The sequence below is a fragment of the Epilithonimonas hispanica genome (genome assembly GCF_003385395.1).
Lineage (GTDB): Bacteria > Bacteroidota > Bacteroidia > Flavobacteriales > Weeksellaceae > Epilithonimonas > Epilithonimonas hispanica.
On sequence record NZ_QNUG01000012.1, the window covers coordinates 1 to 109,135 of the forward strand.

A 109,135-nucleotide genomic window follows, 5' to 3' on the forward strand; every position below is an offset into this window, starting at 1 on the left:
GTTCAACCGAAGATACTTTGGAGAATCCCTGTTCGACAGGCTGGTGGTAGCTTCTGTATCTCAAAAAAATAGTTTTAGGCATAATATCAAGTAGTCATTTAAAATAAAAACCGGAAAATTGTTTTCCGGTTTTTTTATTAAAGTTTGTCAATGTAATTTTTAAGAAATCGTTTCTGAGATTCAAAAGCGATTTTATTCAAATCAAGCTCTGAAGCTTTTATCCAAATTGTAGCAGATATTTCTGATTCTTCTAATTTGATTTCAAATTTTTCCTCAACTTCATACAAGTAGAATAAATCCAAAGTGTTGTAATCAATACTCTTGTAAGGATAGATGTTTGGTTGACTTCCCAGATATTTGAATTCTTCAGGATTGATTGTTAATCCTAATTCTTCATTTAGCTCTCGGGAACAAGTTTCTTCAGAAGTTTCTTTCGGGTCTGTAAATCCGCCAGATAAATCCCATTTTCCTTTTCCGGGTTCTTGATTTCTAACAGTAAAAAACAATTCATCTTTACATTGTATGACAACCGCAACTGCAGCTGCAGTATTGTGATATAATACAAAGTCACAATTGTTACAGCTCCATTTGGAAACGTTATTCCATTGCAAATTTCCCTGACCACATTTGGGGCAGAATCTCAAATTTTCCATAGCATAAAATTAATCAAATAAAAAGAAATCCACTTAGAATATATTTAAGTGGGCTTTAATATTTAAACTACTTTTCTATTTCTAGGATGGAATTTGATAATCACATCTCTCAATTCCTCTGTTTTCAAATGCGTGTAAATCTGGGTTGTTGTAATGCTGCTATGCCCCAACATCTCCTGAATAAATCTCAAATCTGCTCCATTCTGTAATAGATGTGTTGCAAAAGAATGTCGGAAAGTATGCGGAGAAATGTTTTTATTGATGCCTGCTTTTTGGGTCAATTCTTTTATGATAATAAAAACAATTACTCTAGACATATTGGTTCCTCTGGTATTTAGAAATAGGGTGTCTTCAAATTTTTTATTGATTTTATTATTGCTTCTTACATTTTTTATATAGTCTTGGATGTAATCTGCCGTAGATTTGGCTAAAGGTACCAATCTTGTTTTTTCGCCTTTTCCTTCTACGATGATGTAGCTTTCTTTGAAATTAATATTGGAAATTTTCAAATCTACTAATTCCGACACGCGTAATCCACAGCTATACAATACTTCCAAGATACATTGGTTTCTTTTTCCAATATCTGTGTGTTTTTGTATGTTTTCTATGATTCTGTCAATGTCATCAATACTCAGTGTGTCAGGAAGGTAAAGTCCCAATTTGGGGCCTTCCAAAAGTGAAGCCGGATTGTCTTCTCTATATTCTTCTTCCAAAAGAAATTTGAAAAAAGCTTTTATAGAAGAAATACTTCTAGCTTGAGAGCGTTCGCTGATTTTCTTTTTTGATAGTTGATAAATGAATTCCTGAAGATTTTCATAACTGATGACTTGTGGAGATATTTCACCTAAATCAGTTATAGCAAAACCTTCTAATTTTTTGATGTCTCTAACGTAAGCGTCAAGCGTGTTGTCGGAGAAGCTTTTCTCAAATTTTAGAAAATTTGAGAAGTCTGTTATTTTTTCGGACCAGTTCATATTTGTGTGTTTTTTTTTAATTGTTTTTAAAAATGTATTGTTATGTCATACGATATATAATTCTTGTTCTGTAATGTTTAAAATCTCAATTCCCGAATTTTTTAAAAATTCTAATCCACTATCATCAGAGTACCCAGCCATGTAAACTACTTTTTCGATTCCAGATTGTAATATCAATTTGCTACACTCTTTGCAAGGTGACATTGTGATATATAATGTTGCACCTTTGCAAGATTGTGTACTGCTTGCTATCTTCAATATGGCATTGGCTTCTGCATGAAGAACAAACCAATTGGTTTTTCCTTCTTCGTCCTCACAATTGTTTTCGAATCCCGAAGGTGTCCCATTATATCCGTCAGAAATAATCATTCTGTCCTTTACAATAAGTGCACCAACTTTTTTTCTCTTACAATAAGATAGATTGGCCCATTCGGACGCCATCTTAAGGTAAGCAATATCGAATTTGTTATAATTCATTACTTTAGTTTAATTGAAGGAAGGTTTTCTTTTTTCTAGAAAAGCAGAAACACCTTCTTTAAAATCTTCTCCCGAAAATAATTCTCCAAAAGAATTAACCTCCGTTTCCATTCCATTTTCTTTGTCACTAGCATTTACAGCTTTTATGGCTTTAGCAATGCCTTGTGGAGAATTTTTCACAATTTGTTCAGCTAACTCCTGAGTTTTTGCAAGCAATTCTTCTAAAGAAAAAACTTCATTTACTAAGCTTATTGATTTCGCTTTTTCAGCTGTAATCATTTTCGCTGAAAAAATCATTTCGTTGGCCAGGCCTTTTCCAACTAATTTTGGTAATCTTTGTGTTCCTCCATAGCCAGGAATTAATCCTAAAGTAACCTCTGGTAAACCTAATTTTGCATTTTCCGAAGCATATCTGATATGGCAAGATAATGCCAATTCTAATCCTCCACCCAAAGCAAAACCATTGATAGCTGCAATCACGGGTTTGCTCAAATCTTCTATTTTTTGAAAAACCAGATGTCCCCTTTTTGAGAGTTCTTTTGCTTTTTCTGAACCGAAAGCAGAAAATTCTTTGATATCTGCACCAGCAACGAAAGATTTTTCTCCACTACCAGTAACAATCACACAGCTTACATTTTTATCTGAATCTAAAATGCCAAAAACATTTTCCAAATCATTAAAAACCTGAGCATTCAAGGCGTTTAAGCTTTCGGGTCTGTTGATAGTTACTACTGCAATTTTCTTATCTATCGTTAATTTTATACTTTCGTAATTCATTTCAAAAAGAAGATTATATTTAATTCTAAAATGATGTAATAGTCGAATTTAGAAATTTATGCAATATAAACAAAATATTAATGATTAATTAATATTCCTGCTGTTATTTTATTAACCTTTGTAAATTGAGTTTGTGAAAAATATTTATAAAATACTGGAAATTTTATTTAAAATAAACATATTCCTACTTATGCTTTCTGTAGTTTCTTGTGGAAGTCGAAACTCATCTAGTAATTCATCTGGATATGTAATAACAACAGTTTCCTATTATGCCAACAAATTTAATGGTAAAAAAACGGCAAGTGGAGAAACCTATAAACATTCTAAAATGACAGGAGCACACAAGTCTCTTTCTTTTGGGACACGAGTTGAAATTGTAAATGTTGATAATGACAAATCGGTAATCATTGTTGTAAATGATCGTGGTCCTTTGAGGTCTTCCAGAGAATTCGATCTTAGTCAAGGAGCTTTCAAAAAAATTGCTGACCTTAATGATGGTATTGTAAAAATAAAATACAAAATCCTCAAATAATAAGTGATTTCTATAGATGTGATAAATGTTAAGAAATGATTCATCACATAATATTTTAAAAATGTTTAAATTTGCAATGCTTTATAAAAAGCAAACCAATTAAAAAATCTTAAAAACAACATCAAGACAATGAGTTACATTTCATTTATCGAAGCAAGACAAATATTAGATTCCAGAGGGAATCCTACAATTGAAGTAGATGTTTTCACAGAGAGTGGAGCTATGGGACGTGCGGCAGTACCTTCAGGAGCTTCTACAGGAGAACATGAAGCAGTTGAACTAAGAGACGGTGCACCAGAATTCCTTGGAAAAGGTGTTTTGAAAGCGGTAGAAAACGTAAAAGAAATCATCGCTCCAGAATTGATTGGTCTTCCAGTTTTCGAACAAAATTTGATTGATGCTGTAATGATTCAACTTGATGGAACTTCTAACAAAGGTAAATTAGGGGCCAACGCAATTTTAGGAGTTTCTTTGGCTGTTGCAAAAGCTGCTGCTAACGAGCTTAGAATGCCTCTTTATAAATATGTAGGTGGTGTAAATGCTAATACACTTCCTGTTCCAATGATGAACGTAATCAACGGTGGTTCTCACTCAGATGCGCCAATTGCTTTCCAAGAATTCATGGTAATGCCTGTGAAAGCAGATTCTTTCTCTCACTCTTTGAGAAAAGGAACTGAGATTTTCCATAGCTTAAAATCTATTCTTCACGGTAGAGGTTTGTCAACTGCAGTAGGAGACGAAGGTGGATTTGCTCCAACTTTCACGGGAACAGAAGATGCTTTGGATACATTACTACAAGCTATAGAAAAAGCAGGTTACAAGCCAGGTGATGATGTCATGATTGCTTTGGATTGTGCAGCTTCCGAGTTCTATAAAGACGGCCTTTACGATTATAGAAAATTCCAGACTCCAGATGCGCCTGTATTTTCAAGCAGCGAGCAGGTTTCTTACTTGGCTGAATTGGCTAACAAATATCCAATCATCTCAATCGAAGATGGTATGCAGGAAAATGACTGGGCAGGTTGGAAAGAATTGACTGATAAAATCGGTGACAGAGTTCAGTTGGTTGGTGACGACTTATTCGTGACTAATGTTGAGAGACTTTCTAGAGGTATCGCAGAAAATACAGCTAACTCAATCCTTGTAAAAGTTAACCAAATTGGTTCCCTTTCTGAAACTATGGCAGCAGTTCAGATGGCGCAGCATAATAGATATACGACAGTAATGTCTCATAGATCCGGAGAAACAGAAGATGCTACCATTGCAGACCTTGCAGTAGCTCAAAACTGTGGACAAATCAAAACTGGTTCTGCATCTAGATCAGATAGAATGGCGAAGTACAACCAATTGTTGAGAATCGAGGAAGCTCTTGGAGAAACTGCCGTTTTCCCAGGTTTAGATGCTTTCAAAATCAAAAGATAATTTTTGATTAATATTGATATCCAAAGTCTTTGAAATTTTCAAAGGCTTTTTTGCTGTATTATTTGATTGTCAAATTCTTATTAAAATTGTAATTGTTTTGAAATCAGTCAATTATCATCATAAATAAAATCAATCCCAATTTATGACTTTTGTCAGTTGACAGTTTGGTGCGAAAGTCCTATATTTAGCAGACAAAATTTTTTTTAAAATGTCAGATAATAAAGTTATATTAAATTACGATGGGAAAAGCTTCGAATATCCAATCGTAGATAGTACTATCGGTGACAGAGGAATAGATATTTCCAAATTGAGAGATCAAACAGGATTGATTACTTTGGATCTTGGTTACAAAAATACAGGTGCTACAATTAGTGAAATTACTTACCTAGATGGTGATAAAGGGGAATTATTCTACAGAGGTTATCCTATAGAGCAAATCGCTGAAAAATCAAACTTTACGGAAGTAATGTACCTTTTACTTCACGGAGAATTACCATCAACAGAACAGTTCAGTTCTTTTGAAAACAACATCAAAAAATATAATTTTGTTGCAGACGAGCTTAAAAAACTAATCGATGTTTTCCCTCGCTCTGCGCATCCTATGGGCGTTTTGTCTTCTTTAACTTCTGCTCTTACAGCATTCAATCCAAAAGCGGTTGATGTTAAATCTAAAGAAGAATTAGATCTTGCAGCAGAATTAATGATTGCAAAATTCTCTCATCTTTGTGCCTGGACTTACAGAAAAACACAAGGTTTACCAATTAACCACGGAGATAACAGTCTTAACTATGTTGAGAATTTCTATAAAATGGCGTTCAGACTGCCGAATGAGGAATTCCAAATGGATCCAGTTGTAGTTGCTGCTTTGGATAAATTGTTGATTCTTCACGCAGACCACGAGCAAAACTGTTCTACTTCTACTGTAAGAATGGTTGGTTCTGCTCATACAGGTTTGTTTGCCTCTATTTCTGCAGGTGTTTCTGCGCTTTGGGGACCACTTCACGGAGGAGCAAACCAAGCCGTTATCGAAATGTTAGAATTGATTGAAAAAGACGGCGGTGACGTTAACAAATGGGTGGCAAAAGCAAAAGATAAAAACGACAGCTTCAGATTGATGGGCTTCGGACACAGAGTTTACAAAAACTTTGACCCAAGAGCAAAAATTATCAAAAAAGCAGCAGACGATATCTTAGGAAAATTAGGAATCCAAGATAAAGCGCTTGACATTGCAATGCAGTTGGAAAAAGTAGCTTTGGAAGACGAATACTTCATCGAAAGAAAATTATATCCAAACGTAGATTTCTATTCTGGAATCATCTACAGAGCATTAGGAATTCCAACAGAAATGTTCACAGTAATGTTTGCATTAGGAAGATTGCCAGGGTGGATTTCTCAATGGAAAGAAATGAGACTGAAAGGCGATCCAATCGGAAGACCGAGACAAATCTATCAAGGTTCTCCAATGCGTGATTATGTAGATATTTCCAAAAGATAAAAAATATTGAAAATCAATATAAAAATCCTCGAAATTAGTTTTTCGGGGATTTTTTTTGCATCAAATTAAAAATCCAGATGAAATTTTCGCCAGCAAAAGCTCTCTCACAGGTATTATTAACTAAAATAAAATATGAGCGATTACAATCCTTTAATTATATTTGCCTGATTCTGAATTTATAAAATCGCTCGCATTTTTTAGCCCAATTGTCTATGGAAACAGCGATTTCATTTGAACTTTGGAAATGACTGTAAGTAAATATGAAACTGAATATCAAAAACGAAACCGGAAGACTGAAATCTGTAGTTCTTGGACAGCCTAAATCTAATGGCCCTGTTCCAACTTTGGAAGAAAGTTACGACGCAAAATCTTATCATACAATCCAAAATAATATCTATCCAAAAGAACAAGACATTATTTCCGAAATGTCTGAATTTGAAATGGTTCTCAAAAAATATGATGTCGAGGTTTTTCGACCGAAAATCTTAAAAGATTACAATCAAGTTTTTGCGAGAGATGTCGCGTTTGTGATAGAGGACAAAATGATAATTTCGAATATCATTCCGGATAGAGCTGATGAACAAGAAGCTTACAGGCATATCATTGATAAAGTTTCTTGGCGAAACATCATCAACCTTCCCGAAACCGCTCATATCGAAGGTGGAGACGTGATTGTCTGGAACGGATTTCTTTTCATCGGAACAAGTTATAGTCCAGATTATAGAAATCTGAAAACAGCAAGAACCAACGAATATGCCATCGAAATTCTAAAAGAATATTTCCCAAAGAAAAGAATTATTGACCTTGATTTGAAGAAGAATGATACAAAACCTTACGAAGGGATTTTGCATTTGGATTGTACTTTTAATATTGTTGGGAATGACAAATGTATTATTTATAAAAATGGATTTGTAGATGAATCGGATTATCAATTATTAGTTGACATTTTCGGAGAAGAAAATTGTTTCGAAGTGAATGATAAAGAAATGTTCGAAATGAATCCAAATATCTTCTCAATTGCTCCAGATGTTGTGGTTTCTGATAAATCTTTTACTCGACTAAATCATCATCTGAGAGATGAATGGGGATTTACAGTAGAAGAAATTCCTTATCGTGAGATTTCCAAAATGGGTGGATTGTTAAGATGTTCGACTTTGCCGTTAGTGAGAGAATAATTAATTCAAAATTTGATTAAAACAATGCAAACTACAGATACAGTTTTGATGATAGAACCGGTTGCTTTTGGATTCAACGAGCAAACTGCGGTTAATAATTATTTTCAGGTTCAACAAGAAGGAAATGTTCAAGGAGAAGCTTTGAAGGAATTCAATGCTTTTGTTGAAAAACTGAGAGTAAAAGGTATTAATGTCATCACTATAAAAGATACACTTGACCCAAAAACTCCGGATTCCATTTTTCCGAATAACTGGGTAAGTTTTCACAGAGACGGAAAAGTGGTTTTATATCCAATGTTTGCGGAAAACAGACGTTTGGAAAGACGAAGTGATATCCTTGACCAAATCAAAGAACAATTCAACATCAACGAAATCGTCGATTATTCTGAAATTGAAAAAGAGAATAAATTCTTGGAAGGAACAGGAAGTATGATTTTCGATCACGATAACAAGATTGCTTACGGTTCGGTTTCTTTGAGATTGGATGAGGATTTATTTAGAAAATTCTGCAGTGAATTTGGATTCCAACCGGTGGTTTTTCACTCTTATCAAAACGCTGGTGCAGAAAGATTACCAATTTATCATACCAATGTGATGATGTGTGTTGCGGATAAATTCGTAGTGATTTGTTTAGATTGCATCGATGACGAATTGGAAAGAGAAAAAGTTATTGAAACGATTAAAAACTCAGGAAAAGAATTAATAGAAATCTCTGAAGATCAAATGCAACAATTTGCAGGAAATATGCTTCAAGTTCAAAATAATTCTGGCGAAAAATTCTTGGTGATGAGTCAAAGTGCGTATAAATCTTTGAAGCCTGAACAAGTTTCTGCAATCGAAAAATATTGTGAAATTATTTATTCAGATTTAGAAGTGATAGAAACAAACGGCGGCGGAAGCGCAAGATGTATGTTGGCTGAGGTTTTTCTACCGAAGAAATAAAATTTTTAAGAGCTGTAAATATTTACAGCTTTTTTATTAATCCTATTGTAAGTTTTTCAAAAAATTCTGATATTGCTTCCTGATAACCAGTAATAATGAAAACTTTAGAAATTTATCAGGAAGGATTACACGTTTTGTTGACGCTGAAGGTTCAGAATCCGGAATTACTGACAAATTATGACGCATATCTTGATTACGCTAAAAAACTTTTGGCAGAATGTGATACAGAAGTTGTTGGTGAGACTTTTCATATTTTTGATAATGACAGTTTCACTTCGGCAATTATTCTGAAAGAATCACATCTTTGCATCCATACTTGGCCGGAGTTTCAGCAACTGACTCTGGATTTGTTGCTTTGTAATTATTATAATGATAATACCGAAAAAGTTGAGAAAATCACTTCCAAATTACTAACTTATTTCGAGGCAGAAGTCATCAAAGAACACAAAATTCTGAGATGATGAAAACTTACGTGTGCCCGAGTTGTAAAACCGACAATATTCTTACAATTGATATCGAGATTGAACAATATATTTGTAAATCTTGCTCTAATTTAATTAATACAGAGACCAAAACGATTTTAAAATCGGTTAAAAAACCAACGGAGAATGTAGTTTTGGAAGTTGGCCAAAAAGGTAAAATTGACGGAATTGAATATCAAGTTATAGCAATTGTTGTTCGCAAATATGGAACGTCTGTTTTCTGGAGAGAATATTATCTGAAAGACAAAGATAAAAATGACGCATTTTTGAGTGAAAGCAGTGGACATTGGGTTTTTCTGCAGCCGAAAGAAATGCCGAAAAAAGATTTCAAATTTCATGCAGAATTCAATGGGAAAAAGTACAGATGGTACGAATCTACTCCCAATAACATTGATGCAGCAACCGGTTTCTTCGAAGATAAAATTAAATTTTCTCTAGCCAATTATAAAGAATTTGTCAACGGAACAGAAATGGTTTCTATTGAGCAAGTTGGAGCAGAAAAAACTTTCCTTTGGGGAAAACACATTCCGAAAAGTGAAATAAAGCGGCAATTCAAACCTAATTATATGCCGAATTATTCCGGAATTGGGATTGTTCAGCCTTATTATATTAATATCAAACAATTAATCAATGTTCTGGCAATTGTTGCATTATTGATGAGCCTTCTACAACTTTACAACACGGTTTCAAGGACGAATTATGAAGTTTTCAGTGACAAAATCAGATTCGATTCTGTAAGAAACAAAGAATTGATTTCGAAGTCGTTTGATTTGAATGGTGCTTCTGCTCCGCTTAATGTAAAACTCTATTCCAATGTTGATAATTCTTGGGCAAACGTAGAATTGAGTCTCGTGAATGAAAAGACGAATGAGATCGAATACACATCTCAAGACATTGAACAATATCACGGTTACGAAAGCGGTGAAAGTTGGTCAGAAGGTGATAAAAACAAAGAATTTAATTTTTGTGGTGTTGCACCGGGAAAATATCATTTTGCAATCAATGCGCAGAAACAAGGTTTTGAACAGCCAAACGGTGAAACATTTTATTCTCCGGATGGAAGCAAGTCTTTTATTTATGATGAATTTGGATTTGTAGATGTAACAACTTTGGCGACAGGTGAAAAGATTTCTTACAATTTATCAAATCTTCAAACCAATGATTCTGTAATCTATTCAGAGTTAGAAAAAGCAAAAGAATTCAAACTCAAGAATCCAAATTTCTCTGCAACACTTCCTGATACAGATACGCTGAATCCCGAATTCGATATTCAGGCTTTTTGGAAACCTGTGAGTTTTTGGAATTACTTCATCATTATAGGAATAATGATTGTTTTGGTTCTTCTCAATTATTGGGGAAAATATCTTTTTGATAAAGAAAAATGGAAAAACAGTAACTATTCTCCTTTTAACGAATATACAAACTGATGGAAAAAGTTTTAAATTATATCAGAAATAATAAACTATTGCTATCCTTGGGAATATTCTTTCTGGGCTGGTTTTTATATTTGACTTACACCGGAAACCAATTCTGCGATTGTGCAAAAACAGAAAAATACAGAGACGGAGCAACCAGATATCGTTCACACGGAACTTCAGTTTACAGATATTATCACAAATAAATTTTAAAAACATTAATTATGGGAGATTTCAATTATTTACCAATACTTAATTCGATATTATATTCTTTTTTGGGAATTGCAATTTTGTTGATTTGCTATGTTATTATAGAAAAATTGACGCCGGAAAAAACTTGGCACGAGATTTCAAAAAATAACAATACTGCATTAGCCATTATTTTAGGCGCTTTTATTATTGGGATTTCTATCATTATCAGTGCCGCAATTCATGGATAAAAAACGAATTTCGTTTGAACTGCTTTTACTTTTTTCGGTATTTGTCATCGCAACTTGCGGACTGATTTATGAATTGGTTGCCGGAGCTTTGGCAAGTTATCTTTTAGGGGATTCTGTAAAACAGTTTTCTTTCATCATCGGCGTTTATCTTTTCTCGATGGGCGTTGGCTCTTATCTGGCAAAATTCATCCATAAAGATTTACTGAATAAATTTGTTGAAATCGAAATTCTTGTCGGAGTTATCGGAGGAATCAGTTCGGTAGTTTTATTCTATTTATTCAATACGGTTCATCATTTTGAGCCTGTATTATATCTATTTGTATTTCTAACAGGATGTTTGGTTGGATTGGAAATTCCATTATTGATGAATATTCTTAAAGATAAAGTGGCTTTCAAAGATTTAGTTTCCAATGTTTTCGCGTTTGATTATATCGGTGCTTTGTTGGCATCTATTCTTTTTCCTTTGGTTTTGATTCCGAGTTTGGGCATTATCAGAACACCGCTTTTTTTTGGTTTGATTAATATTTCCATTGCGATTTTCCTTTCGTTTTATTTGGAAAGAGAACTGAAACATCCAATTACATTAAAAATAAAATCAATTTTCGCCTTTCTAAGTTTATTAATACTTTTCATTTTTTCGGATAGACTTTTGGCTTTTTCCGAAGAAAAAATGTACGGAGAGAATATCATCTACGCAAACAATTCACCTTATCAACGAATTGTTTTGACTAGGAATAATCAGGATTTCCGACTTTATCTTAATAATAATCTTCAGTTTTCTTCCGCTGACGAATACCGCTATCACGAAGCTTTGGTACATCCTGCGATGTCTATGGCAAAGAATATCTCGAATGTTTTGGTTTTAGGCGGAGGCGATGGTTTTGCAGTTCGAGAAATTTTGAAATATAAAGACGTAAAGCATATCACGTTGGTTGATTTGGACGGAGAAATGACCAATTTTTTCCGAGATAATGAAACAATGAAACGTCTGAATCACAACTCATTTTCCAGCCCGAAAGTTGAAGTGATTAATAAAGACGCTTACATTTGGGTTAAAGAAAACAAGAAAAAATACGATGTCATCATCATCGATTTTCCGGATCCTTCTAATTACAGTTTAGGAAAATTATATTCGCTTCAGTTTTATAAAGAATTGGAGAAGATTACGACTAATGATACTAAAATTGTGGTCCAAACAACATCGCCTTATTTTGCTCCGAAATCTTTTTGGTGTATTGATAAAACCATTAATCAGATTTTTCCTTTTACCACAGCTTATCATTCTTATGTTCCTAGTTTTGGAGAATGGGGATTTTGTCTTGCATCTTTTCAGCCGATTGATAATGAGGTTGTAAGAAAGCTCCCGAATCTGAAATTCTATGATTATAACTTTAAACAAATGTCTTATTTCAGCAAAGATATGAAAGCAGATAATCTGGAAGTCAACCGTCTTGATAACCAAATTTTGGTAAGATATTTTGATGAAGAATGGGGTAAAGTTCAATAATATAATTCTTTAAAGTGTCACAAGAAGTCAACCAATTTTCCCGAAAATCTTTTCTCAAAACTATCTTTTGGGCAGGATTGATGTTGCCATTTCTACAATACTGCAAACAGAAATCAAAAACATTTTTGATAAAAATCTCAGGAACCAATTATGTTTTAGGACACCAACTTTGGGCTAAAGATTTCCCGAAACCAACCGAAGAAATCACAACCAAATTTCTGATTGTGGGAAGTGGAATTTCTGGACTTTCGGCTTGTCGATATTTGAAAAATAATAATGAAGATGATTTTATTTTGGCCGAAATGGAGAATCATTTGGGAGGAAATGCTTCTAATGGAGAAAACCAATTTTCAAAGTTTCCTCTTGGCGCACATTATCTCCCGATTCCAAACAAAGAAGATTTGGAATTGATTGAGTTTCTGAATGAATGTAAAATCTATCTTGGAGATGATGAAAACGGTTTACCGATTTTGGATGATGAACAACTAACTTTTCCAAAAGAAGAACGTTTGTTTTTCAAAAACGAATGGCAAAATGATTTGGTACCACAGAATGGAATTTCCTCTAAAACTAAAGAAGAACTCAATCGATATTTCAAGATGATGGATGAATTCCGAATTAAGAAAGATAGTTTCGGTAAATACTGGTTTAACATTCCATTAGATAATTCGAGTCAGGAAAATGAAGCTAGAAGTTTGAATAAGATTACTTTTGAAAATTGGCTTCAATCCAATAATTTTAAATCCGAAGAATTACTTTGGTTGCTGGATTATTCTTGCAAAGATGATTATGGTTTGGGTCTGAAATATGTTTCTGCTTGGGCTGGAATCCACTATTTTGCAGGAAGAAAAAATAATTGGGCAACCAATCGTCAAGACCAAGTTTTTACTTGGCCCGAAGGAAATGCAAGATTGGCAAAACATCTTTCAAGATCTGTTGAGAACAAGCAGTTAAGAAATCATCTTGTTTTTGATGTTAATCTTGATAAAGAAAATGTTGAGGTTTTAGTCTTTGATAATCGATCAAAAATTTCAAAAAAAATTATTGCTGAAAAAGTGCTTTTTGCGACGCCACAGTTTGTGAATCAGCATATTTTTAAGGATAGAAAATTCAAAAACTTCAATTATGTTCCCTGGCTTTTGGCAACTTTGACTTTGAAAAATGAATTTGGTGGCGCAGAAGAATTGGCTTGGGACAATGTGATTTTCGGAACGGAAGGTTTGGGTTACATCAATGACCAACATCAGAATCTGAATCAAATTGTTGGTGAAAAAGTCATCACATATTACCGAAGTTTCTCGACTGATAATTGTAAAAAAGCAAGGCGAAAATTATACAATTTGAAGGAAGAACAATTAAAGAATTTAGTTTTAAATGATTTGAAAGTTGCACATCCAGAAATCGAGGATTTTATTATTGATATTCAGTTTTATAAATTAGGACACGGGATGATTTCGCCTGTTCCCGATTTTATTTTTGGAGAAGAAAAACAATTAGCCAAACAGAATATTGATAACAAAATTTTCTTTGCTCACACCGATTTGTCAGGAATTTCTATTTTTGAAGAAGCCTTTCATCAAGGCATTAGAGCTGGAAAAGAAATGATGGGAATCTGAAATCCCCAAGATTACATTCGACCTTTAACAAAATAAATATCTTCAAATGAAACAGCCTTGGATACATAATGCGAAAACCGATTGGCGATTCATTTTATCGCCTCCTTTTTTGGTGCTGGCAATTGTGATTTTGTTTCAAAATCAGATTCAGAATCTGGAAAATCATTATTCGTTTTACACTTGGCTGATTTTGATTGTTTTTGTGGATGTTGCGCACGTTTATTCAACCTTATTCAAAACTTATTTTATCAAAGAAGAATTCCAGAAAAGAAAGCTTTTGTATTTGGGAATTCCTGCAATTAGTCTGATTTTCGGTTTGATTTTTTATCAATTCGGAAGTTTGTTCTTTTGGTCAGTTTTGGCTTTGGTAGCTGTGTTTCATTTTGTTCGTCAGCAATACGGATTTATGCGATTGTATGCGAGATTTGAGAAGAAAGGATTTTCGAAATTTTGGGACGGAATTGCTATTTATTCCGCTACGATTTTTCCAATGTTGTATTGGATTAAAACGCCAAGAGCTTTCAATTGGTTTGTAGAAAAAGAGTTTAATTGGCTGGATGCTTTCCCGAATTATATTCCTGCAATTACTATAATTTATTTTATAATTCTTGGAATTTGGATTCTGAAAACAATTTATTTTTTCATTAAAGATAAAACCTTCAATATTCCTAAAAATGCAATCATTGTCGGAACATATTTGTCTTGGTATTTTGGAATTGTTTATTTCAACAACGATTTAATTTTCACTTTACTGAATGTCATTTCTCACGGAATTCCTTACATCGCTTTGATTTATATCAGAGAAATTGAACAAAAAGAAACGGCATCTTTGAAACAACTTTCTATATTTAAAACAGGTTTCGGAATTTTATTATTTGTATTGATTATTATAGGTTTTGCTTTCTTTGAAGAATTGATGTGGGAAGTTTTGGTCTGGCGGGAGCATTTTTCAATCCAATCGTTAGAATTATCAATATCGTGGCAACAATTCTTGGTTCCGCTTTTGGTTGTTCCGCAGCTTACACATTATCTTTTGGATGGTTTTATTTGGAAGAATCAGAAAAAATAAAAACTCCCGAAGAATTTTCTCGGGAGTATCATTGAAAAATTTGATTTGAATATATAAATGGATGTTATCTGGTGCGGTTTTTAATGGCGTCGGAAGCTGTTTCTATATCACGGACTTTCTTTACTTTTTTGTTTCCGAAGTTATAAACGATACTCACTTTAACCTGCTGATTGAACTCGTTGTTTTTGACGTAGTTGTAGGTTCCGTCAGCTTGTTTGGTTTCAATTTCTACGATGTTGGTTTTCAAAAGGTCATCAATTCCTGCACTGAAAGTCCAGTCGTTCCAGATTTTCTTGATGTTAAGATCCAGGCTCATCAGATCTTTTAGAAGCCCCAATTCAATCTGCTGTTTGTCAACAAAGAAATAATTAACGCCTACAAACCAGGTTTTCTTTTTATCAAGTCTAATGGTATTATTGGTTTGAACAATGATGCTGTTTGATTTTGATTTATTAATAAATTCATTAAACATATCGCCAGAAGTTGGGTCTTTTGCCAAATAGCCATCATTCACATTTCTCTGAATTCCAATATTAAAGTTCGTTGTCAAATAGCTATTGAAGAATGATTTCTGAATTCCCAGCATTGCAGACATCTCTTGTTTATCTCCAAAATTGGTACGGATATATCTTAATTCTTGATATTTTACACCATCTTTTACAACTTCTCTTTGTAAAGGAACTTGGGTAATTACATCTTTGAAATAAGAGTGATTTAAGATCAGGAAGTAAGAGTTTTTGAACATATAAGTCAACTCATTCGTATAAACCGAAGATGCTTTTACAAAAGGATTATTCTGGATATAATTGTTATCTGTAATGATGTGTTTTACAGGATTTAGTTCCCAGAAACTTGGTCTTCTCATTCTGCTAGAGAATGCATAGGAGATATTATTTTTATCATTAATAGCATAATTGAAGCTCAAGTACGGTAAAAGGTTGTTGTATTTTCTTTCGATTCTTGTATACTCTGGATTTTGAGCATTGTCAGAAGTTCCTAAACTATTGGTGATTTCATAACGAGTTCCAACTTTTCCAGAGAATTTTTCCGTGAATTTCTTTTCCAAGGTCAGGTAAGCACCATAGATGTTTTCATCATAAACAAAGTGATTAGGGCTTAGAGTAATATTGATATCTTTTATGCTTCCATCAACATTGTAAGTATAATCGAAAGTATCATTCTTAGTGTCGTTATCTGTTTTTGTTTTGTTATAATTTCCTCCAACTGCAACTGTAAATTCATTCTTGAATTTTTTCACATAATCTGCCATTCCAGAAAAATTGTTGATAATCTGTGGCTGGTTTTGTTTGATTTCTCTAGAGATTAAACCCACATTTTGAAAAATATCAGAAGCAATGGTTTGGTTGGAACTGCTTTGTTTTCTGTTGTAATTTAGGTAAGAAGCATTCACATTAAGTTTGCTTCCAAGCTCGTCCATTTTCCATTCGTAGTTTAGGTTGACAGAGTTGTTGGCGCTTTTAGCATTTTCTCTTCCTTTGGTTAAACTATAGTTTGTAACGGTATTATTATCATTATCCAAAGATTTTGTGATATTGAATAAATCTGTTCTTGAGTCATAACTTTTATTAAACCAAGTATTCCAGGTAAGTGCAATGTTTTGATTATCTGTTAATTGGTAATCTGCGTTGATATAACCTCCGATATTTTGATTGGGATCATTGATATCACCAATGGAGCTGGTAGATGCATTGTTACTTCCATTTCTCAAGTCATATTTTTGAGGTTCTATGTTAGATCCTCCGCTCAGGTTAGCAGAGATTCCCAGTTTATCTTTTCTATAATTGATGGAAGCACTTGCAGAGTTACTGAAAAATTTATTGGCAGAACTGGACATTCTCATATTACCATTGGTTCCGTCCGTCATTTTTTTCTTTAAAATGATATTGATGATTCCGTCAGAGGATTCTACTTGATACTCACTTCCAGGAACTGTGATGACTTCAATTTTTTGGATGTTTTCTGCAGGTGTATTTTTCAAAAATTGATTCAAAGAATCAGCATCCATATTGGTTTTCCTACCATTAATGAAAATTAAAGCATTGTTTTTACCTGCTATTTTCAAAGTTTTATCATCGGTCGTAGAAAGAAGCGGTGTTTGTTTTAAGATATCAAAAGTAGTACTTCCTTTTGCAACCGGAGAATTGGACACATCATAAACGAAACGGTCGCTTTCTTTTTTGAACACTTGTTTTGTAAGTACAACGGCTTCAATGTTTTTTGTTTTGGTAGAATCTGTTTTTGTTTCTTGAGCAAATATTAATCCTGAGAAAAATAATGATGCAATAAGTATTTGAGCTTTCATAATTTATTTTATTTGAGAGTAATTTGTTTTTACTAATATTTAACATTGCAAAGATATATATTAAAATTAGTATTATGCAATACAAAGTAGTAAATAAAATTAATTTATTGATTTAATTCTTTGATTATCAATTGTAAAAATTTCAACTGTATAATTGTAAGACAATCGGTAATTAAGTTTTGTTACATCTAAAATGAAATAAAAATGAAAAAAGCCACTGTAAAATTTACAATGGCTTCATTATCTTAAAGTTCAGATATGGAATTTTAAGGTTTTATTTTAAATTTAAGTCACAATTTACTTTTAAAAAACTTTTGTGCCTTTTGTGGTTTGTCTATATCAAAACAGCATTCGGGTTTTCAAATTCTTCATTCTTTTCGAAATGAGAAAGACTCGTTAGAGTAGAAGTAGCAATCTGTTCAAGCGCTTCCTGAGTGAAAAAAGCCTGATGCGCTGTTACCAAAACATTTGGGAAACTCATCAGTCTTTGGATGGTGTCATCTTCGATAATCGTATGAGAAAGGTCTCGGAAAAATAATTTTTCTTCCTGCTCATAAACATCAATCCCGAGGTAACCGATATGTTTGGATTTCAGTCCGTGGATTACGGCTTTTGTATCAATCAATCCGCCTCGGCTTGTGTTGATAATCATTACATTTTGCTTCATTTTTTGGATAGACTCTTCATTAATCAAATGATGTGTAGATTCCATCAGCGGACAATGAAGTGAAACAATATCGGATTCTGAAAATAATTGTTCCTGAGAAACATATTCGATTCCAAGTTGTTTAAGTTCTTGATTCTCTGTAATATCAAAAGCTAAAACTTTGGCTCCAAAACCTTTCGCAATCTTCGCAAATGCAGCGCCAATATTTCCGGTTCCAATTACTCCGATGGTTTTCTGATAAAGATTAAAACCCATCAATCCATTCAAAGCAAAATTCTGTTCACGAACTCGGTTATAAGCTTTGTGTGTTTTTCGGTTAAGCGTGAGAATCATTGCCATTGCGTGTTCTGCAACTGCTTCTGGAGAATAAGCTGGAACTCTGGAAACTCTTATTCCAAGACGTTTTGCGGCTTCCAAATCCACATTGTTGAAACCTGCACAACGCAACGCAAGATATTTTACGCCTTTGCTTGCGAGTGATTCCAGAACTTCTGCATTCAGTTTGTCGTTCACGAAGGCGCAAACAGCGTCAGAATGGTCTATGAGATTGAGAACGTGTGGGCCAAGATGCGTTTCAAAATAATCCAATTCAAAATTGAATTGTTGATTCGCTTTGTCAAAAAATTCCTTGTCATAAGGCTTGGAGGAGAAAAATGTAATTTTCATATATGGAAATCTATTTTTTTATACTCTAAAGTTACAAAATTTGATTTCAAATAGGACATTTTACTCATTGATATTCATCATTCATTCCGATTTTCTCGGGCTAATTTTTTATCGACCCAAATCGTTGCAAACGGAAAAAATGCCGCACACAACGCAAAAATTGAATCCTCATCGTCCCAATTAAAAATCTTTTTCACCGGAAGCAAAAGTAAAAGATAAAGCGTGAAAAATAACCCGTGAATGCTTCCCATCGTACTGATATAAATAATGGCGAAAAGACCTTTGGGCTCAACACGAATCCAAACCATTGCTGTGAAAAGTAAAAACCAAGAAACGGCTTCTGCAAGGCAAACTTGTTTAAACCATTTAATGATTTTTTCTTCAGGATATTTTGAGGAATATTTTTCTATGATGTTCATTATTGCAAAGATAGAGGATTATAGAACAAAGAAAAAAAGACTTATTACGATATTTGTTTATTTATAAAAAGATGAACCATCCAAATATTCAAAAACCTCTGGCGGTAGCATTGGTCTTGTGTTTTTTCCTTCCTTAATCATATTTCGGATTTCTGTTGCAGAAAGTTCTATGATTGGCGCATTAATTTGATGAATATTCTCGTGATTTTTCAATTCTGTCACATTGAGCGGAGTCGAAATGTCTTCACCTAAAATTCTAGGATAAACAATAATCTGATGATTTTTCAGAAGTAATTCGTAGTTTTTCCATTTGTGAAGACTTTTCAAATTGTCTTCGCCCATTATTAATGAAAAAGAATAGTCCGGATGTTTTTCCTGAAGATAAGTCAATGTGTCAATCGTGTAACTTGGTGTTGGCAAAGAAAACTCAACATTGGAGGCGCGCATTTTTGGATAATTTTTTATCGCCAATTGTACCATATCCAAACGATTGTGGTCTTTCAGGAGAGATTTTTTGTCTTTGAAAGGATTCTGAGGACTCACGACAAACCATAATTCCTGCATATCAGAATGTTCCAAAATATAATTAGCCAAAATCAAATGACCGATATGAATAGGATTGAATGAACCGAAAAATAATCCGATTTTTTTCATAACAGTTTATTAATCGTGAAATCTCACATCTCTAATATTCAGAAAATGAGAAACATTGCCTTTCCAATGATTTTCCTCTATTGTAAATGCCAGATCAAAAGTTTTAGTTTTAAAATCTTCTGTAAACTGACCAAAACGGAAACCTACACATTCGACATTTCGTCCTGTATTCGGTTGAGAAATATTGAATTTGAGGTGAGAACTTTCTTTTCCCATCAATCTAACATAGCCGTTTACTTTCACATTCTTTAGAACCAAAATAGGTTTCATATTCTGAGGTCCAAAAGGCGCTAATTTTCTATGAAAATTGATAAACTCTCTGTTCAAATCATCTGGTGTTACCACACTATCAACATAAATAGTTGGTTCTTTCTGATGTTCCTGGATATTATTCTTCACATAATCCTCAAATCGAATTTTGAATTCTTCAAATTTCTCTTTTTCCATAGAAAGTCCTGCAGCAGCCTGATGTCCTCCAAATTTCATAAACAAATCTGAACAATGTTCCAAAGCTTTATGGATATCAAAATCGGATACAGATCTTGCAGAAGCTACCAACTCGCCGTTGTTTCCTTCTGTGAAAACAAGAGTTGGTTTAAAATAATTTTCAATTAATCTCGAGGCAACAATTCCGATTACACCTTTGTTCCAACTTGGGTCGTAAACAATTGTAGAGTAGCACTCTGTTTTCTGAAGTTCAAGAGCTTGACTCATTGCAGATTGAGTAATGTTGATATCCATTTCCCTGCGTTCATCATTTAGATTGATAATTTCATCTACGATTTGCTGAGCTTGTTTCAGGTTATCCGAAATCATTAGTTCAACCGCCGCTTTTGCGTGGGAAATTCTCCCTGCAGCATTGATTTTCGGAGCGATATCAAAAACGATATTCGAGATTTCAAAATGAGCTAATTTCTCTTCAGGAATTAAAAGCCTTAATCCAAATTTTCGAGTTTTTCTAAGGAATTTTAATCCTTGTTTTGCAAGAACTCGGTTTTCTCCTGTCATTGCAACAATGTCAGAAGCAATACTGATTGCCAAAAGGTCAGTCAATTCAAACAACTCACTTTCCGGGATTTTATAAATGGTATTAAGTCCTTGGCAAAGTTTAAAACCAACGCCACAACCACTTAATTCTTTATAAGGATATCGGCAGTCTTTTCTTTTCGGGTCCAGAACTGCAACTGCTTTTGGAAGTTCGTCTCCGGGTAAATGGTGGTCACAAATAATAAAATCTACACCCACAGAATTGGCAAGGTCAATTTTATCAATCGATTTGATTCCACAATCGAGCGCAATAATTAATGAAAATCCATTGTCTTTGGCGAAATAGATTCCTTCGTCTGAGATTCCATAACCTTCAACATTTCTGTCAGGAATGTAAAAATCAAGATATTTTTTATCAACAATTTTGCTCAGATACAAATACATCAAGGCAACAGCTGTTGTTCCGTCAACATCATAATCTCCGTAAACTAAGATTTTTTCTCCGTTTTCAATTGCTGTTGCAATGCGTTCTACCGCTTTTTGCATATCAGCCATCAGGAAAGGATTGTGAATGTCGGCGCCGTTTGGCTTGAAGAATTCGCGTGCTTTTTGATAATTGTCAATTTCACGCATCACTAGGATTTTGGATTCTAAAGTTCCAAATCCTATCGAAGAAATCAGTCCGTCAACAATCTCTTCATCAGGCTCGGTTTTATAAATCCATTTTTGACTCATAGTTACAAAAGTAATGAAAAAAAATGGCTTGGGAAATTAAAACGGTTGCCGAATATGAAGCTTTAAAACTTATTTTTTACCACATAGGCACATAGTTTTCAAAAAAATTAAGAAAAAATAGTCGGAAAATCTATTTATCCTTTTTTTACAATATCCAAAATCCCAATTTTCTATGTGTCTATGTGGTTTATTTTCGAGTTGTAAAAATCGTTGTTTATTCTTTAATGATTTTTTTAGTCTCAATTCCGAAATCAGTTTCTATGGAAATCAGATAATTTCCTTTTGGAAGATTTGAAACATTGATTCTTGAAAACTCATTATTTTCTGTTTTTACTAATGAACCGGAAACGTTATATAATTTGACTGACTTGATTTTTTCATCAGATTTAATATTAATAAAATCAGAAGTCGGATTTGGGAAAATATTGACTTGAGTTTTATTAATATCAGAAACTGAAAGCTGGTCCATATCTTTAATAATGATATTGTCAACGATAAAACCACTGCCATCATTATCAAATTCAAAATTCAAATCATTGGCTCTTACAACTTTGGAGCTAAGAGGTGATGTATGAACCAATTGATTATCCAAATAATATTTTATATTTTTTTCAGTAACATGATCAATTTCAATTTTTAGATTATACCATTTTCCTGGAATCCACTTTCCGAGAGCTTGAAAATTAAGATTATTATCAGCATAAAAATTTCCACTGATTAAAAAATTAAATCCTCCAGCCCAAGAGTTCTCACCATTTCTATGGTCATATAATGAAAGCATGTAATATTCTGAACTATCCAGTTTTTCCAATTTAACATCTGCAGAAACAGAAAGCCTGTTGTATTCTGGTATTTTTTTGAAAAGGTAAGTCATTTTGTTTTCTAAATAAGCATTGGTGCTTGTGACCTCCACAGCATTGGTACCGTCTGATGCTTTTCCAGTAACGACTTGGAAGCTACTGTTTGGAACATTCTCTGTTTGGACAGTCCATTCTTTCTGACCAATAACGCTCCCAAGATTATAACCTTCGGAAGTCTCAAAAGAAATTTTTTGTTGACTAAAACTCGAAACCGAAAATAAAGCAGTTGCTAAAAAAGAGAATAAAGTTTTCTTCATAGATTAAATTAAAAGGGAAGCGAATTTAGAAAAATATTCTTATTAATTGTCTTAAAATCAATAAAAAACCTTCCGAAAATTCGAAAGGTTATATAAGAAAGTCTATATTCTATTTGTCTCTTATCTTTTAGTCTACTTAGAATGATTCATTGCATTCGCATCGATATTAACTCCAAGACCTTGCGCAACTCTCATTCCTAGTTCAATATTAGCTCGGAAGAAATGACAAAGCTGACGATTGATAATTTCGTCTCGTTTTGGTCCATCGATTCCGCTCATATGTCCAACAATGTTATTAACTAAGGCTGTTCTGTCTTCTTGATTCAGAGCTTTTGTGTAGAATAATCCGGGTTGTGTATAGTGGTCATCATCATTCTGATTTCTGTCGTAATGTGCAACGTGAGAGTTGTCCAAATCATACTCCAAATTCTTGTAAGATGATTCTGGTTCTACATCACTGAAACTGTTTGGATAATAGTTTGGTTTGTCTCCATAATCCGAATCATCTGCCATTGCGCCACCTCTTTGGAAATTATTGACAGCAAACGGACATTTGTTAACCTCTAACTGATGAGAATTAACACCTAGTCTGTATCTGTGAGCATCTGCGTAAGAGAAAAGTCTTCCTTGCAACATTTTGTCAGGAGAAAAACTGATTCCGTCAATCAAATGACTCGGTGCAAAAGCAGCCTGTTCTACATGAACAAAGTAATTTCTAGGAACTTCATTCAGTTCCATAACGCCCACTTCTTGCAAAGGAAACTCATCTTGGAACCAAACTTTCGTTACATCAAACGGATTCCAACGCCATTCTTTGGCTTGTTGTTCTGTCATTGTTTGGATATAAAGCGTCCATTTTGGAAAATCACCTTTTTCAATAGAATTAACTAAATCTTCCTGTGAGAAATCAGGGTTTTCGCCTTTCATTTTTGTAGCTTCATCATCAGAAAAATTCTTGATGCCTTGCTGTGTTTTGAAATGGAATTTTACCCAAGTTCTCTCATTTTTGTCATTAATCATAGAAAAAGTATGAGAACCAAATCCGTGCATATGTCTATATCCATAAGGCGTTCCTCTGTCAGACATTAAAATTAAAACCTGATGAAGAGATTCCGGATTCAGAGACCAGAAGTCCCAAACCATTGTTTTGCTTTTCAGGTTAGTTTTTGGAACACGTTTTTGAGTATGGATAAAATCAGGAAATTTTTTTGCATCCTTAATAAAGAAAACTGGCGTGTTGTTTCCAACCAAATCCCAGTTTCCGTCTTCTGTGTAGAATTTCAAAGCAAAACCTCTCGGGTCTCTTTCTGTATCGGCACTTCCCATTTCTCCGCCAACTGTAGAAAATCTCGCAAACATTTTACAAGCATTCCCAACTTTGGAAAACAATTTTGCTCTTGTGTATTGACTAATGTCGTGTGTAACCGTAAAAGTACCATAAGCTCCAGAACCTTTTGCGTGAACAATTCTTTCAGGAATTCTTTCTCTTACAAAGTGCGCAAGATTCTCCTGAAGGACAAAATCCTGTAACAAAACCGGACCTCTGGGTCCAACAGTTTGTGAGTCTTGATGCTCGTAATAGGGTGAGCCAACGGAATTTGTGAGTTTTTTCATGTTTTCCATATTTTCAGATTTTATGATTTAATTCATTTGTTGAGAGACAAAATTCGGTAAAAAAAATTATTCATGAAACAAATTAATAATTATATTTGTAATAGATAAAATTAATTACAAGTCGTGAATATCCAACAACTAGAATATCTAATTGCAGTAGATAAATATAAGCATTTTGGTAAAGCTGCACAAGCCTGTTTTATTACTCAACCTACACTTAGTGCGATGATTCAGAAATTTGAAGACGAACTTGATGTGAAGGTTTTTGATAGAACTACACACCCCATCAGGACTACGGATGCAGGAGCAGAAGTTATAAAGGAAGCTCAAAAAGTCATAGATTCTGTAAATGAGCTGAAGAACAAAGCTAATTTTCTAAACAACATTCTTGCAGGTAAATTGAACCTCGGAATTATTCCCACAGTTTCAAGTTATATTCTTCCAAACGAGATTTTCAAATTCCTTCAGAATAATCCTCAGATTGAATTGAATATCAAAGAAATGACGACGGAAAGTATCATCAAGTCTTTGAAATCCGGTGAATTGGACGCGGGAATTATTTCAACACCTTATTCTGCAGCGGACGAGTTTTATCAGGATTTCCTTTTCAATGAGGAATTGATGTTGTATTCTGCTAATCAAGAAGCTGGTGTAAAGAAAGATTGTTTCGTTGTTCCAGAAGATATTGATGTAGACAAAGTTTGGCTTTTGGAAGAAGGAAACTGTCTTAGAACTCAGTTCGAAAATATTTGTCATTTGAAAGAGAATTCTTTGAAACCTAATAACTTAGAGTTCTTAGCTTCTAATATCAATACATTGATTCAAATGGTTGATAAAGTGGGAGGTATTACTATTCTTCCAGAAATGGGAGTTGAACAATTGTCTTCTGAACAGAAACAAAAAGTTTCCAGATTTATCAAGCCGTTTCCTTTCAGAGAGATTAGTTTAATTTATTATAAACCAACTTATAAGCAAAAAATTATTGATGAATTGATTTCTGAAATCAGAACGTCAATGGAACAAAGGCTTAATTATTACAAAGATTCTGAAAATTACACCAGCATCAAACCTGAATAAATTCATACTGGGTTAATATGAATTGATTTTGATGTTTGAAATTTAGTTTGTAAATTTGCACTCGATTTTTAAATAAACGGAGGAGAACTTTGAACTGATTGCAACCTCAATAAAAAATGCTAAAACAGATTTTTCTCTTTTAGTTCCTTTTTTTTACAATCATCACTTTTTGACTTCAAAATATAAAATACAAAAGGAATAATTTATGTCTTATTTATTTACGTCCGAATCAGTTTCTGAAGGGCATCCGGATAAAATTGCAGATCAGATTTCTGATGCGCTTATTGATCATTTTTTAGCATACGATAAAAACTCAAAAGTAGCTTGTGAAACGCTTGTGACGACTGGCCAGGTTGTTTTGGCTGGAGAAGTGAAGTCTGATGCTTACCTTGATGTACAGCATATCACGAGAGATGTGATCAATAAAATTGGTTACACGAAAAGTGAATATATGTTCAATGGTGATTCTTGTGGTGTAATTTCCGCAATCCACGAACAATCTCCGGATATCAATCAGGGTGTTGACAGAACTTTGGACGAAACCGACTTCGAAGCCAGAGCAAACGCTCAAGGAGCTGGAGATCAGGGGATGATGTTCGGTTATGCTACCAACGAAACTGAAAATTACATGCCTTTGGCTCTAGATCTTGCTCATCAGATTTTGAAAGAATTAGCTGATTTGAGAAGAGAAGGAGATGCCATTCCTTACCTTCGTCCAGATGCAAAATCTCAGGTAACAATAGAATATTCTGACGATCACAAACCTGTAAGAATTGATAGTATTGTAGTTTCTACACAGCACGATGATTTCGGAAGTGAAGATGCAATGTTGGCTAAAATCAAAAAAGATATTATCGAAATTTTAATTCCTAAAGTTAAGGCTAAACAAAAGCCGGAAATCCAGGAATTGTTCAATGGCGATATCAAATATCATATCAACCCAACTGGCAAATTTGTAATCGGTGGACCTCACGGAGATACAGGTTTGACAGGAAGAAAGATTATCGTGGATACTTACGGTGGAAAAGGTGCTCACGGAGGTGGTGCTTTCTCTGGAAAAGATCCAAGTAAAGTGGATAGAAGTGCAGCTTACGCAACAAGACATATTGCTAAAAACTTAGTTGCAGCAGGCGTTGCAGATGAGGTTTTGGTACAGGTTTCTTATGCGATTGGTGTTGCAGAACCTTGTGGCCTTTATATTAATACTTATGGCACTTCGAAAGTTGGAATCAACGATGGAGAATTGGCTAGAAAAGTTCAGCAATTGTTTGATCTTAGACCTTATGCCGTTGAGAAAAACCTTAAGTTGAGAAATCCGATTTATATTGAAACTGCAGCTTACGGACATATGGGGAAAGATTATTATGTAGCTGATAAAACCTTCAATAAAGGTCAGAAAAACGAATTAACTTTGAAAGATCTGGAGTTCTTCACTTGGGAGAAACTAGATCGAGTAGATGATATCAAGAAGGAATTCGGTTTATAATCTGAATTTATAAAAAATAAAAAACTGCTTTGTCTTTGGATGAAGCAGTTTTTTTGTCACGATTCTACACATTCTTTAGATTAAATCATATTCCATAAATCTCTTTTGTTATTTTTGTCGTAAATAAGATTAAGAAAAAATGAAGTCAAAAATATATACAATCATTCTTTTGTTGGCTTTTTGTGGTTTTGCAAAATCACAATTGACAATGCATAAATTCATCAATGTTGGTTATGTTTATCAGAATCAAAGTTTTGGAGAAGTTGGTGGTAAATTACTTTTTCTAAGTAATGACGATGTTCTTTTCCGTGTTGGAGCATCAGCTTTGATGGGTTCTGCAAATAATGAGTTTGCTATAATGCCAAAAGTGAATGCTGATTTTTTGTTAAATTTTCAAAAAAATGTTGATTTCTACCACGCTCATTATTTCATCTTAGGAGCAGAAGCCACTAACAAATATGTTGCGCCAAAGGCTGGTTTCAGTCTTTTTGGGATTTTGGATTTGACTGGAGGATATGGATTCTCGGTAGATAAAAAAGGAATCAATGGTAAAGAGTTGAAAGGGCTTAATGTCAATTTCACAATAAATATCCCGTTAGTGATGGTAAAATGATTTGACTTTTTAAAATTATTTGAATCAAATTAAAGAAAAGTATAAATTTAACAATTCATTAACATTTTGTTTTTGCTTTTTTATTATTTTTACACCTATTAAAATTTAGCATATAGAAAAAATTTACTTCATTAAAAATTAAAACGACCGAGACAGTCCAATTAATTATTTGATATAATTGATGATTTGTTTGGTTCTATATTAAAGAAGTAAAATTATGCAAACGCAAACTGATAGCCGACTAATCCTGCAATATCAAAATGGTGACGAAAAAGCACTAGCAATATTGATTAGCAGATACAAAAAAGATCTTTTCAGCTTTATCTATTACAAGCTGATGGACGAAGATCTAGCTAATGATATTTTCCAAGATACTTTTATTAAAATTATTGTTACTCTTAAAGAAGGACGTTACAAAGAAGAAAACAAATTCATTCTTTGGGCAAAACGCATAGCTCATAATTTAATAATAGATCACTATAGGTTGCAATCCAAGAATATTAAAATCTCAGAAACTTCCTATGAAAATGAAGAATTTTCTATTTTTGATATTATCAAAGAACCAGAAAATAATATTGAGGATAAATTAATTGATAATCAAATTAATGAGGATTTGCTAAAAATGTTGGTGATGCTACCAGATAATCAACAGGAGGTTATTAAGCTGAGGTTTTTTGATGGATTGAGCTTCAAAGAGATTGCAGATCATACAGATACGAGTATCAATACAACGCTTGGAAGAGTGAGGTATGCACTTATTAATTTGAGGAAAATAATGGAAGAAAATAAAATTATTTTGACAAAATAATAATAAAGATTTTTTTTTGGCGTTATTGTTGTAAAAGTCAGCCTATGAAAAAAAACGACACTTTAACAACAAAAGCTCTGATGCCTAAAAAAGAAGTAATTGATTTTTTACTGAATTATTCTAAAAATATTCAGACATTGAAAATAAAAAATAGAAAAACTATTTTGGTTTCTAAAAACTAGAATTTTTTTTGATTTTAATAATTGATTTTATGATTTGAACTTTCCTACGTGGATCAAAAATGATTAGATTTGTGCCTTATGAAAAACGTAAGGCACATTTTTTTTGATTTGGACAATACACTTTGGGATCATCGCAAGAACGCGTATTTGACCATCAAAGAATTATTTTCACAGCAGAAGATTTCAGAAAAGTATAATATTGATTTTGAAGAGTTCCATACAACATATCATATCATTAATGAAAGACTTTGGGAACAAATCCGTGATGGCGAAATTGATAAAGAATATCTGAGAAAACATCGTTTTTATGATACATTTCTGAAATTTGGAATTGACGATGCGATTCTAGCAGATTACTTTGAACATCATTTCTTAGACGAAATTCTCAATTATAACGAACTAGTGGATGGCACGTTAGATTTGTTGAACTATTTAAAAGGTAAGAGTTACAAAATGCACATTATTTCCAACGGATTCCAAGAAGTTACAGAGAGAAAATGTATTTTATCCGGAATTTCTGATTTCTTCGAAACGATTACAAGTGCAGACTCTGTGAACATTAGAAAACCAAGACCAGAAATCTTTCAATATTCTTTAGATTTAGCAAAAGCTGAAAAATCAGAAAGCTTAATGATTGGAGACGATTGGATTGCTGATGTAAAAGGCGCGCAGAATTTTGGGATTGATGTTATTTTCTTTGATGTTTTGGATGAGAATCCTTTGGAAGAAGGTTTGAAATTTGTAAAACAGTTGTCAGAAATCAAAAAATATTTATAAAAAGAAAAACCTTTCAAAGTCTCTTGAAAGGTTTTTTTATGGTTTTAAAGTTCAGAATTAAATTCCCAAACTTTCTCTAACTCTTTTGATGGTTTCAGTAGCTATAGCTCTTGTTTTTCCTGCGCCTTCCTGTAGTTTTGCTTCCAACTCATCTAAGTTATTCATATAATAAGTGAAAGTTTCTCTTTCTTTGGCAAATCGAACTAAAATCAACTCCAAAAGTTCCTTTTTTGCATGCCCGTAACCATAATTTCCAGCAAGATATTTTGCTCTCAATTCCTCGGTTTGTTCTGGCGTTGCAATTAGTTCGTAGATGGCAAAAGTCTTATCAGTAGAAGGATCTTTTGGTTCTTCCAGAGATTTGGAATCACTCTCGATGCTCATTACTTGCTTCTTCAATTCTTTTTCAGGTAAGAAGATATTGATGATATTGCCTCTGGATTTTGACATTTTGTGTCCATCGGTTCCAGGAACATATTTTGTGTCTTCTTGCAATTCTGCTTGAGGCAAAACCAAAACTTCACCCATTTGATTATTGAATCTGGAAGCTACATCACGAGCAATTTCCAAATGTTGTAATTGATCTTTTCCAACAGGAACTACTTCTGCATCATACAACAAGATATCTGCAGCCATCAAAATTGGATAAGTGAAAAGTCCTGCATTCACATCCTGAAGTCTATCTGCCTTATCTTTGAAAGAATGTGCTAACGTCAACCTCTGATAAGGGAAAAAGCATGACAGATGCCAAGATAACTCGCAAGTTTCTGGGATGTCGCTTTGTCTGTAAAAAAAAGTTTTTTCTGTGTCTAGTCCGCAGGCAAGCCAAGCCGCAGCAATCTCATAAGTATTTTGTTTAAGCTCTTTTGCATCTTTGATCTGAGTCAAAGAGTGCAGATTGGCAATGAAAAGAAAAGATTCGTTTCCTGCTTGTTTTGATAATTCGATTGCGGGGATGATTGCTCCCAAAAGATTTCCCAAATGTGGAGTTCCGGTGGCTTGTATTCCGGTTAAAATTCTAGACATTTTTTAATTTTAATTTCTACAAAAATAGACAAAATTTAGCTTTTATCTCATTTTTAGACGCATTAAGAATATTTAAAATTTTTAATTATAGTCCATAGATTTAATATATTAAATACCTTTTTCAAAGAACAAATAAATATATATCATTAATCCAAAATTAGTAAAAGTTGTATTTGCCAAATGACATTCGTTTTTCGCATATTCATCCCGTTTTTCTTGGATATCTTCCTTGGATTTTTTTGCAATGTGTTAGGAATCCAAAGTTAATTTTGAATAATAGATCAGAGATTCTACTTTGTAGTCTTTCATAGTTTTAAAATTTAGTGATTTATAAATTAAAGTAATTGAGTGAAAAAGTCGATCATTCTAAAAATGATTTGGAGTACAAGTGTTATCATAATTATAGTGTTTGATGTTTTTTACAAAAATAAAAGACAAAAAACAACAAGCCCGTCAAAATATGACGGGCGGTAAATTGTAAACAATGAAAGTTTTTTCTAAGGGATTAAGATTTTATCTCCACCAAATTTAGGTTCTACACCGAAAAGTAAATCCACATAAACCTTTGCCTTCGCAAGATATTCTCGAAGGTTTGTCTTCAGTCCGGCATATTTGTTAACATCTTTTGCGTTATAGACATAAGCTTCGATTCCATATTTTCTGGCAAGAAATACAGCTCTTTCATTATGGAATTTTTGAGAAATAATGATGTAAGAATTTTGTCCAAAAATCTCTTTTGCTCTTACTACAGAGTCCAAAGTTCGGAATCCGGCAAAGTCTTCAAAGATTTTCTCCGCAGGGATTCCCTCTGCAACAAGGTCGTTTTTCATTTCTTCGGGCTCGTTGTAACCTTCAACAGAATTGTCGCCACTTACAATGATATATTGGATTTTTCCAGCTTTGTACAATTCTGCAGTCGCTTTTATACGATAAGAAAAATATAAATTAGGATTACCATTGCTCAAAGCTTTGCTTGTTCCTAAAACCAAAGCTGTTTTTTCTGTGGGAACTTCTTCTAAATAATTAGAAATATAATCATTGCTGTATTTTTTAATACTGAAATTTGCGAAGAGGATAAAAAGAAATCCTGCCACAAGAAGCAACAGGAATATTTTGATTAAGTTTTTAATAATTTTCATTTGTGTGTTTTGGTTTTAATTAAAAATCCAAACCATTTGGGAAAGCTTTCTTTCTGAAAATATATAGGAATAACGCACCAATCGTAATTGAACTATCAGCAACATTGAAAATATATTTGAAAAACTCAATTCTGTTTCCTCCAAGAACAGGAACCCAATCTGGCCATGTGGTGTCGACCAATGGAAAATGTAACATGTCTACCACGCAACCTTTCATTAGATTAGAATAACCGTGTCCGAATGCCGTGAGTTTAGAAACGCCATCGTATCCTATCCATCTGCCAGTTTCTGCATCGTAGGAAGTCCCGCTATCGAAAATAACACCGTAGAAAATTCCATCAAAAACATTCCCAATAGCACCGGCGAATATCATTGCCATTGGAATGAGAAGATAATTGGAAGCGCCTTCTTTTAGCCATTTTTTAAATAAGACAATCATTCCAATTGCTAAACCTACTCTCAAAATGATTAAAGCGTATTTCCCCCAAAGTCCTCCGAAATGTAGTCCGTAAGCCATTCCTGGGTTTTCTACAAATGTTAGCTTGAACCACGAGAAAATTTCAACCGAATCACTCTCGAACCTGCTTAGATTAAAATGCGTTTTTACATAAATTTTAGAAGCCTGATCTATTATAAGAATAAGTAAGATTACGAGTATTATAATTGTTCTTTTCTTCATTACAATCCTTTTGGTTTAGGTGTTCTCGTGATTTTCTTGTCTTTTCTGTCGTTGATTTTCTGAACCGTTTTCTTATTGTGAAAATTATTTTTTGTGTGAAATTTTTCAAACTCGATGTTCATATCTTTCAGGACGCTTTTCAGCGCAGTCAACTCCATCGAGTTTTTGGTATGTACGATTATAGATTCCATTTTCTAAATTTAAAATAATAATTAATTTTTTTTAACCGGAAATTTCTGCAAATGTAATTCAAATTGCTTACTTCTTAGACAATTCGTCCAGTCTTTTGCGCTCTTTTTCTGTGAGATCATCCAACCCATTTTTTCCAATTTTGCTTAGTAGTTGGTCAATTTCATTTTCTCTATCTTTCCTTTTGGCGTTGAACTCATCATCGATTGTGTAATATTTTTGTTCTGGAGTGAAGATGCTTTTCACAGATTTGTTTTTCATTAATACAAATCCAATTGCTACAACCAAAAGTAAAATAATAATTAAAGTCATTTTATTATAAGAAAAAAGTCCCAATTTCCAATTTTTGCAATCAGAAACTCGGACTTAATATTTTGATAATTAATTGTTTATCGTTGCATGTTCTTCGCTTCGATGCTCAGAGTCGCGTGAGGGACAGCTTTTAATCTTTCTTTTGGTATCAATTTTCCTGTTACTCTGCAGATACCGTAAGTTTTGTTTTGGATTCTAATCAATGCGTGTTTTAAGTCACGTACAAATTTTTCCTGTCTTCCTGCCAAAATTGAGTTTTGTTCCTTGCTCAAGGTTTCTGCGCCTTCTTCAAAAGCTTTGAAAGTTGGTGAAGTGTCATCTGTTCCATTGTTTTGATCGTTGATGAAACTTTCTTTAATCAAAAGAAGATCCTTTTCTGCTTTGTCTATTTTATCTTGAATTAATTGTCTGAATTCTTGCAAATCTGCATCACTATATCTTAATTTCTCGTCGGCCATTTCCATCGTTTTTAATGTTCAAAATTTCTATTTTCGGCTTTTCTAACTTTTTAGCAGCCACGCTTTCTAAATTTATTTTTCAACAAGAATAGAAATAAAAATTTAATTTTTTTAAAGTTAAAGTGTCAATTCACAATTTCTTAACAATTGTAAAAAATCGTTTATTTTTTGTCAACTTTTACTTTGAATTTTTCTTCATCTATCTCTATTTCATCAAAATCTGAAAGTGAATTTACAAATTCTATTTTATCCGACAATACTTCCGCAGAAATATATGCTTCATTGTTAATAAGTTCTCCTTTAAAAGGGCAAGCTTCTTCCAATTGGATTGAGATTCTATCTGTTAATTCAAAATCTTTTTCTTTTCTAAGATTCTGAACTCTATTGATGAATTCTCTTGCGATTCCTTCCGATTTCAATTCGTCCGTAAGTATCAAATCTAATGCCACAGTGGTTTTTCCCTCGCTAGCAACCGTCCATCCTGGGATGTCTTTCGTAGAAATTTCTACATCTTCGGTTGTGATTTCGTATCCGGAAACTGTAGTTTTGCCTTCTTTTTCTAATGAAGCAATTTGCTCAGAACTGAAATTCGAAATCTCTCCAGCAACAGCTTTCATATCTTTTCCTAATCTTGCACCCAAAGTTTTGAAATTCGGTTTGATCTGTTTAACAATGAGATGCGATGCTTCTTCTGCATTAATCAACTGTAATTCCTTTACGTTAACTTCTTGTTTGATTAATTCCGAAACCGCCAAAATTTGCTCTTCAGTTTTCTTGTCTAGAACAGGAATCATCACTTTCTGAAGTGGTTGACGTACTTTCACATTTTCTTTTTTTCTTAACGAGAAAACCATCGATGTGATTTGTTGCGCCAAATGTGTTTTTTCAACCAAATCTTGGTCAATCAAACTTTCGTCTGCAACAGGGAAATCTGTCAAGTGAACAGAATTTACCAATTCTTTGCCTGTCACTTTGTTCAAGTCCTGGAACAATTGGTCCATAAAGAATGGCGCAATCGGTGCAGAAAGTTTAGTAATCGTGTCAAGACAAGTATAAAGAGTCTGATAAGCAGAGATTTTATCTTCGCTGTAATCGCCTTTCCAGAAACGTCTTCTGCATAATCTTACGTACCAGTTGGACAAGTTATCATTCACAAAAGTATTGATGGCTCTTGATGCTTTTGTCGGTTCATAATCTTCGTAGAAAGATTTTACATCTTTGATAAGAAGATTTAGTTCAGATAAGATCCATCTGTCGATTTCTGGTCGATTTTCAACGTTGCTTTCAAGATATTTGAAACCATCAACATTCGCATATAAAGCAAAGAAAGAATACGTGTTATAAAGTGTTCCAAAGAATTTTCTTCTCACTTCGTCAATTCCTTCAATATCGAATTTCAGATTTTCCCAAGGATTCGCATTGGAGATCATATACCAACGCGTTGCATCTGGTCCATAAACTGCCAAAGTTTCAAATGGATCAACTGCATTTCCTAGTCGTTTGGACATTTTTTGTCCGTTTTTGTCAAGAACCAGCCCGTTGGAAACTACATTTTTATAAGCTACAGAATCGAAAACTGCAGTTCCAATAGCGTGTAAAGTATAGAACCAACCACGAGTCTGGTCAACACCTTCTGCAATAAAATCTGCTGGGAAAGCATTGTTATTATCAACCAATTCTTTGTTTTCGAAAGGATAATGCAATTGCGCATAAGGCATTGAGCCTGAATCAAACCAAACGTCGATAAGGTCGCTCTCACGCTTCATTTCTTTTCCAGAATCAGAAACCAAAATGATTTTGTCAACCACATTTTTATGAAGGTCAATCAAATCATAATTTTCCTCAGACATATTTCCGATTTCGAATCCTTTGAACAGATTTTCTTTTAGGAAACCAGCTTTTATAGATTTCTCGATTTCGTTGTATAATTCCTCAACAGAACCGATGATTTTTTCTTCTTTTTTGTCATCCGTTCTCCAAATTGGTAACGGAATTCCCCAATATCTAGAACGGGAAAGATTCCAGTCATTGGCATTTTTCAACCAGTTTCCGAAACGTCCTTCACCTGTAGATTTTGGTTTCCAGTTGATGGTTTCATTAAGGTCAAACATTCTGTCCTTCAAATCCGTCATTTTAATGAACCAAGAATCCAATGGATAGTATAACAGAGGCTCATCTGTTCTCCAACTGTGCGGATAACTGTGGACGTATTTCTCAACTTTGAAAGCCTTATTTTCTTTTCTAAGTTTAAGGGCAATCCTTTCATCAACAGACAAATAAACTTTTAAATCCGAGATGATTGATTTTAATTTATCTTTTTGAATATTGAATTCTGTGTTCTTTTCGTCATCATTCAGATATTCAGATTTTACATACTCGTTAGCGAAACCATAGATTTCATCGCTTACAATTGATAAGAATTTACCTTGCAAATCTACCAATGGAACTGGATTTTCGTTTTCATCCAAAACCAACATTGGTGGAACTTCTGGTGTAGCTTCTTTTGCAACTTTAGCATCATCAGCACCAAAAGTCGGAGCCGTGTGTACGATTCCGGTTCCATCTTCTGTCGTTACAAAATCTCCTGAAATCACTCGGAAAGCGTTTTCTGGATTTTGATAAGGTTTTGCGTAATCTAAAAGTTGCTCATATTTAATTCCAACCAAATCTGCACCTTTGAATTCTGCTAAAATTTGATAAGGAATCGTTTTGCTTTCAGAAGTGTAATTAGTGAAATCTTCGTCAGTTCCTTCAACATATTTCTTTCCGAATTGTTTTCCAGTTAGAGCTTTCGCCAAAACAATATTAATAGGCTCAAAAGTATATTGATTGAAAGTCTTAACTAATACATAATCGATTTTTGGACCAACTGTCAAAGCTGTGTTGGAAGGCAAAGTCCAAGGCGTTGTCGTCCACGCCAAGAAATGAACATCGCCAAATCCTTGTAAAAACGAAGGCAATGTTTCAGACAATGATTTGAACTGAGCAACAACAGTTGTGTCGGAAACATCACGATAAGCGCCAGGCTGATTAACCTCGTGAGAAGATAATCCTGTTCCTGCTTTTGGAGAATAAGGCTGGATGGTGTAACCTTTGTAAATCAAACCTTTATCATAGATTTGTTTCAAAAGCCACCAAACCGTTTCCATATATTTTGGTTTGTAAGTGATGTAAGGATTATCCAAGTCAACCCAATACCCGATTTTCTCGGTCATATCATTCCAAACGTCAGTGTAACGCATTACAGCATTTTTACAAGCCTCGTTGTATTCTTCAATCGTGATTTTTTTTCCGATATCTTCTTTGGTGATCCCGAGTTCTTTTTCAACGCCCAATTCCACAGGAAGTCCGTGTGTGTCCCAACCTGCTTTACGGAAAACTTGTTTCCCATTCTGAGTCTGGAAACGACAAAAAATATCCTTAATTGCTCTTGCCATCACGTGGTGAATTCCCGGCATTCCGTTAGCGGAAGGCGGTCCTTCATAAAAAACAAACTCCGGTTGTCCTTCACGAAGTTCTACGGATTTTTTGAAAGTGTCATTGTTTTTCCAGAATTCTGCAACGTTTTTGGCAGTTTCGGTAAGATTAAGGTTTTTATATTCGGTAAACTTGCTCATTGTAAATGTGTCAAATCTGTTTCTGATGGATTAAGTTTGCGAATTTAGTGATTTTTGTCGATTTTTAAAGCATATTTTATAGTGTTTCTGAATGATAAAAACTTCAAATTCAGAATTATAAAATTGTATTATGTTTTATAAATTTGTGACTAAAATTAGAATCCTTGGAACTATACCCAAAAATCGAAACATTCAGCCGAGATACAATCCAACAATTTCAAGAATCAAAACTGAAAGAGCTTTTGGTTTACTTGGAAAAATATTCTCCTTTTTATCAGAAATTATTCAAAGAAAATCTTATTGATATTAATGATATCAAGACTCTAGAAGATTTGCAGAATATCCCGACGACTTCTAAAAATGATTTGCAACAACATAATCACAATTTTTTCTGCGTTCCATTGGATAAGATTGTCGATTACAGCACAACTTCCGGAACTTTGGGTGACCCGGTAACTTTTGGATTGTCTGATAATGACCTCGAAAGATTGGCTTATAACGAAGCGATTTCTTTTGCTTGCGCAGGCGTTCAAAAAGGTGATGTTGTGCAGATGATTACAACGATTGATAAAAGATTTATGGCGGGTCTGGCTTATTTTCTTGGACTCAGAAAAATGGGAGCAAGTGTTGTGAGAATGGGGCCTGGTATTCCTGAATTGCAATGGGACTCGATTTTGAGATATAAGCCTAAATATTTAATAACGGTTCCTTCGTTTCTTTTGAAAATGATAGACTATGCTGAAAAACACGGATTAGATTACAAAAATTCCAGTGTTTACGGTGCGATTTGTATTGGAGAAGGACTTAAAAATCAAGATTTCACAGATAATATTCTTTCAAAAAAAATCAAAGAAAAATGGGGTATTAAACTTTTCTCGACTTACGCTTCTACCGAAATGAGCACGGCTTTTACAGAATGTGAATTCCAAATCGGAGGACATCATCATCCTGAATTGATTATCACAGAAATTCTTGATGACAACGGAAATCCTGTACAAGAAGGCGAAAGTGGAGAATTAACGATTACAACTTTGGGTGTTGAAGCTATTCCATTATTAAGATTTAAAACAGGAGATTTGGTTAAAGCACATTACGAACCTTGCCAATGTGGCAGAAACACAATGCGATTAGGACCTGTTGTCGGAAGAAAACAACAAATGATAAAGTATAAAGGGACAACGCTTTATCCACCAGCGATGAATGATATTTTGAATGATTTTAATAATATTCTGTGTTATCAAATCGTTATTCAGTCGGATGAAATTGGTCTGGATGAAATTATTATTAAACTAAGTACGGATAATGAAGATGAGAATTGTGTAAATGATGTCAGAGATCATTTCCGCGCAAAACTTAGAGTAAGCCCGAAAATAGAAGTTTTGGATTTTGAAGTTTTATCAAAAATTGTCTTTAATCCAATCAGTCGAAAACCAATTAATTTTATAGATTTACGACCATAAAAATTATACTCAATAAAAACTATGAAAAAACTCTTATTACTAGGATTGGTATCTGTGTCGACTTTTGTAATGTCACAAAAAATGAAAGTCATATCTGGAAATTTTGATTTTCTTAAAGGGCAAAAAGAGCTAAATCTACAAATGGATTACAGCCAAATGAAGTTCTATAAGGAAAACATGGATGAATCGGATTATATTGCTAAACAGGAGAAGGATATCCAAAAAGCGAATAAAAATCCTGAAGAATTTACAAAATGGAAAAAAGATTGGGAATATTCCAAAAATACCCAGTTTGTTGATAAATTTTTGGCTTCTATGAATAAAAATACAGACATCAAAACATCTGTAAATAATAAAAAAGCTAAATATACTCTTGTTGCTCAAACGGTTTGGATATATCCAGGTTGGTTTGCCGGTGTGATGAATCAGCCTTCTAAAGTAAGTATGAATTTAAAATTTGTGGAAACATCGAACCCTTCAAATGTACTTTTAGAGATTGATAGTAAAAATGCGCCGGGAGACAATTTTGTTGGCCTTCCTAATAATAATGACAGAATATCTGAGGGTTATGCTAAAACGGCTAAAACCTTGGCTAATATGATTGATAAAAAAGTAAAATAATAATTACACTTTATGAAAAAGACCGCCAATCGCGGTCTTTCTTATTGTTGTTCAAGCTTTTCTATTTTGATATAATTCGCAAGGTTAACTACTGCAGAGTCGTGTAATCTCACAAATGGATTCTTTTTGTTCCAAACATAACCAGCTAGAACTGCACAGATTTTCCTTTTCACATCTGGATTTTCCGGCTGATGGAAAAATAACTCCTGAAGATTTCCCGTGTACCATTCTTTTACATAAGTTGTGAAAACATTGACGCCATATAAAATGTAATCCGAATATTCTTTTTGCCAATCAATCGTTTCTCCGTTGAGTTGTCTTAAAGCTAATTTTGCAGCTAACATTCCGGATTCTGTAGCGAAAGCCATTCCTGATGAGAAAACTGGGTCAAGGAATTCTGAAGCATTTCCAGTCAAAGCAAATCCGTCACCGAATAAACTTTTTACAGAGCAAGAATAATCTTTCAAATGTCTCGGTTCAAACAAAAATTCTACATCACCAAAACGTTTAACATAATAATCTGAAAGAGAAATGGCTTTTCTCAAAGCTTCTGCAGTGTCGCCATTTTCAGAAAGTTTGTCGATATATTCAGTTGGTCCAACGATTCCTAAACTTGTATTGCCGTCAGAAAAAGGAATTACCCAAAGCCAAACTTCGGTTTCTATAATATCAAATGAGATTAAAGTTCCTTCCACACCTTCTTCACGATTAATATCTTTAACGTGAGAAAAAATCGCTGAATGCGGAGATAGTTTCGAAGGTTTTTCTAAATCTAATAATCTCGGTAAAACGCGTCCGTAACCGCTAGAATCAATTACAAATTTGGCGTGAATTTCTTTTGTCTCGCCATCTTTTGTTTTAACAGTGGTGATAGAATCTGTTCCATTAAATTCAATCCCGACAACTTCGGTTTCAAATTCCAAATCGATTCCTTTATTAATCACTTCTTGAGCTAAGGTGTTGTCAAAATCTGCTCTCGGAACTTGCCAAGTCCAGTCCCAACCTTCTCCAAATTTGTTACTGAAATCGAAAATACAAACTTCATCGCCTCGCATAAAACGTGCGCCCAATTTCTTTTCAAATCCCATTTTATCGAGTGCAGGAAAGAGTCCAGCCTCATCAAAATGATCCATTACTCTTGGAATTAAGCTCTCGCCAACAACAATTCTTGGGAATTTTGTTTTTTCGACAACTTTGACATTGATGTTGTTTTTTTTTAGAAAAGCAGAGGAAACACAACCCGAAGGTCCAGCGCCAATAACTAGAACATCAACAAATTCTTTACTCATTTGTATAATAAAACTTTTATCTTTGCGCAAAATTAATCACAAATATTTAAATATATTACAAATTTGTATTTTATTACTTCAATTAATGAAAATTAGCAACCATTTAAATATTCAAGATTTCCAAAAGATAATCATCGAGAACCAAAAAATAGAATTGGACGATACGCTTTTGCAAAGAGTGAACGCAAGTTTCCAATTTCTGAAAGAGTTTTCAAAAAATAAAGTGATTTATGGCGTGAACACTGGTTTTGGACCAATGGCACAATTCAAAATCAATGATCAGGATACACATCAGCTTCAATATAATCTAATAAGAAGTCATTCATCAGGTATTGGAAATCCTTTGCCTGCGGATGAAGTTAAAGCTTGTATGTTGGCGAGACTTAATACTTTGTCGTTGGGACATTCTGGTGTTCACAATTCTGTTGTTAATTTGCTTAAAGAATTGATTAATAGAAATATTACACCATTGATTTTCGAACACGGTGGTGTTGGTGCTAGTGGCGATTTGGTTCAGTTGGCACATTTGGCTTTGGTTTTAATTGGCGAAGGTGAAGTGTTTTATAAAGGTGAAAGAAAATCAACGAAAGAAGTTTTTGAGATTGAAAATCTTGAACCAATCAATGTTGAAATTCGCGAAGGTTTGGCTTTGATGAACGGAACTTCTGTGATGTCAGGAATTGGGATTGTAAATGCGCACAAAGCCAATCAATTAACCGAAATTTCAATTAAGCTTTCTTGCGCTATTAATGAGATTGTTCAGGCGTATGATGACCATTTGTCAGAAGCTCTTAATGGAACAAAACTTCACGCTGGTCAGCAGAAAATTGCTGAAAAAATGCGAGCACATTTGGCTGATAGCAAATTGGTAAGAAAAAGAGCTGACCATCTTTACACACATTTTGAAGAGCAGGATAAAGTTTTCAAAGAAAAAGTTCAGGAATATTATTCAATCAGATGTGTTCCGCAGATTTTAGGACCTGTTTTGGATACGCTGGAATACACAGAAAAAGTGTTGGAAAACGAGATTAATTCAGCGAATGACAATCCAATCATCAATGTTGAAGACCAGCACGTTTATCACGGAGGTAACTTCCACGGCGATTATATTTCTCTCGAAATGGACAAACTGAAAATTGTTGTGACAAAACTGACAATGCTTGCCGAAAGACAATTAAATTATCTTCTGAATTCTAAAATTAATGAAATTCTTCCTCCGTTTGTGAATCTGGGGAAATTAGGTTTTAATTTTGGGATGCAAGGTGTTCAGTTCACAGCAACTTCTACGACTGCGGAAAGCCAAATGTTGTCAAATCCGATGTATGTTCACAGTATTCCTAATAATAATGATAATCAGGATATTGTAAGTATGGGAACCAATGCTGCGGTAATTTGCAGAAAAGTCATCGAAAATGCTTTTGAAGTTTTAGCGATTGAACTGATTACAATTGTTCAAGCTATTGAATATCTTGGTTTTCAGGATAAGATTTCATCTTCAACTAAAGAATTGTATAATGAAGTGAGAAAAATAATTCCTGCTTTTTCCGATGATATGGTAATGTATCCGTATTTGGAGAACGTGAAAACATATTTAAAGACAACCTAAAGATTACCAGATGAAGTGTGCAATTATAACCGGCGGTTCCAGAGGAATTGGTAGAGCTATTTGTCTAAAATTGGCAGAAGAAAAAAACTATCATATTTTGATTAATTATACATCTAATCAATCTGCTGCAGAAGAAACCTTGGCTAAAGTTCAGGAATTGGGTTCTACCGGTGAAATTCTTAAATTTGATGTAGGAAACGCTGAAGAAACTCAAAAAGTTCTGGGCGATTGGCAGGAAAAAAATCCTAATTCTGTTGTTGAAGTTATCGTAAATAACGCTGGAATCACAAGAGACGGGTTGTTTATGTGGATGAAACACGAGGATTGGAACAATGTTGTCAATACAAGTCTGAACGGATTTTTCAATGTGACTAATTTCTTTATTCAGAAGTTGTTGCGTAACAAATATGGAAGAATCATCAATATGGTTTCGGTTTCTGGAGTAAAAGGAACAGCGGGACAAACCAATTATTCTGCAGCAAAAGCAGCTGTGATTGGAGCGACTAAAGCTTTGGCTCAGGAAATTGCTAAAAGGAATATTACAGTGAATGCTGTTGCACCTGGATTCATCAAAACCGATATGACTCAGGATTTTAATGAAGATGAATTGAAAGCTATGATTCCTGCAAACCGATTTGGTGAAGCGGAGGAAGTTGCAGATTTGGTAGCATTTTTAGCATCAAAAAAGGCATCTTACATTACAGGTGAAGTGATTAATATTAACGGAGGAATTTACTCATAATAAAATTATAAGTAAAACTAATTACAAATGGAAAACAGAGTTGTAATTACCGGAATGGGAATTTATTCCTGCATTGGGATTTCTTTGGATGAGGTCAAAGAATCACTTTACGAAGGGAAATCGGGAATCGTTCTGGACCAAGATAGAAAGGAATTTGGTTACCGGTCTGGTTTAACAGGTCAAGTTCCAAAACCTGAACTCAAAAGTCTTCTCAACAGAAGACAGCGCATCAGTATGGGTGAAGAAAGCGAATATGCTTACTTAGCAACGATTGATGCGTTAAAACAAGCTGGAATAGAACAAGATTTCTTGGATCAAAATGAAGTTGGAATTCTTTATGGCAATGATAGTGTTTCTCAGGCTGTTATAGAGGCGACGGATATTGTAAGAGAAAAGAAAGACACACAATTAATGGGTTCCGGTGCGATTTTCAAATCTATGAATTCCACTGTCACAATGAATCTTTCCACAATTTTTAAATTAAGAGGAATTAATTTGACAATCAGCGCAGCTTGTGCAAGTGGATCACATTCTTTAGGATTAGCTTACTTTTTGATTAAGAATGGATTACAAGATATGGTTGTGTGTGGAGGAGCACAGGAAACCAACAAATTTTCAATGGCAAGTTTTGACGGTTTAGGTGTTTTTTCTGTAAGAGAAGATGAGCCGGAAAAAGCATCAAGACCATTTGATTCCGGTAGAGATGGATTGATTCCAAGCGGCGGTGCTGCAACTTTGATTGTTGAAAGTCTGGAATCTGCACAAAGAAGAGGTGCAAACATCATTGCGGAAATCGCTGGTTATGGATTTTCTTCCAACGGCAGACACATTTCTACACCTAATGTTGATGGACCTGCTTTGGCAATGGAAAGGTCTCTGAATCAAGCTGGATTAACGGCAAAAGACATTGATTATATTAATGCTCACGCAACTTCTACACCTTTGGGAGATGCCAACGAAGCAAAAGCGATTTACGAGATTTTCGGAAACGAAGTTCCTGTAAGTTCCACCAAATCAATGACAGGCCACGAGTGTTGGATGGCTGGTGCAAGTGAGATTATTTATTCAATTCTAATGATGCAGAATGATTTTATCGCTCCGAATATCAATCTCGAAAATCCGGACGATGACGCAAAAAAGATAAATTTGATCTCAGAAACAAAAAATCAAAAAATTGACGTATTTTTGTCGAATTCTTTTGGTTTTGGAGGAACCAATTCGTCACTAATTGTTAAAAAATTTGTTTAAAAACACTATGGAAAGAGAAAAAATTGTTACGGTTGTTAATGATTTTCTTGTCAATGAGTTTGAAGTCGATCGCGATGATATCGTTAACGATGCCAATTTTAAGGAAACACTGGGCTTAGACAGTCTGGACTATATCGATATGGTCGTTGTGATTGAGTCTAATTTCGGTGTGAAATTAGGCGAAGCCGACTTCAAAAAAGTTGTTACTTTCGATGATTTTTATGATACAATAGAAACCAAAATTTCTGAAAAAGTAGCATAATTAATAAATTCAACGATATACCAATATTTCGGATCAATTGGTAAACATCATTATATGAACAAGTGGAAAGGTAAATCCAAAGGAACGATACTCGGTTACAGGATTTTCGTTTGGAGCATCAAGAATCTTGGCGTCCGCAGTTCATATTTTGTACTGTATTTTGTAGCAACTTATTACTTCTTGTTTCTTAAGAAGAGCAACCAATACATCTCTTACTATTTCACAAAAAGATTAGGTTATAGTTTCTGGAAATCGAAGCTGTCTGTTTTCAAAAGCTACTTTGTTTTCGGGAAAGTTTTGATTGATAAAACGGCCATTTCAGTAGGTTTACGAAACCGATTTACTTATGAATTTGACGGAATAGAAAATCTCAAAAACCTTCTTAACGAAAAAAAGGGAGGCGTTTTGATTAGTGCACATATCGGTAATTTTGAGATTGCAGAGCACTTTTTTGCAGATATCGATTTTGATGCACAGATTAATTTAGTTACTACAGATCAGGAAGTAACCATCATAAAAGAATACTTGGATAGCGTTGCAATTAAAAAAAGCAATATCAAATTCATCTATGTCAAAGACGATATGTCGCACATTTTCGACATCAATCAGGCTTTGTCAAACAACGAATTGATTTGTTTCACGGGCGATCGCTATTTCGAAGGGTCCAAATTTCTTGAAGCAGAATTGCTAGGTAAAACTGCCAAATTTCCCGCCGGACCATTTCTCATTGCATCCAGACTGGGTGTTCCCGTTGTTTATGTTTATGTGATGAAGGAAAAAAATCTTCATTATCACTTGTACGCAAGATTAGCTCAGAACATCAAAAACCGCGATTCTCAGGGCTTACTCAATTCCTACGTTCAAAATCTGGAAACGATGCTCAAAAAATATCCACTTCAGTGGTTCAATTACTTTGACTTTTGGGACGATATTGATTAATTATTCGGATTAACCACAAAAGATACAAAAGCTTTTGTCACTAAATTTTATTAAATAATATCTCATTTCTAAAGTTCAAAAAATTTGAAAATTATTGATTTAAGTACAACTAATCAATTCTTATTCTTTGCTTAGCTATGCGCCTTTGCAAACCTTAAAAATGTTTTCAATAATTTCAAAAAAATCTTTGCAGACTTTGCGTTTAAAATATATTGTTAATTATTTTAATGTGTTTAATAAACAGTTTTAAGCTTAAATTTTAATAAACTTTTGTATCTTTTGTGGTTGAAATTATTTTTTAAACTCATTGGAAAAAGAATACGACATATTGGTTATCGGAAGCGGTTTAGGAGGTCTTGTTTCGGCGCTTATTTTGGCGAAAGAAGGTCTGAAAGTTTGCGTATTGGAAAAAAATAATCAATATGGTGGTAATCTGCAGACTTTTTCCAGAGACAAACTTATTTTTGATACCGGTGTTCATTATTTAGGTGGCTTGTCAGAAGGTCAAAATCTCAATCAATATTTCACGTACCTCGGAATAATGAACGGTTTGAATCTGAAAAAACTGGACGAAAATGGCTTTGATAAAATCACTTTCGATAATGATGATTTAGAGTATCCACATTCTCAAGATTATGACAATTTCGTGGAGCAACTTTCCAAATTTTTCCCTGAAGAAAAAGAAAATATTATCAAGTATTGTGATGGAATTCAGGAGGTTTGCGCTCAGTTTTCACGTTACAGCCTTTACAGAAAAGAAAAGTATAGTGACGAGATTCTCTATACCAATGCCAAAGATTTTATAGATTCTGTCACTTCAAACGAAAAGTTGAGAGCTGTTTTGGCAGGTTCTAATTTTCTATATGCAGGAGTTGGCGAGAAAACGCCTTTGTATGTTCACGCTCTTACTGTCAATTCTTATATCGAAAGTGCTTTCAAATGCATTAATGGCGGAAGTCAGATCACAAAATTATTAATCAGAGAACTCAGAAAACATGGTGCTGAAGTTTATAAACATTCTGAAGTTTGCCAATTTATTTATAACGAAGAAAATCATCTGAAAGCTGTTGAAACCAAATGTGGGAAACAATTCTTCGCAAAACGGTTTATTTCTAATATCGATATCCGAAGAACAGTTGAACTAATAGGAGAAGATAAGCTGAAAAAATCTTACCTCAATCGTGTCAATGATTTGGAACCGGTTGTATCTTGTTTTTCAGTTTATATCAAATTGAAAGAAAACTCATTACCTTATTTCAATTGCAACTTTTATAATTATTCTTCCATAGAAAAAGTCTGGAATGCCAGTTCTCCATCAGCTGAAAATTGGCCGGAATGGTATATGCTTTCCGCCACACAATCCAAGCATAATCCAGATTTTGCCGAAAGTCTTACTGCTCTTGCTTATATGAATTTTGATGAGGTTAAAGAATGGGAAAAAACACAAAATACCGTTGCTGAAAGCGAAGATAGAGGTAAAGCATACGAAGAATTTAAAAGTGAAAAAGCTAAAATTCTGATTCAGAAAATGGCTGAAAAGCATCCTTATATTTTAGATTCGATAGAAGAGATTTATACTTCAAGTCCATTATCATATCGTGATTATATCGGCTGTTACGAAGGCGGAATCTACGGTTATGTAAAAGATTCTCACAATCCGTTGAAAACCGTTTTCTCTGCCAAAACAAAAATTCCGAATCTTCTATTGACAGGTCAAACCGTTAATATGCACGGTATTTTGGGAGTAACGATTGGCGCATTTGTCACTTGTTCGGAGATTTTGGGAAAAGAATTGATTGACGATAGATTAATGACAGTTATAAATAAGGATTGATGAAAAAAGTTTTATTTTATCTTTTATTAATTCTAAGTCTTACTTCTTGTGGGATTTCCAAATCGATTCATCACGTTCCGGAAGTCGGTCAATATTCGCTTGAAATTCCGAAGGTTAACAAAATCAATGATTCGACATTTATTTTTAATCAAAATTATTTAACGAAAAATGAACAGCAACTTTGGGAGCTTTATATCAAAGGCAATCCTTTGCAGTTAGGTTACAATAATGGTGCATTGACACAAGATCTGATGCAGAAACAGGAGGCGATTTTCTTTTCCAAGGTTGAAGATTTTGTTCCGTCAAAATTCAAACAAAAATTATTACGAAGTTTCTTAAAATGGTATAATCGTAAAATGTATCTGAATGTCCGTGACGATTTTCAGGCAGAATTGTATGGATTATCTCAATATTCATCGGATAAATATAATTTTATTGCGCCTAAGTTTTTGAGAAGTATGTATCTGCACGGCGCTCACGATATCGGTCACGCGATGCAGGATTTGATGATGGTTGGCTGTTCGTCTTTGGCTGTTTGGAATGAAAATACGGAAGATGGCGATTTGTTGATTGGGCGAAATTTTGATTTTTATGTCGGCGATGATTTTGCTAAAAATAAACTCATCGAATTTGTAGAAACGGAAAACGGAATTCCTTATATGTCCGTAAGCTGGCCGGGAATGATTGGCGTAGTTTCCGGAATGAATAAAGAAGGCATTACAGTGACAATCAACGCAGGGAAATCTAAAATTCCATTAACTGCAAAAACGCCAATTTCTTTTGTGACAAGAGAAATTCTTCAGTTTGCAAAAAATATTGACGAAGCAATTGCGATTGCCAAAAAACGAAAAGTCTTTGTCTCAGAATCGATTTTGGTTGGAAGTGCGAATGATAAAAATGCAATCATTATAGAAGTTTCTCCAGATAATTTTGGCGTTTATAAAGTTGAAAACTCAAGCAAATTGGTTTGTACAAATCATTTTCAATCCGAAGCTTACAAAAATGATAAACGAAATCAAAAATACATTGTAGCAAGCCATTCGGAATATCGATATGAGAAACTACAGGAACTTTTAGATGAAAATCCAAAACTCAATCCGGAAAAAATGGCTTCGATTCTTCGAGATAAATCTGGCTTGAAAGGAGAGAAGATTGGTTATGGAAATGAGAAAGCGCTTAATCAGCTTTTAGCACATCACGCTGTAATTTTTTCGCCAGAGAAAAAACTGGTTTGGGTTTCCTCAAATCCTTATCAGTTGGGAGAATTTGTCTGTTATGATTTGAATGAAATCTTTTCTGATAAACGTTTGCAAAATGGAAAATTTGCCAAGTCAGAACTGAATATCGCAAAAGATCCTTTTGTCGATTCTCAGGAATTTGAAAATTATGAAGTCTATAAGATGATTAATGTAGAAGTGAATGATGCAATTGAAAATGAAAATGTTTTGCTAAGCGAAGATTCGATTGCTTATTATCAATCTCTGAATCCAGATTTTTGGTGGGTTTATTATCAAGCCGGAAAATATTATTTTAAACAAAAAGAATATTCTAAAGCTAAAGTTGAATTTGAAATGGCATTGACAAAGGAAATCACAACAGTTCCAGATAAAGAAAATGTAGAGAAATACTTGAAGAAAACCTTAAAGAAATTAAATTAAGGTTTGTCCGGATTCACTTTATTCAGGAAAAAATAAAATCCCAATCCGAAAATTGTGGCAACAGTAGTCGCAAGAATAAAACTCCCAATCACATATTGTAGCAGATTGTTTTTTACCAATTCGAAATCTAAATCGTGATTCAGAAAATCACTTTCTCCACTCACAAACGGTGCTCCAATAAACAATGAACCAGCGATAATAAACGGAATAAACGGGGGTAAACTGATATTAGATGCAACAAATGCCAAAACCTTGTTCAGTTTAAAAAGAACAGACAAAGAAATCACCAGCGCAGTCTGAAATCCCCAAAACGGAGAAAGCCCGAAAAAAATTCCTAATGCAATAGAAAAAGCTTTGTTGCAATTGCTTCCGTCGCTTTCCAGAACATCTTCTTTTATAAATTTTCTAAGACTTTTTTTTTTGAAATTCCTGATGAAGTTTCTAGGGATTATATAAATTAAAGTAATGAAAACCAATATTGTATTCAGGATGCTGATTCTCGTAAAATCTTTGAATGGTCGAAAATGGGAAACTCTTTCTGCAGGGTCATACAAAACTTTTACAGGAACATTCTTAACCGGAATGTGTCTCCACGCAGTTCTTACGATGATTTCAATTTCAAATTCAAATTTTGGCGTGAAATATTTTTTCGGAATTTTATTTAATGGATAAAGTCTGTAACCGGATTGTGTATCTTCCAATTTGATTCCGGTCTCAAACCAAAACCAGAAGTTAGAAAAATTGTTCCCGAAACTACTTTTTCTTGGGATTCCATCTTGTGACATATTTCGATTTCCAATCAGAAGAACATCTTCTTTTTTTTCTAACAAAGCTTCCACAAAAACTGGAATATCGTCAGGATAATGTTGCCCATCAGAATCAATGGTGATGGCAAAATCAAAACCTAATTCTTTTGCTTTCCTGAAACCTATTTTAAGTGCATTTCCTTTTCCTTTGTTTTCAGATAAACTAAAGATTGAAATTTGAGAATAACTGCTAAGAATCTGATTGGTAGAATCAGTTGAACCATCGTTGACCACAATAATACTTTCGGTATAATCTAATACGCCGTCAATCACTCTTTTCAGAGTTTTTTCGTTGTTGTAAGTAGGAATTAAAATGCAGATTTTCTTTTCAGAAATGGCGTTTTGAACTTCTTGGATGGTCATTATTTTAAAGTCGCTTTTTCTGCAGTGGTCATTGTTTTGGATTGTGCAACAAATTTCTTGATGTAACTTTTCAATGCAGAATTTTGCTTACGGTAATTGCTGAGGATGAATTCTTTATCTTCTTTAAGATTCTTATTGTAACCTACAATTTTTGGAATATTTTCCTGAACACTTAATCTTATTAATCTAAGTTCTGTATTGTTCGGATTACTTTTTATTAGGCTTTCCAGATTGCTTGCTCCAGATTTTACGAGTGCTTTTCTTTTACCGTCTGTTGTTACCTTTGCTTCCAAAACTTTTGCTGCAGCTTTGTAGCCAGAGATTACAGGGTCAGAAGATTTTTTTTTGTCAGCAATTTCTATGAAGTTTTTAGCATTTTCTTTGGACTGATTGGCAACTGCGTAACTGTCTCTCAAAGCTTCCAAATCAGAAGTTTGAAAGAACATAACGAAAGCTGCAAATAGAAGAGATAACATCAGTTTCATAACTATATTTTTTTATAGGTAACTGATAATTTCAATGCAATAGTTTCGCCAAAAGTGGTCGTGTTTTTTACTTTTATTTCGTCTTCGTTCTCGTTGATGTCTAATTCTAAAACCAAATCCGGTGTTTCGATTGGATTAATGATGGCCATAAACTTCACATTAGAAGCCGATTTTAGGAAGAGTTTAGACTTGGTAAATTCTTCCGTCAAATCTTTCACAATCTGCATCATACAAACACCTGGAGTCACTGGATTTCCAGGGAAATGGCCATTGAAAATTTGATGGTTTTTGTTTAAAGTAATATTAGCCTTAAAACCTTTTTCAGTTTTTTCGTGAGCGGTAACAGCGTAAAAATCATTAAGAATGCTCTGCATAATCATTCGGTATCCGTGATTTGAAAGAGTTTTATATTGATTTTAAAATCTTTGTGCTGTAAATCAATACTATCTGCGAAGATATGTTTTTTCGCATCAAAAGTAAAATCGATTTTTTCTCTGTTGTTCTTCGTGTAAACCACTTTTTTCAATAGAGAATTGTCTTTGTTGTAAAACAAATAATAAGATTGATTATTGATTTTGGAAAGATAAATTTTAGAATTGTCGTCTTCAAAACTTTCTGTGACAGGATATTCTCTTTTCAGAAGTCTTTGAAAATCATTCTTTAAGAAATTAATGACTATTTTTTTATCCAAATCAGGAAGAACATAATTGAGTTTGAAATCATTATCAGAAAGCTCAAAATCAATCAGTTTGTTTCCAAAATCGGAAGTCATTGCGACACGATGAGTGGTTTGATTAATTTTTTTTATGATTAAAATCCCGCTAACGTGATTGTTATAAATATCCATTTGACATTTATAAACATAATCTTCGTTCGACGAAAAATAGAGATTTTCAACCGTTGTTTTAGAATTAGAAATCGATTTTACGTCTGTTAATTCGTAGGTTTTGCACGAAACAAATAGCAAAAAAATCAAACTATAAAGAAAACTCGGAAGCAGAAATCGGCGCATTGATTTTTGTGTTTTTGAAAACAATATTCGTTGTATCTCCCGAAGCTTCCGTCATATTAACCTGAGAAACAGTTGATTCGTTTTTAGAGAATTGCAATTCGATTTGCTTAATGTATTTCAATAATTGAGAGGATTTTGGGAGAAATGTAGCAATGTTATAATTACTATTTTTAGAATATCTGACTACAAACTCTGGGTCGTTGAACATATGTCCATTAGAGCTTCTGACAATCAGTTTGTTGATTTTTTCAAAGGTTTTGCTTTTTGCATCAACAGAGGATTTTTTTCCCTGGTCGTTGATGTAGATTTTGTTGTCCTTGAAAACAATGCTGTATTGATAAGGCTTTGTGTATTTCCAACTCAGTGAATTTGGGGATTTTAAAGACATTTTTCCGTAAGTCACAATGCTTTTGTCCAGAAAATCCAATTTTTTGGTTTGAGTAAAATCTGCCTGCAAAGTTTTGATTTCTTTGGTTTCAGAAGAAACTTTTGTCACAAACGCTTTTGCTTCTGCAGAAGACATCGCAGAATTTTGTGCAAAAACGAAGCTTGAAATTAATAAAAATGCGCCTAAAGCAATATTCTTAATCATTATTTTTACTTTTTAGTTTTAACCACAAAAGTCACAAAAGTTTTTACATCTTCTTAAGCTAATATTCTTTATTTAAAGAGCATAAAAGATTTTAAAATCTCCTATTTTGTTAACTTTTACAATCGAAGATTTAAACTTTAATAATAAAATTGAATCTTTTGTAACTTTTGTGGTTTAAAAATCATCCATCGTGAAAGTCGAATACTTTTCACGCTCCAAAAATAACAATAATTCGACCAAAACGTTGTAGGTTTTCTCCGAAGTGTCGTGGAGTAGAATAATACTTCCTTTGTTGAGATTTTTCGTGATTCTGTTATAGATTTTCTTTTCGTCGTCAATTACTGTATCAAGCGAACGTACATTCCAGCCAATGCTTTTTTTCTGAGTTTTTTTGATGGCTTTTGCAATATTCGGATTGGTGACTCCGAAAGGTGGACGATAAAAATTAGTTTTAATATTCCCGATTTTAGAAATTACTTCATCACATTTTTCAATTTCCTCAATCATTTTTGAGCTTGATAAAAATCCGGTGTTATTCGAATGAGAATAAGTGTGATTTCCAATTGTGTGACCTTCAGCAATGATTCTTTGAAAGGTTTCAGGATATTTTTCAATCTGTTTTCCGATGCAAAAAAATGTTACTTTGGTATTTTTTTCTTTCAATAAATCTAAAAACTCAGGAGTTAATTCAGTCGGACCATCATCAAAAGTCAATGCAACTTCCTTGATTTTTGTTCTTTTATGCGTAATACTGTTGACAAAATATCCTAATTCAATATCAAAAGAACCCCAAACAACAACCGCAGAAAACAGCAAGAAACAAAACAGATACACCCAAAAAGTCCCGTGAAACGTATAAATAAAAGCATTGCAGAAAAGATAAAATAGGATAAATGGGTAATGTTTCATCTGAATTTTTGGTTTAAAATATTCCGTTTCTTAAAGAGCTTAAACGGTTTTTTTGTCATTCCGTAGGAATCTTGGCTTTATTTTAATATTGTTTAGATTCCACGCTTCAGTTCGTTTAGCTCTGAATGACAAAGACTCTATTTTTCCTTTGCTGAGTGAAACGCCTTTGCGAACGAAAAAATATTTTCAAACTTTAAATAAAATCCTTGCGCTCTTTGCGTTAAAAATAATTCAACAAATTAAGCTTTTCCTAACAAAACCAAACTATGATCATTTCCACCCAAATGATTATAAAGTAAAATATTTTTCACTTCCTCTTTTTTTACAGAATTAATCTTCATCACTTCCGGAATCTCTTGATTTTTCAAAATATGACAAGCCATAAATGTTGAGAAACCACTGGCTGTATTGAATTCTCCACTTAAATGTTTGTAATATAATAATGAAGAGTTTTTAAATAAATCCATTGCGTTCGTATAATAAACATCCGATTTTGCATCTCCACTGAAACCCAAAATCACAGCATCAATTTCATCATTTTTTAAATTATTTTTAGCTAAAAAGTCTTCAACAAATTGTTGGGATTCTGCTAATTCTAATTTATTAATGATTTGAATATCTTTCAGTTGAGCATAAGAGCTTTCCGTTTTTTCTTTTCCTAACACAAAAAAGCTCGAACCTTCACCCCAAATTACACCTTCCGAATTAGAGTTTAAAAAATCAACAGGAAGATTTTTTTCTTCTTTAATGGTATTGTTGAGTTTGTACAATTCCATTGTTCTGTCAGTCTGTTCATCTGTTGAACCTACTAAAACATTTTCCGCTTCGCCATCATTGATTTGAAGTTTCGCATCCAACATCGAAAATTCCAAAGACGAAGACGTATTCACATAAGTGAAATTGTACGAGTGACATTGCAAACCTAAGGCAATCTGTCCAGAAACCGTATTATGAGTAGATTGAATAAAAAATGTAGGAGTCAGAAACTCTTCATTATTATCAATTACATTTTTTAGAAATTTTTCAGAATCCTGAGAACAACCCATTCCTGTTCCTACAATAATCGCATCAGGATTTTCAATTCCAGCTTCTTGTAATGCATATTTTGAAGCTACAGAACTCATTTTTACCGTTTTAGACATTCTTCTGCTTGCTGCAGGTGGAATGAATTCTTTATAATTCGGCTCAATTGCTTTTAAAAGTTGAACTGAATTTTGAGGTTGTAAATTCTCAAAGAAATTTTCATTTAAAGTGTCCTGCGCTGATATGCAGGCTACACTGTTGATGTAAACTGCACTCACGATTTTGAAAAAATTAAAGTTGAACAATTGCCTCCAAAGCCAAATGAATTGGAAAGAACGTGGTTAATATTTTTCTCTTTCAGGTCAGTTACAGGCGTTAAATCAAATTCTTCCATTTTAGTTTTAAAGTTCAGATTCGGAAAAATCAAATTATTTTGAATGGCTAATAATGAATAAACCGCTTCAATTCCCGCCGCCGCAGCCAAAGTATGACCTGTAAACGCTTTCGTAGAACTGAATTCTGGTACTTTATTTTCTCCAAAAATTCTGATCATTGCAATTCCTTCCGACAAATCATTATTAGGAGTTGCCGTTCCGTGAACATTGATGTAATCGATATTTTCTTTTTCTAAACCAGAAACTTTTAAAGCTTTTTCCATCGCCAAATATGCGCCTTGTCCGTTTTCCGAAGAGGCGGTTTGGTGATGTGCATCGTTCGCATTTCCATATCCTGAAAGATAACCCAGAACTTTTTTGTTTTCTTTTTTCACGATTTCATCAGATTCTAAAACAAGAAAGGCCGCGGCTTCTCCCAAATTCAAACCTTTTCTGTCGTTGTCAAAAGGTGTGTTGTAAGAATCTGTAAGAATCATCAAAGTGTTGAAACCGTTCAAAGTGAATTTTGAAAGGGAATCTGTTCCGCCGACAATTACTCTGTCAAGAACGCCGTTTTTAATCAGCTTTGCGCCCATCATAATGGCGTTGGCGGCAGACGAACAAGCCGTACTGATAGTCGAAACCATACCTTTCAAGCCAAGATAATCTGCAATCAATAAAGATGAATTTCCAGCGTCGTGTGAGTCAATATATTTTTGCTTTTCAGAGAAATCTTCGTAAGAATAGAAATATTTTTCGGTAACATCCATTCCACCAACGCTTGTTGAAGAAATGAGTCCTGTTTTATATTCATTAATGTCAGAAATTCCGGCACTTTCTACAGCTTCTTTTGCGGCAACAATTCCTAACAAAGAAGTTCTGGTAGCATTATTATCTTCACTTAATTGAAGTTTTTTTACAAGCTCCTCGTTAGACAATTTTATTTCGCCGGTTTTAATATTTCCAGCGTGACGTGTTTCAAATAAACTGATATCCGAAATGCCGTGTTTGCCGGATTTTAACGACCTCAAATTTTCCTCCACATTGTTTCCAATAGCAGAGATGATGCCCATTCCTGTTATAGCAATTTTTTGACTCATCAATTATTTTGTGCGATTTTCTTCAATGAACTTCGCCATTACTTCGATAGATTGGAAGATTTCTTTTCCCTTTTTCGGGTCAGATAATTTGATTCCGTATTCTTTTTCAAGAAGAACGATTAATTCCAAAGCATCAATAGAATCCAATCCAAGACCACCTCCAAAAAGTGGGTCATTGTCTTTGATGTCTTCTACAGCAACATCTTCCAGGTTAAGAACTTCTACGATTTTGTTTTTTAATTCTAATTTTAAATCTCCCATAAAAATAATTTTAATTCAATAATTCTAATTATTGAACATCGTTGTGTTGTTTAATTTTTCTAGTTATTTAGCAAATATACAAAAGCTTTGTAATTTTCTTTATAAAGTTCTACCCAGCCGCATAATACCTTTTCTGCTTTTCCAGAATTTAAAATCTGTTGTGCGTAATTGTTTAAAAATTCTTCATCCAATTCATCCAAGACGAAAAAAGCATTTTCGGTCTGCATTTTATGTTTAATACTGATTTCACCCACGCAAATGTTAGGCAAAGTATACACGAAAACCGCAGGACTCGGAAAATAATTTTCCTGAGAATTGATGCTTTCTTGATATTTAAAATCGGTGTCTAAACTTGATGATTTGTTTGCAAAAACCAAAGCCGTTTTGCTGTGGTCATCGTTTTTAAGAATCATTTCAGAAGCAAGAAAAGCGAGTTTGCTCAAGTTATCCATTTTATGAAATTTAGGATAATTCAGTTCTAAATTTTTATAAGCTTCTTTCGCAAAGTCTTGAAAATTTTCGGTTTGAGTTTCAAAAATAATTTCGTTGTTGAGAACGATTTTTGAATTTTCTACGGTGCAAATGTCTGTTTTCTTCATTAATCAATTTTAAGGCCTTTTTGTTGGATTTTGGTGAGTGTTGAAAACAGAAAACACCACAATTTCATTCTCTATAACTTCATAGATAATGATGTAAGGAAATTTTTGAATATATGCTTCTCGAAAATTATTACTCTTTAAAGGATAATGTAGCGGATTTTTTGTAATTCTGTCAAAAAAATTTTGAACACATTTTAAAAATTGAAGACCTAAGCCTTTTCTTTTGCTTTGGTAATATTCAATTGCCTCGGATAATTCTTTATGAGCATTTGACTTTAAAATTAATTTATAAGTCATAATCTTTCATCAATCTTTGCTTTACTTCTTCCCAAGTATATGAAGGTGTTTCTCCTCTCAAATGTTTTTCTCTTTCAATTTCCAGTTTTTCATAATACCAATCTGGAACAGCAGGATAGTTTTCTTCCTGTTCCTCAACGTCTATAATTCCGTTGATTATACGCAGGATTCTCTCATCGGCAATATCAATGAACTCGTGAATTCTTTTTCTAATGTCTACAGTAGATTCCATTTCCTAAAACTTTAATCCTATCAAATTTACAAAATTATTTTTAGCATTTCTCCAAAACAATTGCTGCATTACATCCACCAAAACCTGAAGCCGTTTTCAAAATATATTTGATTTCCGCAGGTAGGTTTTCTTTAATAATATTCAAAGATTGAGAAGTTCCCGTTTCTTCGAAGTTTTTTGATGGAATTAATATATTATTCAAAGCAGATTCCATAGAAATAATACTTTCCAATAATCCAGAAGCTCCCAAACAGTGGCCATAATAAGCTTTCAAACTGTTCAAAGGAACATTTTGTAATTCAATCCTATTGAAAGCGATGGCTTCCATTTCGTCGTTGTAAATTGTTGCTGTTCCGTGTGCAGAAATAAAATCAATTTTTTCTGATGAAATCTTGGCTTCCGTCATCGCATTTTTGATGCTTGAAAACAATCCTTCACCAGTTCTTGATGGTCCGGAAATATGGTTTGCATCATTAATTGCTGAATCTCCTAAAATTTTAAAACTAAATTTCTCGTTTTGATTTAACTCTGAAGTGATGTAAACCGCTGCGGTTGCTTCTCCAATATTGATTCCGTCACGGTTTTTGTCGTAAGGTTTGCAGATTTCTGTTCCAATCGCCTGAAAAGAATTAAAACCCGAAATAACAAATTCTGAAATTTCGTCTCCGGCAATCACAAAAGCATCTTTATATTTTCCTGCCTGAATCATATTTTTTGCCACAGCAATCGCCATTACTCCGGAAACACAAGCATTAGAAACAACAATTGGTTTAGTTCTAAATCCGAAAAAATCAGCAATTTTTTGAGCTAAATTAGAAAGGAAAGCACCTTCCGGTAAAGTTTCCTGATTCTTTAATAAACTGATATTTCCTTTTGTTGTCGATAAAATAAAAGCTGTTTCTTCTGAAACTGGATGTTTTTCAATTAAAGGTTTTAGACTCAACAAAAACATTTTTTCCAGCCTTGTGAAATTCTGATTTTCGAAGTGCTTCTGAAACTCATTTTCTAATTCACCGGAATCAATCATTGAAGCGTAAAAAGGCTCTTGATTTTCTATGATTTTATGTAAAGCTACGCCTGATTTTCCTTCCAAAAGAGCATTCCAATTGAATGGAACATCGAAACCTAAAGGCGTGACACAGTTGTAATCTGTAATGTAAATTTCCTTTTTCATTATAATCCCATTTTATCTTTCCAAGCCTGAAAAAATTCAGGATTATATAAGCATAAATTATTATCAGAATCCAAAAAAACCTGAATCGTTTCTCCTGAACAAACTAACTTATTTTCTTCGTTAAAAAGCTCGTATTTATAAATCAGTTTTGCCGAAACAGAATTCACGAAAGTTGTCACAATTTTGAAAGTTTCACCATATTTCAAAGGAAGAAAATGTTCGCAGGTACTTTTCACAATTGGAGTTACAAATCCAGCTTTCTGAATATCAAGATAGGTCAAGCCGTGCTGTCTTCCGAAAGCTTCTCTTCCGTCTTCAAAATAGACGATGTAATGACCATGCCACACAATTCCGAGTGGGTCTGTTTCGTTAAATCTTACGCGTACTTCTTCGGTACAAGTTAAATCTTTAGACTGCATTTTGTTTTCTTTCGTAAAATAATGAAATAGCAATCATCGCTATATAAAATAGAAAAAGGAAAACAAGTTCTTTAGCAATATTTCCAATTCCGCTGTTTCGTAAAATAATATCGTAATAAGCATTCAATCCCCAATTCATTGGAGAAAATGCTGCGATTTTCTGCATAAATTCCGGCATTAAAAATACGGGAACCCAAATTCCTCCAACTGCTGCCAAAACTACAACCGAAGTTGCGCCAAAAGGAGCAGACTGTTCTTGAGTATTGGACATTGTTCCGATTAAAATTCCAAATCCAATCGCTGCTAATCCCGCAAATAAAGTTACTATGATTAAATGAAACATTTTTCCTGTCACATCAAATTGCGGCAGATTCATATAAGGGAAAAGCCAAACGCCAACTGCAACCATCAGCAAAAACTGAATGACACAGATAATTAAATAGGTAAATGTTTTTCCTAAAATATGAATGAAATAAGGTGTTGGACTAATGCGAATTCTTACACTCGTTCCTTGACTTTTTTCTTTAACCAAGTTAATAGACAAAGGCACAACAATAAAGAAAATTGCAAACAATGCCCAAGCCGGAACATTGTGTTGAACCGAATTTGGAATAACATCTAATTTACCATTTTTCGGAATGATTTCTTTGAAACTGATTAAATTTTTATTCTCTTCCAGATTTTCTGTTGTTCCCAGTTGGTCTTGGAAAGCTTTATAGATTTTTTTGTTCTCAATTTCAAAAACCATTTTATTAATGGCATTCATAACTGAGTTTTTAAAACCTAGATTGGTTGCCGGGTCAAAATACAAATGAATGTCTTTGGTTTTCACGGCAGAGATTTTTGCCGAAGCTGAGTCTGCATCTAACCCAAAAGAACTCACAATGGTTTGAACTTTGGAATCAATATTTGAATTTAAATCTTTGGTTAAATTTTCAGGAATGACAATCGCCATCTGATAATCTCCACCGAAAACAGCTTCCTGAGCAGACTTTTCATTATAATCTGTAACCAGTTCAAATGTTTTACTGTCTTTAAGTTCCTGCGTGATGACTTTTGAAACTTCAGACTTATCATTATCAATAAAAATAATCGGAATTTTTGAACCTTCAAGATTTTTGAATGTCGAATCCTGAATCAAAGTAATCGTAATAATCAAAAGCAAAGGCATCAGAAAAATAATGACAATTCCACCAGAATCTCTCTTCAATAACTGAATTTCTTTGATAAAACTTCTCCACAATTTATACAACATCTCTCAATTCTTTTCCGGTTAATGAAATGAAAACATCCTCAAGATTTTCCGCATTAGCAACTCTTTTTACTAATTCTTCCGGCGTTCCTGTTGCGTGGATTTTTCCGTGGTCGATAATGGCGATTTTTGTACAAAATTCCTCAGCTTCAGAAAGATGATGCGATGTATAAATGATACAAGTTCCTTTTTTATTTAAATCTAAAAGATAATCAATAATGGCTTTTTTTGACTGCACGTCAACGCCAACAGTTGGTTCGTCTAAAAACAAAACCTTTGGATTGTGAAGCGTTCCCGCAATAAGATTACATCTACGTTTCATTCCACCAGAAAACTGTTCTATTTTTTTATCTGCAAATTTTGATAAGCCCATTATTTCCAGAGCTTCATCAATTTTTTTGTGAATACTTTTAGGCTTTAATCCATATAAACTTCCGAAGAACAAAAGATTTTCTTTGGCTGTTAAAGTTGGATAAAGTGCATATTCCTGCGGAACAACACCAATAATTTGTTTGATTTTCGAATTGTCTTTTTTAGGAGATAATCCGTTAATGGTAAAACTTCCCGAAGTTGGTTTAATTAAACCAGAAAGCATAGAAATCAATGTTGTTTTTCCGGCTCCGTTGGGTCCGAGAATTCCGTAGATTTCGTTTTTATCAATATTCAACGAAATATCATTTACAGAAAACTCATCGGAGCTTTTGTATTTTTTATAAAGGTTTTTTATTTCGATGATATGTTCCAAAATAAATCGCTTTTCTAAGTTTTTTATAAAAAGCTTCTTCCAAATCTGCAATATGCAACATCGATTTTGAAAGCTGATTGTAAATATCACTTTTCGAATTTCTATTCTTATAAACTCGTGCAATATCCACGGCGAAATCTCGCCAAAGATCACCGATTCTGGTAATTTCTTTGGATAATTCTTTCAGTTCGTCATTTTTTAGAATCACAGATGCTTCTTGTAAAAAAGCACCGTAAATAAATCTAAATCCGCCACCGCCAGTTCCTATTTCTTCCTGCATTCGGATTAATTGTCCAAGATAATGATTGGTCACTTTTGTGCCTTTTTTCTCAGCCCATTTCGGAATACTTTTCGCAACCCAACGCATTGCTTTTACTCCGATTAAAGGAACAGGAGCAAGCATATTTTTGCAAGTATCCTTAATTCCTTTTTTGATAGCTTCTTCAAGGTTTATATTTTCCGGAATATGCGTTGGAAAATACATATGACCTTTCGGCGGAAGTGCACCTTTTGCGTAACGTACTTTTTCTAATTCCGCTTCAGAAAGGGAAGTTGCGAAATCCATTACCGGATCGCTAATTAAAAATCTCCCGTTTTCTTTGCCATAAACCACAAGATTATGAGCGTTGAAATGGAATTTATATTCTTCCGGAAAATAGGTTAAGTTGAAAACTCCAACTTGTAAACCAGTTGGAATATTATTTTCTAAATTTTTTTCTAAAGCCGTCTGCGCCTCTTTTGGATTGGAGAATTTTTGTCTTTTTATTTTAATTCCCAGTCTTTTTGCCGCTTTGCTGAAAATTGCTCCAGGCATCGGACGATAACTGAATCCGGGAGCGAAATTTACTTTTAAGAAAGGTAAATACACGAAAAATAATCCCGAACCGATTCCAAAAATCACTGGTTCGCTGAGTTTTAAACCTCTGTTGAGTAACAAATTGGAGGCGACACCGTTTTCGCAATGTGCGGTCTGATGGTGTTCAAAGTTGATTTGCATATTTATTTACCGTCGAAATTTTTCAGTTCTTCTACCGAAATTCCGAATGCATCGGCATATTTTTTCAAAGTAGAATCGCTTAGTTTTTTGAAAATTTTTGGTTTTGAATGTCGTTTTACGGCCCATTGCCATTTGCCAACATAAGCTGCAAGAACCTGTAAATCCATTTTATTGAACTCCATAAAATAGACGATTGGACTTACGATTCCATCTGCAACGTTTTGTTTAGCTTCTTCGATTCTTTCATAAATGAGTTCCATCGATTCGTCCAACGCTGCTTTTTTGGCTTCCCAGCCAATACTTTGAGCGGTGGTGTAATTGTTGTTTTCATCAGTCACATATAACATTTCGGTCATGTTGGCGGACTGAAGATTGCTTTCGTCTTGTGGAATATCTTGCTTTTTCATCTGGTTGTATTTATTGTTTCTCAAAAGTCAGATGGAACATCCATAATCATAATTTTGTTTTTTGAAAGACATTTTGAGGATGAATGTTTCATTTATTTTACTTCTTGAATAAATAAATTGATTTCTGCTCTGATTAACAATTCATCATTAAGAAAAGTCTCGCAAAAGATGTTGCAGATTTTGTCAAACTGAGAAATCAATGAAGCTTTCGAAATGATAATGTCGTCAACTTTTGGTAAGGCAAAAATTTCTATTTTCTTGATATTAGTTATAAAACCAATGACTTTAGTTTCTACATCAGGATTCTGAAAAAAACTCTGCCCCAAAATCGATGAGCAAGTCTGAGCAAGGTTTTCTATTAATCCAGCTTCAACAAATTCATTATTGAAAACAAAAATATTATCCTTTTCAATCTTAAAAGAAGTGATAACTTTTTCCTGAGTCAGTTCCAGAATGTAATCTGTCATCAGCATTGGTTCGCGATGAGGCAGAAAATTGTGGATGTTGATCAGGTTTTCGTCTTTCAGTTCCATATTTTGATTTAACCACAAAAGTTACAAAAGCTTTTGCTGTTTTTTATTTTTAAAAAGTTCAAAAAAGATAATCTTTTTAAAATGCTCTTTTTTGAACTTAGAATAATTAATTTTTTCTTCTGTGACTTATTTTTTAATTATTTCACTACGGTTTTCATCTGGGATTTTGCAATCACTTTATCATCGATTTTTGTAATGATTTCTACCAGAGTTACACCCATCATTTCATTAATAATAGTCGCTTCAGATTTTAATTGATCTCCAACTTTTGGTAAACTTTCAGCTTCAAAAGATTTGATTGCGCCAATGTAGCCTGTCGGAGATTCTTTTCCCAAAAGAAAATATTTGTAACCTGTATGAAGCGCCACACTTTGAGCTTGATGTTCAATCAAACCGGAAGCTTGAAATATATTTTCATTAACAAAAATATTATCTTCTTTAATGACAAATTCGGAAATCAAATGATTTTCCGAATATTCCAAAAGTCCGCTTACCATCACAAAAGGAAACTTTTGCGGAATCAGACTTTCTATAAAATCTTTGTCAGAGTTTGGTAACTTGATTTCCATTAGCAAACCGTCAATAATGCACAAGAATAAGCGAATCTTCCACTTTCCGGAACACAAAGAAGGATTTTTTCTCCTTTTTTCAGTTTCCCAGAGTTCATTAACTGTTCCACAGCGATGAAGATTGATCCTGCGCCGATGTTTCCAACTTCGGAAAGATTATAGAACCATTTTTCCCAAGGGAAATCCAAGCCCACGTTTGCGAATTCTTGCTTCAAACCGTCTTTGAAATAACCGGAAGAAATGTGCGCTAAAACGTGGTCAACAGATTCTGGGTCCAACTGATGTTTGTCAAAAGATGTTCTCAAACTTTCTGCTCCTTTTACAAGGATATATTTGTCAAGGATTTTGGTGTCTTGTTTCAAAGCGAAAATCGACTGTTTTAACCATTCATCAGAAGGATAATCTGCCCAAGATTTCAGACTTCCGTCTTCCTGTTTTTCACAACCAGAATACATACAAGCTTCGATCTCGTGTGCGTAAGAATAGAAATCAATCCATTCGATTCTCAAAGACGTTTCGTTTTCTCTTGGTTTGTTTTCCAGTAAAAATGCTCCGGCTCCGTCAGAAAGCATCCATCTCAAAAATTCTCTTTTGAAAGCTACGATTGGTCTTTCTTCCAAAAGTTTCAGGTTTTCTGCTTCGTGATCAAATTTATCTGCGGTCATCCAAGAAGAAAATCTCTCAGAACCTACACAAACTGCATTATTTTTAACACCTGCTTTTACAGAAAGGAAACCGTAGTTAAGCGCATTCATTCCGGAATTACAAAGTCCCATAGAAGTGTTGATTTCTACAGATTTGTTAATTCCTAATTCGCCGTGAACCATTGAGGCGTGAGAAGGTTGGATTTGGTCTGCGGAAGTTGTTCCACAAGACAGCAGTTCCATATCTTCTTTTTTGAAATTCTCATCAAAGAGCCCATTAATTGCATTAGCAGTAATCTGAGCATTGGTATGAGTCGGTTGTCCGTTTTTGTCAAGAGCGTAATATCTAGTTTTGATTTGATTGTTTCTCAAAATCAGAGCTCTAGCCTTGGAGGGAGTGTTGTTTACCAAACCAAGATGTGTTTCCATTTCATCATTAGAAACAGGCTCGTTTGGCAAATATGTAGAAGATTTGGTGATATAAACGTTATTCATTTTTATTTTAAATTAATTCCTTGTAAATATTCTCTTTGTTTTTTTCTTTTAAACCATAAAATGGGCGTCATAAGGATATGTGGAACCAAAACTATTGGTGATATAATCCAGATCGCTGCCATCAAATATACCTTAAAGAATTTGATAAGCAAAGGACGTTTTTCTTTTTTCTTGATAATGAGATTGGACCAAACCGTGAAAATTTTATTCCCGACTTTCTCTACTCTTACCAAAAAAGGTCTTATTTCTACCGCTCCGTTTTTTACCAGATCGGGTTGAAGATCCTTAAAGTTATTTTCGCGAAAATGCCATTCAATAATCTTACCATACTTGGTGGAACCTGTAATTTCTTCATCAGAAATTCCGGCTGCAGGTAGAATTCCTGATTTTTCTTTTTGTCCAGTGGTTAGCCAACGCAGAATGGTGAGAACACTGGTGTAATTGTCGTGCCTGTCAACCAAAGCAATATTGCCAACCAATTGAGCTTTCAAATCACGCAGATAGACTTTCAGCTTTTCCTGAGAAAGCATCCACATGTTGCGTGTTCCGGAGATGGTAACAATAGGAGTGTCTTTCAGAATGTTTTCTGCATAACCGCTCTTCAAAAAAGAAATAATCGGGATGGAAGGCGTCAAATACCAAACCTGATATCCGAAAAGAATGAGATCAAATTTTTGATTCAGAACGTCTGCTGGAGGTGGTAGTATTTCACTTGGGATTTGAAGGTAAGATTCTGGAAATGTGTTAAAAAAAACATCACTTGACCACGGAAAAGGAAAATCCTGTTTCAGCTGGATATTATAATAAGTAACACTGTATTCGTCTTTTTTATCTTCGAAAGGTTGAGCTATATTTTTCACAATATCTTTCAGTTGCCCGGTTTGTGAATAATATATGACAAGAATTTTTTTAGGCATTAAAAAAATGGTTTTATACAAAACTATGATTTTTAGCCCTTATTCTAATTCTTTTTGTAAACTTTTATACTACTTGAGTCAAATATTAATGAATAATTCTCATTAGAAAACAATAAAGCTTTTGTTCTTAATAAAATAACAGTTTCCGGAGTAACAGTAATTTCTGAAAGATTAAAGTTGTCATCAGAAATCAATAAAACGTCTAGGTTTTTTTTATTTTCAGAAAATTCGTTGATATAATGGATTTTTCTTCTTTTAACAAGATAATTTTGTTTAGCAATTTGTCTTTTTTCTTCGTTTTCAATCAGGCTGAAAATTTTTCTGCCAGCTTGTTGAAGTGTCAACAAAACATCTTTTTGCCCAAAATCATCTGCGATATGCATGATTGTTGCATCTTTTGCGATGTGATTGTTTAGTTCGAGATAAATTGAATTGTTTTCATTAAAATCTTTCTTGATTTCTTTTACCACTTCATTCTCTTTGTAAAGGAAACTTAAGAGTAATTTTTTTCTGAAATAATTTTCGTCCTCAATTTTAGTTCTCAGTTTGGCAAATTCGTTTCTGAAATTAGCATTAATGTTTTTCGCTCTTTCTTTATAAGTTGTTCCAAATGTCAAATCATCTTTGCTGATTCTGTCACCAACTTTCACAATGATATTACCATCATAAATAATAAAGTCTCCTTTCGGCAAAACCTCAGAATTCCCGTGAATATAAAGCGGTAATATATCCAAACCAAATTCCTCAGCCAAATAAAACGCTCCTTTGTGAAAACGTTTGATATTATTGTCGTAAGATCTTTCGGCTTCCGGAAAAACAACCAATGAGTAGCCTTGGTCGATTTTTTCTTTCAATTTTTCCATCCCGTTTTCGATGCCTTGAGAAACTGGGAAGAATCCCAGAGCTCTTACCAGTTTTCCAAAAACAGGAGAATTCCAAACCCAATCGTTCACCAAATAAACAATCTTGTGTGTCGCCATTGCAATTGCCAAAGTGTCGAGAAAAGATGTGTGATTGGCAATGATAATGGCTGGTTTGCTAAAATCTTCCTTCGGATTTGAAATGATTCTTTTCTTAACAAATGGATTTCCGTAAAGTACAGATTTCATAAACTTAGCCAGAACCAATTTGATGAAGTCCAAAGTTTTTCCTTTTGCATTTTTTACAAAAACGCTTCCAAATGCGGAGAATATCAACCCGCCCAAACCATAATAAATAAACAGAATTACAGAATGTAAAAACAGTCTCAAAGTAATTGGAGAAAGTCCTTTTTTTTGTCGATTGATAATTAAAAATCTAAACCAGAACGGATATAAAGTAGAAGTAATCACAATCACGGAAAACATCCCAATTAATGCAACCAAAGCCAAAGAATGTAAAGCCGGATGTTTGGCGAAAATCAAAGAACCAATGGAAAGAATAGTTGTGAAAACTGCCAAGATGATGGAGGTTCTGTAAGTCGGAAGTTCATTTTTACCCGTCGTATGTTCTTTTTGCATCGCTTGCGTGAGGAAAATACTGAAGTCATCGCCAACGCCAAAAACCAATGTGCAAACTACTGTACTGAAGATGTTTAACTCCAATCCGAAAAGGTAAAGTAAACCTGCAGTCACAACTCCCGTTAAAACAATTGGAAACATTGTGAGCAAAGACAATTCGAAGTTTCTAAAGAAAACGATAATCGTTAATATAATCGCTAGAAGAGAATAATTAATCAACGTATTGAAATCATTTTTCAACAAGCCAAGAAAATTTTCATTCATCTGTTGACGGTCGATTGCCAAAGCTTCGTGATTTTTTTCGACATCTTTGATGAACGCATCTCGCTTCTTTTCATCTACTTTTACCACATTCGAAACGGTGTAAAAACCATTATCGTTGCTCAGAAATTCTGAGATTTGAAGCGCTTTTATTTTTTCGTAATCTTTTAAACTTAAAGTGGAATACGATTTATTTAAATTTTCATTGAATTGGTCAAAAGCAGAAGCATTGAAACCAAATTTGTTCCCATTCTGAACCAACTCAGAAATGGTCTCATTTTTCTTGTCTTGATTCCAGAAGTTGTTCCATTTTTCAACCTTTTTTTGTTGGTCTTCTTTCGATAAAACAACATTTCCAAGAGAATTGTAGCTCAGGATTTTCCCTTCCTGTTTTTCTTTTTCCAAAAACTGACTTAGTTTAGAATTTCTCGCCAAAGCTTCACTTTCCGAGTTTCCGTAAGAAATCGTGTAAATCGATTTGGAAGTAATGTCCGATAATTTCTCAAGTTTCGCTTCACTGATTTTCAAATCTTTCGGAATGTAATTCAAATCACCAATATCTTCATTGAAACCAACTTTATTAAAACCAAAAAGACAAGCGAAGATAATCACCGAACAAATGATAATCAAAGGTTTGTTCTTTTCGTAAGGATATGACCCAATTTTATCGATGAAATTGTTATTGACTTCTTTCTGTTTTTTCTTCGGATTGTATAATTGAGGAACAATAATCAACGCAGAAATAGAGGATAAAATAACTGTGATTGCCGCAAAAAGACCCAAGTCTTTCAAAGCTTCCGAGCGTACAAAAACCAAACATAAAAACGAAACTGCCGTTGTCGCGCTACTCAGAATAATCGGTTGAGTGATTTCTTTGTAAAGCTCTTCAATATTGTTGTTGTGTTTGTAATGCGTCAAAATATGAAGCGCATAATCAATCGTAATTCCAATGAGAATAGCTCCAACGCTGAGGGAAATTGCCGAGATTTTGTCCTTAATAAAATACAAAGCCAACAACGCCAGAAATACTGAAAAAACAGTCGGCAGAAAAACAATCAGAGGTGTGAAAATATTTCTAAAATAATAAATCAAAATCAGCAAAAGAAGCGACATCGAAATAATCACGGTATTCTGAATGTCTTTTTTGATTTGTTGCGCATTGGCAACGGCAATCACCGGTGAACCGAAATAGCTGATTTCCGTTTTGCCTTTGAATTGCGTGTTTAGATTATCTTTTATTTCATTGAGCTGATTGACGAAAATTTCGTTGTTTTTGGTATCGTTGCTTTTATTTTTTGGTTCGATGAAAAGCAGGAGATTTTTCCCGTCTTTGGTAACAATGTAGCTGTCTTCCAGCTTGAAATCTTTGCTGATATTAAGAGCATTCAGTTTTTTGATTCCGAGGAAAGTAATTCCAAGAGGATCCTTTTTGATAAATTCTTTTGTGACCAAACTTGTAGGCGAAACCAAAGAAACATAATTGCTTTCAATTTGTTTTGCAATGCTGTCTTTGTTGAGTTTTCTGTCGATTTCCTTATAATCGCTCTCATCCAGAAACAAAGGAAGATTCTGATTCACAAAATCAAAAGTTTCGGAAATTTCGTTGTCATTTACCTTTCCTTGAACCGAACCGATGTATTGTTTTAAAGGTTCAATTTTATTTAAAAAAGTATCTGCGGTTTCTGACAGCTGGAAGTTGTCGTCTTTCGATTTATTTTCAATGATGACGATAATTTTGTCTGAAAAGTTTAATTGTTTCAGAACTTTCGCGGTCAAATCAGACTTGTCGTTTTTCGGAATAATCTGATTAATGTCTTCTTCAAAATTAATTTTCGAAGCAAAAAACCCGCAAATGACAAGTATTCCCAAAGCCGTAGCAATGGAAATCAATCGGTTTTTTGAAATTAAATAATATAAATAAATGAAAAAGCGATGCATTTTGAAAATTATCCTGCACTATTTCGCAGTCTTTTGGAGTTTTATAGTTTTTGGTTTGTTCAACTTGTTCATTTTCAGTGTTTAAAAACTGATGTTTTTTCAAAGTTGAGTCTGCGAATTTAATAAAAAAAGTTAATATTTTGTTAAAGGAATAATTAAGAAATCAATAATATATATAAGGTATAGACAATAGAAATTATTTCTAAAATGGTTTGTAATAAAAAAACTCCTACTTTTGCAAAAATTTTTCTAGATGCCAAAAAATTTAGTAATTGTCGAGTCTCCGGCAAAAGCAAAAACAATTCAGAAATATTTAGGGTCAGATTTCGAGGTTAAGTCCAGCTTCGGACACATCCGTGATCTGCCTAAAAAAGGAATGGGAATCGACTTGTCGAACTTCACACCTGAGTATGAAGTTTCTGCTGATAAAAAGAAGTTGGTTGCAGAACTGAAAGCTTCTGTTAAGAAAGCCGATTTGGTTTGGCTGGCTTCCGATGAGGACCGCGAGGGAGAAGCGATTGCTTGGCATTTGGCTGAAGAATTAAAATTAAAACCTGAAAACAGAAAAAGAATTGTTTTCCACGAGATTACAAAAAATGCTATTCTAAAAGCGATTGAAAATCCTAGAGATATCGATCAGAATTTGGTCAACGCTCAACAGGCAAGACGAGTTTTGGATAGAATCGTAGGTTTCGAGATGTCGCCGGTTCTTTGGAAAAAAGTGAAAACAGGTCTTTCTGCAGGACGTGTTCAGTCCGTGGCTGTGAGATTGGTTGTTGAAAGAGAAAAAGAAATCCGTGAGTTTGTTCCGAAACCAAGTTTCAAACTGGAAGGGATTTTTCTTAATAATGCTCAACAAGAGATTTTAGCTAAACTTAAAAAAGATTTTGATAAAGAATCTGATGCAGAGAATTTCCTTAATCTGGCAAAAACAACAGAATTCAAAGTTCTGAATGTTGAGACCAAACCTGGATCTCGTACAGCTTCTGCTCCGTTCACCACTTCAACTTTGCAACAGGAAGCTTCTTCCAGATTGGGTTATGGTGTAACAACGACAATGCGTCTGGCACAAAGACTTTACGAAGAAGGATTCATCACGTATATGAGAACCGATTCCGTGAATCTTTCTCAAGAAGCAATCAATGGTGCAAAAGCGCAGATTATTTCAGAATATGGTGAAAATTATTCTAAGCCAAGAAATTATACTACCAAATCATCTTCCGCTCAGGAAGCGCACGAAGCAATTCGTCCGACAGATTTTTCTGTGAAATCTATCGGGGATGTTCAGTTGAATAAATTATATCAATTGATTTACAGAAGAACTTTAGCTTCTCAAATGGAAAATGCGAAAATCGAAAAAACAGTTATCGAGATTGGAAATGCAAAATTGCCACAACATTTTGAAGCGCAAGGAGAGGTTATTGTTTTCGATGGTTTCCTAAAAGCTTACGGCATCGTGAAAACTGAGGATGACGATGATGAAAACAACGAAAAATTGTTACCGAAAGTTTCAGTTGGTGAAGCTTTAGACTATAAAAAAATTACAGCTACAGAGAAATTCACGAGACCATCTGCAAGATTTACCGAAGCTGGTTTGGTGAAGAAATTGGAAGAGTTAGGGATTGGTCGTCCATCGACTTATGCGCCGACTATCCAAACGATTCAGAATCGTGAATATGTAGATAAAAGAGAAATCGAACCTCAAAAAAGAGAAGTGGTGAAAATGACACTCGGAAAAACGGGTGTCAAAAAAGAAATTCTTGAAGAGAAATTCGGTGGTGATAAAAATAAGTTTGTTCCAACCGATATTGGTGAAGTTGTCAACGATTTCTTGATCAATAACTTTGCTGAGATTCTTGATTATGGTTTCACTGCAAGAGTAGAAGAAGGTTTTGACCACATTGCCAACGGCGACCAAAAGTGGAAAGAAATGATGACGGATTTCTACTCCAAATTCCATCCAAGAATTGAAGATGTTGAGGAGAATGCAGACCGTGCAAATGGCGAAAGAATCCTGGGCGTAGATCCGAAAACAGGTAAAAATGTTCACGCAAGAATCGGAAGGTTTGGACCGATGATTCAGATTGGAGAGCAGGATGATGAAGAGAAACCGACATTTGCATCATTGATGGCGAACCAGAATATTGCAACCATTACTTTGGAAGAAGCTTTGGAGTTGTTCAAACTGCCTTTTGATCTTAAAGAAGTTGACGGTCAGCCAGTTTCTGTGGGTGTTGGTAGATTTGGACCTTATGTAAAATGGGGCGAAACTTACATCAGTATTCCGAAAGGGGAAGATCCGCTGTCTGTAGATCAAAACCGTGCAGAGGAAATCATTAATGAAAAGAAAGTAGCCGATGCGCCAATCGCTAATTATAAAGGAGAGCCTGTAACTAAAGGAACAGGAAGATTTGGACCTTTTATCAAGTACAAAAGTATCTTCATCAACGTTCCGAAACGTTATGATTTTGATAACCTTTCTCAAAGCGACATCAACGAGTTGGTGGAAGCTAAACTGGAGAAAGAGGCCAACCGATACATCCAGCAATGGGAAGCCGAGAAAATCTCTATCGAGAATGCAAGATGGGGACCTATCGTAAAACACGGCAAGAACATCTACAAAATCCCGAAAAAGAAAGATGATTCTAAATACGAGGCAGACGAGCTGAAAGATGTTTCTCTGGATGAGGTGAAAAAATGGATCACCGCACAAGACCCGAAAGCCTTTGCTGAGAAAAAGAAACCAGCCGCTAAGAAAGCAACTACTGCTAAAAAGCCTGCTGCGAAAAAAGCACCGGCAAAGAAAAAGTAATCAATATATTTGATAAAAAATTAACCCTTTCAGAGTTTCAAACTCTGAAAGGGTTTTTTTGAGGATTAGTTGTTGACTTCAACCTTGCGAAATAGAAAAAAATGTTATCATCAAAAAATAGTCAGCAATCTGAAGTTTTATTAATATTTTTGCCTTTAAAACCAAGAAAACACATTTCCTGATGGGAGAAAAATTACAATGGACAGATCTTAAAAACTTTCCTTGGATGGTTTTTTTCTTAGCAATCGTCATTTGGGTAGCGATTGCCGGTGCTAATTTCTATTATCAAAGTCAAGGCGGTTATACAGGGACAGGTATTTTGTTCCCGATTTCTGTCATCTATCCCAATCAGTTTTTGTGGAGCGGATTTGTTTTCGCATTTCTATTTTTGATTTCAGGGATTTTTGCTTTCAAACATGTAGAGAGACTCAATGTTTATCTATTGTTTTTAATCTCAATTCTTTTGGTTGTCTTAGGAAATATGAGTCAAGGGAATTTTGATACGGCTTTTCTGCAACCGTTTTATCTGAAAGGACGACAGTATTATGCCGATGCCATCAATATTACCGATGGACAGGTTTGGTTAAGGGATTTTTCCAAGAATCTGGAGTATTTTCAGATGCATACCAAGACACATCCGCCATTTGTGACACTTCTTCATTTTTGGATTCTGAATATTTCTAATATAGAAACCTTAGCCATTGTGTTTTTTGCGATAGGCTGTTTATCCTTTCCATTGTTTTATCAGATTTTGGTTTATCTCGGCTTCGAAGAGACAAGAAGAAAATGGCTATTGGTTTTATTTGCTGTGATTCCTTCCGTTAATATTTATCTTTTGGTCTCCATTGATGCCTTGGTTCTGACATCAACTTTGATTTTTCTATTAGGATTGACGAGGATATTTCATCAAAACAAAATTGATATTGTTTCATTTCTGTTGATTTGTTTTGGATTAATTTTAACCAACTTGATTACATTCTCAGGATTATTTCTATTTGCATTTTTAGCTTGTTTCAGTTTCTATTTTTTAATCCGAGGGAAATGGAATTTTGTTTGGTTAACTCTGATGAGCACTGTTGTGTTTGCTTTGGCTTTTCTGGTAATTTATGCAAGGACAGGTTATAATCAATTAGAAACATTTCTACTAGCCTCACACTCAGAAAATCCGGATGGTTTTAGATTGTTTCATCAGCCATTTGTTTATCTAATGACAAGGTTAGAAGACATTGGAGAGATTTTTCTGTTCTTGTCTTTTGGATTTTTAGCCCTCTTATTTTCTAAGAAACCAGGAACCGAAGTTTTTGAAAACCGAAATGTCAATATTCTGTTTTTCTCCGCAATTGCAGCTATCTCCGCAATGCTTTTGACAGGTGCTTACGGAACTGGGGAAACGGCGAGGGCATGTTTGTTTTTGGTGCCTTACTTCATGATTTTATTGAAAGATATTAATTCTAATCAGTTCAAAATTTTATTTTATCTCTGCCTTATTCAGACATTTGGGATGCAGATGATTGGGAATTTTTATTGGTAATTTATGAGAAAAATTATTCTGAATGATTTAACAGTACTAATTCATAAAAAAACTGAATGAGAGCATCTTCATTTTTATTCATATTAATAAAACCAGCATTTTTAATACATTTACAATCTTAAATTTTTTTTATAAATAAATGCCGATTCTTCACCCCGCTTTTACAATACTTCTTATAATACTGATTTTGTTCAGTTTTCATGAGGTATATGGCAATGAAGATAAAAAAACATCTTTAGGCATTTGGATTGTTGCGATTATAATGATTGTGCTATCAGGATTGCGAGGGAATGTGGGGGCAGACTATCCAATTTATAGATCTTTTTACTTGACGTATTTTCCAACCATAGAGTACTCTGAGCTGATAGATAAAATGCTGATGCGGAAAAGCGACTTGGAAATAGAATGGATGTATGTGATGCTGAATAAGTTTGTCTTGTCATTTGGAGGTCCTTTCCAGTCTTTTACATTTGTAAGCGCGTGCATAACGCTCGGGTTGAAACTTTGGACATTTAGGAAAGATTCTCCATATCCGATTTTTTCTGCATTGTTATTGTTTATTCCAGGATATTTTATTGCAGATAGTGGACATATGAGGCAGGCGCTTGGGATGTCTATGTGTATTCTTTCATATCAATTTATCAAAGAAAGAAAGTTATTCTGGTACTTGCTTTGTCTTTACGTTGCTTACGGTTTTCACAAATCTGCAATTATCTTTTTACCCGCTTATTGGTTGGTATTGATTCCGCTGAATGCTAATAGGATTTTCTATGCCATTATTACATGCGTCATCCTTTCTCCTTTTCAGATATACAAATTGTTTTCGGGTTTTTTAGGAAGTCTTAATCTTCAGGATGTTTCCAATGGATATAATGGCTATATCGGCTACGAAGACAAAGCATCTAGTTTTATGGATGGAACAATGATTCTTAACTCTTTTTTGTTGATTGTATATGATAAAATGGTCTGTAAAAGAGTTTGGTATTATGAGTACTTGAGGAATATTTTAGTTTTTGGAGTGTGCCTCTATTTTATTTTCCGAGAGAATCCAGTATTTTCAACAAGATTGGTTGGGGTATATATAGGATTTGCAGCTTTGGTAATTCCTAATATTATCTCTGGAATAGATAAACCCAACGTCAAGAGATTTTGGCATTTGTTTTTTGTCTGCTTTATGATTTTTTATTATTTTGTTTTTGCAAGTTATCAGGGACTTGCGGGAAGGTTTACGCCAGATACTTATAAGAATTTCCTTTGGAGTTATTAATTAAAGCGATGAAAAAAAATATAGTACTTTTAATATTATTTTTAATTCTTGGATTGTTGATTTTCTACAATATCCAAGTGGTTGTAGATTTTGCGGGACAATATATTTATCCTTTGGATGATGCTTACATTCACCTTTCTATGGCGAAGAATTTTGCGGAATTTCAGACTTGGGGCATCACACAATATGAGTTTTCTTCCACCACATCTTCTCCGCTATTCACATTTTTGTTAGCGATTTTGATTAAAGTTTTTGGAAACTGGGAATACATTCCTTTGATTGCTAATAGTATCGCAGGAATTGGATTAATATTAATTTTTCACAGATATCTCAAGCAATTTTCTCAATCAACTTATATCATCATATTATCGTCTGTAGTTTTGCTAATGCCATTGCATCTGATGATTATGACAGGAATGGAGCATGTTTTCCATAGCTTGGCGATGATTTTGGTTTTACTCCAATTTCAAAAATATCTTGAAGATAAAGCCCCAAGAAATTTCTTGAATCTCGCTTTGTTTTCAATTATCGCAGTAGGTTTCAGATATGAAAGTTTGTTTTTTATCTTCTTCATTTGCGTTTATCTTTTCTTTGCTAAGAAAGATTATGTTATCAGTATTGCTTTAGGATTATTTGCTATCACGCCAGTTTTGGTTTATGGTTGGATTTCTATTGAGCACGGCTCATTTTTCTTGCCTAATTCTTTAATTCTAAAAGGAAATACCAATGACGGAATTGTCGGATTCTTAACAAGAGTGGCAGGAAATGCTTATCGTGGGATTTCTGTTTTGATATTGATTTTAATATTATTAATTCAGATTTTCAAAAACTCAAAAAACCAAAAATCCTCAAACTCTCAGACTCCCCAAGTTCCCAAAAATGCCATTCCGTTTGTCGTGTTTTGTGGATTTGTGGTTCACCTTTTGTTTGCTAATTTCGGTTGGCTGATTCGTTATGAATCTTATCTTGTTGTCGTGATTTTATTTGCGATTATTCCTTTTGTGGATGAGGTTTTTCAGGGAAATGCTACCAACAAAATTCTAAAATTCGGAACTGTTTTTCTTTTGTTGATTACATGTTATATAAGATTTGGGACAACATTGAAACAACAGAAAATTGCTTCCAAAAATATCTTTGACCAGCAGATTCAATTGGCGGATTTTCTTCATCAATATTACAGAAACTCAAGAGTTGTTGCCAATGATATTGGTGCGATTACTTATTTTAATAACATTCATCTTTTGGACACTTACGGTTTGGGAAGTATCGACGTGGCAAAATTGAGAAAGGACGATCATGGAAAGTTTCTGGATAATAAAAACCTTCAGGATTATGTTGCTGAAACTGCAAAAAATGAAATGTTTGATTTGGCTTTGGTTTTTGATGAATGGGTAAAAATGCCAGATTATTTTACCAAAGTTGGAACGCTGACGATTCAGAATAATTACATATGTGGAGGAACTACGGTTTCTTTTTATGCTGTGCAAAAAGAAAATACGCTTAGACTTAAGAATCAACTGATTCAATTTTCTAAGGAAACACCAAAAGATGTTATTGTAAAAATTGTAAAATAAAATTGAAACGCAAAGTCGCAAGATTTTTTAAGAAAATTCCGTCTTTGTGATAAAAAATAAATTATGGAATTCGAAGACTTTATTATTGCTCCCAGAAAAATTAGGACAGAAAAATGGCAAATTGGAGACAGAATCATCAATGAAATAAAAGAAGATAGCATTGTTCTCCTTTTTGTTTCAGATTACAGAGGTGCTGATGGAGATGCAGAAAGTCAGGATTTTACAGGCATCAGAAAAGAGTTTTACAAATTATCTCAACTCGATTTTGAGATTCCGATTGTGGATTTGGGCGATTTGGTTTCCGGAAGAACGCCTCAGGATTCTCATTATATTTTGCAGGAAGTTCTCTCGGCTTGTCATTACAAAGGCGCAATTCCTGTGATTGTTGGCGGAAGCAATGATTTTGCTTTTTCATTGTTTTCTGCGCTCAATTTTCATCAGCAAGACATCAATTATACTCAAATCAGCAATGTTGTTTCTCTGAAGCAGGAAGAAGAAATCCACGAATCCAATTTTCTAAGTAAAATATTAGGTTCCAAAAACTTCTCGATAAAAAACTATCATCATCTTGGTTATCAGAAACATTTGAACGAAATGGATTCTGTGAAACTTATCAAAGAAGTCCAGTTTGATATTATCAGATTGGCTGAAATGATGAATTCTACAGAGAAAACAGAACCTTATTTCCGAAAAGCTGATTTGGTAACCATTAATTGTGATGCAGTTGAAAGTTTTGCCGAGGCTTTTTCTATGAATCCTCAAGTCAATGGACTCAACAGAAGAGAAATTTGTGCTTATATGAAAGAAATCGGGTTGAGTGAAAAACTGAAATCTGTTGGGATTTTCAATTACAATATCTATTCTGATTCTCAGCTCAATCATCAGCTTTTGGCTCAAATGATTTGGTATTTGATAGAAGGAATTAATATTCAAAAATCGCATCCGAAAGAGAAATCTTATGAGACTTTTTATGTTTTGATTAATGATTCTCAGTATGCTTTTAAAAGAGAGGTTTTCAGCAATCTTTGGTATTTTGGAGAGGATGAGAATATTGATAATTGTATCCCTTGTTCTCGCTCTGATTTTGATGAAGCTAAAAGAGGTTTTCTAAGTCCGAGATTTACAAGAAATTAATAAAAACCACATAGACATATAGCAAATAATATTTTAAAAAGTAAAAATAGGCTTATCAAAATCTATTTGTCCTTAAGTTTTTCAAGAAACGATGTGCCTATGTTGTTAAAAATTCAAAATAGAAATGACTCCAATTTCTGACATTAAAGTTTCAATCATTGTTCCGGTTTATAATGTTGAATTATATCTGGAAAAATGTCTGCTGTCATTAGTCAATCAAACGTTGCAAGACATCGAAATTCTTGTGGTGAACGACGGAAGCAAAGACCAATCTCAAAAAATTATTGAGAATTTTCAGCAAAAATATCCCAACAAAATTTTTGGTTTCATCAAGGAAAATGGAGGCTTGAGCGATGCCAGAAATTTCGGAATAGATAAAGCAAAAGGTCAATATCTCGGTTTTGTAGACAGCGATGATTATGTTTCCGCAACGATGTTTGAAGAGATGTACAATCTGGCTGAAAAACACAATGCTCAAATGGCGATTTGTAATCTTCAAAAAGTTGATGAAAATGGAAATGTGACTCAGAAACTGACTCAGGTTCCCAACTTTCCTGAGAAAATTATTCTCGAAAACAATCTTTCCGTTTTTTCTGATATTTCTTATTTTGCTTGTAATAAATTATTTAAGAAAGAATTGTTTCAAGATAAAAGATTCAAAAAAGGAATTCATTTTGAAGATATTGAACTGATTCCGCAGTTGTTGCTTGAGTGCGAAACCTTAGCATTTACACCCAATTATCATTATCAATATCTGGAAAGGCAGGATTCTATCAGTAAAAGTCATACAACAAAAGGTCTTGATATTTTGAACGCTGTGAAAACTGTGAGTGAAAAATTTAATCAAAGCAGATTTTCAAATCAGAAAAAAGCTTTGAAGGATTTTCAAATTTTGGAAGGCGTTTATACTTTTTTGGCTTATCTGGCATTTGTAAAAGATGAGACTGATTTTTACAATATGTCGAAAAAAATGGATAACTTTATTGAAACTAACGGTCTAAAGACTAAAGATATATTCCAATATAAGCGGTTTGGTAAGAATTATCTATTATCTTTGTCTACAAGAAAAAAAATTTATTACATCCTAAGCTTGTTAAGATTTAGGAAGATTGTCAGGATATTGACATGAAAAAATAACAATATAAGCTAAAAACACAGAATGAATAATTTCGAAACTTTTATAGAAAGTACCGGAATCTCTTTTTTTTATTTTAAGCTGTTGCTAGGTTTTTTCTTTTCTTTTTTGATAACGTACTTAGCAATACCTACAATTATAAAAATATCCAGAAGAAAAAATCTGATGGATGAGCCTGGAGCTAGAAGTTCACATCTTAGGAAAATTCCAAATCTTGGAGGTATTGCGATATTCTTTTCTTTAGGCGTCTGTGCTCCCATATTTGCATACGAATTATTCGACCGCTATAAGTTTCTGTTTGCCTCATTCATAATCTTGTTTTTTGTTGGCGTAATGGATGATATTATGGTTCTAAGAGCTTATAAAAAGCTTTTGGCTCAGATTCTAGTTTCTGCATTGTTGGTTATAGGTTCTGATGTTCGTATTAGAAGTCTTTTCGGATTGTTTGGTGTTTATGAAATTAATTATTATGTGAGTATTTTGTTCAGTATTCTTACATTTATAATTCTTATTAATGCTTTTAATTTGATTGATGGGATTGATGGGCTTGCAGGTAGTTACTCTGTAGTTACAAGTGCATTATTTGGGGTTAGTTTTTTTAGATTGGGTAATCATAATGATCCCCTTGTTATTTTGTGTGCTATTATTATAGCGGCATCTTTAGGTTTTCTAATTTATAACTTGTCTAATAAAAGAAGCTCAAAAATCTTTATGGGAGATACTGGATCTATGATTTTAGGATTTTTACTAGCTTTTACAGGGATTTCATTTATAGAAATTTTTATTGCAAAAAGAGATGACGTTTTTTATCATTTGCAATCTGCTCCTGTTATAGCAGTTGCGATCTTGATTTTACCAATTATTGATACACTTACTGTTATTATAACAAGGATTTATCATAAAAAGTCGATTTTATCTCCAGATAAAAATCATATCCATCACAAATTACTTAACCTTGGGCTAACCCATAAACGTTCAACGGCTTATATCATAGCTTACTTTTTATTAATTGTCACTGTGGCTTATTTTCTAAGGCATTTTGATATTAACCTATTATTAGTTTTTATTATGATTTTAGGCTTTTTAGGGGCTTATTTGCCAATATTGTTACTGAAATTCAAAAAAGATTAAAATTGTTATATTGTTGAAAAAAAACATTCATGAAGAATCGATATTTATTTAATATATTTTTATTACTCATTCTATTGGGTTTGTCATCTTGTGTTACAAAGAAAGATATTCGTTATCTACAACCTAGTGAGAGTCTTACTATTAATGAAGAGGGATTGGTTCCTTATAATGTTCCAGAATATAGAGTTACAAAAGGTGATATCCTAACCCTTAATGTTGTTACAACTCCTAAAGGGGATGCCGCTCAATTTTATTCTTCTCTTAATACTTCGTCATTAGGTGCTGGAGCAACTACTCAACAAAACGTAGCGGGTGGAGCTCAAGCAGGAGGAGCTCAGGGAGGAAATGGAACAGGAGGTAATGCTACATTTTATTTTAATGGTTTGAAGGTGGATTCTAATGGAGATGTTAATATTTTTGGAATTGGATATATCAAGGCAGAAGGACGAACCGTGGAGGATATGACCAAAGAGATACAAACGCGTGTTAACGAGAATTTTTTACAAGGAAAGTCCGAAGTTAGACTTAACTTGGACGGCATTAGATATTATATATTAGGAGATATGGAAACCATTGGTGTGACAGGTGAAAAAACAGCTTATGTTACCCAGCTCAACATTATGCAAGCTCTTGCGATGAACGGTGGATTAAACCGTACAGTAGATAGAAAAAGTGTAACCATTCATAGAAAATATCCGGAAGGTATCAAGACTGCAAAATTGGATCTTACACGAGAAGATGCTATGAACTCACCTTACTATTGGTTGCAAAATGGAGATATTATCTATCTGAATACTAATGGTAAGAGCATCAATGGATTTGGAAAAGAGCCGGTTCAGACTTTAACAACAGGTGTATCTCTTATTACAACAGCTTTGTCTATCTATTTATTAATTAATAATTTATAATGATTCCTGATAAAAACGGAAAAAGTACGCAAGACACGGCTCAAGTTGCTGAAAAAATGGGTTCATTCAATTTGTTTGATCCGCTTCATTTTGTGCAAAGAGTTCTTCGTAACTGGTATTGGTTTGTGATTTTGGGCTTTTTAGGATATTGCATTTCATATGTCTATAGCAAGTACTACGCCCAAAGGATATATTCTTCTAGTCTTTCATTAAGTATATCCAATAATACAGCGAGCTATTTTACGCCCAATCAATCCATTAATTTTATTTGGGGACAAGGCGGAAACCAAGATGGTGTCTATCTGAAAAAAATATTACTATCTAGAAGTCATAATGAATATCTAGTAAAAAAGCTAAATCTTAATACGAATTATACTACCAAAGGTCTTATCAAAACAACCTATCTTGACGAGGAAGATAGTCCGGTTTTTCTTGAAATAGATAAGGACCATTTACAGCAAGTTAATTTCCCAATCAATATTATCCCTAAGGGAAAAGATCGTTATGAAATTACCTTGCCGGAAGAAGGTTTATCGAGAAATCTTTACAATTATAATACAGAGTCAATAGAAACGGTTGCTTCTTATCCCAGACCAAATCCAAAAGTTATAAAAGTTAATGAATGGTATGAAACGCCTAATCTGAAATTTAAATTAGTACCTAATCCAACACCTAGTAATTTGGGATTGGAAAACATAATGGTGACTTTGATACCTGTGAATCAGGCTGTGAATAGTATTATAGGAACTCTTTCTGTAGATTTTGACAAGGAATTGACCTCTATTATGGTTATTAGTAAATCTGGATATAATCTTAACGGAACAGTTAATTTTCTAAATAGCTCTGTACAAGAATTGATCAAAAAAAGATTGTTAGATCAGAATACGGTTGATCAAAATACCGTAGAATATCTTAGTGAGAATCTTACCACCATCAGAAAAAAACTAGACTCTAGTGGTGTTGTACTCAATAACCTAAAAATCAATAATCGCCTATTCGATATGGCTAATATCGATTCTAAAACTTTACAAAAGCTCACAGATTTAGAAACTCAGAAGGCAGAATTGACAATGAAAATTAATTCGTTAAATGAAATTAGAAATTCTGTTGGAACCAATAATATTGAGAAGATTATTAGTTTAAATTTAGCTGGAATAGAGGATGGAACTTTTAATGCTTCTGTCTCAGAATTAAAACAATTGTACGCAAAACGTAGAGAATTGGCACAAGTATATACGCCTAATTCCGAACCAATGCGTGAAATAAACCGATTGATAAACGAGGCTAAATATACTTCGCAAGACGGATTGAAAAAATATTTTCAAGGTTATTACGATAGATTAACTGATTTGAATACTAACATTGCCAAAATTGATGAAGAGCTGATTACCCTTCCAGAGAAGCAACGTTTGTTCTTGGATGCCCAGAGAGGATATGACATTATAGAAAGCACCTACAATACACTCTTGTCTGAACAAGCAAAATCCCAGATGAGAGTAGCAACCAATCAAAGTAATCTGAATGTTATAGACAAAGCAAAAAATCTTGGTCAGGGACCAATTGCTCCAGACGTTAATGCGACTAAAATTCAAATTATAGGAGGTCTCTTGTTTATTCCACTTTTGTTTTTAGTATTAGGGGAGTTATTAGATAACAAAATAAGGAATCTTAAAGAGTTGCTGTCCGCAACTAGGATACCTCTCCTTGGTGTTATTGGACATAATAATAACGACAATAACCTGACGGTGTTGGAAGAGCCAAAGTCTTCGATATCAGAAGCTTTTAGGGCGGTTAGGGCTAACTTACGATTTTTATTTGACGAGGAGCAAAAAAGTAAAGTTATCCTTATAACATCATCCATTAGTGGAGAAGGAAAAACTTATGTTTCCATTAATATAGCTTCAGTTTTAGGTCTTAGTGGGAAAAAAGCAGTTCTGCTAGGGATGGATCTTAGAAAACCGAAAATTTTTGGAGATTTTAAAATTAATAATAAAAATGGAATTTCTAATTATCTTACAGGGCAGGTAGAATTGGAGGATATCATTAATCATACCAGTATACCAGGGTTGGATGTTATTACTTCCGGGCCAATTCCTCCTAACCCATCAGAGTTATTGATGAGTGATCATAATATGAAATTCATAGATAGGTTAAAAGACGTCTATGAGTATGTTATTATTGATTCGCCTCCGGTGGGATTGGTAGCGGATTCATTTGAACTAATTAAAAAAGCTGATACAACAATTTATGTCGTTCGTCACGAATATACGGAGAAGCATATGTTGAGAATGATTAGTGAGAAATATTTTAATAAGGAAATTTCAAACTTAGGTTTGGTTTATAATGATTTTGTTGTGAAGCAAGGTTATGGCTACGGCTATGGTTTTGGCTACGGTTATGGTTACGGCTATGGCTATGGTTACGGCTATTTTGACGAGGACAAAAACTATAAAGAACCCACAATTATCAAAATTCGAAACAAGTTGAAAATGTTTTTTAACAGAAATTAAAAGCGATTACAAAGGTGTTTTATTGTTTTTTTGTAGAATATTTTGCGGATATGTTCGTTTTTATAACAAGAAATTATATTTTTTTGACCTTATTTAACTTATCATTAAGAAGTTTCTTAAACTAAAAATGTTTTATATTTGCACCAAATTTTTTAATAAAAGACGCACCAGTATCTTGAAAATGAAGAAAAAACTAACTTATACCCTTGTCGTTATTTTTTGTGTTCTCAGTTTTGCTAATGCGCAAAGGCATGAGATTGGGGTACAATTAGGTGTTAGTAATTTGGTGGGCGATATTGGAAAACCCAATTATATTTTGCAAAAACCCTTACGAAATATTTCAGAAAATGGCTTGCCGTTTTACGGGGGATTGCTTTATAGGATGAATTTCAATCCGTATCAAACCGTTAGGCTTAATCTAGGATATAACCATATCCAGTTTGACGATCGTGTTGCAAAAGAAAACTACAGAAGAATGAGGAAATTGCATGGTACAAACTCTATAGTTTCCGCAGATTTACTTTTCGAGTACAACTTTCTACCAGTCAATGATGAGCAGGTAAGTATGCTAAGCCCTTACATTTTTGGAGGTGTTTCGGGAATGTACATGAACGCTTCAAAGCCAGAACTTACGATCAATTCTGCGACAGATGTAGAAGTGAGTTACAAACAAAACAAAAGTTTTACGATGGCAATACCATTTGGGGTAGGATTAAAATATAAATTTAATTACAACTGGGCACTTTCCGGTGAGTTTACATTTAGACCAACCTTCTCGGATCAAGTAGATTATAGTTTCTTAGAAGAAAAAGATGTTACAGTAAATAGTACTAACCTAGATGAGAGTCAAACAGCAGCTATTGTTCAAGGTTTTATCCAGCAAAGAAATATAGGGAATCCAAATTCAAAAGATTGGGTTAACTCTGCTACACTTATTTTGTCTTATTCATTTGGAAGACCGCCTTGCTATTGTAAATAATACTTATGGACAATTTGAAGAAACTTATAAATAAAGACAACTTACCCCAACATGTTGCTGTTATCATGGATGGTAATGGACGGTGGGCAAAATCTAGAGGAGAAGAGCGAACTTATGGACATAAGAATGCCATTAATGCTGTTCGTAATGTTATCAATGCATGTAACGAGATCCATATCCCTTACCTCACACTTTACACTTTTTCATCAGAAAACTGGAACAGACCAAAAGAAGAAGTAGATACGCTGATGAATCTTCTTTCAGAAACATTATTGCTGGAAGCGGAAGAGATATTTTCCAAAGGATTGAGGATGCATGTTGTAGGTGATGTTAATCAATTGCCAGAATTGGTAAGAGACCAATTACTAAATGTAATAGAACTTACAAAAGATAATAAAAATGGTAACTTGATTCTTGCACTTAATTATGGATCACAAAAAGAAATTTTGAAAGCCGTAAAAGAAATCAGCCAAGAAGTAAAAGAAGGAAAAATAGATACAGATGATATTGATGAAAAATGCTTTGAAAATCATCTCTATACCAAAGATTTTCCAACAGTCGATTTAATGATTAGAACCAGTGGAGAAGTCAGAATTAGTAATTTTCTGCTTTGGCAGATTGCTTATGCAGAACTTCAGTTTTTAGACGTACTTTGGCCAGATTTTACAAAGGATACGTTTTTTCAATGCATTTTAGATTATCAAAATAAAGAAAGAAGATACGGAAAGACAAGCGAACAGCTTCTTTCATAATATATTTAGAAAAGAGAACAACTTCAATAAGAATGAGATTAAGAATTATACCCATTATTATGTTAACAGCTTCCGCGTATTTCCACGCTCAAGTTGTTCCACAGGGTAACGATGCAGAAAACACAGAACTTGCTGCAAACCAAAATCAAGAATATGTTCTGAAAGATATCGTCGTAGACGGTGTCAAAAGATACACGCCAGCTCAGATTTTGCGTTTCACAGGTCTAGTGAAAGGAGAGAAGTTAGAGATTCCCGGGCAACGAGTTAGCAACGCTATCAAAAAACTTTGGGAAACCCAATCTTTTTCTAAGGTTGAGGTCTATATCCAGGATGTGGAAGGGCAAAACGTTGTTCTTCAATTCTCGTTACAAGATCTTAAAGAATTAGGAGAAGTTAAATTTACAGGTAAAGGAATTGGAAAATCCAAAAATGAAAAACTCATCAAGGAGAACAATTTGAAACCTGGTACAAAGATTAATAATAATCTAGTTTCTAATTTGCAAAACAAAATTCCACAGGAATATATTGCAAAAGGATTTGCTGATGCCAAGATTTCTATACAGGAAAAAGCTAACGGAGGTGATGCCAACTTGGTAGACTGGACAATAGAAGTTTCAAAAGGTAAGAAAGTTAAAATCGATAAAATCGAGTTTGATGGAAATACGAGTATCTCCGATGCAAAACTTAGAAAAAAAGGGTTCAAAGATACAAAGCAGAAAAGATTCATTCTTGGAATCTTGAAGTCTTCTAAGTTTGTTCAAGACAAATATGATGAAGACAAGAAAAACTTGATTAGTTACTACAACTCTTTGGGCTTCCGTGATGCGACTATTGTTTCTGATTCTGTTACAAGAAATGAGAAAGGATATAACATTAATGTAAAACTTAACGAAGGTAAAAAGTATTATATCGGAGACATCAACTTCATTGGTAATACAACATTTACAACAGAGTTTTTACAGAGAGTTTTAGGATATAAAACGGGTGATATCTATGATGCTGTAGGATTCAACAAAAAAGTTGGAGAAGATGGAGGTAAAGAAGATGATTCTGATATCAAGTCCATCTATATGAATAATGGATTCCTTTTTTCTAATGTAACACCGATAGAAAAATCTATCAAAGGTGATTCTATTAATTTAGAGATTAGAATCAATGAAGGGGAAAAAGCAACTTGGAACCGTGTAAGTTGGTCTGGTAACGTTACCACTCATGATCACGTCATCTTAAGAGCACTTAGAACAAAACCAGGAGCATTATTTGCAAAATCAGATATCAAAAGAACTTATTTTGAATTGGCTGGGATGCAGTTCTTTGATCCACAGCAGATTGGTACAGATGTGAAGCCAAATCCACAAGACAATACAGTTAATATGCACTGGACGCTTGTAGAAAAAGGATCTTCACAAGTACAGTTACAAGCTGGTTACGGTGGTGGATCTTTTATTGGAACACTTGGCTTGACGTTTAATAACTTCTCTTTGAAGAATTTTTTGAAATTTAAAGATTTCAAACCTGTTCCTCAAGGTGATGGGCAAACATTGTCACTTCAGGCACAAGCTGGACAATACTTTACCAATTATGGGATTTCTTTCGTAGAACCATGGGTTTTTGGGACTAGACCTACTTCTTTAAGTGTAGGTTTGAACTACTCTAGAGTCAACTATGATGATTCAACTGGGGATCAAAAGATGAACATCTTCTCTGCAAGTGTAGGATTAACGAGATCTCTTAAGTGGCCAGATGATTACTTCTCTCTTTACACAGGGATCCAGTACCAGAGTTATGACTTTAGCAACTATCCATTCTATTTTGGTGATGCATTAGAATATTATGGAAATACCAAGTCTTTCAGTTTCAATATCGGGTTGAGCAGAAACTCTGCCGGGTTGGACCCCGTGTTCCCAACTTACGGATCTAATATAGAAGCTTCTTTGAAATTTACACCACCATATTCTTGGTTTAGTAACAAAGATTATTCTACGATGAGCACTTTGGAAAAGTACAAATGGATGGAATTCTACAAAGTGAAATTAAAAGCTGATTTTTATAACGAGGTTATTGGAAAATTAGTTCTTAGAACAACTGGTGAAATGGGATTCTTGAACGGCTATAGCAAAGAACTAGGACCACCACCTTTCGAAAGATATTACGTTGGTGGTGTAGGATTGTTCAATGGTAGATATGATGGTAGAGAACTAGTGCCACTTAGAGGTTACGAAAATGCTTCTTCCACAGGTTTTAGCTCATCTTCTACATATGATATTACGCCTTATGGAGGGGCAACCATTTATAACAGATTCGCGGCAGAGCTTAGATATCCAATTTCGATGAATCAAACGGCAAAAATCTTTGTTTTGTCATTTGTGGAAGCTGGTAACGCTTGGAATAGTTATGGAACATATAATCCATTTAAATTGAAAAGATCTGCTGGTCTTGGTATTAGAGTATCGATGTCAGCATTCGGGTTAATCGGATTTGATTTCGCTTATGGATTTGATAAAACTCTAGGAAGTTCAGAACCTTCAGGATGGCAACAACACTTCTTGATGAATCAACCATTATAAAATAATTTTTTATTTTTACGCAATGAAAAAAATAGCTTTAATTGTCACAATTCTTTTTACCGCTACTCAACTCACTGCACAAAAGATTGGCGTTGTAGATACCAATTATGTTTTGAGCAAATTGCCTCAGTACAAAGAGGCAGAAGCTAGACTTAATACACAAATTGCACAATGGCAAAATGATCTTCAGAGATTACAGACCGAATACGAAAGAAAAAGGGAAGCTTTTGAAAACGAAAAAGTACTGCTTATTGGCGATCAATTAAAGTTAAGAGAAAAAGAAGTTACCGACCTAGAGGCCAATATTAGAAATACAATTGGAGGGAGATTTGGAACCAATGGAGAGGTTAATCAATTAAGATCCAATCTTACAAAACCTTTTCAAGATCAGATTTGGAATGCTATCAAAACAGTTTCTACCAAAAACAATCTGGGCATAGTTCTTGATAAAAGCAACAACATTAGTGTCATCTTTTTAGATAAAAGATATGATTATACCGAGGCTGTTCTTAATCTCTTGGGAAAAACGCTTCCAAAAACCGATGAGCCTAGAAACAATGTAAGACCCGGCGTTAATAGTAGAGGTACAAATAACAGCAAAAGAGGTAGTGCTATACAAAAAAAAGCAAGATCTGTTGAGGCAACTCAAATGAGGGCAGAATAAAATTAAATTAAATATAAATTATAAACATAACTTTTTAAAATGAACAAATTAAATGTATTATTAGTAGCCGTTGTAATGATTTTTGCAACTGGATTTGCAAACGCTCAGAAGATTGCTTCTGTTGATATAAATGCAATTTTTACTTCTATGCCAGAAATGAAAGCGCTTGATACTCAGTTGCAAGCTTTGCAAACTTCAAAACAAGGAGAATTAGAAAAGCAAGGGAAGTCTCTTCAAGATTTGATGGCAAAGTATCAGAAAGAGGCAGCTACACAAACGCCGGCTATCAATGAGCAAAGAAGCCAAGAGGTTCAAAAACTTCAAGATAACCTTCAGCAACTTTATGCTGCAGCACAGAAAGATATCGCTGAAAAAAGAGATGCAGGACTAGCACCAATTGAGAAAAAAATCAATGATGCTATTTCAAAAGTTTCAAAAGCAGCAGGTTACGAGTGGACTTTCGATGCTTCTAGCCCAGCTCTTTTATACAAAGCAGGTGCAGATGCAACTCCAGCTGTTAAGAAAGAATTAGGTCTTTAATATTAAGACAATAAAATAATGAAAACCGCTCTTTTTACGGAGCGGTTTTTCTATTTTTGTACTATGGAAAAAGAATTTTCATCTACAGTAAAAATCCGTTTTGCAGATTGCGACCCAATCGGACATCTCAACAATGTAAAATATCTGGAGTATATGCTCAATGCGAGAGAAGATCACGTGGAGCAGAATTACGGGTTTACCTATGAGCAATATACAAGAGAAACTGGCTGCACTTGGGTTACTATCCAAAATGAAATTGCTTACCTGAAAGAAGTGAGATATAATTCTACAGTTGAAATTACCAGTAAAACGATTGCTGTAAATAATATGACATCCGTTGTAGAATTATTAATGAGAGATGAAAATGGGATCGTTCATGCTGTTTTCTGGCTAACAGTGATTTACTTCAATATGAAAACCAGAAAAGCGGAGATGATGTCGGATGAAAGCTTAGAAGAATTCTCTAAGTTCTTGGTTGATATCGATCATAAAACATTCAAAGAAAGAGTCGCTTTTTTAAGAAGCCAAAATAAAATCAAATAATTATGGAAAGAATTTTAGTTGTTGGAGGAAATGGCCAATTAGGACATTGTCTTCAAAAATTAGCACCAAAATATCACAATCAATACGATTTCAATTTTACAGGATCAGATGTTCTTAATATTACAGATAAAGCTCAGATTGAGAAAGAATTTGAAGAATATCAGCCAGATTTTGTGATTAATGCATCAGCTTATACCGCTGTAGATTTAGCAGAAAAAGAGGAAGAGAAAGCTTTTGCTGTGAATGCTTATGGCGTTGCAAATTTGGCAGAAGTTTCAAAAGAACATAACGCTATTCTGATTCACGTTTCTACGGATTATGTTTTTGACGGAGAAACCAATCTTAGTTATTCCGAAGACGATTTTACAAATCCAATTGGCGTTTATGGAGCTTCAAAAAGAAAAGGTGAAGAACTAGCTTTGGAGCGTAATCCAGAAACGGTAATTCTTAGGACGTCTTGGTTGTATTCAGAATTTAATAAGAACTTCGTGAAAACGATGCTTCACTTGTTTAATATCAAAGACGAATTAGGAATTGTAGGCGATCAATATGGTCAACCAACCAATGCTAATGATTTGGCAGAAGCAATTATGGAAATCATCGAAGCTAAAAATAAGACTTTCGGAATCTACCATTTCTCCAACTATCCAGAAACAACTTGGTTTGATTTTGCGAGTAAAATAAAAGAATTTTCAGATTCTTCCGTTTTATTAAAGTCTATCACAACTGCAGAGTTTCCTACACCAGCAAAACGTCCAAAGAGAAGTACAATGTCTCTAGATAAAATCGAAAAAGATTATCAAATTGAACTGAAACATTGGGAAAATAGTCTGCAGGATTGTGTAGAAATTTTAAAATTAACGAATGCGTAAATTATTATTTTTAATCAGTGTTTTTTGTTTTCAATTCTTTTACCTTCAGGTTGTTACTCTTAATAAGGTAGAGAAAACCAATGAAAACAAAGACAAGTTTTTTTACAAGATTAATGAGCCTTCGAAATCAGAATTCTTAGGTGAAATTCTTGTGAATGCTTATTCTAATGATGATGTAACCATTTTTGGTGATGTTTATAAAAAAGCAAAACAAGTGGGTGCTAATTCATTTAATCTAAAACCGATTGAAAATATAGACGGAACGATTCAGAATTTCAATCCGTCTTATTACATTCTCAATTTATATTATACTAATATTGACGATATTCCGGCTGAAGAAAATGTTGCTTATTTGGTTTCATCTTCAGAAAAAAAACAGAAAATCAATATCAATAATAAAACTACAGAATTACAACCCAGAAGTTTCATTAAACTGAACTTAAGCGAAAGTGAAGTTATGTCAGTCTCAACCAGAAAATTATTAGGTTCTACGGTAAAATTGTCAGCAAAATCTGGACAACCATCTTTGTATCTTTCTTTGACAGATTTCAAAATTCGTAGTAACGATAGTATCTACGGAGGGGTCAACCTAAAATCGGGAGATATTACAGGATTGGAAAAATCGTTTGGTATGTTTTTGACTACAATCTATTCAGAACAAAAAAAGGATTAATGTTAATAAGTTGTCATACCTAAGATGCTTATTTTCATAATTAAATTGATTAATTTTATACAAGAAGATTTAAGAACCCGGCTAATTGTAATTTATTTACAGACCTCACATAAGGAAAAACCTAACTGAGCGGAGCTAAATCTCAAATCTAAATCACATATATTGGAAGAATTTTTTGAAAACGAACTTGCAAAAAAGTTCGAAGAAATGATAGAGAACAATGAGGAATTCTACTTCGATACCGAAGAATATATAGAAATCATTATTTACTACCTAGAGTTGGGAGATTACAGCTATGCAGAAATGGCAGTCAATCACGCTCTTAAAATACATCCTAATTCCCTTGAAATCAAAACTAAGCAATTGGAAGTTTTCTTGGAATTAGAACGCTATACAAAAGCTAAAGAATTGATTGATGATTTGCATCAATCTTCTTTGGAAGATACAGACTTTTTGGTTTGTTGTGCGAAATATTATTCCAATCTTGGAAACCCCAAAAAATCTATTGAGTACTGCCAAAAAGCATTGTTGTTAGAAGAGGAAGAAAATTTTCTTCATAATTTCATTGCTGATGAGTACGTGAATCTGGATGATCCATTCAATGCGTTGAAACATTATACTTCGGCGTTGGAGCACGATCCTTATGATGAGTATTCTTTGGAAAACGTAATGGTTTGCTACAGCAAACTGAATCGTTCTCAGGAAGCTTTGGATTTCCTTAATCAATACCTAGACAAGTTTTCTTTCTCGGAAACAGCTTGGTATGAGTACGGACAATTCCACTTCAACAAGAAAAATTATGAAGAAGCTATCAAAGGTTTTGATTATCTTTTAGCCATTAATTCCAGCGCTGTTGGGGTTTATGCTAATAAAGCGGCTTGTTACGAAGCAATGGGAGAATGGGACAAAGCAATCGCGGTTTATGAAGAAATGTTGGATTTGGAATACACCAAAGCTTTCACTTATTATAAAATCGGATTGTGTTATAAAGAAGCTAAAAAATTGGTTCCTGCACTCACGTCATTCCAAAAATCACTAAGAGAAGATCCTCAGTTTTATTTGGCAATGATGGAGCAGTCTTACCTCTATGAAGAGCTGGGAAACCCCAAAGAAGCACTTTATTTCGCACAAGAAGCAACAGCTCTTAACGAAGGGAATATAGAATATCATAAAAGATTGGCATTTCTTTACATCACTTGTGGAGAGTATGAGGAAAGCTTGACTTGTCTGAAAAAATTGATAGAATCCGAACCTACAAGATTTTACAATTGGTACGCTTATTCTGAAGTTTTGATGCTAATTGGTGAATATGAAGAAGCTATTACTATTTTGGAAAAAGCGTTGAAAGTTCATCCACGTGCAGAGTTATATTACCAATTGAGCAATTGTTATTTCCATTTGAAAAACGAAGCAGAAGGTATTTCAAAATTAGAGAAAGCTCTAGAACTGGATCCTTCGCTAAGTAAAGACATGCAGCTCAAATATCCGTTCATAAAAGAACAGGTCAAAAAAATAAAGACCAAAAAGAAATAAATACAAAAGCTCAGATTCGTCTGAGCTTTTTCATTTTTAGGAGCCGGGAACCTGCTGTCCGCTATTACTCCTCGCCCCCAAGCTTTATCCATCGCCTGCTGTGGGGTAGCCGCTACCATCAGGGCTATAGGTTTCAGCATTCAAAAAAGTTTTTTCTACATCAGCTCGTACCATAATTTGTTAGATCATTTGATTGTCAGACCTAAATTACTTTCGGTTTACTCCTCAAAAATATCAATCCAGCCAAGATAATCAATGCGCCAACAGATTGCTGAGTTGTCAGTTTTTCTCCATCCAAAATTCCCCATATGATTGCTACGATTGGCATCAATAAAGTAACTGTAGAAGCGAACAGTGGAGTAGAGATGCTCAATAACTTATAATTCATCATCATCGCTAATCCGGTTCCGAAAATGGATAATATTGCCACAAAACCCAATCCTTCCAGCGTACTTTGATTCAGACTAAAATCTTTGAAAAATCCAGAGAAAACCAAAGCAATCAAGGACGGTAAAAACAAATCAGTTGTCTTTTTGTTGTTGAGAATTTCCAAACCAAAGAACCGACGATAATCACAAAAATCGGCATCATAGAATTGATGATTCCTGCAATACTACTGCTGATTTCGGTCTCTGCCATTGGAAAAAGGAACATCGGGATGAAACTTCCTGTCAATGCCGCAATGATTAGCCAAATTGTATGTTGCTTTGGGAATTTTTTTATTTTAGAAATGGCGTAAGGCATCAGAACTATTCCCGAAATTAGGACACGCAATGCACCGACTTCATAAGGATTGAAGTGTTCCAGCGATTTTTTTATCAGTATAAATGATGAACCCCAAATGACAGACAACGCTATCAGAAGAACCCATTTTTGTTTTTCAGTATTCAAGACTTTTGTTGTTTTAATAGTTTTAAATAATCGATTTTCGGAATCATCTTTGCGCCAAGACTTTCTAGATGTTCAGAATGGATTTGGCAGTCAATCAACTCCCATTCGTTTTGATATTTTGTGGTGAAGTGGATAAATCCCGCTTTTGAAGCATTGGAAACTTTGGAAAACATACTTTCGCCACAGAAAATATTACCGACTTGGATTCCATAAAATCCTCCGACCAAATCTCCATTTTGCCAGACTTCAAAGCTTTTCGCTTTCCCAAATTGATGAAGTTTTACAAAAGAATCAATGAGTTCCTCATTTATCCAAGTTCCGTTTTGTCCTTTTCGTTCAGCCATTTTGCAGTGTCGAATCACTTCTTCGAAACATTGATTTTCCGTGAATTCAAAGATGTTATCTCTCAGGATTTTCTTCATCGATTTTGAGATTTTGATTTCATTCGGGAACATCACAAATCTCGGATCCGGACACCACCAAAGGATTTCCTCGCCTTCGTTATACCAAGGAAATAATCCCAATTGATAAGCGAACCAAAGTCTTTCCGGCTTCAAATCACCACCAATCGCGATCAATCCATCTTCCGGGTCATAAAGTTCTGGGTCGGGAAAAGAAATATCATCAGGGTCTAACCAAATCATTTTTAGGAATGAATTATTTTATTTGAATATAATTTTTTCAAAATTTTGCTGAGTGAAACGCCTTTGCGAATCTTAGAATAAGAGCAATTAATGAACAAAAAACATTGCGAACTTTGCGTTTAAATAAATCAGCACAATCTGCGAGAAAATTATTTATCTAATCTTAATTTCATTAATAGACTTCACAAAACCTCGTCGAACATTTTCATAATTCTCGTGTTTCCCATTTTTCACAACCCATTTTCCGGCAACCAAAGTTCCCGAAAGATGCGACGAATCCGATGAATAAACAATCGTATTACAAAGATTTTTGAGAGAAGAAGTCTCAATCAAAGGTGCTTTTGCATCCATCACAACCGCATCAAAACTTTCTCCGACTTTGAAAAAGTTTTCATTCTCAAATCCCATCGAATTTCGACCGGATTTCCAAGCTGTTTTCAATGCATTGAATCCACTATCACCAAGATTGGGTTTGAAAAAAGTATCTCGTCTGTGCGTATGGATTCTTTGACCATAATCTAACAAGCGCAAATCTTCCAAAGGATTCACACAAATCTGGCTGTCTGTCCCGATCGACCAGTTTCCTCCAAAATTCTGATAATCTTTGAATCGGAATCTTCCATCACCAAGATTTCCTTCTGTTGATGGGCAAAGTACGATGTTAGCACCCGATTTTGCAATGCCTTCCACTTCGTTATCTTTAAGATGTGTACAATGGATTAGGTTAAATTTCTCATTCACATTACAATTTTCCAAAAGCCATTCTGCAGGTCTTTTTCCGTAAAAATCCACACAATCTTTGATTTCCTTCAACTGTTCGGCAATATGAATATGAAACGGATAGTCCTTAGAAAGCAAAGAAGATTCTATCAAATCCTCTTTCTGAACCGCTCTCAAAGAATGCGAACCAACAGCAAGATTAGCCTTATCATAAAACTGAATCGATTGTTTAGATGCTTCCAATAATTGACAATAATCTTCAATCGTTTTCGAAATAAACCGTCTCTGCAAATCATAAGGTCTCGTTCCGAAATTCCCTTTCTGATAAAACATTGGAATCAATGTAATCCTGATTCCTGCTCTTTTCGCCGCAGAAACCAATCTTTCTCCTAATTCCGAGAGATTTTGATAAGGTTTCCCATCTTTATCGTGATGTACATAATGGAACTCAGCAACCGATGTATAACCATTTCTCAGCATTTCTGCGTACAACATCGCTGCAACATCTTCCATTTGTCCAGGCGAAAGTGACAGCGCAATTCCGTACATTGCATCGCGCCAGCTCCAGAAATCATCAGGAACTTCCGAACCTTCAAAATATTCTGCCAATCCGCACATTGCATACTGAAAAGCGTGCGAATGCGCATTCTGAAATCCCGGTAAAACATAACCGTCCACATATTCACCTTCGGGTTTTTCCACGGTTTTCAGTTCAGAGATATTTCCGGATTCGTCCAGCTTTACAAAAACATTTTCCAACCATCCGTTTTCGGTCAATAATCCTTTGAATGTGTACATCAGATATTTGTAAATTTTTATATAATATTTATTTGGGCAGCTATTTCCGCCTTCCGCTCTCAATCTTTTTTGCCGACGATTTACCTTTAAATAGAACTTTCGTTTAAGCAAAAAAGGATTTCCGCTCAAGTCGGGCTGCGAGTGATTCAACGTTTCAAAGAATCTGCAAAATCAGCTTAACCAGCGAGAATTTATATTTTATTTATAGTTTCAATAAGATTCACCAGTGTTTTCTTCAAAACCTTTTGAATTCGTTCGGCATTGCCTTCATCATAAACTGTTTCCGAAGAATCCATATAATTGGTCTTGCACATTTCCAATTGCAAAGCGTGAATGTTTTCATTCGGTTTTCCGAAATTTCTGGTAATATATCCACCTTTGAAAGGGTAGTTATGAGAAAATTCGTAACTATTGTTTTGTAGAGAATCGACTGCTGTTTTAATCAATTCAGGATGAGCAGAAGTCTCATCATTATCACCAAGAATCAAATCCGGAAAATCCTCCGAACGAATTCCTTGCACAGACTTCCTTATCGAATGTGCATCAAACAACAACGCTTTCCCAAATTCATTTTTAGTTTCATTTAAAAGTTCTGCCAGTTTTTCTTGATAAGGTTTGTGATATAATTCAACTCTTCTGGAAACTTCTTCTTGATTCGGAACATAATCATCATTATAGATTTTATTTCCATTGAAATCTGTAATTGCCACAACATCCGTAATTACTCTTCCGTCATTATAGAGCGGTTGGTTTTCAGGATTTCTGTTCAGGTCCACAACCCATCTGCTGTAATTCGTAACAATAATTGTAATTCCAAGTTCTGTTGCAAAAGCATAAAGCTTATCGATGAACCAGTCTGTGTCGTCCAATTGTTTTGAAACTTCAGGGTTCATCTTAGATATTATATCTTCAGGAATAAAAGTTCCTGCGTGCGGAACACTTATGATAACAGGGACTTTCGCAGCTGTTGGCTCAATGATTTTAAAGATTTCCATAATCATTTATATGACCTCGAATTTATAAAAAAATCCCTGCACAAATGAATGTACAGGGAAGTTTATTTTCAATTAAATTTTTTAATTAGAAAGGCAAATCATCATCTTCATCCTCAGCAAAAACATTCTTGTTTTCAGTTGCAGGAGTTCCGCCTTGACTTGGAGATGCTTGAGTTGGCTCATTGAAATCTGTAGAAGCATCTTTTTCCATTCTCCATCCTACAATAGAGTTGAAATATTTCACCTCACCTTGAGGACTTGTCCATTCTCTCCCTCTGATGTTGATATGAACTTTTACTTTATCACCAACTTTGTGAGCGTTTAATAAATCCACTTTATCTTGCGTGAATTCAATATTAATTGGTTGTGGATACTGTTCTTCAGTCAAAAGAACTAGTTCTTTTTTTTGAAATCCACTTGCAAATGTTTGTAAATCAGAAATTTTCTTTATCGTTCCTGTTAATTCCATATCTCGAAAATGTTTTAAGTTTGTAAAGGTAATAAAAGTATTGATTTTATTCAAAAAATCAGGCAATGAAAAAACTTTTAAAAAATATTGTTTTTAGTTTGGAGGATATCAAAAAGAGTTCTATATTTGCACTCACCAAAACGAAAGAAAAGAAGTTCTTAAAAATAATGCGGATGTGGTGTAATTGGTAGCCACGCCAGACTTAGGATCTGGTGCTTCACGGCGTGGGGGTTCGAGTCCCTTCATCCGCACAATTTAAAAAATTTCTAAGAAATTAGGAATTTTTTTTATGCGAAAATAGCTCAGCTGGTAGAGCACAACCTTGCCAAGGTTGGGGTCGCGGGTTCGAATCCCGTTTTTCGCTCACCTCTGCCCTGGTGGTGGAATTGGTAGACACGCAGGACTTAAAATCCTGTATCCGCAAGGATGTACGGGTTCAAGTCCCGTCTGGGGTACTTAAAAGCCTTGATAATCGTTTGATTGTCAAGGCTTTTTGTTTTTGTGTGCAATATATATGCAATGTAAATTGGACAACTAAAAGTTTATTATCAATTATAATTGTCATTTGCAGTACACTAAAAATTACATTTTAAGTGTACTCTGATATAAAATATGATCTGACTTTTGCTTTACTATCTTCTGATTGATATCTAATTTATTCAAGTAACTGCCTGCACAAAGATATTGTTGTCGGCTTCTACAACTTTTCAGTATAACGTTCAAAATTTCTCGTCCACGTTAATTTAATCAATCAGCCTTATGAGTTCACCTAGATATAACTTCTTATTAGAAATATATTTTGATGGCATATTGACAGTATATTCATTTTTCTTCTTCATTTCTCCCTTTTGCAATACGATAGCAGTGTTTTCAATTCCATCATACTCTTTTATAAAGTTAGACACAGGAAGATTATCTTTATCGACAACAAAGAGTGTATCATTAGTATTTATATCTTTAACAATATAAAAATTAGATTGATTTGGCTTTAAAGATGGATAGTAGGTCAATAATTCTACATCAATTCTCTCATGTGGTTCGGTTAAATATTCTATACTTATTTTCTTCTCGATTGTTGAGACATTTTTTGAACAAGAAAAAAAAGTTAAGAACATAATTAATATTATTATTCGTATCATTGTTTGGTTGGATCTATTTTTTTATTATTGAGTTTTTTATTTTTATATAAATTTTCCATTCTATTTAATTGACGAACAGTTATGCCACTTGGATCTTTGATTGTACCCTGTCTCATAAAATTACTTTTTGGCGTTTCAAACTCAGAAGAAAACCCAAATATAGAATTATCAGTAGCCATAGGGGGGTGTTGCAATCCTGCTGTATGCCCTATCTCGTGAGCCATTGTTTTACTATTCTTCCCACTAATCATACCGCTTACATATTTTTCATTTACAGATATTTCTTTCCCATTCATTGCTCTTCCAACGACATCCGTCTTACCATCTTTGTATACATCAAAATCCTTAGAATTTGAATCTTTTATTTCAATTAAAGTATCAGTACTCTTCAAATCCTCTTTATCATCTATTACCCTAATATTAATATTAGCTGAAACCGTTACGTTTGGGTTTGTTTCTAAATCATTAAAAAGGGATTCTGTCTGACTTTGTACAGATTTAGCAAAACCAGCCATATCAATTTTTTTATTTGAAGAACTATTTAAAACAGCTCCTGTAAATGTTATTTGATAGTTAGTAGTATTTGTTTTCTTATCATAGCTTTGCGTTATAACCCATTCTCGTCCATCAGGGTCAACATACATTATAGGATTGTTAGCTGTATAGGCATATGGAGACATTTCTGGATGTTTTTCTGCAAGTTCATCAATTTGCCACCAATGTGGAGCATCAGGAGAGTAAATTCTGGCTCCGAAATCATACATTCCCGTTTCTTGCAGTTCTTTACCGTTGTACTTGTAGTTTGTAGAACTTACACAAAATTTCGAGCCTCCTTTCGTTTTCGCTTGTCCCGATTTTTCAACATTAGGCAATCGTTTATATACCACTTTCAAAAGAGGCAAAAAATTTCCTGTGTTTATTCTCGGGCAACCCATATTTCAAAGATAAATTTTCTTTTTCATTTGGAAAAATAAAGTTCTGATTTTCAAAAAAATCTATTGTTAAAAACTGTTGTTGTCGCTGTTGTTGTAAAATGTTAAAATGTGGGTAAAATGGCGGTGGGATTCAGCTTCGGCTTTATCCACATTTTAATATTTTTCGTTGTATTTATCGGCTAAATTTCAATCGAAGAACTTTTCGAGCGATGGTGCATTTTTCCTTATTTCGGGTGGTTGTTGGTGTTGGCAAAAAAGTCTTTTTTCGGAGCTGGAAAGATTTGGGAAAGTTGATGGCTAAAAGCGTTGGAAGCAAAAGTGGTTTCCACGTTGCTACGGAAAGCATTTTACATAATCCCAAATTATAGGCAAAAATGGTGCTGGTTTGTGCGTAGCGAAGTGGAGAACAACGGTTTGCGTTGGCAATTTGCGTATAATTTTGATTATGTAATTTGCTGTGGCTTTAAAGTGTTGGAAAAGATTCGGATAAGCTTCGGCGGAAAATGTCTTTTTTATTCGGAGGGCGGGATATTTAATTCAAAATGCAAGCATTGGACTATTTCAACGGATGGAACTGATTAATTTCTGTCTGTAAATCTTCAATATCATTCACTAAATACAGTTCCGTTGCGTAAATGGCTTTGTGTCCTGCTCTGTATTGTACTTGTCTTAGATTGTATTTTTTCAGCCAGTTGATAATGACCGATGTTCTGATATGTTGGATATTGATTAGCTTCGTATTGATGGCTTTTAGTTCCTGTGTTAATCGTTTAAATATATTCAATGTCTCTTCGGGTTCTGATTTTAGTTTTCCTGATGGTGGCATACTTAAAAACAGTTGTTTTGTTTCGGGATTGCTCTGATATTTCAAAAGCTCTGCTCTTGTTTTATACTGGTATTCCATTAAATCCATTATCTGATGGGATTTAAGTTCTAATGTTCTGTCTTTTCCTATTCTTCCGCCTCTGATATTAATTGTGCCGTTTCGCAGGTCTAAATCTTCTAATAATATTCTTCCGACTTCTGCGGTTGTGATTCCCTGATAAACAAATAATCCTACAATGACCTTATTTCTTTCCCTGCTGATTCTATAATTATTGAACCAGTTGTGATGGCTTCTTTTATCGTCTGATTTCGGGATTTCGTAGTTCTGATAGATTTCCTGTAATTCCTGCATTGTAAGGCTTGGATATATCTTCTGTTTTTCTCCTCCTTTTAGTTTTATTCTTTTTGCGGGATTATCTGTTCTGATTCCTGTTTCTATCTGATATTCGAAGAACTGTTTTAATGCATACAGACGTATTTTCTTTGTTCCTTGTGATAGTCCTTTTTTCTGTAGATATTGCAGGTACAGCATTATTTCTTTCTCTGTACTGTTTTCAGCTTCAGTATTATCTTTATCCAAAAAACCGATAAATTCCATTACATAGAGATAATATGTTTCCGTAGTGGTTTTGGAGTGGTCTGTGTTTTTTAAATAGTTTTTAAAGTCCATTGTCTTTATACTTCTTCAATTAAATGGGTGTAAATTTCGGTAGTGTCTAAACAGGAGTGTCCTAAAAATTTCTGTACTTTCTGTATATCCATTCCTCCTGCCAAAAGATGTGTTGCAATACTGTGTCTAAGACTGTGCAAAGTGATATTCTTTTCTTTGAGCTTTATATTACTGCTCTGTGCTATTAATCTTTTCAATCGGTTTCCTAATGTACATCCCGCAATGGGTTTTCCTAAACTACTGATTAATAATCGGGATTCTGTTTTGTCTTTCAGTAAAATCATCCTGTATTCATACATCCAGATTTTCAAACATTCTTTTACCGCATTGTTGAAAGGGATTAATCTCTGCTTGTTTCCTTTTCCTTTTTTTACGTGTAGTATCTGTGTATCTAAATTGATGTCCTCTAAACATAATGTCCTTCCTTCACTATTTCTAAGTCCGCATCCGTAATAGATTGCCAGTAAAACCCTGTCCTGGTAATTGAGTGCTTCCTGCTTTGGTGTGATGCATTCCTGTTCATCTATGACTTTATAGAGTTCCTTTATTTCTCCTATGGTAAGGATTTCTCTTTTAAATTTTTCTATCTCCAATCTCCGGATATTGATTTCAGGCAGATTCTTTACGCCTTTGTGCCGTAAAAACTCGAAGAACTTTTCTAAGGCGAACAAATGTCCGTTGATATAATTACTGCTTAATGCTCCGCCTTCTCTTTCATTGGTTCTACTCAATAAATGACTGTGATAATTTTTTATGTGCTTGTGGTCAATGTTTGTCAGTTGCCTGACATTGTTCTGCTCCAAGAGATATAAAAACTCTCGGTTGTAATTAGGAAGATTGTAAACCGTTCCCTGTGCATAGCCCAATATATCCAGCCACTCTTCAAAAGCTTTTAATAAATGTTGATAACCTGCATTGTTTAAAGGAAGTTTTTTCATTATTCTGTTTTTTCGGTTGTCTTATCCTTTTTGATGTTTCGCTGTTTCGGTTCTTCTTTTTCCTTTTCTGCATTGGTTTCATCAGACACAGGTGTAGTAATGTTTCGGTCTGTTTCGGTGTTCCTGTTGCTTATCTGTAATAGTGCATTTTCCAGTATTTCGTTGATACTCATTTCCAGATTCTTATATTCGTTTTCATCAATTAATTGATAGTAATAGGTTTGGGTTTCCTTGTTCTGCATTTTCTTTATCAAGCCTATTTCCTGCCATTGGTTCAAATATCTTTGCGCTGTGGTTTTGGTAACTTTAAGAGCATAACGCAATTGCAGATTGGTAAAGGTCTGTCCTAAATTTTCTAAACTATTTTTAAATTTCTCCAACTGGTTTCTGCTGTTTCCTGTGAGTAAATCACTTTTCCGTATCAATACCTCTTTTAGTAATTCATTGGTATTTCTGATATCTTCTATCGTGGTCTCTATGTATTCTTCGCCTGTTTCTTCATCTACTTTTCTTTCTCTCTGGTATTGGCTGTAATAGGTGACTACTTCTATAAATTGCAGATAGTGGGCGTTGGTTCTTCTTGGTTTTAGTATCTCTTTCGGGAGCTGTAGATATTCTGCATAGGGATTCACGACTTTTATATTCTCCAATAGTCTTTGGCTGTTCTGTAATATTCTTATCGCATTTTGTTTGCTGATTGTATCTATTTTCCCTGCCGATAGTTTTCTTTGATATGCCATTATTTTCTCATCCTGTTCAGGAGTTTCATCCAAGTAGAGTAAAAAACTTCTGTTGGCGTTATCTTCATAGATACTTTCCTGTGTCGTACATCCTGCAACGCATACAGGTCCTTCCACCGTAATATGTACACTTTTGGTTTCTCCTTTGGTATTTTTAAATGCAATAGTTTTACTTATTTTCTTTTTGGATTGTAATTCTCTTAACGGATAAAGTGCCTGTAGAACACCGTCTAAATCTTCTATCAGGATTAATTTATTTTTGAGTTCCTGCTGACCGAAGTAATAAAAGGCATTTTCTGATAGTGTCGTAATTTCTATTTTTTCTTCTTCAGGGATTAGGTTTCCGATGGATTCCTGCAAATGGGTTTTCCCTGTTCCGCTACTTCCTAAACTTACCACGTGCAAAGGTTGGTTTCTCTTTCTACTACAGAAGATTAAAAACATTATTAATCTGTTCACTTCTTCGCCTATCATTCCGCTTTGTCCTATCAGTTCATTTGTCCGTTCTAAAAGGTTTTCGGATTCCAAGAGTTCTAAAGATTCTTTTCTTTCGTCTTCTGTAAGCGGTTTTATTTCCTTTTCTGTATGCTGGTTTTCTAACTGTTCCAGACGGTATTTTTCCAGTTCTTCTATCAGTTCATTAATACACGCTTCTATTACAGAATGTCCGATTTCTAATTTTACTGCTGTTTTTCTGATCAACTTTTCTACCTGCGTATCGTTGTATAAATCCAGATTGTGCCGTACTGCAATAAGGGGAGTTTCGGGATTATGGATTTTTAAGGTTACTCTTAATCGGTCTAAGCCTTCTAAACGGATTCCGCCCAAGACAGAGATATGCAGTATTTTATTTTCGTAAATAAGCTGGTTGGGATTGTCATTTGTGAACATAGGAAAATTATTTTTATAGAACTTTTAAGTTTCAAAAATAACTAATCCATTTTAAACAACAAAATTTTTTGTATTTGTTTAATACTTTTTCATTCTTTATTTTTGTTTCATTATTGGTTTAATCGTATTAATTAGAACTTATGAGTTTCGGCAAACGTTTATCGGAGATAAGAAAAAGTAAAGGTCTTTCGCAGGAAGATCTGGCTAATCATTTAGGAACTAAATCGCCTGTTGTCGGAAGATACGAACGTGACGAGATGAAGCCCTCCATTGATACGGCTAATAAACTGGCTTCTTTTCTGGAAGTGTCCTTGGATTATCTTACAGGCAATGCGGATGTATTGCTCGATATGCAGACGATGGATAGGATTCTTGAAGTTCAGGCTCTTCCCGATGATATTAAAGACAAACTTTTCTATTTCATTGATATGACTATCCGAGATTATAAAGCTAAAAAAGCGTATTCGTAATTTGCTATATAACAAAAAAGACAGAGATTTATCTCTGCCCTTTGGTAAATTATTTATTTGATTTCTTTAAAGAAACAATAAGAGTAAAAATATAAGGATAGATATTAAACCTATCACTCCTTGTATTTTCCAAGATAAATTTTTTGCAAGAAAAGATATTATTATTAATAATACTCCTAATACGCAAATTAGAATGAAAAAATAAGTTGGCCAAGATTTCTCTAACACCATATTTATGTGTAAAACCATTCCTACTACAAAGTAGAATAATCCTAAAACTTTTAATATTAAATTCTTCTTCATAATTTATTTGAATTTTTTTTCATCCGTTGGATTCATAAATGCACTATTACCTGCTTTATCTACGGTTTTCTCCATTGGTGGGAATAAAGCTGTTGGACTATCTCCTGTTACAGTAGGACTACTGCCATAAATCAAATATGAGTTATTTGTCTTTTCGTCTGTAATAAAAAATTCATACGCAGGAAAACCATCTGTTTTTCCTTCAATATTGTAATTAAAAGAACCGTTTTCTTGTTGAGTTAGAGTAACATTTACATCGTAATTTATAGAAGGAGCTCCACTAACTAATTTATTAGATGCATCAACTTCCATATGGATTGTTGTTGAGCCGTCTTTCATCGTTCCAGAAGTATATGTTGGAGTTGGACCAGCTTTTTCAGAAGCAGAGTGTTCTATTGCTTTTCCATTTTTATCAAAACCAGTAGAACCACTTGCTTTATTACTTAGTGTAGTAACTTTATTATTGTCAAAATCAATCCTTACTTTTTGCTCAGTTCTATATGAGGTTGCATTTACATTATAAGAATTTCTATTATCACCCGCAAAAGATTTAGTGTCTGTAAAAGGTTTTGGATTAGAAAGAGTTTTTTGTGGTATGAAAGCACGTCCTGTAACAATATAAGGTTCTAAACCTTCTAACTCTCTTGCGTCAATAACTCTGTTACCGCTAAAAGCATAAGGAGTCCAAGTCGGATATTTTTCAGCTAAGGGATCTATGTTGAAAAACCTGCCGACATCAGGCATATAATTTCGCCATTTGAAGGAGTAGAAGCCTGTTTCCTGCAGTTCCTGTGACTGATACTTGTAGTTTGTAGAACTTACACAAAATTTCGAGCCTCCTTTCGTTTTCGCTTGTCCCGATTTTTCAACATTAGGCAATCGTTTATATACCACTTTCAAAAGAGGCAAAAAATTTCCTGTGTTTATTCTCGGGCAACCCATATTTCAAAGATAAATTTTCTTTTTCATTTGGAAAAATAAAGTTCTGATTTTCAAAAAAATCTATTGTTAAAAACTGTTGTTGTCGCTGTTGTTGTAAAATGTTAAAATGTGGGTAAAATGGCGGTGGGATTCAGCTTCGGCTTTATCCACATTTTAATATTTTTCGTTGTATTTATCGGCTAAATTTCAATCGAAGAACTTTTCGAGCGATGGTGCATTTTTCCTTATTTCGGGTGGTTGTTGGTGTTGGCAAAAAAGTCTTTTTTCGGAGCTGGAAAGATTTGGGAAAGTTGATGGCTAAAAGCGTTGGAAGCAAAAGTGGTTTCCACGTTGCTACGGAAAGCATTTTACATAATCCCAAATTATAGGCAAAAATGGTGCTGGTTTGTGCGTAGCGAAGTGGAGAACAACGGTTTGCGTTGGCAATTTGCGTATAATTTTGATTATGTAATTTGCTGTGGCTTTAAAGTGTTGGAAAAGATTCGGACAAGCTTCGGCGGAAAATGTCTTTTTTATTCGGAGGGCGGGATATTTAATTCAAAATGCAAGCATTGGACTATTTCAACGGATGGAACTGATTAATTTCTGTCTGTAAATCTTCAATATCATTCACTAAATACAGTTCCGTTGCGTAAATGGCTTTGTGTCCTGCTCTGTATTGTACTTGTCTTAGATTGTATTTTTTCAGCCAGTTGATAATGACCGATGTTCTGATATGTTGGATATTGATTAGCTTCGTATTGATGGCTTTTAGTTCCTGTGTTAATCGTTTAAATATATTCAATGTCTCTTCGGGTTCTGATTTTAGTTTTCCTGATGGTGGCATACTTAAAAACAGTTGTTTTGTTTCGGGATTGCTCTGATATTTCAAAAGCTCTGCTCTTGTTTTATACTGGTATTCCATTAAATCCATTATCTGATGGGATTTAAGTTCTAATGTTCTGTCTTTTCCTATTCTTCCGCCTCTGATATTAATTGTGCCGTTTCGCAGGTCTAAATCTTCTAATAATATTCTTCCGACTTCTGCGGTTGTGATTCCCTGATAAACAAATAATCCTACAATGACCTTATTTCTTTCCCTGCTGATTCTATAATTATTGAACCAGTTGTGATGGCTTCTTTTATCGTCTGATTTCGGGATTTCGTAGTTCTGATAGATTTCCTGTAATTCCTGCATTGTAAGGCTTGGATATATCTTCTGTTTTTCTCCTCCTTTTAGTTTTATTCTTTTTGCGGGATTATCTGTTCTGATTCCTGTTTCTATCTGATATTCGAAGAACTGTTTTAATGCATACAGACGTATTTTCTTTGTTCCTTGTGATAGTCCTTTTTTCTGTAGATATTGCAGGTACAGCATTATTTCTTTCTCTGTACTGTTTTCAGCTTCAGTATTATCTTTATCCAAAAAACCGATAAATTCCATTACATAGAGATAATATGTTTCCGTAGTGGTTTTGGAGTGGTCTGTGTTTTTTAAATAGTTTTTAAAGTCCATTGTCTTTATACTTCTTCAATTAAATGGGTGTAAATTTCGGTAGTGTCTAAACAGGAGTGTCCTAAAAATTTCTGTACTTTCTGTATATCCATTCCTCCTGCCAAAAGATGTGTTGCAATACTGTGTCTAAGACTGTGCAAAGTGATATTCTTTTCTTTGAGCTTTATATTACTGCTCTGTGCTATTAATCTTTTCAATCGGTTTCCTAATGTACATCCCGCAATGGGTTTTCCTAAACTACTGATTAATAATCGGGATTCTGTTTTGTCTTTCAGTAAAATCATCCTGTATTCATACATCCAGATTTTCAAACATTCTTTTACCGCATTGTTGAAAGGGATTAATCTCTGCTTGTTTCCTTTTCCTTTTTTTACGTGTAGTATCTGTGTATCTAAATTGATGTCCTCTAAACATAATGTCCTTCCTTCACTATTTCTAAGTCCGCATCCGTAATAGATTGCCAGTAAAACCCTGTCCTGGTAATTGAGTGCTTCCTGCTTTGGTGTGATGCATTCCTGTTCATCTATGACTTTATAGAGTTCCTTTATTTCTCCTATGGTAAGGATTTCTCTTTTAAATTTTTCTATCTCCAATCTCCGGATATTGATTTCAGGCAGATTCTTTACGCCTTTGTGCCGTAAAAACTCGAAGAACTTTTCTAAGGCGAACAAATGTCCGTTGATATAATTACTGCTTAATGCTCCGCCTTCTCTTTCATTGGTTCTACTCAATAAATGACTGTGATAATTTTTTATGTGCTTGTGGTCAATGTTTGTCAGTTGCCTGACATTGTTCTGCTCCAAGAGATATAAAAACTCTCGGTTGTAATTAGGAAGATTGTAAACCGTTCCCTGTGCATAGCCCAATATATCCAGCCACTCTTCAAAAGCTTTTAATAAATGTTGATAACCTGCATTGTTTAAAGGAAGTTTTTTCATTATTCTGTTTTTTCGGTTGTCTTATCCTTTTTGATGTTTCGCTGTTTCGGTTCTTCTTTTTCCTTTTCTGCATTGGTTTCATCAGACACAGGTGTAGTAATGTTTCGGTCTGTTTCGGTGTTCCTGTTGCTTATCTGTAATAGTGCATTTTCCAGTATTTCGTTGATACTCATTTCCAGATTCTTATATTCGTTTTCATCAATTAATTGATAGTAATAGGTTTGGGTTTCCTTGTTCTGCATTTTCTTTATCAAGCCTATTTCCTGCCATTGGTTCAAATATCTTTGCGCTGTGGTTTTGGTAACTTTAAGAGCATAACGCAATTGCAGATTGGTAAAGGTCTGTCCTAAATTTTCTAAACTATTTTTAAATTTCTCCAACTGGTTTCTGCTGTTTCCTGTGAGTAAATCACTTTTCCGTATCAATACCTCTTTTAGTAATTCATTGGTATTTCTGATATCTTCTATCGTGGTCTCTATGTATTCTTCGCCTGTTTCTTCATCTACTTTTCTTTCTCTCTGGTATTGGCTGTAATAGGTGACTACTTCTATAAATTGCAGATAGTGGGCGTTGGTTCTTCTTGGTTTTAGTATCTCTTTCGGGAGCTGTAGATATTCTGCATAGGGATTCACGACTTTTATATTCTCCAATAGTCTTTGGCTGTTCTGTAATATTCTTATCGCATTTTGTTTGCTGATTGTATCTATTTTCCCTGCCGATAGTTTTCTTTGATATGCCATTATTTTCTCATCCTGTTCAGGAGTTTCATCCAAGTAGAGTAAAAAACTTCTGTTGGCGTTATCTTCATAGATACTTTCCTGTGTCGTACATCCTGCAACGCATACAGGTCCTTCCACCGTAATATGTACACTTTTGGTTTCTCCTTTGGTATTTTTAAATGCAATAGTTTTACTTATTTTCTTTTTGGATTGTAATTCTCTTAACGGATAAAGTGCCTGTAGAACACCGTCTAAATCTTCTATCAGGATTAATTTATTTTTGAGTTCCTGCTGACCGAAGTAATAAAAGGCATTTTCTGATAGTGTCGTAATTTCTATTTTTTCTTCTTCAGGGATTAGGTTTCCGATGGATTCCTGCAAATGGGTTTTCCCTGTTCCGCTACTTCCTAAACTTACCACGTGCAAAGGTTGGTTTCTCTTTCTACTACAGAAGATTAAAAACATTATTAATCTGTTCACTTCTTCGCCTATCATTCCGCTTTGTCCTATCAGTTCATTTGTCCGTTCTAAAAGGTTTTCGGATTCCAAGAGTTCTAAAGATTCTTTTCTTTCGTCTTCTGTAAGCGGTTTTATTTCCTTTTCTGTATGCTGGTTTTCTAACTGTTCCAGACGGTATTTTTCCAGTTCTTCTATCAGTTCATTAATACACGCTTCTATTACAGAATGTCCGATTTCTAATTTTACTGCTGTTTTTCTGATCAACTTTTCTACCTGCGTATCGTTGTATAAATCCAGATTGTGCCGTACTGCAATAAGGGGAGTTTCGGGATTATGGATTTTTAAGGTTACTCTTAATCGGTCTAAGCCTTCTAAACGGATTCCGCCCAAGACAGAGATATGCAGTATTTTATTTTCGTAAATAAGCTGGTTGGGATTGTCATTTGTGAACATAGGAAAATTATTTTTATAGAACTTTTAAGTTTCAAAAATAACTAATCCATTTTAAACAACAAAATTTTTTGTATTTGTTTAATACTTTTTCATTCTTTATTTTTGTTTCATTATTGGTTTAATCGTATTAATTAGAACTTATGAGTTTCGGCAAACGTTTATCGGAGATAAGAAAAAGTAAAGGTCTTTCGCAGGAAGATCTGGCTAATCATTTAGGAACTAAATCGCCTGTTGTCGGAAGATACGAACGTGACGAGATGAAGCCCTCCATTGATACGGCTAATAAACTGGCTTCTTTTCTGGAAGTGTCCTTGGATTATCTTACAGGCAATGCGGATGTATTGCTCGATATGCAGACGATGGATAGGATTCTTGAAGTTCAGGCTCTTCCCGATGATATTAAAGACAAACTTTTCTATTTCATTGATATGACTATCCGAGATTATAAAGCTAAAAAAGCGTATTCGTAATTTGCTATATAACAAAAAAGACAGAGATTTATCTCTGCCCTTTGGTAAATTATTTATTTGATTTCTTTAAAGAAACAATAAGAGTAAAAATATAAGGATAGATATTAAACCTATCACTCCTTGTATTTTCCAAGATAAATTTTTTGCAAGAAAAGATATTATTATTAATAATACTCCTAATACGCAAATTAGAATGAAAAAATAAGTTGGCCAAGATTTCTCTAACACCATATTTATGTGTAAAACCATTCCTACTACAAAGTAGAATAATCCTAAAACTTTTAATATTAAATTCTTCTTCATAATTTATTTGAATTTTTTTTCATCCGTTGGATTCATAAATGCACTATTACCTGCTTTATCTACGGTTTTCTCCATTGGTGGGAATAAAGCTGTTGGACTATCTCCTGTTACAGTAGGACTACTGCCATAAATCAAATATGAGTTATTTGTCTTTTCGTCTGTAATAAAAAATTCATACGCAGGAAAACCATCTGTTTTTCCTTCAATATTGTAATTAAAAGAACCGTTTTCTTGTTGAGTTAGAGTAACATTTACATCGTAATTTATAGAAGGAGCTCCACTAACTAATTTATTAGATGCATCAACTTCCATATGGATTGTTGTTGAGCCGTCTTTCATCGTTCCAGAAGTATATGTTGGAGTTGGACCAGCTTTTTCAGAAGCAGAGTGTTCTATTGCTTTTCCATTTTTATCAAAACCAGTAGAACCACTTGCTTTATTACTTAGTGTAGTAACTTTATTATTGTCAAAATCAATCCTTACTTTTTGCTCAGTTCTATATGAGGTTGCATTTACATTATAAGAATTTCTATTATCACCCGCAAAAGATTTAGTGTCTGTAAAAGGTTTTGGATTAGAAAGAGTTTTTTGTGGTATGAAAGCACGTCCTGTAACAATATAAGGTTCTAAACCTTCTAACTCTCTTGCGTCAATAACTCTGTTACCGCTAAAAGCATAAGGAGTCCAAGTCGGATATTTTTCAGCTAAGGGATCTATGTT

At 34.1% G+C, this 109,135-nt stretch carries 105 protein-coding genes and 3 tRNA genes; 50 read left to right on the forward strand and 58 right to left on the reverse strand.

The window, feature by feature from the left end; translation table 11 throughout:
* Positions 1–137: 137 nt before the first annotated feature.
* From DRF58_RS07075 to DRF58_RS07090, 4 genes are all read right to left on the reverse strand, one after another.
* Positions 138–653: an NUDIX hydrolase gene (locus tag DRF58_RS07075; protein WP_116034181.1), complete on the reverse strand. Its 516-nt coding sequence runs from the start codon at positions 651–653 to the stop codon at positions 138–140.
* A gap of 62 nt (positions 654–715) precedes the next feature.
* Complete coding sequence (xerD, locus tag DRF58_RS07080; RefSeq protein ID WP_116034183.1) at positions 716–1,627, reverse strand: site-specific tyrosine recombinase XerD; 912 nt, start codon at positions 1,625–1,627, stop codon at positions 716–718.
* Between the two features lie 45 nt (positions 1,628–1,672).
* Positions 1,673–2,104, reverse strand: a complete 432-nt coding sequence (locus DRF58_RS07085; RefSeq protein WP_116034184.1) for a deoxycytidylate deaminase — start codon at positions 2,102–2,104, stop codon at positions 1,673–1,675.
* Between the two features lie 9 nt (positions 2,105–2,113).
* Positions 2,114–2,881 carry an enoyl-CoA hydratase/isomerase family protein gene (locus DRF58_RS07090; protein ID WP_116034186.1) on the reverse strand — a complete coding sequence of 256 codons (768 nt, stop codon included), beginning with the start codon at positions 2,879–2,881 and terminating at the stop codon, positions 2,114–2,116.
* A gap of 190 nt (positions 2,882–3,071) precedes the next feature.
* On the opposite strand from DRF58_RS07090, the gene DRF58_RS07095 reads away from it, so the two are divergent.
* From DRF58_RS07095 to DRF58_RS07150, 12 genes are all read left to right on the forward strand, one after another.
* On the forward strand, positions 3,072–3,413 hold the full coding sequence (locus tag DRF58_RS07095) for a septal ring lytic transglycosylase RlpA family protein (protein ID WP_116034188.1): 342 nt from the start codon (positions 3,072–3,074) through the stop codon (positions 3,411–3,413).
* A gap of 129 nt (positions 3,414–3,542) precedes the next feature.
* Entirely contained in the window at positions 3,543–4,835 is a 1,293-nt protein-coding gene (eno, locus tag DRF58_RS07100) for a phosphopyruvate hydratase (RefSeq protein WP_116034189.1), read from the forward strand.
* 208 nt (positions 4,836–5,043) lie between these two features.
* Positions 5,044–6,330: a citrate synthase gene (locus DRF58_RS07105; RefSeq protein WP_116034191.1), complete on the forward strand. Its 1,287-nt coding sequence runs from the start codon at positions 5,044–5,046 to the stop codon at positions 6,328–6,330.
* Positions 6,331–6,590: 260 nt separating this feature from the next.
* Positions 6,591–7,505 (forward strand): dimethylarginine dimethylaminohydrolase family protein, encoded by a 915-nt coding sequence (locus DRF58_RS07110; RefSeq protein WP_116034193.1) that lies wholly within the window; start codon positions 6,591–6,593, stop codon positions 7,503–7,505.
* Positions 7,506–7,529: 24 nt separating this feature from the next.
* Positions 7,530–8,447 (forward strand): citrulline utilization hydrolase CtlX, encoded by a 918-nt coding sequence (gene ctlX / locus DRF58_RS07115; protein WP_116034315.1) that lies wholly within the window; start codon positions 7,530–7,532, stop codon positions 8,445–8,447.
* A gap of 95 nt (positions 8,448–8,542) precedes the next feature.
* Positions 8,543–8,908, forward strand: coding sequence for an S-adenosylmethionine decarboxylase family protein (locus tag DRF58_RS07120; RefSeq protein WP_116034194.1), 366 nt, complete (start codon positions 8,543–8,545; stop codon positions 8,906–8,908).
* Entirely contained in the window at positions 8,905–10,356 is a 1,452-nt protein-coding gene (locus DRF58_RS07125; protein WP_245955376.1) for a DUF4178 domain-containing protein, read from the forward strand. Before DRF58_RS07120 ends, DRF58_RS07125 begins: the two co-directional genes overlap by 4 nt.
* A complete protein-coding gene (locus DRF58_RS07130; protein WP_116034198.1) occupies positions 10,356–10,550 on the forward strand; it encodes a hypothetical protein in 195 nt (64 codons plus the stop codon). Before DRF58_RS07125 ends, DRF58_RS07130 begins: the two co-directional genes overlap by 1 nt.
* Before the next feature lie 18 nt (positions 10,551–10,568).
* Positions 10,569–10,784 (forward strand): DUF350 domain-containing protein, encoded by a 216-nt coding sequence (locus DRF58_RS07135; RefSeq protein ID WP_027383480.1) that lies wholly within the window; start codon positions 10,569–10,571, stop codon positions 10,782–10,784.
* Positions 10,777–12,291: a polyamine aminopropyltransferase gene (locus DRF58_RS07140; protein ID WP_116034199.1), complete on the forward strand. Its 1,515-nt coding sequence runs from the start codon at positions 10,777–10,779 to the stop codon at positions 12,289–12,291. The genes DRF58_RS07135 and DRF58_RS07140 overlap by 8 nt, the downstream gene beginning before the upstream one ends.
* Before the next feature lie 14 nt (positions 12,292–12,305).
* Positions 12,306–13,907, forward strand: coding sequence for an NAD(P)/FAD-dependent oxidoreductase (locus DRF58_RS07145; RefSeq protein ID WP_245955377.1), 1,602 nt, complete (start codon positions 12,306–12,308; stop codon positions 13,905–13,907).
* A 46-nt stretch (positions 13,908–13,953) separates the two neighbouring features.
* Positions 13,954–14,976, forward strand: coding sequence for a hypothetical protein (locus DRF58_RS07150; protein ID WP_116034201.1), 1,023 nt, complete (start codon positions 13,954–13,956; stop codon positions 14,974–14,976).
* Positions 14,977–15,040: 64 nt separating this feature from the next.
* Here the strand turns inward: DRF58_RS07150 and DRF58_RS07155 are convergent, their stop codons facing one another.
* From DRF58_RS07155 to DRF58_RS07185, 7 genes are all read right to left on the reverse strand, one after another.
* Positions 15,041–17,299 (reverse strand): TonB-dependent receptor domain-containing protein, encoded by a 2,259-nt coding sequence (locus DRF58_RS07155; RefSeq protein WP_116034202.1) that lies wholly within the window; start codon positions 17,297–17,299, stop codon positions 15,041–15,043.
* Positions 17,300–17,633: 334 nt separating this feature from the next.
* A complete protein-coding gene (locus tag DRF58_RS07160; protein ID WP_116034204.1) occupies positions 17,634–18,632 on the reverse strand; it encodes a 2-hydroxyacid dehydrogenase in 999 nt (332 codons plus the stop codon).
* Between the two features lie 77 nt (positions 18,633–18,709).
* Positions 18,710–19,051 carry a DUF3817 domain-containing protein gene (locus DRF58_RS07165; RefSeq protein ID WP_116034206.1) on the reverse strand — a complete coding sequence of 114 codons (342 nt, stop codon included), beginning with the start codon at positions 19,049–19,051 and terminating at the stop codon, positions 18,710–18,712.
* Positions 19,052–19,108: 57 nt separating this feature from the next.
* Positions 19,109–19,705, reverse strand: coding sequence for a nicotinate (nicotinamide) nucleotide adenylyltransferase (nadD, locus tag DRF58_RS07170; RefSeq protein ID WP_116034207.1), 597 nt, complete (start codon positions 19,703–19,705; stop codon positions 19,109–19,111).
* 9 nt (positions 19,706–19,714) lie between these two features.
* Entirely contained in the window at positions 19,715–21,427 is a 1,713-nt protein-coding gene (gene recJ, locus DRF58_RS07175; RefSeq protein WP_116034209.1) for a single-stranded-DNA-specific exonuclease RecJ, read from the reverse strand.
* A gap of 214 nt (positions 21,428–21,641) precedes the next feature.
* Positions 21,642–22,544 carry a T9SS type A sorting domain-containing protein gene (locus DRF58_RS07180; protein WP_116034211.1) on the reverse strand — a complete coding sequence of 301 codons (903 nt, stop codon included), beginning with the start codon at positions 22,542–22,544 and terminating at the stop codon, positions 21,642–21,644.
* 132 nt (positions 22,545–22,676) lie between these two features.
* Positions 22,677–24,167: a catalase gene (locus DRF58_RS07185; RefSeq protein ID WP_185144535.1), complete on the reverse strand. Its 1,491-nt coding sequence runs from the start codon at positions 24,165–24,167 to the stop codon at positions 22,677–22,679.
* A 114-nt stretch (positions 24,168–24,281) separates the two neighbouring features.
* Between DRF58_RS07185 and DRF58_RS07190 the strand changes: the two genes are divergently transcribed.
* The 6 genes from DRF58_RS07190 to DRF58_RS07210 all read left to right on the forward strand — a co-directional run bounded on the left by DRF58_RS07190 (position 24,282) and on the right by DRF58_RS07210 (position 29,101).
* A complete protein-coding gene (locus tag DRF58_RS07190) occupies positions 24,282–25,235 on the forward strand; it encodes a hydrogen peroxide-inducible genes activator (RefSeq protein ID WP_116034212.1) in 954 nt (317 codons plus the stop codon).
* 205 nt (positions 25,236–25,440) lie between these two features.
* Positions 25,441–26,721 (forward strand): methionine adenosyltransferase, encoded by a 1,281-nt coding sequence (metK, locus tag DRF58_RS07195; protein ID WP_116034214.1) that lies wholly within the window; start codon positions 25,441–25,443, stop codon positions 26,719–26,721.
* A gap of 139 nt (positions 26,722–26,860) precedes the next feature.
* Positions 26,861–27,334, forward strand: coding sequence for a hypothetical protein (locus tag DRF58_RS07200; protein ID WP_116034216.1), 474 nt, complete (start codon positions 26,861–26,863; stop codon positions 27,332–27,334).
* Between the two features lie 217 nt (positions 27,335–27,551).
* Positions 27,552–28,142 carry an RNA polymerase sigma factor gene (locus DRF58_RS07205; RefSeq protein WP_116034217.1) on the forward strand — a complete coding sequence of 197 codons (591 nt, stop codon included), beginning with the start codon at positions 27,552–27,554 and terminating at the stop codon, positions 28,140–28,142.
* A 44-nt stretch (positions 28,143–28,186) separates the two neighbouring features.
* The gene (locus tag DRF58_RS18500) at positions 28,187–28,324 is read left to right on the forward strand and encodes a hypothetical protein (protein ID WP_168926411.1); all 138 of its coding nucleotides are present in this window, start codon (positions 28,187–28,189) and stop codon (positions 28,322–28,324) included.
* Between the two features lie 78 nt (positions 28,325–28,402).
* Positions 28,403–29,101: a YjjG family noncanonical pyrimidine nucleotidase gene (locus DRF58_RS07210; RefSeq protein WP_116034219.1), complete on the forward strand. Its 699-nt coding sequence runs from the start codon at positions 28,403–28,405 to the stop codon at positions 29,099–29,101.
* 57 nt (positions 29,102–29,158) lie between these two features.
* Here the strand turns inward: DRF58_RS07210 and trpS are convergent, their stop codons facing one another.
* From trpS to ileS, 7 genes are all read right to left on the reverse strand, one after another.
* Positions 29,159–30,127, reverse strand: a complete 969-nt coding sequence (gene trpS, locus DRF58_RS07215; protein ID WP_116034220.1) for a tryptophan--tRNA ligase — start codon at positions 30,125–30,127, stop codon at positions 29,159–29,161.
* A 497-nt stretch (positions 30,128–30,624) separates the two neighbouring features.
* Positions 30,625–31,266, reverse strand: a complete 642-nt coding sequence (locus tag DRF58_RS07225; protein WP_116034222.1) for a SanA/YdcF family protein — start codon at positions 31,264–31,266, stop codon at positions 30,625–30,627.
* A gap of 19 nt (positions 31,267–31,285) precedes the next feature.
* Positions 31,286–31,945 carry a lipoprotein signal peptidase gene (locus DRF58_RS07230; RefSeq protein WP_116034224.1) on the reverse strand — a complete coding sequence of 220 codons (660 nt, stop codon included), beginning with the start codon at positions 31,943–31,945 and terminating at the stop codon, positions 31,286–31,288.
* On the reverse strand, positions 31,945–32,136 hold the full coding sequence (locus DRF58_RS07235) for a DUF2683 family protein (protein ID WP_116034225.1): 192 nt from the start codon (positions 32,134–32,136) through the stop codon (positions 31,945–31,947). The genes DRF58_RS07230 and DRF58_RS07235 overlap by 1 nt, the downstream gene beginning before the upstream one ends.
* A gap of 67 nt (positions 32,137–32,203) precedes the next feature.
* Positions 32,204–32,446, reverse strand: coding sequence for a DUF6576 domain-containing protein (locus DRF58_RS07240; RefSeq protein WP_116034320.1), 243 nt, complete (start codon positions 32,444–32,446; stop codon positions 32,204–32,206).
* A gap of 77 nt (positions 32,447–32,523) precedes the next feature.
* Positions 32,524–32,904: a TraR/DksA family transcriptional regulator gene (locus DRF58_RS07245; RefSeq protein ID WP_116034322.1), complete on the reverse strand. Its 381-nt coding sequence runs from the start codon at positions 32,902–32,904 to the stop codon at positions 32,524–32,526.
* Positions 32,905–33,065: 161 nt separating this feature from the next.
* Entirely contained in the window at positions 33,066–36,521 is a 3,456-nt protein-coding gene (ileS, locus tag DRF58_RS07250) for an isoleucine--tRNA ligase (RefSeq protein ID WP_116034227.1), read from the reverse strand.
* Between the two features lie 164 nt (positions 36,522–36,685).
* On the opposite strand from ileS, the gene DRF58_RS07255 reads away from it, so the two are divergent.
* On the forward strand, positions 36,686–37,981 hold the full coding sequence (locus DRF58_RS07255) for a phenylacetate--CoA ligase family protein (RefSeq protein ID WP_116034228.1): 1,296 nt from the start codon (positions 36,686–36,688) through the stop codon (positions 37,979–37,981).
* Positions 37,982–38,002: 21 nt separating this feature from the next.
* On the forward strand, positions 38,003–38,602 hold the full coding sequence (locus DRF58_RS07260) for a hypothetical protein (protein ID WP_123902381.1): 600 nt from the start codon (positions 38,003–38,005) through the stop codon (positions 38,600–38,602).
* Positions 38,603–38,643: 41 nt separating this feature from the next.
* Here DRF58_RS07260 and DRF58_RS07265 read toward each other — a convergent pair whose 3' ends face one another.
* On the reverse strand, positions 38,644–39,891 hold the full coding sequence (locus DRF58_RS07265; RefSeq protein WP_116034231.1) for an NAD(P)/FAD-dependent oxidoreductase: 1,248 nt from the start codon (positions 39,889–39,891) through the stop codon (positions 38,644–38,646).
* Positions 39,892–39,976: 85 nt separating this feature from the next.
* Here DRF58_RS07265 and DRF58_RS07270 point away from each other — a divergent pair, with 85 nt between their 5' ends.
* From DRF58_RS07270 to DRF58_RS07300, 7 genes are all read left to right on the forward strand, one after another.
* Positions 39,977–41,497, forward strand: coding sequence for an HAL/PAL/TAL family ammonia-lyase (locus DRF58_RS07270; RefSeq protein WP_116034233.1), 1,521 nt, complete (start codon positions 39,977–39,979; stop codon positions 41,495–41,497).
* A gap of 10 nt (positions 41,498–41,507) precedes the next feature.
* Positions 41,508–42,239, forward strand: coding sequence for a 3-oxoacyl-ACP reductase FabG (gene fabG / locus DRF58_RS07275; RefSeq protein WP_116034234.1), 732 nt, complete (start codon positions 41,508–41,510; stop codon positions 42,237–42,239).
* A gap of 27 nt (positions 42,240–42,266) precedes the next feature.
* A complete protein-coding gene (locus DRF58_RS07280; RefSeq protein ID WP_116034236.1) occupies positions 42,267–43,487 on the forward strand; it encodes a beta-ketoacyl-[acyl-carrier-protein] synthase family protein in 1,221 nt (406 codons plus the stop codon).
* A gap of 7 nt (positions 43,488–43,494) precedes the next feature.
* The gene (locus tag DRF58_RS07285; protein ID WP_116034323.1) at positions 43,495–43,749 is read left to right on the forward strand and encodes an acyl carrier protein; all 255 of its coding nucleotides are present in this window, start codon (positions 43,495–43,497) and stop codon (positions 43,747–43,749) included.
* Between the two features lie 54 nt (positions 43,750–43,803).
* The gene (locus DRF58_RS07290; protein WP_116034237.1) at positions 43,804–44,688 is read left to right on the forward strand and encodes an LpxL/LpxP family acyltransferase; all 885 of its coding nucleotides are present in this window, start codon (positions 43,804–43,806) and stop codon (positions 44,686–44,688) included.
* Positions 44,689–44,995: 307 nt separating this feature from the next.
* A complete protein-coding gene (locus DRF58_RS07295; protein WP_116034239.1) occupies positions 44,996–46,522 on the forward strand; it encodes a phytoene desaturase family protein in 1,527 nt (508 codons plus the stop codon).
* The gene (locus DRF58_RS07300; protein WP_116034240.1) at positions 46,522–48,180 is read left to right on the forward strand and encodes a C45 family autoproteolytic acyltransferase/hydolase; all 1,659 of its coding nucleotides are present in this window, start codon (positions 46,522–46,524) and stop codon (positions 48,178–48,180) included. Before DRF58_RS07295 ends, DRF58_RS07300 begins: the two co-directional genes overlap by 1 nt.
* Here DRF58_RS07300 and DRF58_RS07305 read toward each other — a convergent pair.
* The 23 genes from DRF58_RS07305 to DRF58_RS07415 all read right to left on the reverse strand — a co-directional run bounded on the left by DRF58_RS07305 (position 48,177) and on the right by DRF58_RS07415 (position 68,035).
* Complete coding sequence (locus DRF58_RS07305) at positions 48,177–49,349, reverse strand: DUF2062 domain-containing protein (RefSeq protein ID WP_116034242.1); 1,173 nt, start codon at positions 49,347–49,349, stop codon at positions 48,177–48,179. The genes DRF58_RS07300 and DRF58_RS07305 overlap by 4 nt on opposite strands.
* Positions 49,349–49,834 carry a hypothetical protein gene (locus tag DRF58_RS07310; protein ID WP_116034243.1) on the reverse strand — a complete coding sequence of 162 codons (486 nt, stop codon included), beginning with the start codon at positions 49,832–49,834 and terminating at the stop codon, positions 49,349–49,351. The genes DRF58_RS07305 and DRF58_RS07310 overlap by 1 nt, the downstream gene beginning before the upstream one ends.
* A 2-nt stretch (positions 49,835–49,836) precedes the next feature.
* Entirely contained in the window at positions 49,837–50,208 is a 372-nt protein-coding gene (locus DRF58_RS07315; protein ID WP_116034325.1) for a 3-hydroxyacyl-ACP dehydratase, read from the reverse strand.
* A gap of 2 nt (positions 50,209–50,210) precedes the next feature.
* The gene (locus DRF58_RS07320) at positions 50,211–50,846 is read right to left on the reverse strand and encodes a hypothetical protein (RefSeq protein WP_116034244.1); all 636 of its coding nucleotides are present in this window, start codon (positions 50,844–50,846) and stop codon (positions 50,211–50,213) included.
* Complete coding sequence (locus tag DRF58_RS07325) at positions 50,812–51,438, reverse strand: LolA family protein (protein ID WP_116034246.1); 627 nt, start codon at positions 51,436–51,438, stop codon at positions 50,812–50,814. Before DRF58_RS07325 ends, DRF58_RS07320 begins: the two co-directional genes overlap by 35 nt.
* Before the next feature lie 174 nt (positions 51,439–51,612).
* Positions 51,613–52,347, reverse strand: a complete 735-nt coding sequence (locus DRF58_RS07330; protein ID WP_116034247.1) for a polysaccharide deacetylase family protein — start codon at positions 52,345–52,347, stop codon at positions 51,613–51,615.
* 239 nt (positions 52,348–52,586) lie between these two features.
* The gene (locus DRF58_RS07335; protein ID WP_116034326.1) at positions 52,587–53,648 is read right to left on the reverse strand and encodes a beta-ketoacyl synthase N-terminal-like domain-containing protein; all 1,062 of its coding nucleotides are present in this window, start codon (positions 53,646–53,648) and stop codon (positions 52,587–52,589) included.
* Positions 53,645–54,844: a beta-ketoacyl-[acyl-carrier-protein] synthase family protein gene (locus DRF58_RS07340; RefSeq protein WP_116034249.1), complete on the reverse strand. Its 1,200-nt coding sequence runs from the start codon at positions 54,842–54,844 to the stop codon at positions 53,645–53,647. Before DRF58_RS07340 ends, DRF58_RS07335 begins: the two co-directional genes overlap by 4 nt.
* 3 nt (positions 54,845–54,847) lie before the next feature.
* Positions 54,848–55,105 carry a phosphopantetheine-binding protein gene (locus DRF58_RS07345; protein WP_116034250.1) on the reverse strand — a complete coding sequence of 86 codons (258 nt, stop codon included), beginning with the start codon at positions 55,103–55,105 and terminating at the stop codon, positions 54,848–54,850.
* Positions 55,106–55,164: 59 nt separating this feature from the next.
* A complete protein-coding gene (locus tag DRF58_RS07350) occupies positions 55,165–55,704 on the reverse strand; it encodes a 3-oxoacyl-ACP synthase (protein WP_116034252.1) in 540 nt (179 codons plus the stop codon).
* Positions 55,705–55,713: 9 nt separating this feature from the next.
* On the reverse strand, positions 55,714–56,001 hold the full coding sequence (locus DRF58_RS07355; RefSeq protein ID WP_116034254.1) for a type II toxin-antitoxin system RelE/ParE family toxin: 288 nt from the start codon (positions 55,999–56,001) through the stop codon (positions 55,714–55,716).
* Positions 55,991–56,233, reverse strand: coding sequence for an addiction module family protein (locus tag DRF58_RS07360; RefSeq protein WP_116034256.1), 243 nt, complete (start codon positions 56,231–56,233; stop codon positions 55,991–55,993). The genes DRF58_RS07355 and DRF58_RS07360 overlap by 11 nt, the downstream gene beginning before the upstream one ends.
* A gap of 40 nt (positions 56,234–56,273) precedes the next feature.
* Positions 56,274–57,407: a beta-ketoacyl synthase N-terminal-like domain-containing protein gene (locus tag DRF58_RS07365; protein ID WP_116034257.1), complete on the reverse strand. Its 1,134-nt coding sequence runs from the start codon at positions 57,405–57,407 to the stop codon at positions 56,274–56,276.
* Entirely contained in the window at positions 57,407–57,826 is a 420-nt protein-coding gene (locus DRF58_RS07370; protein ID WP_116034258.1) for an acyl-CoA thioesterase, read from the reverse strand. The genes DRF58_RS07365 and DRF58_RS07370 overlap by 1 nt, the downstream gene beginning before the upstream one ends.
* Positions 57,816–59,081: an ABC transporter permease gene (locus DRF58_RS07375; protein ID WP_116034260.1), complete on the reverse strand. Its 1,266-nt coding sequence runs from the start codon at positions 59,079–59,081 to the stop codon at positions 57,816–57,818. The genes DRF58_RS07370 and DRF58_RS07375 overlap by 11 nt, the downstream gene beginning before the upstream one ends.
* On the reverse strand, positions 59,071–59,823 hold the full coding sequence (locus DRF58_RS07380) for an ABC transporter ATP-binding protein (protein WP_116034262.1): 753 nt from the start codon (positions 59,821–59,823) through the stop codon (positions 59,071–59,073). The genes DRF58_RS07375 and DRF58_RS07380 overlap by 11 nt, the downstream gene beginning before the upstream one ends.
* Positions 59,789–60,820, reverse strand: coding sequence for a BtrH N-terminal domain-containing protein (locus DRF58_RS07385; RefSeq protein WP_116034263.1), 1,032 nt, complete (start codon positions 60,818–60,820; stop codon positions 59,789–59,791). Before DRF58_RS07385 ends, DRF58_RS07380 begins: the two co-directional genes overlap by 35 nt.
* Before the next feature lie 2 nt (positions 60,821–60,822).
* A complete protein-coding gene (locus DRF58_RS07390; protein ID WP_116034265.1) occupies positions 60,823–61,227 on the reverse strand; it encodes a hypothetical protein in 405 nt (134 codons plus the stop codon).
* Between the two features lie 92 nt (positions 61,228–61,319).
* A complete protein-coding gene (locus tag DRF58_RS07395) occupies positions 61,320–61,760 on the reverse strand; it encodes an ABC transporter permease (RefSeq protein WP_116034266.1) in 441 nt (146 codons plus the stop codon).
* Positions 61,761–61,897: 137 nt separating this feature from the next.
* On the reverse strand, positions 61,898–62,329 hold the full coding sequence (locus tag DRF58_RS07400) for a hypothetical protein (RefSeq protein WP_116034268.1): 432 nt from the start codon (positions 62,327–62,329) through the stop codon (positions 61,898–61,900).
* Positions 62,329–63,468: a beta-ketoacyl-ACP synthase III gene (locus DRF58_RS07405; RefSeq protein WP_116034270.1), complete on the reverse strand. Its 1,140-nt coding sequence runs from the start codon at positions 63,466–63,468 to the stop codon at positions 62,329–62,331. The genes DRF58_RS07400 and DRF58_RS07405 overlap by 1 nt, the downstream gene beginning before the upstream one ends.
* 2 nt (positions 63,469–63,470) lie before the next feature.
* On the reverse strand, positions 63,471–64,385 hold the full coding sequence (locus DRF58_RS07410) for a hypothetical protein (protein ID WP_116034271.1): 915 nt from the start codon (positions 64,383–64,385) through the stop codon (positions 63,471–63,473).
* 44 nt (positions 64,386–64,429) lie between these two features.
* A complete protein-coding gene (locus tag DRF58_RS07415) occupies positions 64,430–68,035 on the reverse strand; it encodes an MMPL family transporter (protein WP_245955378.1) in 3,606 nt (1,201 codons plus the stop codon).
* 301 nt (positions 68,036–68,336) lie between these two features.
* On the opposite strand from DRF58_RS07415, the gene topA reads away from it, so the two are divergent.
* From topA to DRF58_RS07505, 18 genes are all read left to right on the forward strand, one after another.
* Entirely contained in the window at positions 68,337–70,895 is a 2,559-nt protein-coding gene (gene topA / locus DRF58_RS07420; RefSeq protein WP_116034274.1) for a type I DNA topoisomerase, read from the forward strand.
* 181 nt (positions 70,896–71,076) lie between these two features.
* Positions 71,077–72,426: a hypothetical protein gene (locus DRF58_RS07425; RefSeq protein ID WP_116034276.1), complete on the forward strand. Its 1,350-nt coding sequence runs from the start codon at positions 71,077–71,079 to the stop codon at positions 72,424–72,426.
* 187 nt (positions 72,427–72,613) lie between these two features.
* Positions 72,614–73,693: an EpsG family protein gene (locus DRF58_RS07430; protein WP_157966716.1), complete on the forward strand. Its 1,080-nt coding sequence runs from the start codon at positions 72,614–72,616 to the stop codon at positions 73,691–73,693.
* 8 nt (positions 73,694–73,701) lie between these two features.
* Positions 73,702–75,267 carry an EpsG family protein gene (locus DRF58_RS07435; RefSeq protein ID WP_123902382.1) on the forward strand — a complete coding sequence of 522 codons (1,566 nt, stop codon included), beginning with the start codon at positions 73,702–73,704 and terminating at the stop codon, positions 75,265–75,267.
* 63 nt (positions 75,268–75,330) lie between these two features.
* Positions 75,331–76,401: a formimidoylglutamase gene (locus DRF58_RS07440; RefSeq protein ID WP_116034280.1), complete on the forward strand. Its 1,071-nt coding sequence runs from the start codon at positions 75,331–75,333 to the stop codon at positions 76,399–76,401.
* A gap of 124 nt (positions 76,402–76,525) precedes the next feature.
* Positions 76,526–77,530: a glycosyltransferase family 2 protein gene (locus tag DRF58_RS07445; RefSeq protein ID WP_116034282.1), complete on the forward strand. Its 1,005-nt coding sequence runs from the start codon at positions 76,526–76,528 to the stop codon at positions 77,528–77,530.
* A gap of 30 nt (positions 77,531–77,560) precedes the next feature.
* Complete coding sequence (locus DRF58_RS07450; protein WP_116034283.1) at positions 77,561–78,667, forward strand: glycosyltransferase family 4 protein; 1,107 nt, start codon at positions 77,561–77,563, stop codon at positions 78,665–78,667.
* A 29-nt stretch (positions 78,668–78,696) separates the two neighbouring features.
* The gene (locus DRF58_RS07455; protein ID WP_116034285.1) at positions 78,697–79,575 is read left to right on the forward strand and encodes a polysaccharide biosynthesis/export family protein; all 879 of its coding nucleotides are present in this window, start codon (positions 78,697–78,699) and stop codon (positions 79,573–79,575) included.
* Complete coding sequence (locus DRF58_RS07460) at positions 79,575–82,085, forward strand: exopolysaccharide transport family protein (protein ID WP_116034287.1); 2,511 nt, start codon at positions 79,575–79,577, stop codon at positions 82,083–82,085. Before DRF58_RS07455 ends, DRF58_RS07460 begins: the two co-directional genes overlap by 1 nt.
* Positions 82,086–82,266: 181 nt before the next feature.
* A complete protein-coding gene (gene porG / locus DRF58_RS07465) occupies positions 82,267–83,064 on the forward strand; it encodes a type IX secretion system protein PorG (protein ID WP_116034328.1) in 798 nt (265 codons plus the stop codon).
* Between the two features lie 5 nt (positions 83,065–83,069).
* Positions 83,070–83,816: an isoprenyl transferase gene (locus tag DRF58_RS07470; RefSeq protein ID WP_116034288.1), complete on the forward strand. Its 747-nt coding sequence runs from the start codon at positions 83,070–83,072 to the stop codon at positions 83,814–83,816.
* A 32-nt stretch (positions 83,817–83,848) separates the two neighbouring features.
* Positions 83,849–86,383 carry a BamA/OMP85 family outer membrane protein gene (locus tag DRF58_RS07475; RefSeq protein ID WP_116034290.1) on the forward strand — a complete coding sequence of 845 codons (2,535 nt, stop codon included), beginning with the start codon at positions 83,849–83,851 and terminating at the stop codon, positions 86,381–86,383.
* Positions 86,384–86,405: 22 nt separating this feature from the next.
* Positions 86,406–87,047 carry an OmpH family outer membrane protein gene (locus DRF58_RS07480; protein WP_116034291.1) on the forward strand — a complete coding sequence of 214 codons (642 nt, stop codon included), beginning with the start codon at positions 86,406–86,408 and terminating at the stop codon, positions 87,045–87,047.
* A 39-nt stretch (positions 87,048–87,086) separates the two neighbouring features.
* A complete protein-coding gene (locus tag DRF58_RS07485; RefSeq protein ID WP_116034293.1) occupies positions 87,087–87,587 on the forward strand; it encodes an OmpH family outer membrane protein in 501 nt (166 codons plus the stop codon).
* A gap of 63 nt (positions 87,588–87,650) precedes the next feature.
* The gene (locus tag DRF58_RS07490) at positions 87,651–88,130 is read left to right on the forward strand and encodes an acyl-CoA thioesterase (protein WP_116034294.1); all 480 of its coding nucleotides are present in this window, start codon (positions 87,651–87,653) and stop codon (positions 88,128–88,130) included.
* Positions 88,131–88,132: 2 nt separating this feature from the next.
* Positions 88,133–89,002: a dTDP-4-dehydrorhamnose reductase gene (gene rfbD, locus DRF58_RS07495; protein ID WP_116034296.1), complete on the forward strand. Its 870-nt coding sequence runs from the start codon at positions 88,133–88,135 to the stop codon at positions 89,000–89,002.
* Positions 88,995–89,675 carry a hypothetical protein gene (locus DRF58_RS07500; RefSeq protein ID WP_116034298.1) on the forward strand — a complete coding sequence of 227 codons (681 nt, stop codon included), beginning with the start codon at positions 88,995–88,997 and terminating at the stop codon, positions 89,673–89,675. Before rfbD ends, DRF58_RS07500 begins: the two co-directional genes overlap by 8 nt.
* 162 nt (positions 89,676–89,837) lie before the next feature.
* On the forward strand, positions 89,838–91,208 hold the full coding sequence (locus DRF58_RS07505; protein WP_116034299.1) for a tetratricopeptide repeat protein: 1,371 nt from the start codon (positions 89,838–89,840) through the stop codon (positions 91,206–91,208).
* Between the two features lie 202 nt (positions 91,209–91,410).
* Here the strand turns inward: DRF58_RS07505 and DRF58_RS19000 are convergent, their stop codons facing one another.
* The 6 genes from DRF58_RS19000 to DRF58_RS07530 all read right to left on the reverse strand — a co-directional run bounded on the left by DRF58_RS19000 (position 91,411) and on the right by DRF58_RS07530 (position 95,725).
* Positions 91,411–91,728: an EamA family transporter gene (locus tag DRF58_RS19000; RefSeq protein ID WP_317124853.1), complete on the reverse strand. Its 318-nt coding sequence runs from the start codon at positions 91,726–91,728 to the stop codon at positions 91,411–91,413.
* Entirely contained in the window at positions 91,710–92,099 is a 390-nt protein-coding gene (locus tag DRF58_RS19005) for a DMT family transporter (RefSeq protein ID WP_317124854.1), read from the reverse strand. Before DRF58_RS19005 ends, DRF58_RS19000 begins: the two co-directional genes overlap by 19 nt.
* Positions 92,096–92,743, reverse strand: a complete 648-nt coding sequence (gene aat / locus DRF58_RS07515; RefSeq protein ID WP_116034301.1) for a leucyl/phenylalanyl-tRNA--protein transferase — start codon at positions 92,741–92,743, stop codon at positions 92,096–92,098. The genes DRF58_RS19005 and aat overlap by 4 nt, the downstream gene beginning before the upstream one ends.
* Before the next feature lie 153 nt (positions 92,744–92,896).
* The gene (gene hutF, locus DRF58_RS07520; RefSeq protein ID WP_116034329.1) at positions 92,897–94,261 is read right to left on the reverse strand and encodes a formimidoylglutamate deiminase; all 1,365 of its coding nucleotides are present in this window, start codon (positions 94,259–94,261) and stop codon (positions 92,897–92,899) included.
* A gap of 191 nt (positions 94,262–94,452) precedes the next feature.
* On the reverse strand, positions 94,453–95,256 hold the full coding sequence (locus DRF58_RS07525) for an N-formylglutamate amidohydrolase (RefSeq protein WP_116034331.1): 804 nt from the start codon (positions 95,254–95,256) through the stop codon (positions 94,453–94,455).
* A gap of 85 nt (positions 95,257–95,341) precedes the next feature.
* A complete protein-coding gene (locus DRF58_RS07530; protein WP_116034332.1) occupies positions 95,342–95,725 on the reverse strand; it encodes a DUF3127 domain-containing protein in 384 nt (127 codons plus the stop codon).
* Positions 95,726–95,894: 169 nt separating this feature from the next.
* Here DRF58_RS07530 and DRF58_RS07535 point away from each other — a divergent pair.
* From DRF58_RS07535 to DRF58_RS07545, 3 genes are all read left to right on the forward strand, one after another.
* Positions 95,895–95,976: transfer RNA gene (locus DRF58_RS07535), tRNA-Leu, on the forward strand.
* Between the two features lie 40 nt (positions 95,977–96,016).
* A tRNA-Gly gene (locus tag DRF58_RS07540) sits at positions 96,017–96,089 on the forward strand.
* Positions 96,090–96,096: 7 nt separating this feature from the next.
* A tRNA-Leu gene (locus DRF58_RS07545) sits at positions 96,097–96,180 on the forward strand.
* 288 nt (positions 96,181–96,468) lie between these two features.
* On the opposite strand, the gene DRF58_RS07550 is transcribed toward DRF58_RS07545, so the two are convergent.
* The 5 genes from DRF58_RS07550 to DRF58_RS07570 all read right to left on the reverse strand — a co-directional run bounded on the left by DRF58_RS07550 (position 96,469) and on the right by DRF58_RS07570 (position 101,863).
* Positions 96,469–96,864: a hypothetical protein gene (locus tag DRF58_RS07550; RefSeq protein ID WP_116034302.1), complete on the reverse strand. Its 396-nt coding sequence runs from the start codon at positions 96,862–96,864 to the stop codon at positions 96,469–96,471.
* Positions 96,861–97,799, reverse strand: coding sequence for an RHS repeat-associated core domain-containing protein (locus tag DRF58_RS07555; RefSeq protein ID WP_116034304.1), 939 nt, complete (start codon positions 97,797–97,799; stop codon positions 96,861–96,863). The genes DRF58_RS07550 and DRF58_RS07555 overlap by 4 nt, the downstream gene beginning before the upstream one ends.
* 556 nt (positions 97,800–98,355) lie before the next feature.
* Positions 98,356–99,294: a tyrosine-type recombinase/integrase gene (locus DRF58_RS07560; protein WP_116034306.1), complete on the reverse strand. Its 939-nt coding sequence runs from the start codon at positions 99,292–99,294 to the stop codon at positions 98,356–98,358.
* A 5-nt stretch (positions 99,295–99,299) separates the two neighbouring features.
* On the reverse strand, positions 99,300–100,232 hold the full coding sequence (locus DRF58_RS07565) for a tyrosine-type recombinase/integrase (RefSeq protein ID WP_116034307.1): 933 nt from the start codon (positions 100,230–100,232) through the stop codon (positions 99,300–99,302).
* Positions 100,232–101,863: a hypothetical protein gene (locus DRF58_RS07570; RefSeq protein WP_116034309.1), complete on the reverse strand. Its 1,632-nt coding sequence runs from the start codon at positions 101,861–101,863 to the stop codon at positions 100,232–100,234. The genes DRF58_RS07565 and DRF58_RS07570 overlap by 1 nt, the downstream gene beginning before the upstream one ends.
* Positions 101,864–102,003: 140 nt before the next feature.
* Here DRF58_RS07570 and DRF58_RS07575 point away from each other — a divergent pair, with 140 nt between their 5' ends.
* Positions 102,004–102,333, forward strand: coding sequence for a helix-turn-helix domain-containing protein (locus tag DRF58_RS07575; RefSeq protein WP_116034310.1), 330 nt, complete (start codon positions 102,004–102,006; stop codon positions 102,331–102,333).
* 306 nt (positions 102,334–102,639) lie between these two features.
* Here the strand turns inward: DRF58_RS07575 and DRF58_RS07580 are convergent, their stop codons facing one another.
* The 4 genes from DRF58_RS07580 to DRF58_RS07595 all read right to left on the reverse strand — a co-directional run bounded on the left by DRF58_RS07580 (position 102,640) and on the right by DRF58_RS07595 (position 107,642).
* Positions 102,640–103,578 carry a DUF3238 domain-containing protein gene (locus DRF58_RS07580; protein ID WP_116034311.1) on the reverse strand — a complete coding sequence of 313 codons (939 nt, stop codon included), beginning with the start codon at positions 103,576–103,578 and terminating at the stop codon, positions 102,640–102,642.
* Between the two features lie 556 nt (positions 103,579–104,134).
* Complete coding sequence (locus DRF58_RS07585; protein WP_116034306.1) at positions 104,135–105,073, reverse strand: tyrosine-type recombinase/integrase; 939 nt, start codon at positions 105,071–105,073, stop codon at positions 104,135–104,137.
* Between the two features lie 5 nt (positions 105,074–105,078).
* Positions 105,079–106,011 carry a tyrosine-type recombinase/integrase gene (locus tag DRF58_RS07590; protein ID WP_116034307.1) on the reverse strand — a complete coding sequence of 311 codons (933 nt, stop codon included), beginning with the start codon at positions 106,009–106,011 and terminating at the stop codon, positions 105,079–105,081.
* The gene (locus DRF58_RS07595; protein ID WP_116034309.1) at positions 106,011–107,642 is read right to left on the reverse strand and encodes a hypothetical protein; all 1,632 of its coding nucleotides are present in this window, start codon (positions 107,640–107,642) and stop codon (positions 106,011–106,013) included. Before DRF58_RS07595 ends, DRF58_RS07590 begins: the two co-directional genes overlap by 1 nt.
* Positions 107,643–107,782: 140 nt before the next feature.
* On the opposite strand from DRF58_RS07595, the gene DRF58_RS07600 reads away from it, so the two are divergent.
* Complete coding sequence (locus tag DRF58_RS07600) at positions 107,783–108,112, forward strand: helix-turn-helix domain-containing protein (RefSeq protein WP_116034310.1); 330 nt, start codon at positions 107,783–107,785, stop codon at positions 108,110–108,112.
* Positions 108,113–108,418: 306 nt separating this feature from the next.
* Here DRF58_RS07600 and DRF58_RS07605 read toward each other — a convergent pair.
* The coding region (locus tag DRF58_RS07605) for a DUF3238 domain-containing protein (RefSeq protein ID WP_116034313.1) at positions 108,419–109,135 on the reverse strand (717 nt) is incomplete at its 5' end.

Coding starts and splice junctions, on each gene's coding strand:
- DRF58_RS07075 (WP_116034181.1), bottom strand. CDS start 653: ATGGAAAATTTGAGATTCTGCCCCAAATGTGGTCAGGGAAATTTGCAA.
- xerD (WP_116034183.1), bottom strand. CDS start 1,627: ATGAACTGGTCCGAAAAAATAACAGACTTCTCAAATTTTCTAAAATTT.
- DRF58_RS07085 (WP_116034184.1), bottom strand. CDS start 2,104: ATGAATTATAACAAATTCGATATTGCTTACCTTAAGATGGCGTCCGAA.
- DRF58_RS07090 (WP_116034186.1), bottom strand. CDS start 2,881: ATGAATTACGAAAGTATAAAATTAACGATAGATAAGAAAATTGCAGTA.
- DRF58_RS07095 (WP_116034188.1), top strand. CDS start 3,072: ATGCTTTCTGTAGTTTCTTGTGGAAGTCGAAACTCATCTAGTAATTCA.
- eno (WP_116034189.1), top strand. CDS start 3,543: ATGAGTTACATTTCATTTATCGAAGCAAGACAAATATTAGATTCCAGA.
- DRF58_RS07105 (WP_116034191.1), top strand. CDS start 5,044: ATGTCAGATAATAAAGTTATATTAAATTACGATGGGAAAAGCTTCGAA.
- DRF58_RS07110 (WP_116034193.1), top strand. CDS start 6,591: ATGAAACTGAATATCAAAAACGAAACCGGAAGACTGAAATCTGTAGTT.
- ctlX (WP_116034315.1), top strand. CDS start 7,530: ATGCAAACTACAGATACAGTTTTGATGATAGAACCGGTTGCTTTTGGA.
- DRF58_RS07120 (WP_116034194.1), top strand. CDS start 8,543: ATGAAAACTTTAGAAATTTATCAGGAAGGATTACACGTTTTGTTGACG.
- DRF58_RS07125 (WP_245955376.1), top strand. CDS start 8,905: ATGATGAAAACTTACGTGTGCCCGAGTTGTAAAACCGACAATATTCTT.
- DRF58_RS07130 (WP_116034198.1), top strand. CDS start 10,356: ATGGAAAAAGTTTTAAATTATATCAGAAATAATAAACTATTGCTATCC.
- DRF58_RS07135 (WP_027383480.1), top strand. CDS start 10,569: ATGGGAGATTTCAATTATTTACCAATACTTAATTCGATATTATATTCT.
- DRF58_RS07140 (WP_116034199.1), top strand. CDS start 10,777: ATGGATAAAAAACGAATTTCGTTTGAACTGCTTTTACTTTTTTCGGTA.
- DRF58_RS07150 (WP_116034201.1), top strand. CDS start 13,954: ATGAAACAGCCTTGGATACATAATGCGAAAACCGATTGGCGATTCATT.
- DRF58_RS07155 (WP_116034202.1), bottom strand. CDS start 17,299: ATGAAAGCTCAAATACTTATTGCATCATTATTTTTCTCAGGATTAATA.
- DRF58_RS07160 (WP_116034204.1), bottom strand. CDS start 18,632: ATGAAAATTACATTTTTCTCCTCCAAGCCTTATGACAAGGAATTTTTT.
- DRF58_RS07165 (WP_116034206.1), bottom strand. CDS start 19,051: ATGAACATCATAGAAAAATATTCCTCAAAATATCCTGAAGAAAAAATC.
- nadD (WP_116034207.1), bottom strand. CDS start 19,705: ATGAAAAAAATCGGATTATTTTTCGGTTCATTCAATCCTATTCATATC.
- recJ (WP_116034209.1), bottom strand. CDS start 21,427: ATGAGTCAAAAATGGATTTATAAAACCGAGCCTGATGAAGAGATTGTT.
- DRF58_RS07180 (WP_116034211.1), bottom strand. CDS start 22,544: ATGAAGAAAACTTTATTCTCTTTTTTAGCAACTGCTTTATTTTCGGTT.
- DRF58_RS07185 (WP_185144535.1), bottom strand. CDS start 24,167: ATGGAAAACATGAAAAAACTCACAAATTCCGTTGGCTCACCCTATTAC.
- metK (WP_116034214.1), top strand. CDS start 25,441: ATGTCTTATTTATTTACGTCCGAATCAGTTTCTGAAGGGCATCCGGAT.
- DRF58_RS07200 (WP_116034216.1), top strand. CDS start 26,861: ATGAAGTCAAAAATATATACAATCATTCTTTTGTTGGCTTTTTGTGGT.
- DRF58_RS07205 (WP_116034217.1), top strand. CDS start 27,552: ATGCAAACGCAAACTGATAGCCGACTAATCCTGCAATATCAAAATGGT.
- DRF58_RS18500 (WP_168926411.1), top strand. CDS start 28,187: ATGAAAAAAAACGACACTTTAACAACAAAAGCTCTGATGCCTAAAAAA.
- DRF58_RS07210 (WP_116034219.1), top strand. CDS start 28,403: ATGAAAAACGTAAGGCACATTTTTTTTGATTTGGACAATACACTTTGG.
- trpS (WP_116034220.1), bottom strand. CDS start 30,127: ATGTCTAGAATTTTAACCGGAATACAAGCCACCGGAACTCCACATTTG.
- DRF58_RS07225 (WP_116034222.1), bottom strand. CDS start 31,266: ATGAAAATTATTAAAAACTTAATCAAAATATTCCTGTTGCTTCTTGTG.
- DRF58_RS07230 (WP_116034224.1), bottom strand. CDS start 31,945: ATGAAGAAAAGAACAATTATAATACTCGTAATCTTACTTATTCTTATA.
- DRF58_RS07235 (WP_116034225.1), bottom strand. CDS start 32,136: ATGGAATCTATAATCGTACATACCAAAAACTCGATGGAGTTGACTGCG.
- DRF58_RS07240 (WP_116034320.1), bottom strand. CDS start 32,446: ATGACTTTAATTATTATTTTACTTTTGGTTGTAGCAATTGGATTTGTA.
- DRF58_RS07245 (WP_116034322.1), bottom strand. CDS start 32,904: ATGGCCGACGAGAAATTAAGATATAGTGATGCAGATTTGCAAGAATTC.
- ileS (WP_116034227.1), bottom strand. CDS start 36,521: ATGAGCAAGTTTACCGAATATAAAAACCTTAATCTTACCGAAACTGCC.
- DRF58_RS07260 (WP_123902381.1), top strand. CDS start 38,003: ATGAAAAAACTCTTATTACTAGGATTGGTATCTGTGTCGACTTTTGTA.
- DRF58_RS07265 (WP_116034231.1), bottom strand. CDS start 39,891: ATGAGTAAAGAATTTGTTGATGTTCTAGTTATTGGCGCTGGACCTTCG.
- DRF58_RS07270 (WP_116034233.1), top strand. CDS start 39,977: ATGAAAATTAGCAACCATTTAAATATTCAAGATTTCCAAAAGATAATC.
- fabG (WP_116034234.1), top strand. CDS start 41,508: ATGAAGTGTGCAATTATAACCGGCGGTTCCAGAGGAATTGGTAGAGCT.
- DRF58_RS07280 (WP_116034236.1), top strand. CDS start 42,267: ATGGAAAACAGAGTTGTAATTACCGGAATGGGAATTTATTCCTGCATT.
- DRF58_RS07285 (WP_116034323.1), top strand. CDS start 43,495: ATGGAAAGAGAAAAAATTGTTACGGTTGTTAATGATTTTCTTGTCAAT.
- DRF58_RS07290 (WP_116034237.1), top strand. CDS start 43,804: ATGAACAAGTGGAAAGGTAAATCCAAAGGAACGATACTCGGTTACAGG.
- DRF58_RS07300 (WP_116034240.1), top strand. CDS start 46,522: ATGAAAAAAGTTTTATTTTATCTTTTATTAATTCTAAGTCTTACTTCT.
- DRF58_RS07305 (WP_116034242.1), bottom strand. CDS start 49,349: ATGACCATCCAAGAAGTTCAAAACGCCATTTCTGAAAAGAAAATCTGC.
- DRF58_RS07310 (WP_116034243.1), bottom strand. CDS start 49,834: ATGAAACTGATGTTATCTCTTCTATTTGCAGCTTTCGTTATGTTCTTT.
- DRF58_RS07315 (WP_116034325.1), bottom strand. CDS start 50,208: ATGCAGAGCATTCTTAATGATTTTTACGCTGTTACCGCTCACGAAAAA.
- DRF58_RS07320 (WP_116034244.1), bottom strand. CDS start 50,846: ATGCGCCGATTTCTGCTTCCGAGTTTTCTTTATAGTTTGATTTTTTTG.
- DRF58_RS07325 (WP_116034246.1), bottom strand. CDS start 51,438: ATGATTAAGAATATTGCTTTAGGCGCATTTTTATTAATTTCAAGCTTC.
- DRF58_RS07330 (WP_116034247.1), bottom strand. CDS start 52,347: ATGAAACATTACCCATTTATCCTATTTTATCTTTTCTGCAATGCTTTT.
- DRF58_RS07340 (WP_116034249.1), bottom strand. CDS start 54,844: ATGAGTCAAAAAATTGCTATAACAGGAATGGGCATCATCTCTGCTATT.
- DRF58_RS07345 (WP_116034250.1), bottom strand. CDS start 55,105: ATGGGAGATTTAAAATTAGAATTAAAAAACAAAATCGTAGAAGTTCTT.
- DRF58_RS07350 (WP_116034252.1), bottom strand. CDS start 55,704: ATGAAGAAAACAGACATTTGCACCGTAGAAAATTCAAAAATCGTTCTC.
- DRF58_RS07355 (WP_116034254.1), bottom strand. CDS start 56,001: ATGACTTATAAATTAATTTTAAAGTCAAATGCTCATAAAGAATTATCC.
- DRF58_RS07360 (WP_116034256.1), bottom strand. CDS start 56,233: ATGGAATCTACTGTAGACATTAGAAAAAGAATTCACGAGTTCATTGAT.
- DRF58_RS07365 (WP_116034257.1), bottom strand. CDS start 57,407: ATGAAAAAGGAAATTTACATTACAGATTACAACTGTGTCACGCCTTTA.
- DRF58_RS07370 (WP_116034258.1), bottom strand. CDS start 57,826: ATGCAGTCTAAAGATTTAACTTGTACCGAAGAAGTACGCGTAAGATTT.
- DRF58_RS07375 (WP_116034260.1), bottom strand. CDS start 59,081: ATGTTGTATAAATTGTGGAGAAGTTTTATCAAAGAAATTCAGTTATTG.
- DRF58_RS07385 (WP_116034263.1), bottom strand. CDS start 60,820: ATGCAAATCAACTTTGAACACCATCAGACCGCACATTGCGAAAACGGT.
- DRF58_RS07390 (WP_116034265.1), bottom strand. CDS start 61,227: ATGAAAAAGCAAGATATTCCACAAGACGAAAGCAATCTTCAGTCCGCC.
- DRF58_RS07395 (WP_116034266.1), bottom strand. CDS start 61,760: ATGGAACTGAAAGACGAAAACCTGATCAACATCCACAATTTTCTGCCT.
- DRF58_RS07400 (WP_116034268.1), bottom strand. CDS start 62,329: ATGGAAATCAAGTTACCAAACTCTGACAAAGATTTTATAGAAAGTCTG.
- DRF58_RS07405 (WP_116034270.1), bottom strand. CDS start 63,468: ATGAATAACGTTTATATCACCAAATCTTCTACATATTTGCCAAACGAG.
- DRF58_RS07410 (WP_116034271.1), bottom strand. CDS start 64,385: ATGCCTAAAAAAATTCTTGTCATATATTATTCACAAACCGGGCAACTG.
- topA (WP_116034274.1), top strand. CDS start 68,337: ATGCCAAAAAATTTAGTAATTGTCGAGTCTCCGGCAAAAGCAAAAACA.
- DRF58_RS07425 (WP_116034276.1), top strand. CDS start 71,077: ATGGGAGAAAAATTACAATGGACAGATCTTAAAAACTTTCCTTGGATG.
- DRF58_RS07435 (WP_123902382.1), top strand. CDS start 73,702: ATGAAAAAAAATATAGTACTTTTAATATTATTTTTAATTCTTGGATTG.
- DRF58_RS07440 (WP_116034280.1), top strand. CDS start 75,331: ATGGAATTCGAAGACTTTATTATTGCTCCCAGAAAAATTAGGACAGAA.
- DRF58_RS07445 (WP_116034282.1), top strand. CDS start 76,526: ATGACTCCAATTTCTGACATTAAAGTTTCAATCATTGTTCCGGTTTAT.
- DRF58_RS07450 (WP_116034283.1), top strand. CDS start 77,561: ATGAATAATTTCGAAACTTTTATAGAAAGTACCGGAATCTCTTTTTTT.
- DRF58_RS07455 (WP_116034285.1), top strand. CDS start 78,697: ATGAAGAATCGATATTTATTTAATATATTTTTATTACTCATTCTATTG.
- DRF58_RS07460 (WP_116034287.1), top strand. CDS start 79,575: ATGATTCCTGATAAAAACGGAAAAAGTACGCAAGACACGGCTCAAGTT.
- porG (WP_116034328.1), top strand. CDS start 82,267: ATGAAGAAAAAACTAACTTATACCCTTGTCGTTATTTTTTGTGTTCTC.
- DRF58_RS07470 (WP_116034288.1), top strand. CDS start 83,070: ATGGACAATTTGAAGAAACTTATAAATAAAGACAACTTACCCCAACAT.
- DRF58_RS07475 (WP_116034290.1), top strand. CDS start 83,849: ATGAGATTAAGAATTATACCCATTATTATGTTAACAGCTTCCGCGTAT.
- DRF58_RS07480 (WP_116034291.1), top strand. CDS start 86,406: ATGAAAAAAATAGCTTTAATTGTCACAATTCTTTTTACCGCTACTCAA.
- DRF58_RS07485 (WP_116034293.1), top strand. CDS start 87,087: ATGAACAAATTAAATGTATTATTAGTAGCCGTTGTAATGATTTTTGCA.
- DRF58_RS07490 (WP_116034294.1), top strand. CDS start 87,651: ATGGAAAAAGAATTTTCATCTACAGTAAAAATCCGTTTTGCAGATTGC.
- rfbD (WP_116034296.1), top strand. CDS start 88,133: ATGGAAAGAATTTTAGTTGTTGGAGGAAATGGCCAATTAGGACATTGT.
- DRF58_RS07500 (WP_116034298.1), top strand. CDS start 88,995: ATGCGTAAATTATTATTTTTAATCAGTGTTTTTTGTTTTCAATTCTTT.
- aat (WP_116034301.1), bottom strand. CDS start 92,743: ATGATTTGGTTAGACCCTGATGATATTTCTTTTCCCGACCCAGAACTT.
- hutF (WP_116034329.1), bottom strand. CDS start 94,261: ATGTACACATTCAAAGGATTATTGACCGAAAACGGATGGTTGGAAAAT.
- DRF58_RS07525 (WP_116034331.1), bottom strand. CDS start 95,256: ATGGAAATCTTTAAAATCATTGAGCCAACAGCTGCGAAAGTCCCTGTT.
- DRF58_RS07530 (WP_116034332.1), bottom strand. CDS start 95,725: ATGGAATTAACAGGAACGATAAAGAAAATTTCTGATTTACAAACATTT.
- DRF58_RS07550 (WP_116034302.1), bottom strand. CDS start 96,864: ATGATACGAATAATAATATTAATTATGTTCTTAACTTTTTTTTCTTGT.
- DRF58_RS07555 (WP_116034304.1), bottom strand. CDS start 97,799: ATGGGTTGCCCGAGAATAAACACAGGAAATTTTTTGCCTCTTTTGAAA.
- DRF58_RS07560 (WP_116034306.1), bottom strand. CDS start 99,294: ATGGACTTTAAAAACTATTTAAAAAACACAGACCACTCCAAAACCACT.
- DRF58_RS07565 (WP_116034307.1), bottom strand. CDS start 100,232: ATGAAAAAACTTCCTTTAAACAATGCAGGTTATCAACATTTATTAAAA.
- DRF58_RS07570 (WP_116034309.1), bottom strand. CDS start 101,863: ATGTTCACAAATGACAATCCCAACCAGCTTATTTACGAAAATAAAATA.
- DRF58_RS07575 (WP_116034310.1), top strand. CDS start 102,004: ATGAGTTTCGGCAAACGTTTATCGGAGATAAGAAAAAGTAAAGGTCTT.
- DRF58_RS07580 (WP_116034311.1), bottom strand. CDS start 103,578: ATGGGTTGCCCGAGAATAAACACAGGAAATTTTTTGCCTCTTTTGAAA.
- DRF58_RS07585 (WP_116034306.1), bottom strand. CDS start 105,073: ATGGACTTTAAAAACTATTTAAAAAACACAGACCACTCCAAAACCACT.
- DRF58_RS07590 (WP_116034307.1), bottom strand. CDS start 106,011: ATGAAAAAACTTCCTTTAAACAATGCAGGTTATCAACATTTATTAAAA.
- DRF58_RS07595 (WP_116034309.1), bottom strand. CDS start 107,642: ATGTTCACAAATGACAATCCCAACCAGCTTATTTACGAAAATAAAATA.
- DRF58_RS07600 (WP_116034310.1), top strand. CDS start 107,783: ATGAGTTTCGGCAAACGTTTATCGGAGATAAGAAAAAGTAAAGGTCTT.